We start from the raw sequence: 115,343 nt of genomic DNA, 5'->3' as shown, positions 1-115,343 counted from the left end.
GCCAGACGTGCATCGGTGTCGCGGTCTCGAACCACGTTGGCGGCCAACTTGTCCGTCCACCACTGCGCGTTGTTCTTGGGAAACGTCGCATGCTGCGGGCAGCTGTGCCAGAAGCATCCGTCCACGAACACCGCGACTTTGCGGCGTGGAAATACCAGATCGGCCCGTCGGCGAACACCTTTGATCGGCGCCCGATCCACGAAGTACCGGAGTCCGCGCCGATGAAGCTCGCGTCGAAGTGCGATTTCGGGTTTGGTGTCGCGCCGACGCTGAGCGCTCATCCGAGCGCTGGTGGCAGGATCCGTCGCAGGCACCGTGGTTCTCTCAGCCGTCGGAATCGTCGCTGTCTTCGGGATCGGACCAGGTAGGCGCAAACCTGTTGCGACGCTCCACTTCACCGTGCACGACGGTCACGAAGTCGGTGAACGAGAGAGTCTGGCTCTCGGTGGGGCGGCCGTTGCGCGGCGGTGGTTCGTCGACGTCGAAGAACCGGACTGCACCATCGGGTTCGTAGAGTCCGATGTAGACCTTCTCGAAGAGGTCGTAGCGCGTGTCTTCGGCGCCGAGATCCACCCAGGCCTTTCCCGGAACGCCGACCACCGCGCGCTTGCCCCGACCCGAGCGCTTCGAGAGCGTCGTGACGTGGTGTGCAAAAGAGGATTTGCCGGTGTCGCTGGTCTTGGTCGGGTCGCCGTCGTCGCACGTGGCGTACGGCTCGAACATGACGGCGACCAACACGCTGTACGGCTGACGCTGATGCAGAACCATTGCCTCGCCACGCAATTCGTGGTCGTTGCGGACGATGTTCTTGGTCCACCGTCCCAGCTTGCCGCTGCGGGGACTGTAGTCCTGGAAGTTGTACGTCTTGATGGAGACGCAGAGGATCAGGCCGAGAGTGGGGTCGAGTGCCTTGACGTCCAAGCGCTTTCGGCCCTTGGCGACATCGACTGTTGCCTCCTGGCCTTCACCGGACGCCGTCGGGGTGATGTTGGGATACAGCGGACGCAGAGCGTCGGCCACCGTCTGTGCCAGTTGATTGGACAGTCGCTGGGCGTAGTTCTTCTTCTCGCCGCGATCGGCGTCGGCCGGGGGCTTGTCGCCCGCGAGTTGCAGTGCACTCCACAGTGGTTCGTGTTCCGGCTCGGAAAACAGCGTTTCAGGTTCGGGGAACAGCGAGTCCGTCATGCTGCGGCCTCGGGGTATCCGCCCATCCGCTCGAGATGGCTTTCGACGTCCTCGATGAAACCGGGGATGAACCGAAGATTACCCATGCGTGCGCGCTTGAGGAAGCCGGCGGTGGCCCGAGCCGACAGCAACCGCGTGTCTTCGAGGAAGCCGCTCAGATCCTCGTAGTCGTACTGGACCGGCCAGGTCGAGGTATGGACGCGGAAGGCCTGGCGGTTACGGCCCCAGGCCGCGCTCGGCCACGCGTCGCCGGGCTCGAGCGGCGTCTCGCCGGCCGCGTCGTATTCGATGGGATCGCTCAACCGGCCACCGACCCACGACGCCATCCGCACGCTCACGGCATTCCCGACGAGCTTCCAGCGATGGCTGTGGCGAAGGCCGGGGACCTCGACGGACGGCAGCGTCCAGTCGGGATCGAAACCCTGTAAGCGTTCGGCGTCGACGAGGCCGGGGGTGACGATCTCACCGGACGGCAACCGGACTGCCGGTTGGCTGGGGATGCCGACGGACGAGCCGCCCTTGAGCGTCGGCACGGCGTTGACGGCCCATCCGAGTCCGCGGGTGCCTTCGGTCCAGTAGAAGCCGCACGGGTAGTCCGCAGGATCGCCGCCCAGGCGCTCGCCGGCGTCCTGGCCGAACAGGATTTCGCGAGGATCGTCTGTGCGCGAGGCGAGCATGATGACCCGCTGGCGACGCTGGGGGAGTCCGAAGGCGCGGGCGTCGACCACCCGGTACGCCCAGGTGTATCCGAGGTCTTCGAGGGCGTCGGTGATGTGCCGCATGGCGGCGCCCTTGCCGAGCTGGAGCATGAACGGAACGTTCTCGATCAACAGCCAGCGCGGGCCCTTCTTACGCTTGACCAGACGGAACACCTCGTCCACCAGGCCTGAGCGTGCGCCGGTGATGCCTGCCGTTTTGCCGGCCTGAGAGAGGTCCTGGCAGGGGAAACCGGCGGCCACCAATTCGATGTCACTGGGCAGCGCGCGAAGTTTGGTGACGTCACCGTGCAACGGCACGTCGGCGAAACGCGAACGGAGAACTGCCTGCGCGCCCGGATCGATTTCACACAGCAGTTCGGTGTTCCACCCATGTTCCGAGAGCCCCAACTCGAGACCACCGATACCGGCAAACAAACCCACCATGCTCCGCGACGACGTCACAGCACCCTTCCTCACGAACCGACCTAGAAGCACGGTACTCGAGAACTCCGACACCGTTTGCCAACTATTCGGTCCGCGGCGTGCTCCTTATGGAAGAACCGTTGTGAAACGCCTTACATCGAGATCTTCGGGGCCGATCGAAGTCCCTAAAAGGTCCCTGATCGAAGCAATAACCCGAACCAGCGGTGCTCCGTGCCCGTTCGTCCATTACCGTGGTCGGGTGAGCATCCAACCTTCCGGTGACGCGTCCTGGCCCGCGGTATTGACCTGGCAGGCCCACAACGCTCCTCGTATGGAGTCTGTTCGTGTGCAGCTGAACGGAAATCGCATCAAGGCTTCCGGCCGGATCATCGGTGGAGCCTGCAGTGAGCACCCGGCATTCAGCGCGTCGTACGACCTGGTCACCGACGAGGCCGGCATCACCCGCCGGTTGTCCGTGCGGACCGCCCTGGCCGCCGGTGAGCGTCAGATGTCGATCAGCCGGGACGAAGAAGGCACCTGGATGGTCGAGAACGGCGCCAGTCACCAGCGCTCTGCGTTCGATGGCGCACTCGATGTCGACGTGATCCTCAGCCCGTTCTTCAACACGCTGCCCATCCGCCGCGTCGGCTTGCAGAACGACATCGAGGACGCCGAGGTCCCGGTCGTCTACGTCAATCTCCTCGACCTGCGCGTCGAGGGTGCGACCATCACCTACAGCTCCGGCGCCGACGGAATCAGTGTGTTGTCCCCGGTGTCCAGCTCGACGCTGTCCGTCGACACCGAAGGTTTTGTCCTCGACTACCCGGGTCTGGCAACTCGTATCTAGGTTTCGTATCTCTAGGTTGCGTAGTTCTAGGTTCCGGATCGCCGGATGACGCCGCCGCGTCGACCGGCGTCTCGCATCCGGTTGATCCAGTCGGGTTCTCCGGCCTGAACGTCTTCGATGTCCCACCGCTCGTGCGACTCGTAGGCGCCGCGCGCCGCGAACCCTGCGTCCACCAATCGTGCCGTCGAGCCGTTGTCGAGCAGATCGGTACGTGCGCCCTGCAAAAGGTCGAGCGCCTCGTCCAGCGCGACCAGCAGGGCGTCGCGGTTGCCCTCGCACATCGCCCGCACCAGGCCAGGAGCGCTCCCGGCCACGCGAGTGCCGTCGCGAAATGATCCGGCAGCCAGCCCGAGAGCCAGTTCGCCTCCGGCAGCTCCGGTGATCGCAAGCGTTTCCGCGAGCAGGTGAGGCAGATGCGAGATTCGCGCGACTGCTCGATCGTGTTCCAGAGATTGGGCCGGCACGACGACCGAGCCGCAGTCGAGTGCAAGGTCGGCGACCTGCGACCACACGTCTGCGTCGACGCCCTCGTCGGTGGCAACGACCCACACCGCGTCGACGAACAGATCGGCATCCCCGACCGCCCAACCCGAAGCTGACGTCCCCGCCATCGGATGACCGCCCACGAACTTGGCGCTCAAGCCCGCTCGTTCGACCGCGGCCTTCACTTCACCCTTGACGCTGACGACGTCCGTGATCGGATTGTCGGGCGCATGCGCGGCGATGGCCTCCAAGGTGGCGTCGACGGCAGGCATCGGCACGGCGACCACGATGATCGCGCCGCTTTCTTTCGCTCTCTGCAGCACTGAAACCAGATCGGTGTCGGCGTCGAAACCGTCGGCTCGGGCCGCGTCGGCGGACTCGCTGGAACGGTTGTAACCCCACGCCCGGCGGCCGGATCGGACGGCGGCGCGAAGTAGCGAACCGCCGATCAATCCGAGGCCGAGAACGCAGACTGGTGGGGCGGAATCGATCGCAGACACGAGTTCAGGTTGGCACATCGATGCTCGGACTTCACTCACTGGCACCAGGCGGGCTACCGTTGCGCCATGGGTGCACAGCGCGCGGGTAACAAGAGCGCCTCTTCGAACCAGTCGGAGGAGCTTGAAGGCTTCGGTGTCGCGGTGGTCCGTGAAGAGGGGCGTTGGACGGTCAAGGCACTGACGCCCGACGCGTTGACCTCGCTCTCGGCCGCCGAAACGCAGCTGCGTGAGCTGCGAAGTTCGGGTGCCGTCTTCGGTCTTCTCGACGTCGACGACGAGTTCTTCATCGTGTTGCGTCCGGCGCCGTCGGGCACGCAGTTGCTGATTTCCGACGCGACCGCCGCCATCGACTACGACATCGCAGCCGACGTCCTCGACGCCTTGCACATCGAGATCCCCGACATCGACCCGGACGACCTCGACGATGTCGAACCCTGGGAAGAGGGCGATCTGTCCGTGCTGGCCGATCTGGGCCTGCCGGAACCCGTGCTCGCCGTCATCGCGGCCGAGACCGATCTCTATCCGGACGAGCAGTTGGGGATGATCGCGCAGCGACTCGGGTTCGCATCCGAGTTCGGCGCAGCGCTCGACAAGCTCCCGCGCTAGATGACTCTCGCTGACGACCAGCGCATGATCCGTGCGGCCATCGTGGCCGCACGTTCCGCCTCCGACGCAGACGTCCCGGTCGGGGCAGTGGTGTTCGACGCAGACGGCGTCGAAGTTGCTCGGGCCTCCAATGCCAGGGAAGCGTCGTCCGATCCGACCGCGCACGCCGAAATCCTCGCGTTGCGTGCTGCCGCAAAAACCTACGGTGACGGCTGGCGCCTGGAAGGTGCGACGCTTGCCGTGACCCTCGAGCCATGCACGATGTGTGCGGGCGCTCTGGTCCTCGCCCGGGTTTCTCGGGTCGTTTTCGGGGCGTGGGAGCCGAAAACCGGAGCCGTCGGATCATTATGGGACGTAGTTCGAGATAAAAGATTGACCTATCGGCCGCAGGTGCGCGGCGGGGTCCTCGAGGACGAATGCGCTGGGCTTTTGGAAGATTTCTTCCGCGAGCAGCGGGCCTGAATTCGGTATTCCCCATCGAGAGTGGTCGCACACTCGGGTAGCCGGATCCATCAATCGAGGGCATGGTGGAGGCAGATGCCGTCAGGGCATCGGCGGATCGTCGGAAGGCGATTCGTTCGCGTTCACAGAGGAGTACTCATGGGAATCGCAGACAAGGCTCAGAACAAGGCCGAAGACCTCGGGGGCAAGGCCAAGGAAGCTGCTGGCAGCGCTACCGGTGACCGGGACCTCGAAAACGAAGGCAAGGGCGACCAGGTGAAATCGGCCGTCAAGGATGCAGGCGAGAAGGTCAAGGACGCCGCGTCCAGCATCAAGGACAAGCTCACGTAATACCGCTCCACCTGGCGATTTCAGCCACGGGCACTCCATCCGGTAAAGTCACCAACGGTGGCGTGTCCGAGCGGCCTAAGGAGCACGCCTCGAAAGCGTGTGACGGGTAACCCCCGTCCGAGGGTTCAAATCCCTCCGCCACCGCCAAAGCTCCCCACCTGTTCACGCAGGTGGGGAGCTTTTTTGTGCTTGGTGGCGCCTATAGTCCCGTTGCTCGGACGACGTCGGGGAATCGGTAGGTTTCATCGAGGACTGATTTGTCGGGGACATAGCTGCGAATGATCAGTCGAAATTCGTCGTGCGGAGCGGGTAGCCAGTTGGCACGAGCATCCGGATCGGTCGGCTCGTCGTGAGACAGGTGCAAGGTGAGCTTCCCGTCACGAAAGACGAGATCGCCCGCGTCGAGATTGACGGTGCCGAGGTTGACGCGGTTACCGGGTGCGTCGGCGAGCATAAATGCGTCCTTGTCGTACATGGTCAGAGACCAGAAGCCGCCGCGACTGCGGTCGACGGGTGGGAGTGCGTCTTCTGTGAAGGTCATGGTGTACCGCTCGCGGCCGTGGAGTAACGCTCCGTCGTGGTCGGTACCCCGGATGAGGTAGACAGCCTCGTGAAAGTCGTTGACGTAAATGTAGATGACGGCCGCGAGCGCCCGTCCGAACCAGTCGGTGCCCCACAGGCCACTGTTGCGTTGCCGTTGCCATCCGTTGCCTGCGTCGACCCCGGTTTGGACGTAGCTCGCCGATTGATGGAGGGCGACGTCGGCGCGGAGCGCGGCGCGGTCGAGCAGCGCTCGGTACGACTTGTCCGAACGATGCAGTGCGACAAGCGTCTTGGCTTGATCAGCCATCGGGGTGTCTGCTGCGCCCATGGTCGGGTTGAAATCGAGCATTGCTGCAAGATCGGTCCAGAAAGATTCCGGCTTCACCCATTGAGGTCGACTGGCGTCGGGATCGGCCGCCAACATTTCGGCGGTGACGCCCTGAGGGTAGATCGAGTTCGCGGCGTGGGCCTCGTAGCCGAAGGACCGCGGGCCGGGTCGATCCTCGCTGAACGGGTACATGCCGATCTGGTCGAGCACCGACCGCGCCTGCTGCTTGGACGCCTCGGAACGTGCTGCGAAACTGCGAGGGAAGACACCAGCCACGTTCGTCGGTGATCGAAGCACATCGAGGAAGTCTTCCGGCAACTCGCCATCCCAATCAGGTCCGACCAGAAGGAACTTTCCGCCGGGAGTGCCTGTCGCCGAACCAAGTTGGTGAGTCACATTTGTCAGCACGTCGACGATCTGGATAGTCCAGTAATGGCCGTCGGGTACCTCGGTCGGGGTCTGTATCACTGCGGTTTCGTCGGTGAGATCGGCGAATCCTGCGCCGTAGATCGTGTCGTTGTTGGGTGAGACGACCCACCGCTGCGCCGGGCTCATGTAGTCGGTGAGGGCACCTGTGTAATTTTTGGCGGCGCCTGGCAGAAGGCCGAGTTGGAGTCCGGTCTTGCCATCCATGATCTCCCACATGTTTGTACGGCCGAAGGTGTCCACAGCTGGATAGCCCCAGTAATAGACGATCCGGGCGAGGGCTTCCACGTAACTCTCAGCGGCGAGCGTTGCTGGAACTCCGGCCGATCTCGCCAGTTGAGCGTGTGCCGGCGTGAAACCTTGTGCGATTGAGTCGGTCGGGGAGTCCATGAAGTCATGGTGCCGGTGACCGTCCGCTGCATCATCACCCTTGCGGGGTGAACCGGTGAGGAAATCGAAAACCGGTTCTGTGTGCGCAATTCGAACGTTCAGGAGCGGCGGGCGATCCACTCTGCAGCGGCGGCATCGATGTCCTGCTTCAGCTTCTCGAAGAACGAAGGTGGCGGGGTGGGGATCAAATCTGCTGCGGTAGTGAGGGATCGACTGAGGGCGATCCGACGCTCGCGTAACTCGTCGTCGGTCAGGAGCGTCAGGTCCGCCATCGCGAGCTCCCTCGATCGGTGTGATTCGTGTTTCGGGCAGACCGTGCGCATCGGGATCGATGCATGATTCGATGCGCACGGCCCAGGCATTCCAGGCTGGGGGCCGGAATGCACAGTCGACTTTACCAAATGATTACTAATGGCTGTAGATGTGGCTCGCCTTCGGTGGTCGTGGAGCACTTTCACAGGGTTCTCCCAGGTCGTAAGTCCTGACAACTGTTGAAGCTGCAACTATCGTCGAGCCCATGAAAAAGATCTGGTGGATCGGCGGAGCAGTAGTTGTGGTCGTACTCGCCCTGCTTGTGGGGCCGTGGGCGTACGGGAAATTCATCGCTGAAGACGATGCGCCGGCGGCCGTGGTATCCACTCAGGGCGCAGAAGCGGCGTCCGGATCGATCGACGGGCAGTGGACCGTCGTCGCCGGGCAGGGGGACAACCAGACGGCAGCGGGATACACCGTGCACGAGATTCTGAACGGATCGAGTGTGACCGTCGTCGGAACCACCGGCGAGGTGAGCGGAAACGCGGTTGTCGAGGGTGAAAAGCTCACTTCCGGCGAAGTAACGGTGCAGGTGGCAAGCATCAAGACCGACTCGGATCGGCGGGACGGCCAGTTCACGGGCAATGTGATGGATACCAGCACGTATCCGACGGCGACGTTCACGATCGACTCGCCGGTGGACTTGTCTGCTGTACCGACGGACGGAACAACGGCGACGGTCACGGTGTCAGGAACGCTGACGCTCAAGGGTCAGTCCAAGCCGGTGTCGGTCGACATGACCGTGCTGCATTCGGGTGATTCGCTGATCGCATCGGGCTCGATTCCGGTCACCTGGACCGATTTCGGAGTCGAGCCTCCGTCCCTCGGTTTCGTCACCGTCGACGGCAGCGGCTCGGTGGACTTCCTGGTCTCACTCGCCGCGAGCTGAATTACGTCCACCCGATTCGCGCTGCTTCGGGGCGGGTAGGGAAGATTAAGGACATGACCTTCCTTTCTTCTTGTCCGCTCCGAAGGCAGTGTGCGATCTCTGCCCGGACGGAATGAACAGGTGATGCCCCGGTGGAGACCGTTCCGAACGGGCGAAGACCCCGATCCACGGTTCACGCTCGCCAATGAGCGGACATATCTGGCTTGGATCCGCACTGCAACGGCCTTCGTCGCGTCGGGCGTCGGACTCGAAGCGTTCGGCGGCGACATTCTCAATCCGACGGTTCGATCCGGCTTGGCCGCGTTGTTGCTCGTCGGCGGTGCTCTGATCGCCATCACTTCCTTTGTCCACTGGATCAGCGCCGAGCGTGCACTGCGAACTGAGCGCTCGTTGCCGGTGCCGCTCATGGCGCCGGTCGTCGGCATCGTGCTGGTGATCTGCGCAACCGTCCTGGTGGTCGAGGTCGTGAACTGATTGACCGCGCTGGAACCGTCGGAAGGTGTCAAGCCTCCGGACAAGGGCTTGCAGTCCGAGCGCACATCGCTCTCGTTCGTGCGTACGAGTCTGTCGATCCTCGGCTTGTCTGCCGCCTGTCTGAGATGGTTGCCGCCGTTCGGGTCGGTGGCCCTGATCGGCCCGTCCGTCGCTGCCGTGCTCGTCGTCGCGGTGACGGTCTACGAACGTCGGTCGCGGCCCAGGCGGTTGGCCCAGTTTTCGGCCGAAAAGGCAACGCCCGCTTTGGGTATGGGAGCAACTCTCGCGGTCGCTCTGCTCCTGCTCAGTGCGACGGGGCTGTGGATTCTGCTGAAGTGACCTCGGCTTTCGGCGCCCAGCCGGGCGGGCCGAACACGTAGCCGGCTCGCTGCCGCCACGATGTCGACGCCTTCCAATCACGAGCAATGGCAGCATATTCGCGCGTTTGGAGCTTCCAGATGTTGTACGTTCCGACCAGCGTCGTGAGTCCGTAGGTGGGCCGGTGGGTTTCGGCTGCGAAGGTTCCGAACATCCGGTCCCAGATGATGAGGATTCCGGCGTAGTTGCGGTCGAGGTACTCGGCGTCGGAGCCGTGGTGGACGCGATGGTGTGACGGCGTGTTGAAGATGAATTCGATGGGCCGCCAGAGTTTTCCGACACGTTCGGTGTGGACGAAGAACTGGTAGACGAGGCTGACGGAGAAGCCGACGAACACCATCCACGGCGGGATCCCGAGGAACGGCAACGGCAACCACATGATGATCTCACCGCTGTTGTTCCACTTCTGCCGCAGTGCGGTGCTGAAATTGAAGTACTCGCTCGAATGGTGAGCCTGGTGTGTGGCCCAGATGACTCGAACTCGGTGTGCGATGCGGTGATACGCGTAATAGAGGACGTCGATTCCGAGCAGCAGGATCACCCAGGTGTACCAGGCAGTCGGCGAGAGGTGCCACGGAGCGAGATACACCCAGATTGCGGAATAGCCGATCAGCGCCAGCACTTTCCAGAAGGTGCTCGTTGCGATCGACACGAGTCCGAGTAGAACGCTGGTTCTGGCGTCGACGCTTCGGTAGCCGCCCTGTGCCGGCCGTGCGCGTCCGTCGGCGTCGTCGGGATGATCTTCGAGCGCACGGGCCGCGAACCATTCGATTGCGAGGAAGATGACAAACGCGGGGATTGCGAGCGTAACGGGATCATGGAGCGGTTCGAGCAGTGACTTCCATGATTCGAGAAGGGTTTCCCACACGCGATTTGTCCTGTTCTCTAGCTCTGATCGTTACATCATGCATTAAAATGTAACGTCAGGGAACCCTTTGCGGCGAAGAACTCGCAGGTTTGTTGCGACTATTCATAGAACGATGGTAGGAATTGCCGGTGCATATCACCGCGAAGGTGGACTACGCCGTGCGGACTCTGGTCGAGCTCGCGGCAGTTGGTCCTGACCCGGCCAAGGCCGAGTTTCTCGCCAAATCCCAGGTAATACCCCACAAGTTCCTGGAAGCGGTGCTCTCGGACCTGCGGCGCGGCGGCTTGGTCAACAGCCGTCGAGGCCCGGACGGGGGATACTGGCTCGCTCGGTCCGCGGACGAGATCACGATTGCCGACGTCATACGAGCTGTCGAGGGACCACTGGCTTCGATTCGGGGTCAGCGACCGGAAGACGTCGACTACGGGGGACCGGCAACGCCCCTCAAGGAGGTGTGGATTGCAGTGCGAGTCAACCTCCGTGCTGTGCTCGAAAATGTCACACTCACCGATGTTGCAGGTGGAGAGTTGCCCGAGTTCATCCACGAACTGACGGCAGATCCCGAGGCGTGGAATCGGCGCTGATACAGCCCGGTTTCAGTGTGCCCGTCGACGCGGAACTGCCATAGGAGCAGTGTTCGCGGTGTTGCCTCCCGCGGATTTTGCGTCGTACATCAGATGATCGGCCGCAACGATTGCTCGGGAGAACTCGTTGTAGTCGAACTCTTCCTGATGTGGGATGAAAGGTAGCGTCGCTGCGCCGACGCTGACCGTGGCCAGGGGGTCGTCGGAGGCGTTCACCACGGCTTTGGGGAGCGTCGCGATTCGTTTGCGAAGTCCGTACGGAGTACCGATCATCACAACGGTGAACTCCTCGCCGCCGGTGCGCGCGGCGTAACCGAAACCGTTCACATGCGCCTGCAGGCGCGTTCCGGTCCGGATGATGACGGCGTCACCGACTTCGTGGCCGAACGTGTCGTTCACCGCCTTGAACTTGTCGATGTCGACGACGGCAACAGCAATGTCGGCACGATTTGCCGACGCGACCGACCAGATGCGCTCCGACATGTCCCACAGTCCTCGTCGGTTCAACAGGCCGGTAAGCGCATCCACTTTGGATCCCGTTGCGCGCGCGAGTAATTGCCGCCAGGTGAACTGAATCGTGGCCGGAATGAAGATCACGGCACACAGGACGACGTCCGTGCGTGCGATCACGCTGGTTGTCGAGTAGTCGCCGTTCGTCAGGCCGAGCACCGTCAGGGCGATGACAAATGTCGTGGCAAAGGCGAGATGGAAGGCCAACCAGCGGTAATCGAGAAAATAGGTGAAGTAGGCGCCGGTGGCGACAAAGAGTGCCGCGCCGAAGAGGGCGGCGTTATGGCTGGTGAAGGTGATGAGAATCGAGGCAGTTCCGAGATCTGCCCACAGTCCGTAGAGCTTGAGCATGCGTGAACCTCTGATTCGGCCGACAAACCAGAGAATCGTAGGGATCAGGTTGACGGTCGCAATGCCGACGAGCCAACTGCGCGCAAACGGTCCGTCCGGGCCCTCTCCGCTGAGGAGAAACAGGAACGCCACGATCGAGAAATTGAGTGAGCAGAACCCGATGGTGAGACGGACGAGACGTAGTACGGAGCCTCGTCCGGACTTCGATCCCCACAGCATCACCGTGGACGAAACCGGCCAGGTGTGCAGGAGCGGGTCCATCAGATTCCTTCGCCGAGCAAATTACGGTTAATTCACCGCAAAGTATGTCAGGCCATGTTGATTCACGCGTCAACTTGGCAGGGGGCGTCAGGCGGTGGAGTTGCTCGCAACTCTCTCTGTCGCGCTGTTCAGGCATTTGCCGTGCGTGAGTGTGAGGTACGCCTCGAGTTTCCGTGCCGTGTGTTCGATCGCACAATATTGCAGACCTCTGCAAAGTTGCAGAGCTCTGCAAGTTCGGTACCGTGTTGGGGTGATCATCGAACAAGGCCTTCGTGACCGCAAGAAGGCAGCAACCCGTGCCGCACTCAGCGGCGCGGCAGCACGGCTCGCTCGTGCGCTGGGGATCGAATGCGTCACCGCTGACGCAATCGCCTCCGAGGCCGGAGTGTCGACGAGGACGTTCCACAACTACTTCTCCAGCAAGGAGGAGGCAGTGCTCGCCAGTTTCGAGGAATCGGTGAACCTGTGGATCGAGGCGCTTGCGTCACGGCCCGCGGACGAACCAATTCTCGACGTCCTCGAAGAACTTGTGGTCGAAATCGTGAACGACTCAGGTCCGAGTGGGAGTGAGAAGGCAAGTATCTGGCTGCTGTCGGATTCGAGTCCCGCGCTCTACCGGGATGCCGCAGACATGCATCAGCGGATCAACCGTGCAGTCGTTCAGGCATTGGCGGAACGCACCGGTACCGACGCCGAGAAGGACCTGTACCCGACGCTCCTCCTGGGAGCGGTGGGCGGAGCCGCTAAATCGGTGATCGACGTCTGGACTGGCGGAAAGTCGGAGGCTTCCAGTCCGGAAGAGTTGGTTCACGACGCTTTTCGGCAGATTCGTGCCGGGTTGCCCGCGCCGCCGCCTGCCCCTGAGATGTCGCGTCCCTGAGATGTCTCGTCTCTGAGCCCCACACGTAATACCTGTCCACGTACACGCACCGAAACAGCAAGGAGCCCGTCGTGGCCACCTATCTTTATCGGATCGGCAAGTTCGCCTACCGGCGAAAAGGCGCGGTCCTCAGCGTTTGGCTGATAATCCTGGTCCTGATGGGCGTCGGGGCAGCGACTCTGTCCGGCCCCACCAAGGACTCGTTCTCCATTCCGGGAACCCCGGCGCAGCAGGCGCAAGACCTGATGGCGGAGCGTTTTCCCGACGCGCCCAATCCTATGGATTCGTTGAGCGCGCGATACGTAGTGCAAGCTCCGGCAGGCACGACGCTGGCCGATCCGGCGAACGTCAAGGCCATGGACGACATGCTCGCGAGTATTCGTGGCATCGACAAGGTCGCCGACTCTGCCAAGGTGGACCCGGCGACTGCCACTCCGGAACAGGCCGCGAAGGCGTTGGTCAATCCGGTTACCGGCAACGACTCCATGGTTGCGATGTTCAAGGAAAAGGCTGCTGCGGCTGGAACTTCCGAGACACAGGCCGTGGACGACGCGCGTGCGTTGTCGCCGCTCAGTGCCGACGGCACAGTCGGGTACGTCGAGGTTCCGTTCAGCGGTGACTTCGCCGATCTCGATCAGGCGTTGCGTGATTCGATCAACTCCGCAGCCGATGTCGGTCGGGCCGAGGGACTCAACGTCCAGGTCAGTGGTTCTGCTGCTCAGGAAGCGGAGATGCCCGGTGGTGTCACCGAGCTGATCGGTATCGCCGTTGCCGCAGTCGTTCTGGCCATCACGTTCGGTTCGCTTGTGGCCGCGGGGCTTCCGCTCCTCACCGCGATCATCGGTATCGCTATCGGCAGCCTCGGAATCACGGTTGCCACCGGATTCATGGATCTCAGTTCGATGACTCCGACGCTGGCGATCATGATCGGTCTGGCTGTGGCGATCGACTACTCGCTGTTCATCATGTCCAGGTTCAGGCATGAGCTCACCCTTACCGACAACCGTGCCGAAGCAGCAGGTCGCGCCGTCGGAACCGCCGGTTCCGCAGTGGTATTCGCTGGTTTGACGGTCATCATCGCGCTGGTTGCATTGCGCGTCGTCGGCATCCCGTTCCTCTCCGATATGGGTGCGGCAGCGGCCTTTACCGTGCTGATCGCGGTTCTGATCGCCTTGACCTTGCTGCCTGCGATCCTGGGTATGTTCGGACGCAAGGCTTTTGCCGGCAAGATTCCCTTCCTCAGCAAGCGCGCTGAGGAGTCCGAAGACGAAGATTCGGGCAAGCCGAAGTTGGCTCTGCGCTTCATCAGTGCCGTCGTCCGTCGTCCGCTGGTGCCGCTGATCGGTGGAGTAGTGCTTCTGGGCGCATTGGCTCTGCCCGCAACGGGATTGAGCCTGGCACTGCCGTCGGAGGCCACCGGTGACCCGGCGACCAGTGCGCGTCAGGCATACGACCTGATCGACGAGGGCTTCGGTGACGGTCGCAACGGACCGCTCATCGCCGTTGTCGACGCCAAGGATGCCAGCGTTCCCGCCGGGGAGGCCTTTGCGGAGGTCGTCTCGACCATCTCGGGCTTCGATGACGTCCAGAACGCACAGGTCGTCGGGGTCAACGAGGCCGGTGACACCGCGCAGGTACTGATCACTCCGAAGAGTGGTCCGACCGACCCCGCCACGATGGATCTGGTGTCCAGCCTTCGTGGAGCCGAAGGCGGACTCAACGATTCGATCGGCGTCAGCTACGGCATCACCGGTCAGACCGCACTCGAAGGCGACGTCTCGGACACGCTGAAGGATGCATTGGTGCCCTACCTGGCCGTCGTCGTCGGCCTTGCATTCATCTTGTTGCTCTTGGTGTTCCGTTCGATCCTGGTTCCGCTGACGGCGACGCTCGGCTTCCTGCTCAGCGTGCTCGCGACATTCGGTGCGACGGTGGCGATCTTCCAGCACGGTTGGTTGGGCATCATCTCGAACCCGCAACCACTCGTGAGTTTCATGCCGATCTTCCTGATCGGTGTGGTGTTCGGACTCGCGATGGACTACCAGGTGTTCCTCGTGACGCGTATGCGTGAGGAGTACGTCCACGGCGCGAGCGCGAAGGAGGCCGTGACCATCGGCTTCAACCATGGCGCCCGGGTCGTCAGTGCGGCCGCGGTCATCATGATCTCCGTGTTCGGTGCCTTCATCGCGGAACCGAACTCGTTCATCAAGTCGATCGGCTTCGCGCTTGCCGCGGCGGTGTTCTTCGACGCCTTCATTGTGCGCATGGTGATCATCCCGTCCGTCATGGCACTGCTCGGCGACAAGGCGTGGTGGTTGCCGAAGTGGCTGGACAAGATTCTGCCGAACGTCGACATCGAGGGTGAGAAGCTCAGCAAGGCCCTCCGTGAAGAAAAGGAAGCGGAGCTTCAGTCCGCATCTGCTTGATCTCTGCTGTGCGCCTTTATTAACCCCCCGCGGTTAATAAAGGCGCACAGCAGTTTTTGTGTATCGAAATATCCAGCGGCACATGTCGGCCAGGATTGGTAACCTTCGCTCACTATGCTGATCAGGCTGCTGCGCACTTATCTGACGCCGTACCGGGGTGAACTCACGGGCGTTGTCGTCCTGCAGTTTATTTCGACTATGGCGGCCCTTTACCTTCCGAGTCTCAACGCCGACATCATCGACAACGGCGTGACGAAAGGCGACACCGGCTACATCCTCTCCACCGGCGGGATGATGCTGATGGTCACGCTCACGCAGATCCTGTGCTCGGTGGGGGCCGTCTTCTTCGGTGCGCGAGTCGCCATGGGCGTCGGACGCGATCTCCGGGCTTCGGTGCTGCATCAGGTCGGGACGTTTTCGGCCCGAGAGGTCGGGCACTTCGGTGCGCCTTCGCTGATCACCCGCAACACCAACGACGTCCAGCAAGTGCAGATGATGGTCGTGATGAGTTGCACCATCCTCGTCATGGCGCCGATCATGTGCGTCGGCGGCATCATCATGGCTCTGCGCCAGGACCTGAATCTGTCCTGGATCCTGGGGATCAGCGTCCCGCTGCTCGTAGTCTCGATGGGTTTCCTGATTGCCCGGATGGTCCCCGGATTCAGGGTCATGCAGGGCCGCCTCGACGCCGTCAACCGTGTTCTTCGCGAACAGATCACGGGCATCCGTGTCGTCCGAGCGTTTGTACGGGAACCGTACGAGGTAGAGCGTTTCGGCGATGCCAACCGTGAGCTGACGGAGACTGCACTCGGCGTCGGCCGCCTCATGGCACTGATGTTCCCGCTCGTGATGCTGATCAGCAATGTCACCAGCGTCGCGGTCATCTGGTTCGGTGGCCATCAGATCAACGAGGGCTCGATGCAGATCGGCTCGCTCACCGCGATGCTCAGCTACATCATGCAGATCCTGATGGCCGTCATGATGGCCACCTTCATGGCGGTGATGCTGCCGCGTGCGTCGGTGTGCGCCGAACGTATCTCCGAGGTGCTCGACACGGATTCGTCGGTGATTCCGCCCGAGAACCCGGTCCGAGAACTGAAGGACCCGGGAGTCGTCGAACTTCGTGGCGCTCAGTTCCAGTTCCCCGGAGCCGAGGAACCTGTATTGCGCGACATCACGTTCCGTGCCGAACCCGGCAAGACGACGGCGATCATCGGCGGCACCGGATCGGGAAAGACCACTCTGCTCAACCTGATTCCGCGGTTGATCGACTCCACCTCCGGATCGGTATCGGTGGGCGGCGTCGACGTCCGCGACATCGACACGGAGCTGCTCTGTTCGGTGATCGGTCTGGTCCCGCAGAAGCCGTATCTGTTCTCCGGCACTGTCGCCACCAATCTCCGCTACGGAAACCCCGAAGCTACCGACGAATGGCTGTGGGAGTGCCTCGAGATCGCCCAAGCTGCCGACTTCGTTCGCGCCATGCCCGAAGGCCTGGACACACCGGTGGCACAAGGCGGTACGACGGTATCGGGCGGCCAGCGTCAGAGACTCGCCATCGCCAGAGCGTTGGTGCGTAAGCCACAGATCTATCTGTTCGACGATTCCTTCTCGGCACTCGACCTCACTACTGATGCGAGGCTGCGTGCGGCGCTCCGGCCGGTCACGCAAGACGCCTGCATCGTCGTTGTCGCGCAGCGTATTTCCACCATCGTGGAAGCCGATCAGATCATCGTGCTCGACGACGGCGCCATCGTGGGGATCGGCACGCACGACGAACTCGTGGTCAGTTGTCCCACCTACGGCGAAATCGTCGCCTCTCAGCTAGCCGTACAGGACGCATCATGAGCAATCGACCGACTTCCTCGCCTCCCATCGGCCCGCCCGGCGGCGGCGATCCCACAAAGAAGGCCATGAACTTCGGCCCTTCGCTCAAACGTCTCCTCGGTCGCTTGAGCCCCGACAAGCCGATCGTCGTCCTGATCTTCGCTTTGGTGACGGCAAGCGTCGTACTTTCCTCGATCGCGCCGAAGATCCTGGGAAACGCCACCAACCTGATCTTCGACGGCATCGTCAGCAAGCAACTCCAGCCGGGGACGACAAAGGAACAGGCTGTCGAAGGATTGCGCGCTTCGGGGCAGGGTCAGCTCGCCGACATGGTGTCCGGCATGGCAGTTGTGCCTGGAACCGGAATCGATTTCGACGCAGTCGGCAAGGTCTTGATGATCGTGCTGCTGCTGTTCGTCTGCGCGTCGCTGTTCAGTTGGCTGCAGGCGTATCTGCTCAACATCGTGGTCCAGCGAACCGTTCGTCGTCTGCGTGAGGACGTCGAGCAGAAGATTCACCGACTTCCCTTGCGGTACTTCGATACCCATGCCCGCGGTGATGTTCTCTCACGCGTGACCAATGATATCGACAACGTCGCGCAGAGCTTGCAGCAGACGCTCAGCCAGTTGGTCATGTCGGTGATGACCGTCCTGGGCATTCTGGTGATGATGCTGTGGATCTCACCGCTGCTCGCCTTGATCGCGGTGGCAACTGTTCCGCTGTCGATCATGGTGACGGCGTTTATCGCGAAGCGTTCACAGAAGCACTTCGTGGCGCAGTGGAAGAGCACCGGCGGAATCAACGCGCAGGTCGAGGAAGCATTCAGCGGCCACGAGTTGGTCAAGGTGTTCGGTCGCCAGCAGGAGGTCGAGGAGCGCTTCCGCAAGCAGAACGAGGATCTGTACGAGTCCAGCTTCAAGGCGCAGTTCATTTCCGGTCTGGTCATGCCGGCCGTGATGTTCCTGGGCAACCTCAACTACGTCGCCATCGCAGTGGTGGGTGGCATGCGCGTCGCATCCGGAACGATGACGCTCGGCGATGTGCAAGCGTTCATCCAGTACTCGCGGCAGTTCACCCAGCCGCTCACGCAGATAGCGTCGATGACCAATCTGCTGCAGTCCGGCGTCGCTTCGGCCGAGCGGGTCTTCGCGCTGCTCGACCAAGACGAGCAGTCGGAGGACCCGAAGAGCGCGAAGTCGCCCACGGTCGACAAGGGGCGCGTCAAGTTCGAGAACGTCACCTTCAGTTACAAGCCGGAACAGCCGCTGATCGAGGACCTGTCCCTGACTGCCGAGCCGGGCCAGATGGTTGCGATCGTCGGACCCACCGGCGCAGGCAAGACCACCCTCGTCAACCTCATCCTGCGGTTCTACGAACTCAATTCGGGCCGAATCACTTTGGACGGCATCGACATCGCCGACATGACGCGAGACGATCTGCGCTCACGGATCGGCATGGTTCTGCAGGACGCATGGCTGTTCGGTGGAACCATCCGCGAGAACATCGCCTACGGCAAGCCTGGTGCCACCGACGAGGAGATTCGTCGTGCGGCCGAGATGAGCTACGTCGACAAGTTCGTGCACTCTCTGCCTGAGGGTTACGACACGGTCATCGACGAGGAAGGCAGCAACGTCAGTGCGGGCGAGAAGCAGCTCATCACTATCGCCCGCGCCTTCATCTCGCAGCCGTCCATCCTGATCCTCGACGAGGCGACCAGTTCGGTGGACACGCGCACCGAACTGCTGGTCCAGAGCGCCACCGCGGTTCTGCGCAACGACCGAACCAGCTTTGTCATCGCGCACCGTCTTTCGACAATTCGTGATGCGAACCTGATCGTGGTGATGGAGGAAGGCCGGATCGTGGAGCAGGGGAGCCATGAGGCTCTGCTCGAATCCCGCGGCGCGTACTTCCGTCTGTACAACAGCCAATTCGTGGGCGCGGAGATCTGATGCCTCAGTAGACTGGAGCAGACTTGGTCCGCTGGGTGGACCACATTCTGTGTACTGGAGGCGCTCGGCGATGCATTCGTTGCTGGGGAAAGCGCGCCTGATACTCGATTCCTTCGATGCGGATTCGGGTGCGCTGTCGCTGACCGAACTTGCGAATCGGAGTGGTGTTGCGAAGGCGACGGTGCATCGAATAGCCGGTGAACTGGTGTCTCTTGGTCTACTGGAACGGGTCGGAACCAAGTACAGGTTGGGGTTACGGCTCTTCGAACTGGGGCAGTTGGTTCCTCGTCAACGTATTCTGCGCGAGGTGTCCTTGACGTATGTGCAGGATCTTCACGCGGCGACCCGGGAGACGGTTCACCTCGCGATTCGCGACGGCCTCGATGTTCTGTACATCGACAAGATCTCCGGTCATCACGGGGTGGACCTGCCGTCGCGGGTGGCTGGCCGGCTGCCGATGTATGCCACGGCAACCGGCAAAGCGATACTCGCGTACTCACCGGATTCCGTTTTTCGAGCGGTAACAGGCAACGGATTTGTCGAGTTCACCGATCGGACGGTGAACTCGGAAGACGGGTTACGTAGGCAACTCGACGCTGTTCGTTCGCAGCAGTTGGCGGTCGAGACCGAGGAGGTTCGCCTGGGAACATCGAGTATCGCTGCCCCGATCTTCGGTGGACTTGGTGAAGCAGTTGCCGCGATCGGTGTGTCGAGTCCGCGGTATCGAATGGACACCGAGCGTTTTGCCGAACCGTTGCGCGCGGCGGCCGAAGGGATCAGCCGGAAGGTATCGGTTCTCGAACGCTCGGCATAACCGTTTTATCGACGCACGCAGAGCAGCGCGATCACGCCGAGAACCGAAGCCCCGGTCATGGAGATGGCCACGGCAAGACTGGTGTTGCCGAGAAGGCCGACGATGGGCGCAACCACAGCGGCAGCGCCGAACTGCGCAAATCCGATCAGCGCGGCTGCTGAGCCTGCGGCTTCTCCGTGACGGGACAGTGCAACCGCCGGTGCGTTGGGCATGACAAAACCCGTTGCGCAGAGCATCAGCAGGATGGGGACGGCAAACCCGACGAATCCCCACGAGTTGGTGGCGGCAACAACAACAAATGCAGCGCCGACGGCACTACTGCCCCACATTGCCCAGATCGTGATGGAATTCGGCGACCACCGGCCGAGAAGCACGACGTTGAGCTGGGACGAACCGATCAGAACGACGGCGCCGCCGGCAAAGGCAAATCCGTATGCGGTGGGGCTCAGTCCGAACTGTTCCTGCATCACGTAGGACGACGCGGCGATGTACGACCACAAAACGCCGCGGCCGAGACCGCACACGAGCACCAACACCATGAAGTGGGCATCCTTGCCGAGCGCAATGTAGTTTCGCGCGATGGCGCCGATGCCCTTGCCCGACCGATTCTCGGGTGGAAGTGTTTCCGGCAGCGATACTGCCGCGAGTGCGATCATCGCGATGCCCAGGATGAAGAGAGCGAGAAAGACTCCGCGCCACTGTGTTACGGACATCAGTGCCCCGCCGATGGAGGGGGCCAGGATGGGCGCTACGCCCATGACCAACATCAGCCGCGAAAGTACAACTGCCGCATCGTGTCCGGTGAATAGATCACGAACGATTGCCATCGCGATCACGCCTGTCGCGGCGGCGCCGAAACCTTGAAGGGTTCGCAGCGCAGTGAGGACTTCGATGGACGGAGCAAAGAAGCAGGCCAACGACGCGCCGACGTGAATTACTGTGCCCACGAGCAGGGGACGTCGACGTCCGTAGATGTCGGACAGTGGGCCGATGAGCAACTGGCCGAAAGCCAGACCCAGCAGTGTGCCCGTCAGGGTCAGCTGAACCATCGTGTCCGACGTGCCGAATTCCTGCGTGATCTGTGGCAGCGCAGGAAGATACATGTCGACGGTGAACGGCCCGAGGGCGGTGAGAATTCCGAGAAGCAGTACCAATCGGATCCGTGCACCGCCCGTCGGGGCGATCACCGTTCGTTCAGTTGTGCTGTTGGTCAAGGAAACCCGAAACTACACTGTAGTAGTCGTATGGTCGTTCTTCCTGAAGATGATGCGACGCCTTGTCCATGATGTAGAGATGGCCATGGGGAATCATCCGCGCAAGCATGAGCGGGTAGTCCGGGGTGAGGAATGCGTCGTGCATGCCCCAGGCGAAGAGCGTCGGCGCCTGGATCTGGCCGAGTTCAGCTGTGAGATCCTGCCAATCGCCACGAGGTGAGTCCGCCGAGGCAGCCAGGGCCATTTCTTCGGGGTCGAGACTTTGCTCGTATCGCATCTGGAGGGTTTCGGCGGGCAACTTCGATCCGTCGAACCATTCGAGACTGGTGATCAAGGTGCGGAGTTTTTCGAGGGTGGGGCCGGTGCCGCCGTAGTAGACGTCGCGGGCGTTGCGGCCACGACGGCCATCCTCGGGGAGCGGCGCGAGTGGACCGTAGAAGACGGGCATGCTGCCCGTGATCACCAGGGAGCGAACGCGTTCCGGGTACTTTGCCGCAAGATTGAGCGCTATGGTGCCGCCCCACGAGTTGCAGACGAAGTCTGCGCGTTCGATTCCGAGTTCGTCGAGCAGGGCAACCACCTTGGCGGCGTGGAAGTCCCACATTGGGCCGGCGATGGTGCACTTGTCGGACCGACCGTATTGCAGCAGATCAACGAGAATCGCTCGTCGATCCGAGGCGAAGAGCGGTGCCACTGGCCCGAAGTCGGACCACGCAGTGCAGCCGGGGCCGCCTCCGTGCAGGAAAATCGTGGGGTCGCCCTCGCCGAGGTCGTAGTAATGGAATGTGACGCCATCTGCTTTGGCGTACAAGCTCTTCGGTTGATCAGCCATGGCTATACCTGACCTCGAGGTGAGCGGTATGGGAAGTATCGCGGTCCGGCAGGCGAACCCGGTTCGTGGCTGTGAGACTTCCGAATGCCTAGCGTGCTGGCATGAGAACAGAACTCGAGCACGCGCGTGATCGCGCGGAGGCGATGATCGGTACGCGGGAAACGCGAGAGTTGGGAACGGTGCGTCCGGCGGAGTCGGTTGCGTTTGCGGTTGCCACCGCCGAGACGGACCCCCGGTTTCTCGACCCGGAGCACCCGGCATTTGCCGTCCATCCGATGTATCTGCCTTCGCTTTTGCGAGGACCGCAAGGTGGCTCCGATCGAGAGTATCGAGCAGACGGCATGTTCCGTGACGAAGTGCCGGGCACAGACGGTATCGACGTGCGCTTGATGGCCGGCGGGCAGAGTGTGACTTTCTTGCGACCGGCCCCGCTGGGTGAGGCTGTCGTCGTAGGGCGAGTACTCGATACCGTGACGACCAAGGGCCGGGCTCCGGACGAGTTTCTGCTGCTCTCGGTCACCAAGACTTACCGGGGTGCGCAGTCCGGCGCATTCGCCGAGGTCGTCGAGAAGTTCATCGTCCGATGACCGAAACAGTAGTCGTGGGCACGCCGATCGAATCGGTGACCTTGGTCTGCGATCCGGTTCGGATCCTTCGATTCGGGGCGTCGACGCACAATTCGCACCGTATTCACTACGACGCCTCCTATGCGCAGACGGAGGGGTTGTCCGCACCGGTGGTCATGGCCCAGTTGCAGGGCACGCTGTTCTTTCGTGCCGCGTCACACTTTGCCGGTGGATACGAAGGAGTTGTGTCCGTCTCCTGGCAGAATCGTGCGCCCGCGCCCGTCGGAACCACACTCGAGGTGTCGGGTGAAGTGTCCCAAATCGACAGTGACCAACTAACTTTGGCATTGCGGGAGCATTCGGACAATGGCGTGCTGTGTGCCGTCGGAACCGCTGTGGTGGTCCGGGTCTGCTGAGCGAACCGAATCCATTGGCGTAGACCGCAATCTCACCCAAGATCTGTTTCATTCAAACGTTCAGTGTCGAGAGGACTTCACATGACTGGTGTCGAGGCGTCGGAAGCCACGTTCGCGCTGCCCGAGCGGCCACGAGCGGCCGGTCGGCAGGATTGGACGGCATGGCCGGGTTACAACGCAGCCGGCAGCGGATACCGCGGTTACTGGTACCCGGTCACGTGGTCGAACCACATCACCAAAGACCCCAAGAGCTTCACCATCTGTGGTGAAAAGCTGGCGATCATCCGCGACGCAGGCAAGGCATATGCCCTGCACGATCGGTGCCCGCACCGCGGCGTTCCGTTGTCCGAGGGCGATCAGCAGTTCCCGGGAACTGTCAGCTGCCCGTACCACGGCTGGACGTACCGGCTCACTGACGGCAAGCTGGCCGCGGTCATCACCGACGGTCCGGATTCCAAGATCTGCGGCAAGCTGAACGTCCAGACCTATGCGATCGAGGAGCGACTCGGTCTGGTGTGGGTGTACATCCCGATCGCCAACGAGCCGGCGCCGTCCATCGACGACCAGTTGCCGCGTGAGCTGGTGGAGAACAAGGGTATCGTCGGTGGTCGGATTCAGCCCCGAGAAGGCAACTGGCGCTTCGCATGTGAGAACGGTTTCGACGAGGGACATGCGAAGTACCTGCACCGCACCGCATTGTGGCGTCTGTTCAAGCCGATGCCGACGTGGAACATCACGAGCATCGTTCCGGAGGGACGCTGGATCTACCGCGTGCAGGAAGAGGTGTACTGGGAGGCGGAATTCCCGGGCGTGGGAACCTGGACGAACAAGCGGTGGTGGAAGAAGAAGCCGGACGAGACCCAGATTTCGCAGATCGGAAACGTCGGCGCCGGTCTGGACGTCAATCCTGTGATCGCAGCTCAGAACTTCCCCGGTTTTGCTTCACTGTCCATGCCGGGTGTCCTGCGCATCGCGTACCCCAAGTTCATTCACTACGAGTTCTACGTCCCGGTGGACGAAGACAACCACAAGTACGTCGGCCTCATGGTCAACTTCGTCTCCGGCGCAGCAAAATTGGGCTTCTACGCCAAGTACCTCGGCGCGATCCGCTGGCTGTTCCACGGTCAGTTCTCGGGTCAGGATGCGTGGATGGTCGAGGTCACCGACGCACCGCCGGAGAAGCTGTACCGACCGGACGTGTCGCTGACGACGTGGCGAAATCTGGCAGAGGAAGAGTACGCCGAGAAGATCGCCGACGCGGCCAAGCACACCCCCAAGGCGCCGGTCAGGCCCACCCGAGAGCGCCGGACGCCAACGCCCCGCTCGGCCCCTGTCGCCGACGCTCAGATTCCCACCGGCACCAGCGAATAGGAGAGATACATGTTCAAGATTCTGACGGCTGTCGCTATCGGTGCCGCTGTTGCAGTGGCAGTTCCCAAGCTGTGGCAGCTGGCCGGCGAGCGCAGCAATACTCAGGTACATCAGGTCAATCCATGACCACTGCGAGGGCCGATGCTCTCGCAGGCCTAGGCGACGAGCGCCGGGAATGGGTCGAGCGAGCCTACGCCCATGTCGATCGTGCGCGATTGCGGGATCTCGCCACTTCGGTGGTCAACATTCCCAGTCCGACGGGTGACGAAGCACCGCTGGCCCGCCACATCACGGCGGTCCTGGCAGCGTCGGGCATCGAGGCCCACACAATGGATCTCGATGATCGGCAAGCGAACTCGTGGGGAAGGCTCCGCGGTGACGGGTCCGGACCGGACCTGTTGCTGTATGCGCCGATCGACACCGTCACGACCGGCGATCCGGCGGAAGACCTGCCGTGGGTGGGAAATGAGCTGCGAGCGGATCTGACGACGCACGCCCAGTTCGACGAGAACTACGTGATCGGATTGGGTGCGTCGAACCCCAAAGGCCACGCCGTCTGCATTGTCGCGGCGGCCGAAGCAATTGCCGCAGCCGGTATTCCGCTCCGCGGTGACCTGGTGCTCGGATTCGGCGCCGGTGGTATGCCGACCAATGCCCGCCCCGGTGTCGGAAACCCCCGACGCAACACCGGCCAGGGCGTCGGCTGCTCGTTCCTCCTGGAACAGGGAGTGTGGGCGGACTGCGCGTTGATCGCCAAGCCCGGCTGGACGGTCTCCTGGGAAGAAGTGGGACTGGCCTGGTTCGAGATCACGGTGCACGGTCTGCACACCTACGTCGGCTCGCGCCACCGGTTGCCGTACCGCAACGCGATTACCGCAGCCGGCGAGGTGGTCGCCAAGTTGGAGGAATGGTTCCCGAAGTACTCGGCGGCGCATCAGGACGGTTTGGTTGCGCCTCAGGGGATCGTTGCCAACATCCGCGGCGGGTGGGAGCGAACAGCGTCGTTCACCCCCGAGCAGGTGCGCCTTACCGTTGATCTACGGCTCAGCCCGCGGACGACGCCCACCGCGGCCAAGCGCGAACTCAAAGCCGTCGTTGCGGAGATCGCACAATCGCTGGATCTGCAGATCGACGTCGAACAGGTTCTTGCCATCCCCGGTGAGGGTTCCGACCCTCGAATGTGGTTGCGCCGCGCCGCAGTCCACGCGTGGGAAGCTGCCGAAGGAGAGCCGCATCAGGACTTCTTCGACGCGAGTGGAGCCACCGACGCAAACATCCTGCGCAGCCGCGGCATCCCGACGATTCGGGTGGGTATGCCCAAGGTGGTCGACGCACCGTTCGAGGTGGACTTCGCGATGGGGATGAACACTGTGGACCTGGCTGCGGCGGAGAGATTTACGAAGTATCTGATCCGAGTGGCCCTCGACACCGTCACCCGCTCGCTCGAGGAAGTAGGAATCGACTGATGGCGAAGATAGTTCTGGGTATCGGTGCCTCCCACAGCACCTTGATGAACACCCATTGGGAAGAGACGACGCACAAGGCGGAGGCCGAACGCTTCCGGGACGCGCTGTATCTGAGCCGGGAGAAGATCGCGGCGTCGAAACCCGATGTTGTCTTGATTTTCGGCTCCAACCACTTTCGCGGTTTCTGGCTGGATCTGATTCCGGCGTTCACTCTCGGCGTCGGAGAGTGCATTTCCAGTGGCGAGTCAGGAACACCCAAGGGGCCGCAACGGGTCGACGTGGAGTTCGCCAGGCACCTTGCAAACGAGCTGATCGAAGGTGGCCGGTTCGATCTTGCCTACTCGGCGCGATTGCAGATCGATCATGGTCAGTCTCACGCGATTCAGTACCTTCTCGACGGAATCGATGTTCCGATAGTTCCGTTGGTGGTCAACGTATTCGCGCCGCCCCTCCCGACGTTCAAGCGATGTGAGGAGGTGGCGAAGGCCCTGCGGGATGCCGTTGCGTCGTATCCGGCGGATACCCGGGTCGTGGTGATCGCGTCCGGTGGATTGTCTCATCGTCTGCCCTGGCCGGACTGGCGGGATCCGCACGGTGAGGACGAGGATTTCATGGTTCAAGCCTGGCTGGACGGCCGGGAGAACTGGTCCGACTACGACGTCCGGCGACGCCAGATCATCCGCGCAGCCGATGCCGCGATCACTCCGGAGTTCGATGACCGAATTCTTGATCTGTTTGCCAGCGGCAAGGCAAGTGAGCTTGCCGAGTTCACGACGCAGCAGATCGAAGACGAGGCGGGCAACGGTGCGCAGGAGTTGCGGACCTGGCTCATGATGGCCGCGATGCTCGACTACGTTCCGGGTGAACCCCTTGCCTACGAAGCGATTCCCGAGTGGCTCACCGGTATGGGTGTCACGATTCTCGATCCAGCTGGAACAGACAGCGCAACAACATAATCTGCACCTTCAGTAAAGGAAGTTTCTCTGATGACAATCTGGAACGAACTTGCCGGGCTCGATTTCGAGTTGACGACCGTCGACGCCGGCGGTGTGCCCACGCGCTCTCTGCAGGCAGGATCCGGTGACGAGGCCGTGATCTTCCTGCACGGCACCAGCGGACACCTCGAGGCATTTGCACGCAATATTGCACCGCACGCCGAGTCTTACCGGGTTCACGCGATCGACATGCTCGGCCATGGTTACACCGGCAAGCCTGACTACCCGTACGAGATTCCGTGCTACGTCGAGCATTTGGTGAACTACCTCGACGCGGTCGGACTGGACCGTGTGCACTTGGTGGGTGAAAGCCTCGGTGGTTGGGTCGCTGCCTACCTGGCCAGCGAGCAGCCCGAACGTGTTCTGTCGCTGCAGTTGCTGGCAGCAGGCGGAACAGTCGCGAACCCGGTAGTCATGGAGCGCATCAAGACGTCGACCGCGAAGGCCGTCCAGAGTGACGACATCGAATTGACCCGCGCACGTATGCAGTTGCTCATGCATGATCCCGCCGATGCAACCGAGGAATTGGTTCAGGCTCGTCACCGGATCTACCATCAGCCTGACTTTGTCGCCAACATCCACAACCTCCTTTCCCTGCAGGAGATGGAGGTTCGCCAGCGGAACCTGCTGCGCCCGGATCGAATGGCACTCATCAAGGCGCCGACTCTTGTGGTCTGGGGTCAGGAAAATCCGTTCGGTGATGTTCCGGAAGCGAAGAAGATGGCCGAGGATATTCCGGGCGCTCAGCTCGAACTCTACTCGGAGTGCGGTCACTGGCCGCAGCACGAGCAGGCAGCGAAGTACAACCCGCTGAGCCTCGAGTTCTTGGCAAAGGCATCAGCCAGCGCGAAGGCAGCTATCTGAGAAGTTCCTGCCAAATATGCTGCTGCGTAATGGAGCCGGTCTCTCGATTGGGAGGCCGGCTTCCGCGTTTTCGAAGGTACAGTCATCGTCTTACAGCGAAGGAGTTCTCGTGAAGAAAGTACTTCTGCTGACGGCCGACGCCGACAACGGACTCGGTACCGCAATCCGTGACGCCGTCAGGGGTGAGGCGGAGGTAGTTCGATTACCTGAGCGCACCACGGGGGCGCTCCGTGCGGAGTTGCCGACATGCGACGTCGTGGTGGGGGACTGGAGTGGTGATCTGCCACTGGGCAAGGAGGAAGCAGAGCTCGGCCGGAATGTGCTCCTCGTCCAACAGCCTGGTGCCGGAACCAATTTCATCGATGCCGAAGCCTGGCGCGCCGCCGGAGTTCCGGTGGCGAATACTCCCGGTGCAAACGCGAACTCGGTTGCGGAGTGGGCAGTGCTCGCGGCAGGTGTGTTGTGCCGCTCCATGTTCTGGGCGCACAACGAGGTTACCGATGGTCGATGGCCACAGGAATCCATCCTGACGCGCGATTGCCGCGATCTGGCGCAGCGCCGGGTCGGCGTCGTAGGTGTTGGTTCGATCGGCCGCCGGTGTGCAGAATTGTTTGCCGCCTTCGGTTGCGACGTCTATGTCACCGCGCGTTCGAGACCGCGTGACACTGTGGCTGCGACGTTTGTGTCACTCGACGAGTTACTGCCTCTCGCGGATGTCCTGGTGCTGGCCGTCCCGCTTACGGAATCAACTCGGGGACTGATCAATTCCCATCGAGTTGCGCAGTTGCCCACCGGAGCGATCGTGGTCAATGTGGCGCGCGGCGCTGTCGTCGACGACGCGGCATTGGCGCGTGCCTTGCGTTCCAGGCATGTCGGCGGCGCTGCCCTCGATGTGTTCGACGTTGAACCACTACCGATTTCGAGCCCGCTCCGTGGATTCGATTCGACCCTCCTGAGCCCGCACGTCGCCGGCGGCAGCGCCGGAGCGCGTGCGTCGATCTATTCGATGACGGCGCAGAATGTCGCCAGTGCGCTGCGCTCGCAGACAATTCGGTGGACATTGTGATTCGGTGGACATTGTGATCGAGGGCCGTGTTACCGAAGTATTTCGGTCCGCACGTTCCTCCAGGTGCAGTGTTTCGCCGAGGTAAGTTCCTGTCCCCGGTCCGCACGGTGGACCCGGTTGGTTCTCGGGTGTAGGTACACACAGCTAGGTTTGCTCTCCACGACCCGCAACTGCGGCACAGATCACAAACAAAGGTGTGAGTAGATGGCCTCGCTGTCAAAGTTTGGAAGGACTGCTCTTGTTTCGGCTGCGCTGCTGCTGACCGTTGCAACCGGCGCATGCAGCCGCCCGGCGACGCAAAGCACAGCTGATTCTGCCGGAAGTGGACCACTGCGTATCGCAGTCGGAATCGATGCTTCCTACGCTCCGTTCTTCGTAGCGGATCAGGAAGGCATGTTCGACGCTGCCGGTTTGGACGTCGAACTCGTCCAGTTCGGTCGTGGTGGCGAGGCCGTCGACGCACTCTCGACCGGGCAGGTCCAGATCGCCGGTAGCTCCGATACGACAACGATCGCCCAGTTGCGTCAGAATCCGTCGTTGCGCGCGATGTACTCGTACGAGGCGTCGGGTGACTACATCAAGGTCGTGCTGCGTAACGGTGTCGACTCACCGGCTGCGATCAAGAAGATGGGCATCGTCCCGGGTCTCAGCCAGATTTCGACGGACAAGTACCTCGCTGCCAATTCCATTGCCCCCGGTTCGGTCGAGATGATCTCGGCGACCCCGACGGACATGCCCGCACTGCTCAGTCGCGGCGACATCGACGGGTTTGTCCTGTGGGAGCCGTGGCCGGCCACCGCCCTGGATCAGGGAACCGGCCACGTGGTGGCAGTAACCGGAGACTACGGCTGGTTCTATCATCATTGGGCGATCACGACGGCTCCGTGGTTGTCGGCCAACGAAGAGACAGCGCGAACCGTCGCGAAGGTGCTCGACGAGGCAACGCGCAAGGTCGAGTCGGATCCGGGCGTGGCAGCGTCCGCGACCAAGGCGGCTGTGAACGTCAGCGAGGATCAGACTATTGCCGCGGTGGACGAGATCGACTTCGCCGTGGTGAATCTCGAAGCTGCGGATGTCGAGTCGGCTCAGTCGATCGTAGATTTCTACAAGTCGATCGGTGTTCTCAGCGACCAGCCGGATCTCGAATCGGCAATGCTTCTGGATTGGTACAAGGATGGTGCACAGTGAGTATCGCAACAAGTGGTTCAACGACCAGCTCGACGAATAGCGCGGGGACAGCCGGCCCCGGCAAGAAGAACACCGGTGTTGCCATCGACGTGGTCGACCTCGGAATCAGCTTCGGCGCGGCGGAGATCGTCGCCGGAATCGACATGCACGTGCAGCCAGGTGAATTCGTCTGTCTGCTCGGTCCGAGTGGCTGCGGCAAGTCGACGCTGCTGTCGTCCATGGCCGGCTTCGTGGAACCCAGCGCCGGCGAGATCGTGTGCGACGGAGATGTCGTCGCCGGCAGTAACCGCCACGCCGGCATGGTGTTTCAGAGCTCCGAAGCGTTGTTCGAATGGATGACCGTGAGCCAGAACGTGGCCTACGGCCCCAGGATGCGTGGAGCGAACCGCAGCGAGCAGGCGAGTATCGCGGCCGAGTACCTCGCGATGGTCGGCTTGCCCCACGCGGGTGCGAAGTTCCCCTCGCAGCTGTCCGGCGGTATGCGGCAACGTGTTCAGATCGCACGAGTTCTTGCCAACCAGCCGTCGTTGGTTCTCATGGACGAGCCGTTCGGTGCGTTGGACGCTCAGACTCGTCAGGTTCTGCAGACCGAACTCGACCGTATCTGGCGGCACACCCGCTGCACCGTGGTATTCGTGACTCACGATATCGACGAGGCACTGACGTTGGCTGACCGTGTGATCGTGATGTCGGCCGGCCCGCGGGCCCGGATCAAGAGCGTCTACGAGGTCAATGCGGCTCGTCCGCGAGACCGCAACGATCCCGAGGTGATCGAGCTCTACGAGAAGCTGCGGGACGACATTCGGGCAGAAGTGGTTGCGTCGCTGCGGAACCAAGGCATTGAGGAGGACGAGCTGTGACGGCTGTAGTGACCGGTGGTTCAGCCGGTGTGAGAACAGCGAAGGTGGCGGAGACAAAAAAGCGTTCGTCGGCGCGGCGATCCAAGATTGTCAAAGCGACGCTGATGTATGCAGCCTCAGCGGCAATCGGTTTGGGCATCTGGTCGTTCCTGGCGTGGTGGTACGGGCCGACCACCATTGCATCACCGGCCGAAGTATGGTCGGCGGCACAGGAACTGTGGGAGAGCGGCGTTCTGTGGTCGTCGATCACCGCATCGGGTCAGCGAATTCTCATCGGCTGGTTCCTGGGTGTCGTGATCGGTGCTCCCGTCGGAATTCTGATGGGCCGCATTTCCATCGTGCGACAGCTCCTCGATCCGTACATCGAGTTCTTCCGGTTCATTCCGCCTATTGCGTTTGTCACTCTCGCCGTCGTCTGGTTCGGCATCGGTGAGACGTCGAAGGTTGTTCTGATCTTCTACACCTCGGTATTCATCGTCACGGTCAGCACGATTGCCGCGACTGTAGCGATCAGCGAGAACAAACTGCAGGCAGCGGCAAATCTTGGTGCCAACAAACTTCAGATCATGAAGACGGTGGTCTTGCCGTCGTCGATCCCCGGCATCGTCACGGGCGCTCGCCTGGCGATGGGCAACAGCTTCCTCACCATCGTGTCGGCGGAGATCGTCGCCGCCGACCAGGGTATCGGTTCGATGATCTGGCAGGCTCGAAACTACGGCCGGATCGACTGGACGTTCGTCGGCATCATCGTCCTGGGCATCATGGGCTTCATCTTCGACCGGATTCTCCGCATTCTGTCCTCGCGGTACCTCGCCCGTTACGGCGTCAAATAGTCAGGAGCGCAGCATGAATCACCCGCTGAGCATTGCCGAGCAGGCCGGAATTCCGGGACCGCCCGAGTTCACCGATATCGAGAGTGAGCGGCGTCGTCGCAAGACCGCTGTCATCGGCGGGTATCGGATTTTGTCGAAATTCGGTTTGGACGAGGGAATCTCGGGACATATCACCGCCCGAGACCCAGAAGATCCGGAGACTTTCTGGACTGCGCCGTTCGGGCGGCACTTCTCCCAGGTTCAGCCGGAGGAATTGCTGCATGTGGCGTCGGACGGCGCGGTCATTTCCGGAGACGGACCGCTCAACCGAGCAGCGTTTGTCATCCACAGCAAGGTTCACGAGGCTCGTCCCGACGTCATCGGAGCTGTTCACGCTCACGGTTTGAACGGTAAGGCGTTCTCCTCGCTGCACACCCGCCTCACGCCGATCACTCAGGACGCGTGCGCCTTTCACGAGGATCACTCGATCTACGAGGAGTATCACGGGGTGGCGCTGGACGAAGAGGAGGGGATTCGCATCGCGGATGCCCTCGGATCGAACAAGGCCGTGATCCTCACCAACCACGGTCATCTGACCGTCGGAACTTCCGTGGAGAGCGCAGTGTGGTGGTATGTGTCGATGGAGCGGTCGATGCAGGCGGAGTTGACGGCGCGAGCCGCCGGTGATCCGGTTGTCCTGCACGAGAAGATCGCGGCGCAGACCTACGAAGCAGTCGGCACCGAGAAGGTGGGGTGGTTTGCGTACTCGACCATCATCCAGAAGATCGCAGCAGACGAACCCGAGGTATTCGCGCACTGAATTCTTCGCGCACTGAATTCCTGCGAGCATTGGGCCCGTCGACCGAGAGGTCGGCGGGCCCTTTTCGTGTTGTCCCGCAACTGTTACCGAGGTCTGTTGAGCGGACCGGTTTCATTTGCGTGAGTCCGTCGGCGCAATACCGTATCGAGTGTGAACAAAACGTCTTCCACGGCGACCGACAACGAGATCGGCGTCGATATTCTGATCATTGGTGCCGGCCCCGCCGGGCTGTACGGCGCGTACTACGCAGGCTTCCGCGGCCTCTCGGTTGCCGTGATCGATGCCCTTGCGGAACCGGGGGGACAGGTCAGTGCGATGTACCCGGAGAAGGCGATCCTCGACATCGCGGGATTGCCTTCGGTCAAGGGACGCAACCTCATCGAGGGTTTGATGGCGCAGGCTGCCCCGTTCGATCCGGTGTACCTTCTGGGCATGCAGGCTCGTGAGCTGTCGCATGACGACGACGGCCGGGTGCGGGTCACCACCAGCACGGGCCAGGTCGTGGTGGCCGGCGCGGTTGTCATCACCGGCGGCATCGGAACCTTCACCCCGCGTCCGTTGGCGAAGGGTTCGGAGTTCATGGATCGGGGGCTGAGTTACTTCGTCCCGGATTTGTCGGCGCACACCGGGAAAGACGTTGTCATCGTCGGTGGCGGCGACAGCGCGTTCGACTGGGCCGTTCACCTGGAACCGATTGCCAAGTCCGTCACCCTGGTTCACCGGCGAGATCGTTTCCGCGCGCACAAATCCACAGTCGCCAAGGTGCAGGAAAGCAGTGTCCAGGTTCTCGTCAACGCCGATGTCTCGGCGGTACGTGGAAACGGGTGGATCGGCGAGGTCGACATCACCCACAAACAAGACAAGAGCACGTCCACGCTGCCCGCTCAATCCGTCATCGCTGCATTGGGATTCACGGCCGACCTCGGTCCGATGATGGAGTGGGGAATCGAGATCGACAATCGCCACATCGCGGTGAACACACGGATGGAGACGAATGTTCCGCGTGTGTATGCCGCCGGGGACATCACGGACTATCCCGGCAAGGTCCGCTTGATCGCCGTCGGTTTCGGCGAGGCCGCGACTGCGGTGAACAACGCTGCGGCAGTGCTGGATCCGGAAGCAGAAATCTTCCCTGGACACTCCACCGAACAGGAGAGCTAGGCAATGGCATTTGTCATCGGTGAAGCATGCATCGACTACACGGACCGATCGTGCATGGAAGAATGCCCCGTGGATTGCATCTACGAGGGTGATCGCAAGCTCTACATCAACCCGAACGAATGCATCGATTGCGGCGCTTGCGAATTGGCCTGCCCGGTGGAGGCGATCACCGTCGACCGGAAAGCAGACCCGGATTTCAAGGAAGACAACAAGCGCTTCTTCCTCGAGGTCTTGCCTACCCGTAGCGAGCCCGTCGGAAATCCGGGTGGTTCGGCAAAGATCGACATCGTCGGCGTCGATACCCCGATGGTTGCGGCGTTCTGATGGCTGGCGGCCTGCAACTCGGATACGTTGATTCGTCTTTCGGGCAATTGCATTACGCGCAGCAAGGTTCGGGTGAGGCGATTCTCCTGCTTCATCAGGCGCCCCGGTCGTGGGACGAGTTCCGCGAGTTCATTCCACTCCTTGCCGACGACTTCCGCGTTGTCGCGATGGACATGCCGGGGTACGGCAACAGTGCTCCGGTGCCCGGCCCGCAGACCATCGAGACCTATGCGCGAGGCGCGTGGGAATTGCTCGACACCCTGGGCGTCGATCGAGTCACGGTCATCGGTCACCACACCGGTGCGGCAGTGGCGCTCGAGATGGCGGCATCACGCCCCGAGAGGGTGCACGCTGCCGTGCTCTCGTCGTGCCCGTGGACCGACCGCAACTACCGCGAGGGGCACTCGGGACCCGGTGGGATCGACTGCGTCGACCGGGCCGCAGACGGTAGCCATCTCACCAGGCTGTGGGAGATGCGTCGCCCCTACTACCCCGAACCAGGCACCGCACTGCTCGACAGGTTCATCCGAGACGCGCTTGCCTACCGGGTAGATCCGGCGGAGGGGCACAAAGCCTGCGCCCGCTACGTCATGGAGGCGAGAGTCGGTTCGGTGACTGCGCCGGTTTTGCTGATCGGCGCGCAGAAGGATCCCTTCTCGATGCCTAACATTGCGCCGTTGCGTGCACACCTGACGGGTGCGGCAGTGGTGGAAACGGAGATCGTCGAATCGGGGACCGTCGCACTCGTCGAGGAGCACGCTCCGCAGATTGCATCCGCCGTCCGCATGTTTCTGGAGAATTACGCAGGTAGGCGCCCCGTGTAAACTCTGCGGGACGGGTTCACTGAGCGGACCGTGTGGCGTGCGTCTCATCGTGTCGTCACCATAGTGTCAGTCTCGAAGCACCTGCACCTAACGAGGACCCCGACCGATCTCGGTCGTTGTGGCACTCGGTCTCGGCAGGCTGTCACAGATCGTTCAGGAGGACACTCATGGCCGCTCCACAACAATCCGTCGGGTTCGGATCCGTACTACCCATCGCGTCGGAAACGACCGCTGCATCGCAGCCTGCAGGTGAACTGTCCTCGGTCCTGGGCAAGGCTCGAATGATCTTGGACGCTTTCGACACCGACCACAGTGACCTGTCTCTGACGGAGCTCACCCGGCGCAGTGGGGTCGCGAAAGCGACGGTTCACCGGTTGGCCGGCGAGCTGGTCGAGTGGGGATTGCTCGAGCGCGCGGGTACCAAGTACCGGCTCGGCCTGCGATTGTTCGAGCTGGGCCAATTGGTGCCGCGTCAGCGGATTCTGCGCGACGCGGCGCTGCCGTACATGGAGGACCTACTACTGGCGACGCAGGAGACGGTTCACTTTGCGGTTCGTGACGGCATCGACGTCCTCTACATCGAGAAGATCATCGGACACCGCGGGCTCAATCAGCAGTCGCGGGTGGCCGGTCGGCTCCCGCTGTACTGCACCGCCACCGGCAAGATCATCCTTGCCTTCTCCCCGCAATCGGTCTTCGACGAGGTAGTCGAGCAGGGTTTCACCGCCTTGACCAGTCGAACGACGATGTCCGTCAGCGTGCTGCGCCAGCAAACCGAGCGGATGCGTAAGGAACAACTCGCGGTGGAGGTCGAGGAGACACGGCTCGGGTACATGAGCGTCGCAGTGCCGGTGTTCAGCGGCCCGCGCACTCTGGCCGGCGCGTTGTCTGTGACAGCGCCGACGGCTCGCCTCAACGTCAGCCGCATCACCGGGGCCCTGCGCACTGCCGGCGCCGGAATCACCCGAAAACTTCATGCCATGAAGTGCACACATTCGCCGAGCGACCCGCTGGCTCTGCGCACGATCTGCAGTCCGGTGATGTGTTCGTTCAACGGTTGCGGCAAGTAGCGAGGCGCGGTCTATCGCCGGGCGCGGAACACGCTCTTCTCGCAGTCCCAGGTGTGTGGGCCGACGCCCCTCTCACGTAGCACTGCTTTCTGTACCTTGCCGGTTTCGGTGAGTGGCAACGTGTCCACGACGTCGATGTACCGGGGAAGTGCAAAGTACGGCAGCTGTTGCTGGGAGAACTCCAGAATCGAAATGGGGTCGAAAGATACTCCGGGGCGCAGTATTACAGTTGCCATGACGTCGTCCTCGGCCAGATCCGACGGTACCGGGAAGACGGCAACCTGACCGACCGACGGATGCAACGCCAGAACGGTTTCCACTTCGGCCCCGGAAATATTTTCACCGCGGCGCCGAATCACGTCTTTGATGCGATCGACAAATCGGAACCAGCCGTCTGCTTCCCGAATCACCCTGTCACCGGTCTGTATCCAACTCTCCGTCGCCGGAATCTCCTCGCCCAGATAGCCCAGTGAACAGGCGCCGGGGATCGTGCTGCGGACCACCAGTTCGCCGGGCTCCCCGTCTGCGGCCGCAGTACCGTCGTTGACGACTGCGGCGTCGTAGCCACTCATCACCCGCCCCATGTACCCGGCCCGCCGATCTCCCGGAAGTGTGCCGATCACGAGATTGGTTTCGGTACTTCCGAATCCGTCCACGAGTTCTACACCGAATCTCTGGGCAAACGGTTCGATCAGATGAGCCGGCGTTGCGGGGGCAAGTGCCACGTGGACGCTGTGCTGTCGGTCTTGCGGCGATGGGTCCGCGTTCATCAACATGGCCACCATCGCACCCAGCAGGTAGTCGACAGTTGCGCCGATCTCGCGAACTTCGCGCCAATGATTGCGGACCGAAAAGCGTTGTCCCAGGAAAAAAGTAGACCCGGCCCAAAGGGACTGAACAAAGGCATTGAGAGCATTGGTGTGAAACAGCGGCAGGCAGTTGTACAGCACATCGTCCCCGGTGAGCCCGAGTGAGGCGCCGACGCCTTTGCCCCACTGCAGGAACTGCGCGTGCGGGCATCGAACGCCTCGGGGCAGACCGGTGGTGCCGGAGGTGAAGAGTATCGCGGCCAGGTCGAGCGGATCGAGGGTCTCGGGCTCACAGCCCGGATGCGAACCGGCAGTGGGGACGCACTGTTCACCCATGACCCACACGGTGCCGTCGAATCCGGCTACAGCGCCTGAGTATTCGGGTGAAACCAGGATCCGTTGTACACCAGCCTGTTCGAGTGCGCCGGCAACACTGTCGGCTCGGAGGGCCGTATTGAGTGGGACGACAACCGCACCGATCCACGCGCATCCGAGAACAAGGTCTGCCAGTTCGATCCTGTTGCCGGACAGTGCCGCCACGCGCTCCCCACGGCCGACACCGTGATTACGGAGATCCGCCCCCAACGACGCTGCACGATCCCGCAATTCGCGGTAGGTGACCGTGATCCCGTCGACGACGAGCGCCGGGTGCTCCGGACGCTCCAAAGCTCGCCTCCGGATCAAATCCGGAAGCGAGCGCGGAATGGCATGTGCGTCGTGGGGCATGGGTAATTGTATCCCTCAGGGTACGACGACGGCCCGGCCGGCAACCTTGCCCTCACCCATCAACTGCAGTGCCGTTGCGATGTCATCCAGCGGAAACTCCTGCACTGCAACGGAAATCTTGCCTTCGATGAGCAGCCGGATCATTTCAGGTGCCAGTTCGGCTTGCCGGGCAGTCTTGCGAATCATGTTGACGGGCAGGATCCGGACATCGCTGAGCAACCAGTTCGGCAAGTCCAGGGTGAGGCTCTTACCCAAGGTATATCCGATCAGGGCAGCCCGGCCACCGGGGACAACACTCGCCAGAAGGTGCGGCAAGCCGTCGCCGCCAAGCGTGTCGATCACGGCGTCGACGGAAGGCTCGGATCCCACCACTCCGGCAAGTTCGTCGCCTTGCCCGACGACGGGACGCACACCCTCCGGAAGCAAGGCAGCCTGATCTTCGCGCGGTACAACACCGATTACCTCGGACGCTCCGGCAAGCAGAGCGAACTGTGCTGCCATCGATCCGACAGCGCCGGATGCTCCGGCGACAACAACTCGTTCGCCGGGAGCGACGGCTGCAATGTCGTTGACGGCAACATAGCCGGTTGTGCTGGGCAGGAAGAAGGTTGCGGCGACGGCCGGCGACAGTGCGGGATCAAAGGGTGTGAACGCCTTGTCTGCCGCTACCAGATACTCAGCCCAGCAACCGTTCTTGAACAGTCCGACTCCGCCGCCTCGGACCAGAAGGCGGGTGCCAGGCTCATAGGTGTCGGATTCGATTACCGTCGCCGCTCCGTCTGTTCCACCGATATGTGGCAGGTTCGGCTTGACTCCGAAGTTTCCGCTCGCGACGGTGATGTCGAGATGGCCGAGCGCGGCAGCGTCGATGCGCACGAGCGTCTGACCGGATTCACGTGTGGGAATGTCGATGTCGTCGATGACCGGTGAAGTGCCGAACTGATGGAGTCGGGCCGCGCGCATTGTGTCTCCTAGTAGCGATCTGTGAATGGATGTACTGAATATGAGTGCGGTCAGGACAGGATCGACTGGTCGCGAAGTCCGGCGATCAGTTCGTCGCTGTATCCGAGCACCGACTCGAGGACGTCGTCGGTGTCCGCGCCCAGCACCGGCGCAGCGCGTCGGATCGAGCCGGGTTCGGAGTTCCGGCGAACGGGGATGCCTTCGTGGAGGAATGTTCCGGCGAGGGGATGTTCCTGTGCCGAATAGAAACTGCGTGCCCGAAGATGTGGATCGCTCTCGACCAGGTCGCGTCCGTCCTGGACGGTGCCGGCCGCGATACCCGCCGATTGCAAGCGTTCCATGACGGTTTCGGGTGACAGAGTCCTGGTCCAGTCGGCGATGGCGTCGTCGATACGTTCGTGATCGGCTTGGCGGCTTTCTGCACTCGCGAAGTCAGGATTGCCGATCCATTTCTCTGCTTCGATGATGCGGCACAATGCATTCCATTCCGTGGTATCGCGAACGGCAATCGAGCACCACCGGTCGCTGCCGAGGCACGGGTACACGCCGTGTGGTGCCAGTTCGTGATGGCTGTTGCCGATCGGATCGGGGGACTGTGACCGGGCGGCTCGGAGAACGCTGGTACCCATGTGCGCTGCCATGGCTTCGAGTTGTGACAGGTCTACGTGCTGTCCCCGGCCGGTCCGGTCGCGGTAGTCGAGGGCTGCCAGCATCGCGACGCCGGCTTGCAGTCCGGCGACGATGTCGCCATGGCCGTAGATGACTCCGACAACGTCATCGGCGTTCCAGCCGGTCAGTGCGGTCAAACCGGTACTTGCCGAAACGATGTCGGCATACGACACCCAGTCCTTGCGAGGACCGGTGTGACCCATCCCGGACATCGACACGTAGATGATGTCCGGGTTGAGCTCCCGGAGTTGTTCGTAGCCGAGCCCCATCTTGTCCATGACCGACGAGCTGAAATTCTCGACCACGACGTCGGAGTTCCTGATCAGGTCGCGCAGTACCGAAAGGCCCTCTGCGGATCGGGTATCGAGTGTGATGCTGCGCTTGTTGCGGTTGACGTCGTTGAAGTACCCGCTGGTGTTCGGATTGTCGTGCGGTCCTCGCGAGAGATGCATGAACGGTGCAAAGCGAGTCGGGTCCGGGCGTCCGATCGATTCGACCTTGATGACATCGGCACCGTGGTCGGCAAGGATTCTGGTGCCGTACGGGCCCGCCAACACCCACGTGAGATCCAGGACGCGGACACCTTCGAGGCTGGGCGTGCTGCCACCGCTGAACTCGTGGGTTTCGTTCACTGCCACAGGCGAGGTGGCCTTCAAGAGTTCCTGATGCTGGCCCAACCGGGCAGCCTCGAGCGTTCCGATGCGCCGGCCTTCGGGGAAAGCGAAGCCGAACCCGAGATCGCGGTAGGTACCGTGATCTCCGGTCACGTCGGTGAAGAAGTCCCGGTCGTTGAGTTGCGGGTTACGCAGCAGTTCTTCGGGCCGGTCGACCGCTGCCCACGGCAACTTGCGTGACTGCGCGCTGACCGCGAATTCTTCCTTCGGCCACTTCGCGATGAAGGCGGACAGAACGTCGAAAATGTGTTCCTGATGCGTCTTTCGGTAGACCGCGTCGGACCACTCCGGTTGATCGAGATCGTCCTGAGCATCGTTGTCGATCAGCCAGGCCAACATGCCGTCCCACATGCGGGGGCTACCGCCGAGGCCGCCACCGACATAACCGTCGGCGGCCTGGAACAGTCCGTGCGGAACGAGCGGATGTACCCGGCCCGGACGCGGTGGTACGCGGTCCTCGTGAATGTAGGCAAGAGTGCCCGCTTCCAGCGCGGCGGCAACACATTCCTGAGCGCTGATCTCCAGCAACGGGTTGTGGCCCTTGGATCGCGAACGCAGTCCGAGAAGCACGCCGATTGCGGCATTGATTCCGGCGAGCTGCTCAGCCTGGAGTTCGGGGAGCAGCAGTGGAGGGTGCTCGGGATCGCCGACCTGGGCCATCATCCCGCCGAGTGCCGCGACGGTCAGATTTGTTGCCTTCCAGTCACTTCGCGGTCCGGTTGTGCCGAAGGGTGTCACTCGTACGTGAACGAGAGATCCTCGGTTGTCGCGTAGAGCGCCGGTCGCGCTGCCGTCGAGCAGGACGTCGGCACTGCGCAGCAGTGCTTCGAAAGCGAGGCGATCGTTGCTGTCGTCGATATCGAGGACAACGGACTTCTTGCCCGCATGCCAATGCAAGTACGAATCACCCTGGGACTCGGTGCGACTGGGGTCACCGGTGGGTGGTTCTACCAGAATGACCTCGAAACCCAGCCCGACCAGGATGCGCCCGGCGAATCGCGCAAACGGACTGGAAATCTCTACGACCCGTACCGGGGGATGCACCACAACTACTCCGTTTCAATCGAAAGATATCGCCGAACCGACTGGAGTCGAACGTAGTTCTGCGGGCCGGTGGGCGACATGATTTCGGTCTGCCCACCGGACCCGTTCTCACTCTCCGCTCAGGCGGCGTTCTGCTCGAACCATCCCGAGAGGAGGACAGCGGACGGATCGATGTCCGCGGAGATCTTGCCCTGCTCGCGGAAGAATGCAACAAGTTCGTTTGCGCGCTCCACGTCGTCCTCGGTGAATCCGCGTCCACCGAAATCGATTTGGGTCACCCGGTCTGCGGCCTCGGCCGGGTCCATCTGGATAGACGCGGCAATTGCGGTTGCAGCCCGATCCGGATCCGAGTTCACGATTGCCGACGCTTCCGAGATCACCTTGAACACCTTGCCTGCGGTTTCTTCGTTCGCGGACAACCAGTTGTCCGAAGCGATGATCCATTGGGCGTACTTGGCGCCGAAGTCGCCGGTCGTGGCAACAACGCGCCCGCCGGTATTGACACTCTGCGTCACCCAGGGGTCGAAGGACAGGAAGCCGTCGATGTCACCGCGCGCCAGCAAAGCAGGCTGTTCGGGCGGGCTTGTGCTCACGAGTGTGACCGTCGTGGGGTCGATGCCGAGACTGGCCAGGTACTGGTTCGTGAAGTAGAGGCCGATGCCGGGGAAGACGCCCATGGTCTTGATCGACTTCGGCTCGACGCCATTCCTCAGTACAACCTGGAAGTATCGGTCGGATTCCTGAAATACGCCCAGCGCCCGCAGGCTCGGATTGGCGGCCATGACGGACAGTGCCGTCGAGTCGGCATTGCCGGAGAGTTCCGAAGTTCCGGCTACGACGTTCTGGGCGCCCGCCGCCCCGCCTTCCGTCTGGATGACCTGGACGTCGAGGCCGGCGGCCTCGAACATGCCCTCGTGGTCGGCCAGGAAAATCGGGGCGTACGACGGGTCTACACCCACCGCGATCCGTACCAGGCCACCACTTTCCGCGGAGTTGTCGGTAGCGGGCCGGGTGCATCCGCTGACCGCGATCGTCAGGGCGGCGAGAGAAGCGACTGCGCCCACCCATTTCTTCTGAAATTTGTTGAGCATGATGGCCTCTCGGTAAATGGGAGCTGTCAGCGTCCCGTGAAGGTGGGGGACCGCTTGTCGAGGAATGACTGAAGTCCCTCAGCAGCGTCGTCCGTCTTGATCAGGTCGAGCACTGCCTCGAATTCGAGATCCAGCGCTTGATCGAGCGGCAACGACATGCCCTCGTCGACAATGCGTTTGATCATTCCGATGGTGGCAGTGGGTTTCGTCGCGAGTTCGCGTGCGAGGTCAGCGCAATGCGCATCGAGGTCGGCGTCCGCAACGACGGTGTCGACCAGGCCGATATCGAGTGCATGCTCGGCGCTGAGGCGCTTGCCTTCGATCATGAGCACTTTGGCTCGGTGAGCCCCGATGAGGCGTGGAAGTCGCTGGCTGCCACCGGCACCCGGAAAAAGCCCAAGTCCGATCTCGGGGAAGCCGATGGTCGCCGACTGCGCCATGATGCGGAAGTCGCAGGCCAACGTCAGTTCTGCTCCGCCGCCGAGTGCGTGCCCGTTGATCTTCGCGACGACAGGTTTGGGAGCCGACTCGAGGATCCGCTGTACGTCGACCCACGGGCGCATCGCGCGCTGAGTTTCTTCCGTCAGCTCGCGCATCACGGTGATGTCCGCACCGGCGACGAAGAACCGTCCAGTGCCCGTCACGACAATGACGCGGACGGTCTGGTCCGACGCGAGTACCGGCAGTATCTCCAGAAGCTCGGCGATCATGCTGGGGTTGAATGCGTTGGCTGGAGGTTTGTCGATAGTCACGGTGGCAATCGAGTCTGTGACCTCGACGGTGACGAAGTTGTAGGTCTGGCCGGTCTGTCTTGTCAAGTGAGCTCCTGTCAGCGGGTTGGCGGGGTAAACCGGTCGAGCCGGGGGATGTGTAGTGGGAAGTATGGTGGGGACCCTCACGCGGCGGTACCGCTCGGGTTCGGTCAGTAGACCAATGCGGATGCTGATCGCGTAGGAACTTTCTTCGCTGTGATCACGGCGATATTTGCTCCTGTGACAGGATTGAGCCCGTGACTTCTGCAGTACCGACACCGCCCGCGCCCTCCGTCGACAAGCGTCCCGAGTCGATTTTCACGATAGGGACCAGGCTCGAGGACCGGCTCGGACGAACCGGAACCATCCACACACCGCACGGCGATATCGCGACGCCGTCGTTCGTGGCTGTCGGAACCAAGGCCACGGTCAAGGCCGTGCTGCCCGAGTCCATGAAGGAACTCGGTGCGCAGTCGTTGCTCGCCAATGCGTACCACCTGTACTTGCAGCCGGGACCCGACATCGTCGACGAGGCCGGCGGGCTGGGCAAGTTCATGAACTGGGACGGGCCCACCTTCACCGACAGCGGCGGCTTCCAGGTCATGTCGCTTGGTGTCGGGTTCAAGAAGGTGCTCGCGATGGAGGCCGTCGGTGTGCAGTCCGACGACGTCATCGCGAAGGGCAAGGAGCGTCTCGCGACAGTCGACGACGAGGGCGTGACGTTCAAATCGCACCTCGACGGCAGTAAGCATCGCTTCACCCCCGAGGTGTCGATGCAGATCCAGCATCAGCTCGGCGCCGACATCATGTTCGCGTTCGACGAGCTCACCACGTTGCTCAACACCCGCGGCTATCAGGAGCGATCGGTCGAGCGCACGCAGGCGTGGGCGATCCGCTGTATCAATGAACACGAGAAGCTCACCGCCGAACGCGCTGACAAGCCCTATCAGGCTCTCTTCGGCGTGATCCAAGGCGCGCAGTACGAAGATCTGCGACGTCAAGCCTGCCGCGGACTCGAGTCGATCGAAGGCGAGAACGGATACGGCTTCGACGGCTACGGCATCGGCGGCGCCCTCGAGAAGCAGAACCTCGGAACGATCGTGCGTTGGTGTAACGAGGAACTACCCGAGAACAAGCCGCGTCATATGCTCGGCATCAGTGAACCGGACGACTTCTTCGTCGCAATCGAGAACGGCGCGGACACTTTCGACTGCGTCAACCCGTCGCGTGTTGCTCGCAATGCTGCGATTTACGTCCGCTCCGGCAGGTTCAACATCAACACCAGCCGATTCCGTCGTGACTTCACGCCTATCGACGACGAGTGCGACTGCTACACGTGCGCCAATTACACCCGCGCGTACATCCATCACCTCTTCAAGGCGAAGGAAATGCTCGCGTCGACGCTTTGCACCATCCACAACGAGCGATTCACCGTGAAGTTGGTCGACGACATCCGAGCCAGCATCGAAGGTGGGTACTTCCACGACTTCAAGGCAGACATGCTCGGAAAGTTCTACGCGGCGAAGACGCCTGCACCTCAGGCGTAGGTCGGTTCGCGCTTCTTCACGTATGCGATGACGCGGTAGGTGATCGGCATGACCAGAACCTCGACAAGCGTCTTCCACAGGAAGCCGACCAGCACGTAGTTGATGAAGTCTTCCCATGTGCTGATGCCGATGACACCGGCCGCGATGGAACAGAAGATGAGGGTATCGGCGAATTCGCCGACGACGGTCGAGCCGATCAGTCGCGCCCACAGATGCTTCTCCTGCATGCGCTTTTTCATCATGACCAGAACCAGTGAGTTCAGTAGCTGTCCGACGAGGTAGGCGGCCAAGCCCGCGACCAGTAGCCGGGGAATGACACCGACCACGGTTTCGAGGGCGGCCTGGTTCTCGTAGAACTCTGCCGACGGGAGTTGCACTGCAATCCAGAAGCACGCAGCGGCGAGAATCAGTGCGCCGAAGCCCAGGTAGATCGCGCGTCGGGTCGCTTTGAAGCCGTAGACCTCGCTGAGCACGTCACCGAGGACGTAGGCGAGCGGGAACAAGAAGAATCCACCATCGGTGATGATGGGCAGAATCTGCAAGGGACCGAGCGAGAAGTCGGAATCCGCAAAGAAGGCGACCCCCTTGGTCGCCGCCACGTTCGAGATCAGCAGCGTTGCGGTGAAGAGCGCGACGATCGTCGGGTAATAACCCCGGCTGACGTGCGCAAATTTGGTTTCGTGGGTCGATTCGTCTTGCTGATCCTGAGCTGTCACGTCCGTCATCCAAGCACCACAAGGCGCTCGGATGCGAGTTGGCGACCGTCCAGTTGCGCAGAACACACCGAAGGCCCTGCGGTTTCACGTGGAACCGCAGGGCCTTCGGTGATGCAAACGAACTGATCAGGCAGCTACATGGCCGCCGGTCAGCACGCGGTATGCGTAGGTGCTGGCGATCAACGCGACGGGCGCCGTCACCAGAAGACCGATTCCACACAGCAGCGCACCGACGATGTTGATACCGATCAGAGCGAGCGCCAGCAGGACCAACGTTCCGACGTTCGACGAGGTCAACGCGTAACTCGATTTGATGCCCGAAATCGCATCCTGATTCTTGTCCACGATGAAGGTCAGCGTGTAGTAGAGCAGGAACGCCGCGATGATGCCGGGAATGATGCAGAGAGCCAAACCGACGTAAGTTGCCACTGCTACCAGGAAACCGCCGAGAACAACTGCGCCGATGTTGGTGAATTGGAAGAAGGTGCCGAAAGCCGGCTTGATTCCATCCAATTCGCTCAACGCTCCACGAAGGAATGCGGCTTGGATGATGTAGCCGACGATAGCGGTGACCAATCCACCCACAATGGACAGCGCGCTGAATTCGGTATTGGTGTAGTCGAAACCGTTGAAAGCGCCCTGGATCAGTCCGGCGATCAAGAACGCGATGATCGAGATTCCGATCCAAACCAATGCGTTGTCTTTGAACTTGTTCCAGCCGTAGGTAATTGCGGCGCCCACGGAAAGCTGCGGTCCACCGAATCCTGCGCCGTAGTCATTGGCGGGCGGCGGTGGGAAGTTGCCGCCTCCGGGAGGTGGCGGGTATCCACCGGGCGGTGGGTAGTTGCCACCGGGAGGGGGATAGCTTCCACCCTGTGGAGGCGGCGGATATCCACCTGGCGGCGGGTAATTGCCACCTTGAGGAGGTGGGGGGTATCCACCAGGCGGCGGGTAGCTTCCGCCCTGCGGAGGCCCCGCCGGCGGGGGATAGCTCCCAGGAGGAGGCGTTCCCTGCTGGCCGTAGGGATCCTGGGGCGGGAATTGCTTTCCGTCCTCGGGATTCTGGTTGGGGTCGTGCCCACCGGTTGTCATATGCGCACCTAACCCTTGACTACCTGAGTTCCACCAGCGAGCTCGTCATGCTTGCCCTGCTTGGTGGGGCTGTTGTTGATCGTGACCGCGATGACGATGTAGGCGACCAACGCGAGGATTCCGCCGATGATCGGAATGATCGAGAGCAACGTGAAGGCGTTGCGAATCGCAGACTGCTGGACGGAGGGGCGAGGTGCGCCACCCGGACCGTGTACTGAAAGGCCCAGAATCATCTTTCCCAAAGTCCGACCCTGCGTTACTTCCATTGCGATGAAGTAAGCGAAGGTCAGAATTCCCGAGAACAGTCCCGAGACCAGAATCAAGCTGTCGGAGTCACTGACCAATAGAGCCAGAATCGCGGCGATGACGCCGACGATGATGCCGTCGATGATGCGGGCACCGAGTCGAATCCACAGATCGCCCGGCTGAGCACCCGAAGGCAGCCGGTTTCCTCCGCCGTACGCACCTTGGTCGTTGAACTGCGGAGGCGGCGGGAAGTTTCCGCCCTGGGGCGGCGGCGGGTATCCACCGGGAGGCGGGTAGTTGCCACCCTGAGGGGGCGGGAAGTTTCCGCCCTGTGGAGGCGGCGGGTAGCTACCGCCCTGCGGGGGGCCTGCGGGTGGTGGGTAACTTCCGGGAGGAGGTGTTCCCTGCTGGCCATATGGATCCTGGGGTGGGAATTGCTTCCCGCCTTCTGGATTCTGGTTGGGGTCGTACCCACCGGTTGTCATGTGTTCCCCTCAGTCGTAAATATCGCGCTCGAGTGTGACAGTGGATATGACCCTACTGGGATCAAAGAGCGATGTGGATGACATCTGCTCACTTGGATTCGGAGGTCACCTGTGGTTTAGGCTGAGTTGTATGACGAGTTCCGGGGGCAACAACGACGATTCTTCGAGCGATTACCAGGCAAAACCTGGGTACGGAGAATTTCCGAGCCTGCCTCCTGAGGGGTACGGCGTGTCCCCGTCCGAAACGCAGTCTTCACCTGAAGTTCCCGGATATACCACTCCCAACGAGCAGTACCCGGGTTATCCACCGCCGTCGTACAACCCGCCCGGTAATAACCCCCAGCCGGGCGGAATCGGTGAACCGAACCCGTACCTGCCGCCGCAGAATTTCGGACCGCAGAATCAATATCAGCAGAATCAATATCAGCAACCCGGACAATACGGACAGGCTCAATACGGACAGCCTCAGTACGGCCAACCTCCGAACCCGTACGGTCAACCGAATCAATTCGCGGGTGGGTACGCACCGCCGATGCAGCCGGTCGGCACCAATGGTCTCGCAATTGCATCGCTGGTTGTATCGCTTGCGGGTGGTTGCTTCTACAGTCTCGGCGGAATCGTCGGAATCATTCTGGGAATTGTCGCGCTCAATCAGATCAAGCAGACAGGTCAACAGGGGCGCGGGCTTGCGATAGCCGGAATTGCGGTCGGCGCGGCCTTCTTGGCAATTTTTGCCGTGATTCTCGTAGTCGCACTCATAGCGAGTGCATCGTCGTCGTACTGAAGTGCCGTCGTGCTGAAGTGGCGAGCGCTCACACGGGAGTGACGACGGACGACGCAGGAAGTGGCTTGCCGAAGTAATAGCCCTGGCCCATGTCGCAGCCGGCCCGCAAGACGTTGGCTGCGTGTTCCGCGGTTTCGACGCCCTCTGCGATCGAATCAAGCCCTAGCTTCCGAGCGATGTCGGCGATGGACTCCATGACCATGAAGGCGCGGTCTCCAGCACGACCCGCTGCGCTGACGGCCCAGGTCAAGGATTGGTCGATCTTGAGAATATCGAGCGGCAATTCCGACAATGCGGAGAAGGACGCGAAGCCCGCCCCGAAATCATCCAGCGCGATTCGAATTCCCTCGTTGTGCAAGACGTGAAGAGTCTCGGCGGCATGCCGGCCTACGACGCCGAGCTCGGTGACTTCCACGATTATTCTGCTCAGTGGCGTTTGTGAACTGTCGAGCGCTCCGAGGATCTCGTGAGCGGCGTGCGGGGTAGCGAGTTGGCGAGGCGAAAAGTTGACCGCGACCATCATGTGCTCAGGCCACGACGCTGTTTGGGCACAAATCATTTCCAGAGCTTGTAGCCCGATGGGAATGATGAGCCCAGAGGATTCGGCGGAGCGCATGAAATCTTGAGGTTCGATCAACCCTCGCAGCGGATGGCGCCAACGCAAAAGAGCTTCATAGCTGATAATTGCTGACGAGTTCAGATTGACCTGGGGTTGATACAACACCTCGAATTGATGGTCGTCGAGTGCCTCGCGAAGCTCGCGGACCATGCGTATTCCTTTTCGTCCTGAGTCGCCCGTGCCGCACGTGCGTGTCAGCGTGGATGCTGCAAGTGGGTACTGTGGTCGGATTCCAGGTTCAGATCCCGGGCGTGGTTTTGCAGGAACAACTCGCCCTGAATTTCCTTCGCCAGTCTCGACCGTACTTCACTATTCGAGAATTGCCAACGAATAGCTATTGCGGACGGCTTTGTCATATCGGACAATCGTAGTTTTGTTCCGACGAGGCACCGATTGATACGTCACTTACTTCGCCGGGAAAATCCACGGGGTCCGGGGGATCTTGCGAGAGTCGAATCGATCCGCCAATTGGGGTGGTGTGACAACCTCGCCGGGTTCGGCGAGACCGATGCTCGACGCGATCATCGTCAGAACCTGCTCGGTACTGCGTCCGGCCTCGAGTTGATCTGCCAGAGTCACTGCGCCGTCGCGCTTCGCGAGTCGCTTGCCTTCACTGTTCAAGGCAAGAGGAACGTGGGCGTACGACGGTGGTTCGATGTCGAGCAGCTGGGCAAGGTATGCCTGACGTGGAGCCGAGGTCAGGAGGTCGTCGCCGCGAACCACCTGGTCGATGTTCTGTGCACCGTCGTCGACGACAACGGCAAGGTTGTAAGCGGGCACCCCGTCTCCGCGGAGCAGGACGACGTCGTCGACTGGTCCCGTCACCTCGCCGAACAGTTCGTCATGGACGGTGAACGAGTCGATGCCGGCCCGTAGCCTCAGCGCGGGAGATCGGCCACTTGCCGATTTCTCGGCGCGTTCGGCCTCCGAAAGGTTCCGACACGTGCCGGGGTAGGCGCCGTCTGGAGCATGGGGCGCTGACGGTGCCTGCAGGATCTCCTTGCGTGTGCAGAAGCAGGGATAGGTCAGGTCACGCTCGCGCAATTGGTCGATAGCCTTGTGGTACAAGGGAAGACGGTGTGACTGCAATACGACTGGGCCGTCCCACGTGAGGCCGAGCCTGCGCAGATCGTCGAGTTGTCGTTCCATCGCGCCGGGGCGGACACGGTCGAGATCCTCTACCCGAATGAGGAAGTCGCGCCCGCTGGTGCGGGCGAACAGCCAGGCCAGGAGGGCAGTCCGGAGGTTTCCCAGATGGAGATCGCCGGACGGACTCGGCGCGAAGCGTCCTGCTCCTTCCACGTCAGCTGGCGAGCCCGACGGAGGCGAGCGGGTTCTCGGCGTCGTGCAGGGTGAGGCGGATCTGGGTTTCCAAAGCGTGATCGAGGTACTGCGGCGGATACATGGCGGGGCTTCCGAGTGCGTCGAGTGCCAATCCATTGACGGTTGAAAGCAGAAGTGCCGCTCTGGTTTCCGCTTCCGGAGTTCCGATGCCGATCAGAACTGTCGAGATGCCGGTGCGGATTGTGAACAGGGTTGTCCGGCGAATTTCGGAGAGTGACTCACTGGTTGCGGCGCGCACGGCAAACGCGGCGAGCACATGCGCCTCACGCGTGCGTTGCTCGTCGAGGGGCAGGAGTTGCGAGAGCGCCTGGAACAGGGCGGTATGCGGGTCTGCGTCGGCGGACGATTCGGCCAGTCGCGTCAACAATCGATCGACGAGTGTTCGCAGTGCGAATGCGAACATCTCGTCCTTGGTCGAGAAATGATGTTGCACTGCGCCGATCGAGACACCCGCCCGTTTTGCGACCTCGCGAACGCTGGCATTTTCCAGTCCGGATTCCGCGGCGACATCGAACAATGCCGCCGCAAGCAGGTCTGGACTCGTGGAGGATTTTCGGCGTTCCGGCATACCGCGACATTACATGCGTATGGAAGTAATGCCCACGTCAGGGGTGCTTTTTCACGCCTTCCGGCCGAGGAAGGCAAGGAGTTTCGTCGCTTTGTCAGCGTTGTCCGGAACCTGTATTTCCGGGCCGCACACACCGCTCATGCGGATCGACTCGCCCAGGCCCGCGGCGATCTCCGACACCCACTCCACGTCCGCGTCTCGCATCGTCGTATCGGTGCCGGTTGCGGCCGCGAGGTCCCAACCGTGGATGACCAGATCGAAACACAAGAACCCCTCGACCGTGGCCCCGAGGTTGGTCCTGCCGAAGTGTCCGTCGTATTCCAGGGTGGACTTTGCCGGATCGTCCAGAATTTCCTGCATCGAATTGCGGACGGCCGCCCAGGCTGCCGACGGGTCGTCGTCGACCGACGGACCGGGTGCCAATTCCAGGCCGACTACCTTGACCATGTCTCGTTCGCTGTCGAGCACGTGTCTCACCACGTCGCGGGCGGTCCAGCCCTCGCAGGGGGAATCGTCGTCCCAGCGGTCGGCGGGTACGGCGTCGATCCGGGCCGTGAATCCGGCAGCCAGATCCCGATAACGCTGGGCGGGGGAGATCTCTGTTGAAGTCATGACAACAATCCTTCACCGCCACAGCGCATCGTGATTGATTATTTCGGACATTCACTCGATCTCCGGGGCTTCCGCCCAGATGTCCATCGGTACGACCCCGGCACTCTTGCCCTCGTCGTCGAGAAGTCGGCCCACCCTCTTCATCGATCGCAGCACCACTGACCTGTTCAGCACCACCAGGCCCGGTGCCTCTTGTGCGAGTTGTACTTCGGTAATGGGAGTTTCGCGAAGGGAGTGTGCGGCGATCGCGAGCAGTGTGTTGGCGCGTCCACCGGATATCCGCATGCACACCCGCGTTCCCGGCACTCGCTCCACCAGGGCACGAATCGTCGACCGGTCCGTGGGATCGACATATCCCCACACCCAGGTCACGAGGGGCCAGCCGGACAGTGGCAGAGACACGTCGCAGCGGAACACGATCTGGTTGCGCGACGTCAATTCGGCAAGTCGCCGCCTGACCGTACTTTCGCTGAGGCCGGTACCGACCGTGAGCTCGGCAATCGACGATCGACCGTCCTCACCCAGTTTCAATATCAATTGGCGGTCGACAGCGTCGAACGTCTTCCCGTGATGGCGCTGATCCGTCGGCGCGTATTTGTATCGCACAGGCCGGTCTGTCATCGTCGCTCGCTGCGCGGCATCGAGTACCTGCAATTTCCAGTCGTCTCCGATCGCGAAGACCTCGGTGACGAGGTGTGCACGCGAACTGACGATCCCGGGTACCGACGCGAGCGACCGAAGCAGGAAGCGCGACAGGAAAGCCATGTCTCTGACCTCGACGAGAAGTGTCAAGTCGCCTGGGCCGCTTGTGTGTTCGACGCTCAGTACGTGCGGCCAGCGGGCAAGTCGTTCTGCAATCGTCAACGCGTTCGAAGTCGTGCAGTCGACTTCGACAAAAGCCAGACACGACTCCGGACGGCCATGGCCGGTTGCCCTGGCAGAGACCCAGGCGGTGCCGGAATCCTGTAACCGCTGCCAGCGGCGAGCCACGGTAACCGGATCCACTTTGAGCGCGTCGCCAACCGTGCGCCACGACGCTCGCGGGTCGAGTTGCAGGCAATTGATCAGGGCGAGGTCGACGTCGTCCAGTACGGCGGAATCCTGCGTTTCTTCGATCATGGTGCAAGTATCGTGCATCTTCATTGTGTCTGGGATCACTTCATTCATGCTCGAAGGGCAGAACGCGGTGGCGAGTGCCCACCGCGTTCATGCTGTGAAAGGAGAAACCAGATGTCATCGACCACGTTGCCCGCTGTTCCGACCGAGAGAAGCCTCGAGTGGGTGCAACGCCTCATCGGAATCGATACGACGAGTGCCGTGAGCAATCGACCGTTGATCGATCTCATTGCGGCGGAACTACGTCGCCATGGGGTCGAGCCGGTACTTGTTGCCGATGACGAGGGAACGAAGCTCAACTTGTTGGCAACGTTCACTCCTCCTGACGGAAGTACTGCCGGCGGCGTGATGTTCTCCGGCCATACAGACGTAGTGCCGGTCGACGATCAAGACTGGAGTAGCGAGCCTTTCACGCCCGACGTTCGCGACGGAAGCCTGTACGGACGTGGCACGTGCGACATGAAGTCGTTCATCGGGATCGTCGTCGCTGCGATCCCCGACATCGTTGCTCGGCCGCTGGCGAAGCCGATTCACTTTGCATTCTCCTACGACGAGGAAGTCGGCTGCATCGGTGCGGCCGGGTTGGTCGAGGAGGTTGTTTCCCGGAACCTGCGCCCTGATGTGTGCGTCGTCGGAGAGCCGTCGGAGATGCGGGTCATTCGCGCACACAAGTCGATGAACGTCATACGTGTTGATCTGCATGGTGTTTCGGCGCACTCGTCGCTCACTCCGCAAGGAGTCAACGCGATCGAATACGGCGCCGAGTTGATTCGATTCGTCAGAAGCGCGGCCGACGAACTCCGTGCGTCCGGCCCGTACGACGACGCATTCGACGTGGCCTGGACGACGTGTTCGGTCAATCTCGTATCCGGCGGGATCGCAGTGAACACTGTCCCCGAGGATTGCTCCATCACTTTCGAGTTCAGGAGCATCAGCTCAGCTGGCGCCGCAGATTTGCTCGAACGCTTTGCCGCCGAGACGAATCGGATCGAGAACCTGATGCGGGAAGAAAACCCGTCAGCCTCCGTGACGATGCACGTGTCGGCCTCGGTCCCTCCCCTGGAGACGGATGCGAATGCTTCGGCGGCCGCACTGGTCGAACAATGGGGTGGTCGGGCCTCGGACGAAAAGGTCGCGTACGCCACCGAGGCCGGGATGTTCGCGACTATCGGTATCCCCACTGTCGTGTGTGGGCCGGGAAGCATCACTCAGGCGCATGCACCTGACGAGTACGTGACACTTGACCAATTGGCACAGTGCGAGCAGTTCGTTCGGAACGTCATCGCTCACGCCCGCGCCTGACCCACCCTGACCCCCTAAGGAAAACCATGTCCACGGCAACTACGCCAACCTCCGGAACAGTCACCCCGGAACGCCTGGCCGCTGCTCGCAAGGCGGTGATCAGCAGTTCGCTCGGCGCTGCGCTCGAATGGTTCGACGTCATCGTCTACGCATCATTCGCAGTGGTGATCGCCCATAATTTCTTTCCCGGCGGCGACAACACGCTCGGTTTGATACTGACGTTCGCGACGTTCGCGATCTCGTACGTCATCCGGCCGCTTGGCGGGATGGTTCTCGGTAGCTACGCCGATCGTCGCGGGCGCAAGAACGCCTTGACGTTGACGATGATGCTGATGATGATCGGCACGCTCATCATGGCCGTGGCGCCGACGACCTCGATGATCGGACCGTGGGCCGGCGTCGTCATCCTTGTTTCGCGTCTCATTCAAGGATTCTCCGCCGGCGGTGAATTCGGTACTGCTACAACCTTCCTCGTGGAGACTGCGCCACACAAGAAGGCGTTCTACTCTTCCTGGCAAGTTGCCAGCCAGGGTGCCTCGGTTTTCCTGGCATCGCTGTTCGGATACGTGCTCAACACCCACCTTTCGCATGAAGCGCTCTACTCGTGGGGCTGGCGCGTTCCGTTCTTCTTCGGCATCATCGTCGGGCCGGTCGGACTCTACATCCGTGCCAAGCTTGACGAAACGGACGATTTCAAGACGAGCGTCCCGGAAAAGGCTCCGCTGAAGACGACGTTGACCAGGCATCTCGGCCGGGTGCTGACCGGGGCCGCCGTAGTGGGCGTCGCGACGATCTCGATCTATCTCATCTTGTACATGCCGACGTTTGCCGTGAAGAACCTCGGAGTATCCGCCTCGGCCGGCTATCTCGGCGGCATCGTCGCCGGACTGGTCACCTTGATCACCGTGCCGTTGATCGGTCATCTAGCAGACCGGGTCGGACCGGCGAGAGTTATGACCTGGGCCGCCGTTGCGGCAATCGTCTTGGCCTGGCCGCTCTTCAAATTGATGGTCGATCACCCGTCGACTCTGACCCTCGTCCTGGTTGTTTCGGTCCTGGGTGTCATCATGGCGTTTGCCTTCGGTCCCTTGCCCGCCCTGATGAGTTCGCTGTTCCCGGCAGAGATCCGGGCTACCGGAATGTCATTGTCGTACAACCTCGGAGTGACTTTGCTCGGCGGAATCGCGCCGTTGGTCTTGACCTGGTTGATCAGTACAACAGGCTCGCTCGACGCCCCCAGTTACTACTACATGACGGTCGCAGTTCTTTCCCTCGGTGGGCTGTGGTCGGCAAGGACGCTTTTCAGCCAGAAGTGACGGCGGGGGAGCGCGGTCGGGATTACGCGACCGCGTCTCCCTCCGCCAGCGCGACAACGGTATCCGACCCGTGCCAGTCGGGGGCTTGGGTGCGGAGTAGAGCCGCCGGGGTCAGCGACGAGATTCGGCGGCATTCACGGGTCAAGTGGGCCTGATCGCTGAATCCGCAGTGGGCGGCGGATTCAGCGAGTCCCAGCGCGGGTCGACTGCGAGCGAGCGCCATGAAGCGCTGGAGGCGCAGGATCGAGCGCAGCGTTGCCGGGCCGTATCCGAAGGCGTCGTTGCATCGACGTTGGAGTTGGCGCGAAGTCAGTGCCGCCGCGTCGGCGAGAGAGCTGACATTCCACGAATGTTCGGACAGTGCGGTGCGAACGTGGTTGATCACCGGATCGTGACGGAAACTCGAACTTACCCAACTCCGAACAGCGCTTTCGAGGATGGAGACCTGTTCGTGGTCTTCGGAATTTTCCAAGCGGTTCAACAGTATTCGTTCCGTGCGTGCGTCGGTTACATCGCTGAGATCGGCGCGAGAATCCCGAAGCTCGGACGCCGAGGTTCGCAACATCGGCGATGCCGATCCAGGGCGGAATCGAACACCCACGGAGCGTGTTCCGGGCGGAAGAGTGAATGACCATGCAGCGGTTTCGGGGCCACAGACGCGTATGCCGACGCCGCGTATCCACAGCACGTCCATGCAAGCATCGGGCACGAGGAGGTGTTCTCCTTCTGCGCACGCCGTCCAGCCACACACCAGGATGTCGGAGAGATCCGGGGCGACCGATTGTGGTGTGTACCAACCCATGACAAGAGCTTATCGAGCGGCACCGACACGAAGGCGACTTCAGTCGACCGGGCCGAAGCGGTATCCGAATCCCCTGATGGTTTTGATGTACTTCGGTTTCGCGGGATCGGATTCGAGTTTGGACCGCAGGCTGAGAATGGTTGCGTCGACTACACGCGTCCTTTCGTGGTCGGAACCCCACACGTTTCGGATCAGGTGATCACGTGAGTACACGCGCCCAGGCTCGGTCGACAGCTCCAGGAGTACCCGCCATTCGGTCCGACTGAGGACCAGCAGCTTTCCGCCCATCGTCGCCGTCATCGCACGTCGATCGAGGAGCAGGTCACCGTGACGTTGGTGTTTGCCGGGGGCGGGATGTGCGGTTTCACGAAGGATTGCGGTGACCCGAAGATCGAGCGCGTGAGAATCGATCGGGTTCAGCACAAAGTCCGAGACAGCGCGATGTGGTGCTTCGTCGATGTCCTCGTAGGTATCCACCAGCATCATGATCGGCATCGAACTGCGCAAGCGGATCTGCCGTGCGATCTCGTAGCCGTCGATGTCCGGCAGAAGGAGATCGATCACGGCGATATCGAAACTGTCGGTGTCCAGGTCATCGAGTAGTCGACGCCCGGTGCGGACGAGCTGTATCTGGTGCCCGAAATGTATTAATTCGGTACCAAGCGTCTGGGCAAGCTCCGAACGATCGGTAGCTGCAAGTATCAAGCTCACGTGAAATCCTCCCCCCGAAGGTGTTACTAGTCGTAACAGCTTGCATTGTGGCAGATCATCGACCGCGGGACCAGACATAGGGCGGCCGATCGGAAGTCGAGGGGACCGGGGGCGTTCGTCGCTAGACTTCTTTCATGGGCACTCTGTTCGCGTTGACGCTGCCAGGCTTGCTCGTGCTGCTGGTCCTGTTCGCTTTCGCCGAGACTCTCTGGAACCGGCTCACCGGCGGCCGGGCACTGCCGTGGACTCGGGGACGTACGACTCGTCCGGTCTCGGCCGCGGGCTTCGAAGAGGTTGCTGCCCTGTTTCAGGGGTCCAAGCATCATGAATTCGAACAGCGTCAGAGCGCATTGATGCATCGTGAGGACGGAACGGACGGTGACCCGCCGTGGGTGTCTGTCGATCCGGAAGCTAACAAGGTCGTTCTCCGTCGACGGAGTTGACAGTCGGGTTCAGGCCCAGTGGCTGGGGCGGGTCAGTGAATCGGGCAGCGTGGTAGCCGAATCGCCGATCGCCGCGTTGATCTGGAACTGCGTGAGAAAGATACTGCCGCGGAGTTTTGCGCCGCGAATGTCGGTGCCGCGCAAGTCTGCACCGATCAGATCGGCTCGATCGAGTTCGCAGTCGCGGAGGTCTGCACCGATCAGGTAACTCCCGCGAAAGTTGGCCCCACGTAGATCAGAACCACGAAATTTGGCGCCGATGAGGTCTGCGCCGCGGTGGTCGAGTTTTCGACCCTTCTTGGTTGAGATCGGTGAGCGCACAAGGTTACTCGTCTGCAAGAGCAGTGTGTTGACTGCCGCTCGGTGTGCTGAGACGTCGACGGTTTGAATCTGCGAAGGTGTGCCGTTGGTCAGGCTTTCCGTCTCTGCGAGTGCAGCGTCGAGTTCCTTTCGTATCGAGTGGGTTTGCTTCAGCGAGCGGGCTTCGGCGAGATACCAGAGCAGTTCGTGCAACTGGCGTATGACAGGGAAGGTTTCGAACATGTCTGACGCGGTCTCCGGGGCATCACGCCAGCTGACGCCGTCGTAGGTCTGCTGTGAAACCTTCTGTCCCGCACCGAAACAGTCGTAGACGGTGCAACCGGTGAAGCCCTTCTTTCGCAATCCGGTGTGAATGCCGCAACGGAAATCCTGCTGCAGGTTCTTGCAGGGGTCGCCGGCATTCTTGTTGGTCGCGAAGTCGGAGGACTTGGAAAAGGGGAGTGCGACGCAGCACAGACCGAAGCAACTGCTGCAATCTGCGAGCAGATTGGTCTGGCCGGCAATCACGCGTACTCCCGATGGTTGGGTTGGACGGAAAGTCTGTCCTCGGGTTTGTGAGTCTGTCAAACGAAATTGCGTGGTTCGGCAGCAAGAAGTCCAGCGGCTCCGAGGTCGTATCCCGCGCAATTGCGGGGTACCAATCCGGCAGACGTGATTCTGGACCACGCTCGTGAAGTAGGTCGAAAATCGGGTGGACGGCCCAGCTCGCTGCAACCAATCGTCGTGCGGTACCCGGCGGCAGAACCAGTGCGCCGACGAAGACCACAAATGTTGCGGCCACTGCACTCCATTCGCGAGTGGGAATGGAAACGTCGATCGTGCGCCCAATCGCCACCTAGCCCATCTGCGACCTGGCGAAAATCACTCCCCATCCAGATCGAGGAGCGATACCCCCCGTGCCGTGAGCCGGAAGCGCAGCGGTCTCTTCGTAACCGTCTCAATGATCCCGGCATCGTCCAGGCGCTGAAGTCGCGGGCGGGCGAACTGGCTGGATCGACCCACCACCTCGACCAGGGTGTTCAACTTGATGGCGCGGTTCGCCTCGAAGCAGTGGGCCTGACCCAGGGTGAACAGGACTGCGCCGATGTGGTTGCTACCAACCGGCGGCGTCGACTCGCGATCGAGTCCCAAGTTCAGCGGAAATTCCTCATCCTCCACCAGAACGCGGATACGCGCCTCGAGTGTGTCGATCTTATGCCGCCTCTCGGAGAGGTCGAGCAGCAGTCGATGTTGCGCCTCGGCGATGATCTCCAGCATATCGATCAGGTAGGGCGTCAGATCTCCGCGGTTCAATGGATTCTCCGCGTCAGAGAATGCTTTGTAGTAACGATCCTTGTTGTCGGCGACGGTCGCCGACAATGCCAGGCTCGCATACGGAGCCAACACCTGTCGAAGGTCCAGCGCGAGAAGGTAGCGTCCGGTTCGGCCGTTGCCGTCGTAGAACGGGTGCGTGTACTCGAAGATGAAGTGCGCGACCACTGCCCTGATCAGTCGTGGAATCGAGTCGTCGCCCCCCTGGCTCAGCATGAGGGTCAGCGCGTCGTCGATCGCTGACTCGGGTACCACACCGGTGTGCACGACCTTGATTCCTGACGTGATCGATACTGGCCCTTGCCGGAACCGCTTCCCATCGGGGGCGTCCTCGTCGCGAATCTCGCCCCGAGTTACCGCGTCGTAGACGTCTCGGATGTCGTCGAGCGTCTGCGGACTCTCGGCCTGGTCGTTGCCGATATTGAGATAGAGCCGCACCATCTCGGCGAACCGCTTGTTCGCGAGGGGTTGCTCCGCCCACACCATCTCGATTGCCTCGCTGATCTCCTTCCGGGTTGAGCGGACCTGTTCGATCTCGTTCGTTGCCTGGATCTCGTCGATCACCATGCGATGCAGGTAGTGGGTGCGCGCGAGGGCCGGCAGCCCGTTCCACTCAGCCCGGATCTTCGGCTCGAAGCTCATGATCCGTTCGATCAGCGCTGCGACTTCGGGTGTCATCAGTGCGAACGTCGAGTGTTCGCCGATCAGTAGGTCCCAGTGGACGGCGGCGGGAGAATCGCGTCGCGCTCGCTCCTCAGCATCGGCACCAGCACGATCTCGTTGGTGAAAGATCGATTTCAACGTCCTGTACGCCATCTGGTCTCTCCCCGTATCCACGCTATATTGCCGCCTTGCTTTCCATGCCTATCTTATCCAGAATGGGATCTGGATAAATAAGACTTGCGGCGCGGGTGTCATTTCATGACCAACGCGGGCTGCAGGAGCAGATGTGGCCATAGCTTCCCGAATCGGGTTCGGGCCATCGGCGGGCCACTCGAAATCACGCAGCAGCATTCCGATTGGGCGCGCTGCGGATCGAAACCACCACGAGTCGGCAGACCGTCTGAGCTCGCAGAACATCGAGCTGAACCGAGACCCTGTTGCATTACTCGTTGCATGAGGACAGAAAAGAACCCCTGTGAACCGCTTCTCAGCGGTTCACAGGGGTTCCTTTGGCGGAGGATAGGGGATTTGAACCCCTGAGGGCGTTAACCCAACCCGCGTTCCAGGCGAGCGCCATAGGCCACTAGGCGAATCCTCCGTGGAGCAGCATACCCAATTGCGGGCGCGAAGCGTTAAACGGGTACCTGACCTGCGAAGAACCGGTGGAACTCGAGGTTTGCATCTCGGCCCCGGTAGGTGGTGTGCAGCGGCCGGCGAAAGCCGTCTACACTGTTCATTGGATCCCGCGCGGCGCGCATCCTGTGAACTCCCCCAGGGCCGGAAGGCAGCAAGGGTCAACGGGCTCTGCCGGGTGCGCGGGGTCCTCTATTTTTTCACATACCCGACCCCGCCTCGTCGGTGAAAGGCCGCTCCGGATGCCTATCCAAACCCAGATCGGGTTGATGAGCCATGAAGAACTCACCTCCGAGCATGAGAGCCAGAGCGCGAAGTACACGCAGCTCCAGGCGCAGAAGCTCGCACTCGATCTGACCCGCGGTAAGCCTTCCCCGGAACAACTCGACCTTTCCGCAGAGCTGCTGACGCTGCCCGGCGACGGTGATTTCCGTGACGGAAGCGGCACCGACTGCCGTAACTACGGCGGACTCACCGGTCTGCCGGAACTGCGCGCCATCTTCGGTGAGCTGCTGGGTATCCCCGTTGCGAACCTTCTCGCCGGCAACAACGCGAGCCTCGAGATCATGCACGACAACGTCGTGTTCTCACTGCTCCACGGCACTCCGGATTCGGCCCGGCCGTGGGCACAGGAAGAGAAGATCAAGTTTCTCTGCCCCGCACCGGGCTACGACCGCCACTTCGCGATCACCGAGTCCCTCGGCATCGAGATGATCGCGGTGCCGATGAACCACGACGGCCCGGATGTCGTCAAGATCGCCGAACTTGTTGCGTCAGATCCGCAGATCAAGGGCATGTGGGCGGTTCCGGTTTACGCGAACCCCACGGGTGCCGTGTACTCCGAAGAAATTGTCCGTACGCTCGCGTCGATGCCGACGGCCGCGCCCGACTTCCGCCTGTACTGGGACAACGCGTACGCCGTACATCCGCTTGTCGGCGAGACTGCGCCTTCCTACGACATTCTCTCGATGGCAGCGGAGGCCGGACACCCCAACCGTCCGCTCGTGTTCGCGTCGACGTCCAAGATCACTTTCGCCGGCGCTGGTGTGAGCTTCTTCGGTAGCTCGGCGGAAAACCTTGCCTGGTACCAGAAGTTTCTGGGTAAGAAGAGCATCGGACCGGACAAGGTCAATCAGCTTCGCCACCTGCGTTTCTTCGGCAATGCCGACGGCGTTCGTGCGCACATGGAGAAGCATCGCGCGTTCCTCGCGCCCAAGTTCGAGCTCGTACTGCGGATCCTCGAGGATCGTCTCGGTGCTTCGAAGGTCGCGTCCTGGACGGAGCCGAAGGGCGGATACTTCATCAGCCTCGACGTGGTCGACGGCACGGCCAAGCGCGTCATCGAACTGGCGAAGAACGCGGGTATCGCGCTCACCGCTGCCGGATCGGCTTTCCCGTACAGCACGGATCCGGACGACCGGAACATCCGGTTGGCCCCGAGCTTCCCGTCCACGGCTGAACTCGAAGTTGCCATGGACGGCGTGGCTACGTGTGTTCTGCTCGCAGCTACCGAATCGCGTCTCTCCGAGATCTGAGTTCTCGAAGCGGCGTGCCCGGTCGGTACTTTTCGGTCTTGTCTTGTACCGTTCGGAGCATCAATTCCCGACATAGGGTGTGAATCCCGGAGGTTGTAGTGACGGGCGCGATCAACGCTTCGGATGGGCCTTCTTTCGAGGCGCACACCGCGAACTCGGAGTCGGTCGTCGAAGCTGACATACCGCGACGCACCCTCCGTGTCGGTGTTCTCGGATTCTCTGTACTCGGTGTTCTGGCAGTCGCGTCCGTGCTGATGGTTCTTTTCGCCGTGCCGATGAATACGCGGTACTGGGGCATCTTCGAAAATTTCCTCGATCTCGACGTCTACCGCCACGGCGGCAGCGTTGTGGTTCAGGGCCTTCCGTTGTACGACGGGCCAGTCCTGGAAGGGATGATGTTCACGTACACCCCGTTTGCGGCTTTGCTGTTCACGGTGTGGGCGGTGCTCTCGTTCAAACAGGCGATTGTCGTGTGGACGGGTTTGAACATCGCTGCGCTGTTCGCAGTGATCGTGTTGTGCTGGAAGTACCTCGGTTATCGGCTCGACGTGAAGGCGTACGCCGTCAGTGCGTTGGCCACCACGATCTTTCTGTTCATGGAACCGATACGTACGACGCTCTGGCTCGGGCAGATCAACATCTTCCTGCTGCTCTTGATCGTGTGGGACCTCGGTCGGGACGAGAAGAGTCGGCTCCGAGGAATCGGGGCAGGCATCGCCGCCGGCGTGAAGCTCACTCCGGCCTTCTTCTGGGCGTACCTTTTCATCACTCGTCAATGGCGTGCGTTGGTGACGGCCGTCGTGACGTTCGCTGCGACCGTTGCGATCGGCTTCGTCGTGATCTACAACGATGCGTACAAGTACTGGACCGGCACTCTTGTCGACAGCGAACGCGTCGGACCGACGGATGCTCCTAGCAACCAGTCCGTGTCCGGTCTGATCGCTCAGCTCACTCACACTCCGACGCCGTCGCGGGTCCTGGTTCTAGTCTTCAGTGCGCTGGCGGTATGCCTCGGACTCGGTGCCGCGTGGATTGCTCACCGGCACGGCCAGAAATTGCTCGGCCTCACCATGACGGGGTTGACTGCGACCACTGTCTCGCCGTTCTCGTGGGGCCATCACTGGGTGTGGTTCGTCCCGCTGGTCGTCCTCGCCGCGCACTACGCGATGGTGTCGAAGAAGCGCTGGGCGTGGGTGGCGCCGTTCGTTTTCCTGCTCCCGGTCTTGAACTGGTCTCACACCTGGTGGGACCCGTCGGTCATTCCGGGTACGGATCGCTTCATCGGAATGGGCCTGTTCATGTTCGTGCCGCCCGAGTATCTGCGGATTCCGACCGTCGGCGTCTACCTCTGGGTCTTCACGCTTGCCGCGGTCTCGACGTTGGTTCTGTTCGGCTGGAAGAAGTGGAAGATTCCGGCCCCGGATGCGTCGGCGCCGGTCACAACTGCCGCCTGACGTGGCAGTATCGGACTCATGGCACTTCAACTGAACCTTGTCGGTGACCCCGAAGCTGATGCTCTCCTCGCCGAGGACCCGTTGGCGTTGTTGATCGGAATGCTTCTCGATCAACAGGTTCCGATGGAAACGGCCTTCCTCGGTCCGAAGAAGCTGGCGGATCGGCTCAGCGGTATCGACGTCAGGCGTATCGCCGACATGGACACCGACGAGTTCATCGCCGTCTGTGCCGAGCCTCCGGCTGTGCACCGATTCCCCAAGTCGATGGGCGAGCGTATCCAGCTCATGTGCCAGTTCATCGTCGAGAACTACGACGGCGACACCGCGGCGATCTGGACTTCGGGAAATCCCGACGGCAAGGAAGTACTGAAGCGGCTCAAAGCCCTACCCGGTTACGGGGATCAGAAAGCCCGGATCTTCCTGGCGTTGCTCGGAAAACAGATCGGCGTCGAGCCGAAAGGTTGGCGCCAAGCGGCCGGCGACTACGGGCTCGAAGGTTCGAGGCGCTCGATTGCAGACGTGGTCGACGAACAGTCTTTGCTCGAGGTCCGCGAGTTCAAGAAGGCCGCAAAGGCAGCAGCGAAGTCCGACAAGAAGTAAGCCGCTTTCAGGATTTCCGGGACCCGCTGGCACGCACTACTTTCATCAGGTCGCCTGCGGGGCCCTCGAGCTGACGCGGCGGGCGCCACACTGCACGCAGGGATCGGTCGAGTTCCAAGCCTTCGACGGCTACGACCCGAAGTTCTCCCTGCTTCACCTGGTCCTCGACGGCCAGCGTGCTCAGTACCGCCGGGCCGACGCCACCGAGCACGCTGGTTCGAATCGCGGCCGAACTACCCAGTTCCAACAACGGTGCACCGCGCTCGTATTCGTGTAACGCCAGGTCGAGAGTCGTTCTGGTTCCCGATCCGGGCTCGCGCACCAGCAGCGGCGTCGCTGCCAGTTCGGCGACGGTCAGCGGCTTTCGTCGACGCGCCCATGGATGATCCGGATGAACGACCACGACCAGCGAGTCACGCGCGACGGTGACGCTGGACAGGCTCTTCGGAACGGTCGGTGACTCGACGAATCCGAGGTCGCACATTCCCACCTCGACAGCCTCGAGGACGCGGGTCGAGTTGTAGACCTGAAGGTGGACGGTGACACCAGGATGTAGTGACCGAAAGATACCGAGCCAGGCCGGAATCAGATGTTCGGCGACGGTCATGCTGGCACACACGGTCAATTCCGCGGATCGTTCGGTCCGCATCCCTTCGGCGACGTCGAGAAGCTGCCTCGAGTTGGCGAGGACGCGGCGCGCCCAGTGGACGATGACGGTCCCCTGCGGAGTCAAAGCCGCCCCCGTCGACCTTCGGTGTATGAGTGGCATCCCGAGCTGCCGCTCGAGGGCTTTGACGGCGCGGCTGGCATTCGGCTGCGCAATGTTTGCTGAACGGCTTGCCGCACTGAGACTTCCGTGATCATCGATGCCGATGAGTAGCTCGAGAGTGGTGAGGTCGGGCCACCGTCTGGTCATGCAAACAGGCTATACCGAACTTCACGTTCATATCGATTTGATATGCCGTGATGGTAGAAATCGCCCTACCGGAGCGATGGTGACTCAAGGACGCTGGATGAGTGAACCGTGATGTGAAGTCCGTGGCCGAGAAACCCGCAGTCGCCCCTTCGTCAGAAGTACGACGGTGGTCCAGTGTGGCTGCATTGGTGCCCGGAGTTGCGTTGTGCGCCTTGGGGGCCACGGTCGCGCTGATAGCCGGTCAGTTCACCTCCGCCGTGAGTCCGTTGCTGATTGCGATCGTGGCGGGTGCGGTGTTGGCGAATGCCGTCTCTTTGCCGGCGAAATTCCAACCTGGCCTGGCATTCTCGGCGAAACGGCTACTTCGGGTGGGTATCGCTCTGCTCGGGCTGCAATTGATGTTCTCCGACATCGTCGGTTTGGGCTGGGGAGTGATCGCCGTTGTGGTGGCGATTGTGTTCCTCGGTATCGCCGGGACCATGTATGCCGGAAAACTTCTCGGATTGAGTTGGTCGCAGAGAATTCTGATTGCCTGCGGCTTCTCGATCTGTGGCGCTGCCGCCGTGGCTGCTGCGGACGGTGTGGTGAATGCGCGAGAGGAAGAGTTGCTCACCGCTGTTGCGTTGGTGGTGATCTTCGGAACTCTGATGATTCCGACAATCCCACTGTTGGCCAACGCTTTCGGTATGAACGAGGTCGGTGCAGGCATGTGGGCCGGTGGGTCGATCCACGAAGTGGCGCAAGTGGTGGCTGCCGGCAGCGCTCTCGGCGCCACCGCGTTGGGTGTCGCGACCGTGGTGAAACTTGCGCGCGTGTTGATGTTGGCGCCGGTCATGGCATTTCTGAGCATCCGGCAACGCAGGATGGTCGACAGCACCGCCACCAAGCGTCCTCCGTTGGTTCCGTTTTTCGTCGTGGCGTTCATCGGCTGTACGGGCTTGCGCTCCACGGGCATCTTGCCGGATGAGCTTCTGGGGCTGGCGAAGACGGTGCAGACGGCGCTGTTGGCGGCCGCGATGTTCGCACTCGGGCTGGGGGTGCGGTTGAGCGTCATTCGTGGAGTTGGCGCCCGGCCATTCGTGCTGGCCGCGATTTCCACTGTGTGGGTGGCAACGATCGCCTACGTCGGAGTCGTGCTGGTCAGCTGATCGAGCGCTGAGTCCGCCACGCGCTCGGGCTCATCGAGAACTGAGTGCGAAACCAGCGCGAGAAACTACCCTGCGTCGAAAACCCGAGGTGCACAGCCACTTCGGTCAACGAATAGCGAGGGTTGGAGACAAATCGTTCCGCGAGGGAGCTTCGAACCGAATTGAGAACGGCCGTGAACGTATCTCCGGATTCGGCGAGATGACGGTGCAGTGTCCGCCGGTCGAATCCGAGACTGCGTGCCACCTGCTCGACAGAGCAGCGGCCGGTCGGAAGCAGAACTTCGATCAATTCCTTGGTGCGGCTGAGGGTATCGGAGGTTTCCGAGGCGGGAAGCGAGTCGAGGAACTGGCGAGCGTACGGCCGGAGTAACTCGTCGGAAAGTTGGTTAGCCGCATCCAGGTCGGCGGCGAAGAAAACGATACCGGTGAACTCGTGATCGAATTCCACCGTCTCGCCGAGGATTCGCCGATGCGTGCTCGTGTCTTTCGGGGCATTGTGCGTGAATCCCACGCTGACCGGTTGCCATCGAGAACCCAGGAAACTCCGCAGGATCTGCAGTGTCGCGCCGACTGCGAGTTCGACGCCCTGTCTGGTGTCGACCGGTTCGCCGACCTCGAGCGAGATTCGCAGGGTGGCGAGTCCGTTGACCTCGTTCAATCGAATGCGCAATGACTCGTTGTACGTGTGCTCGTATCGCATCAATACGTCGAGCGCGCTCCTGACGTCTGGTTCTTCCCTGATGACCAAGCTGAGGGGACCGAGATTGGACAGTCGACGCAGGCCGGCGAGTAGAAGCCCGAAGTCTTCGTGTCCGGACTCCGCTGCCGATCGCTCCAGGAGCGATGCGATGGAGGCGGCCGGTACCCATTGGTCGGGGTTCGCCAGGCTTGCCGGGCTCAGGCCGACACTTCTCATGAGGGCCACAGCGTCCACGTCCACTGTTCGGCACAGGTCGACGTATCGGTTCAGTGACGCGTAGCGGGCGAGTGGCTTCATGGGGCCCCCTTTACTCGATGTCCCGAAATGTTGTGTTGTGTGTCTCGTCAAGTTAAGCATGTGAGCCGGATCTCACATAGTTTTGTTCACATCAGTTCGGCACGACCACGAAGTCGAGCACCGACTTCTGGAAGTTGTTGCGTACGAATACAGCTCGACCGTAATCGAGTCGAGCCCGCCCACAGAATTGGAGAGCATTGATGGCAAACGCCATTCGGTTCCACGAGATCGGCACACCGTCCGTCATGCGTTGGGAAGAGATCGAGGTAGGACGACCGGGCGCCGGAGAGGTTCGGGTTCGTCATGAAGCGGTGGGGTTGAACTTCGCCGACACCTACTTTCGAAGTGGCCTCTATCCTGCGCAATTGCCTGCCGGGATGGGCGTCGAGGGCGCCGGTGTGGTCGAAGAGATCGGCGAGGGAGTAGTCGATTTTGCGGTGGGGGACCGTGTGACCTACACCGGCAGTCCGCTGGGTGCGTACGCCACCGAGCGGATCATGGCGTCGTCCGACCTGATCGCGCTACCCGACGGCATCGCCTTCGACACCGCGGCCGCCATGACCATGCGAGGACTGACTGCCGCCTACCTTCTGCGTCGCATCTACCCGTTGAAAGCGGGAGACACCGTGTTGCTACATGCTGCGGCGGGCGGGGTTGGACTGATCTTCACCCAGTGGGCAAAACTGTTGGGAATCAAAGTGATCGGAACGGTGTCGAGCGACGAGAAGGCGAGCGTTGCCCGAGCTCACGGGTGCGATGAAGTCGTCATCTACACCCGCGAGGACGTCGTCGCGCGTGTCAAGGAGATCACCGGGGGCGTCGGCGTGCCGGTTGTCTACGACAGTATCGGGCAATCCACGTTCGACATCTCTCTCGATTGCCTTGCCAGGCGGGGGCTGCTGGTGTGCTTCGGAACGGCGTCCGGACCGACTCCGCCGATTCAGGCAATGCAGTTGGCAGTCAAGGGATCACTCTTCCTCACACGTCCGGCTCTCGCCGATTACATCGCGGATCCCGAAGAACGTGCCGAACTGGCGGGCGAACTGTTCTCACACGTCGAGTCCGGGCGAATCAAGATCGAGATCAACCAGAGATACCCCCTCGAAGATGCGGTGCGTGCGCACCACGACATGGAGTCCGGTCGCAGTATCGGTTCCTCCGTCTTCTCCGTCTGAACCGAAACAGCACTTCCCAGAGGAATTGTCATGACCAACACCGCAACGCTCACAGAAAACCTTCCCTCGTCGAGGAATACGATCCGCGTCGAGAAATTGACCTGTTCGATCGGGGCAGAGTTGTCCGGGGTGGATCTCGGCGAGGTCGCGCGAGATGATGCACTCTTCGCCGAAATCAAGGCATTGTTGCTCGAACACAAGGTTCTGTTCTTTCGCGACCAGACCTTCTCCAAAGCCGAGCACGTAGAACTTGCCCAGCGATTCGGTGAACTCGAGGATCATCCGGCTCTGGGCAGCGACCCCGACCACCCGGGCCTGGTCCGCATCTACAAGGATCTGGACAGCCCGCCGGAGCATTTCGAGAATGCATATCACTGCGACGCCACCTGGCGCGTTAACCCGCCCATGGGATGTGTATTGCGTTGTGTGGAAACACCTCCTGTCGGCGGCGACACGATTTGGGTGAACATGGCACTCGCCTACGAGAATCTGCCGGCGCGGGTCAAGGAGCAGATCAAGGATCTGCGTGCCAGGCACAGTATCGAGTCGACCTTCGGCGCTCGGATGCCGATCGAACAGCGGCACCAGCTGAAGGAGCGCTTCCCCGACGCCGAACATCCCGTGGTACGAACACATCCGGAGACCGGCGAGAAGATTCTCTTCGTCAATTCGTTCGCCACACACCTCGTGAACTATCACACGCCCGAGAACGTCCGCTATGGAATCGATTACGCCCCCGGCGCCGGGAATCTGCTCACTTACCTGGCGAGCCAGGCTCAGATTCCCGAGTACCAGGTTCGGTGGCGCTGGACCGAAAACAGCGTCGCGATCTGGGACAACCGTTCGACACAGCATTACGCGGTGCAGGACTACTGGCCCGCGGTTCGAAAGATGGAGCGCGCCGGAATCATCGGCGACGCACCGTTCTGATCTCTCTTCCCAGCCCCGAAGATAAATTCATTCACTCGATCGGAGTCACGCTATGCATTTCCACGACGATTCACTGTTCCCCGAAACCCAGGACAAGCTTGTCATCACCGTTGCTCCCTACGGACCGGAGTGGGAGCCGGACGATTTTGCAGAAGACCTCCCTCTGTCGATGGACGAGCACGTCCAGCAAGCCGTCGACTGCTTCAACGCCGGTGCCACAGTTCTCCACATCCACGTGCGTGAACTCGACGGCAAGGGCTCGAAGCGTCTGTCGAAGTTCAACGAGCTTCTCGGTCGCTTGCGTGAGGCCGTTCCCGAGATGATTCTGCAGGTCGGCGGGTCGATTTCGTTTGCCCCGGAGGGGGAAGGTGCCGATGCGAAGTGGTTGTCCGACGACGTGCGTCACATGCTGGCGGAATTGGAGCCGGCTCCCGATCAGGTGACGATCGCGATCAATACCAGCCAGATGAACATCATGGAACTGATGACCGACGACGACATCGCGGGTACGTCGATGCAGCGTCCGGAATTGGCCGATACGTATCGGGAAATGACTGTGCCCGCCGGTCCGGAGTGGGTGGCAGAGCACCTGCGCCGGTTGCAGGCCGCCGGAATCCAGCCGCATTTCCAGTTGTCCAGTATTCCGCAGCTCGAAACGGTGGAGCGGTTGATCCGACGCGGCATCTACACGGGTCCGGTCAACCTCACGTGGGTCGCAATCGGCGGCGGCTTCGACGGACCCAACCCGTACAACATGATGAACTTCGTCCAGCGTGTTCCCGACGGTGCGTGCCTGACGCTGGAAACGCTGATGCGTAGCGTCCTGCCGGTGAACACGATGGCCATCGCGATGGGCTTGCACGCTCGCTGCGGCAACGAGGACACCATCTGGGGCCGCAAGGGCGAGAAGATGACGTCGGTGCAGCAGATCGAGCAGTTGGTGCGCATTGCAGGCGAATTGGGCCGCGAGGTGGCTACGGCGAAGGAAGCTCGGGACATCTACCGGATCGGTGAGACGTATGCCGACACCGACGAGACGTTGGCGAAGCTGGGTTACGCGCCCAACCGCCGTATCGGCCAGCTGGGATTCACGCAGCACGCCTGAGTTCGCATCCTCTCGTACGACAGTTCCGGGGGTACGAACCGCGACGGTTCGTACCCCCGAATCCCCCCGTCTACCTCGAGTACTTCCTAGGAGAGTCATGGGACTGCAAGCTCCCGCCACGCCACGTGTGGACACCGCGCTCGGAATCGGCGGACGACGAAAGTTATACCCGTGGATCGTTTTCGCCCTGGCTTTCGGTCTTCTGCTCTCGGACTACATGTCGAGGCAGGTGCTCAGTGCAGTCTTCCCGATCCTGAAAGCGGACTGGGATCTCTCCGATTCGCACCTCGCCTCCCTGAGCAGCGTGGTGGCATTGATGGTCGGGCTGTTGACGTTCCCGTTGTCGCTGCTCGCGGACCGCTGGGGCCGCGTCAAGAGCTTGATCTTGATGGCGGTGTTGTGGAGTGTCGCGACGTTGCTGTGCGCAATCGCTCAGACCTACGAACAGATGTTGGGCGCCCGGTTCCTGGTCGGTGTCGGTGAAGCGGCGTACGGCAGCGTGGGTATCGCCGTGGTCCTCAGTGTGTTTGCGCCCCGCGTGCACGCAGCTCTTGCAGGTGCCTTCATGGCCGGTGGATCGTTCGGTTCGGTCATCGGTGTGGCAATCGGTGGGTTCATCGCAGTCCAGTTCAGTTGGCGGTGGTCTTTTGCCGCCATGGCGATCTTCGGTCTGATTCTGGTCGCGCTCTTCCGTGCCCTCGTCACCGAGAAGAAGCTCACCGCTTACGCCGTCGAGGCCGCGCCGGATGCCGCCGGGGAAGCGGTGAGACACGACGGTTTTCGTGCGCCGGTGTCCTCGCTGTTCACCAATCCAGCCGTATTATTCGCCTACATCGGTGGTGGTCTCCAGATGTTCACCGCCGCTGTACTTCTGGCGTGGTTGCCGAGCTTCTTCAATCGTTACTACGATTTGGCCCCGGACAAGGCCGGCGTCACGGCTTCCGTGTTCGTCCTCCTGGTCGGAAGCGGGATGGTGGTCTGCGGTTTCATCACAGATAGATTCAGCCGCGACGATTCGGCGCGAAAATGGACCACCGCCATCGTCTACTGCGCCATCTCGTTGGTGACGCTGAGCATCGGGCTCCGGTTGGGCACGGGGACAGCACAACTCGTGTTGCTCGGTATCGGTGCATTCTTCTCCGCCGGTTCGTCGGGGCCGACGGCAGCGATGGTCGCGAACCTTACCCATCACTCGATTCGAGCGTCGGCCATGGGAACGCTCACCGTCGCCAACAACCTTCTCGGGCTGGCGCTCGGTCCCTTCGTTGTCGGCATCCTCGCCGATCACCTGGGTCTTCTCGGCGCTCTACAGCTTTCGCCCTTCGTCTATGTCGTCGCGGCCCTCGCGTTGGTAGCCGGCAAGCGTGCCTATCCCGCCGGGATGAGGCGGCTGGCGACGTTGCAGAATCGGCCCGAGATCCCCGGCGCCACTGAAGTAACAGACGTTCGGAGCTCATGATGAATGAATCAACTACGGTAGTAATGGTTCCCGGTCTGCGGGATCATGTCGAAGATCATTGGCAGACTCACCTCGCGCGCAGGCTCGACAATGTTCTGACGGTTCCTCCCCTCGAGACCGACAAGCTCAGTCGCGATGCGCGGGTTGCGGCATTGAACGAGGTGCTGACAAGTGTCTGCGGGCCGGTGGTCCTGGTCGGGCACAGCGCCGGAGTCATGACAGTTGCTCACTGGGCGAGGGCGCATCATCGAGAGGTTGCGGGCGCACTTCTGGTCACGCCGGCGGATCTCGAACTTCCGCTGCCCGAGTCTTATCCGTCTCTCGACGATCTCGACCGACACGGGTGGCTACCGATACCGCGTCAGCGTCTGCCGTTTCCGAGCACGGTCGCGGCGAGTCGGAACGATCCGCTCGCCGGGTATCGCCGAGTTGTGGGTTTGGCTGAAGGATGGGGGAGTCGGTTGCTGGATCTGGGTGAGGTCGGACATCTCAATCCGGCGTCCGGATACGGGTATTGGCCGCGGGCGGAATCGTTGGTGCGGGAACTGCTCGAGTCGGTGTCGCGTGCTGCCTCGTCTCATGCCACGGATTCCGATGCGCAGGAGGAACACAGTCATGCTTGATCTTGCTGCTCTGCTGGAAGACTCGGCCCGGCGGTACCCGGAACGGGATGCGCTGGTTCTCGGGGAAGCGAGGCTGACGTATGCGCAGTTCGATGCGTACGCGAATCGCATCGCCCATCTGCTCGTCTCGCGGGGTGTCGAGCCAGGTGACAAGGTGGCGTTGTCCTGCCCGAACGTTCTCGAGTTCCCGATCGTCTACTACGGCATTCTCAAGGCCGGTGGCGTCGTCGTTCCTCTGAACATCCTGCTCAAGGGGCGCGAAATTGCCTATCACCTGGCTGATTCGGAAGCGAAGCTGTACTTCTGTTTCGAGGGAAGTCCCGAATTACCGATCGCCGAGTACGCCATCGCCGGGTTCGAGCAGAGCGAGACCTGTTCGGCCCTGATCGTGATCAGCGCCGAACCGGGTGCACCGTCGTCGATCCTCGGAGTCGAGACTCTAGGCGAAGCACTGGCATCCGTGTCCGGCACGGAAACGCCTGCAGCCGCGGTTGTTCGTGAACCGACGGACACCGCGGTCATTCTCTACACCAGCGGCACGACCGGAAAGCCCAAGGGCGCCGAACTCACTCACTGCAACATGGTCTTGAATGCACTGTCGACCAACCGGTTGTTCGAGAGCGTTCCGTCCATGCATGAGCGTTATCTCCTGACTTTGCCGTTGTTCCACTCGTTCGGCCAGACAGTGACCATGAATGCGGGAATCTGCGTCGGTGCCACCTTGGTGTTGATGCCGCGCTTCGATGCGACCGCGGCACTCGAGATCATGGAACGCGAAAAGATCTCGGTCTTCGCGGGCGTCCCGACCATGTATTGGGGACTGCTCGGCGTGCTGGAGGAGGTAGTGAAATCCGGGGTGGATATCGAGACCGTTGCACAGAACATGCGGTGCGCGATCTCCGGTGGTGCAGCGCTTCCCGTGGAAATATTGACACAGTTCAGGGAACGCTTCGGTGTTCAGATCCTCGAAGGGTACGGGTTGTCCGAGACCTCTCCGCTGGCCTTGTTCAGTGACCCGGAGAGCGACCCCCGGCCCGGTTCGATCGGCGTGCCGATCTGGGGCGTCGAAGCGCGGCTTGTCGACGACTCTTGGCACACGATCGCCGGCCCCGATGAAGTGGGAGAGTTGGCCATTCGCGGGCACAACGTCATGAAGGGCTATTTCAACCGACCAGAGGCGACGGCGGAAGTCATGTGCGACGGATGGTTTCGCACCGGGGATTTGGCACGGGTCGATACCGACGGAAATTACTACATCGTCGATCGCGCGAAGGACATGATCGTGCGGGGCGGATTCAACGTCTACCCACGCGAAATCGAAGAGGTTCTGCTCACTCACCCAGCCGTCTCACTCGTCGCCGTCGTCGGGGTGCCGGACACGAGCCTCGGCGAAGAAGTTGTCGCCTACGTGATCCGAGAGCCGAGTGAAGAGATCTCCGAATCGGATCTCGTGGAATGGTCGCGGGAACAGATGGCCGCCTACAAATATCCGCGCCGCATCGAGTTCGTGCCGTCGCTGCCGATGACGGCAACCGGAAAGATTCTCAAACGTGAACTGAATCAAGCATTTTCGATGGTCTGAGGAGATCGATGACTGACGTTCGAGCAAGTGAAGCTTTTCCCGTGACCCAGGCTATGAAGGATTCGGGTGGCTGGAATCCGTTGTGGGACGGACTTTCGGAGCTGGATCCCGAGTGGACCGAGCTGTACATGAAGACAGCGATGCAGCCCTGGAACAGCGGGGTGCTGTCACCTCAGGTGATCCAGTTGCTGTGCATAGCCGTCGATGCGGCGAGCACACACATGTACGCACCCGGCGTACGACGCCATATTCGCGCCGCGCTCGACATGGGAGTGACCCCGAAGGAGATTCTCGAGGTGCTGAAACTGACCACCGTCGTCGGGATTCATTCCTGCAATGTCGGCGTTCCGATCCTGATGGAGGAAATCGCGAACCGGTGAGGGCGGTCAGTCCCGCTCGCGGTTCTCCCGTTCCTCACGTTGACGCTGGAGGAACGGGCTCGGGTTCTGTCCGCCGATCGGACCGTGGCCGAGGACTCCGTGCTCGTAGGCCGACTCCGCGTGCAGGGCAACGTCGATTCCGCGGGCCTCGTCTTCACGCGAAATGCGGAAGCCGAAGGTCTTGTCGATGAGCTTTCCGAGACCGTAGGTCACACCGAAGGCATAGAGCGCGACCACGACGACGCCGACGAACTGCTTGCCCAACTGCGCGAATCCACCGCCGAAGAACAAACCTTCCGGACCGCCCGTCATCACGGCCGTCGCGAGGAGTCCGATCAGCAACGAGCCGACGATTCCGCCGACGAGGTGCACGCCGACGACGTCGAGGGAGTCGTCGTAGCCGAGCTTGTGCTTCCATCCCACGGCGTACGAGCAGACGATGCCGGCGATCAGACCGATGACGAGCGCACCGAACATGTTCACCGTTCCGCACGACGGGGTGATCGCGACCAGACCGGCGACGACGCCCGAAGCTGCGCCGAACGTCGTGGGGTGTCCGTCACGATTCTGCTCGACGAACAGCCAGCCGAGTAGTCCGGTGCAACCGGCGACGAGTGTGTTGAGGAAGATCTGCGAGGCCATACCGTCGGCCGCAAGGGCCGAGCCGGCGTTGAATCCGAACCAACCGAACCAGAGCAGGCCTACGCCGAGCAGGACGAACGGCAGATTGTGCGGACGCATCGACTCGGCCTTGAAACCCATCCGCTGGCCGAGGACCAGTGCCAATGCCAGACCCGACGCTCCGGACACGATTTCGACCACGAGGCCACCGGCGTAGTCGAGTGCGCCCATCTGGGCGAGCCATCCCTGCGGATTCCACACCCAGTGAGCGACGGGGACATAGACGAGCAAGGACCAGATGGGGACGAAGATCATCCAGGCGGAGAACTTCGCGCGGTCGGCGATCGCACCACTGATGAGCGCTGCAGTAAGGATTGCGAACGTCAATTGGAAGGTTGCGAACAACACTTCCGGGACATTCCCGTGCACCGTCGACGGGTCGATGCCCGCCATGCCGATGTGCTCGAGTCCGCCGATAATGCCACCGTGATCGTCGCCGAACACGAGGCTGTAGCCCACGAACAACCACGCAACCGTGACGAGTGCGATCGAGACGAAACTCATCATGATCATGTTGAGTACGCCCGTCGAGCGGACCATGCCGCCGTAGAACAGTGCGAGTCCTGGCGTCATCAGAAGTACGAGTGCAGTACTGACGAGCAACCAGGCAGTTGCTCCGGCATCGATGGTGGCGGGCACAGTTTTCTCCTCACGCACGCGGACCAGCCCGCGTGCACGGAACCCACGATGAGTGCGTGCGGTTTCCTCCGCACTGCGATTGTGTTGCGAACATGTTTCGGGAGAAGTCGGCGTTGCACCCGCACCGGACCACCTGTCGTGGGTCGCCGGTAGTCTTTGCGCGTGGCCCTGTACCGGAAGTATCGACCCGCGTCCTTCGCCGAGGTGGTGGGGCAGGAGCATGTCACCGCACCGCTCAGCACGGCCCTCGACACCGGACGCATCAACCATGCCTACCTGTTTTCCGGCCCGCGCGGCTGCGGAAAGACGTCGTCGGCGCGAATCCTGGCGCGTTCGCTGAACTGTGAGCAGGGACCGACGTCGACGCCGTGCGACGTGTGCGACTCGTGCGTTTCGCTGGGCCCGGGCGGCACAGGCAACCTGGATGTGACGGAACTCGACGCCGCAAGTCACGGTGGCGTCGACGACACCCGAGAACTCCGAGACAAGGCGTTCCACGCACCCGCCGCATCTCGCTACCGCGTCTTCATCATCGACGAGGCACACATGGTGACGGCGGCGGGTTTCAATGCGCTGCTCAAGATCGTCGAAGAGCCGCCGGAACACCTCATCTTCATCTTTGCGACGACGGAACCGGAAAAGGTTCTCCCGACCATCCGTTCGCGTACGCACCATTACCCGTTTCGCCTGTTGGCGCCGTCGACCATGCGCGGACTCCTGGAAAAGATCTGCGCCCAGGAGGGCGTACCGGTCGAGCCTGCGGTGTATCCACTGGTCATCAAGGCCGGCGGCGGTTCCCCTCGTGACTCGTTGAGTGTCCTCGATCAGCTGCTCGCGGGCGCAGGAGAAGAAGGTGTCACGTATCCGCGCGCGCTCTCTCTTCTCGGAGTCACCGACGTCGCGCTCATCGACGAAGCAGTAGACGCCCTGTCTGCCAGTGACGGGGCCGCGTTGTTCGGCACTGTCGATCGCGTGATGGACGCCGGTCACGATCCACGCCGATTCGCGCTCGATCTTCTCGAGCGCCTGCGTGATCTCATCTTGATGCAGGCTGTTTCCGACGCCAGCGAACGAGGATTGGTCGACGCTCCGGAAGCGGAGCTGGTCACGATGCGTGAGCAGATTCAACGAGTCGGCCCGGCCACGCTCACCCGCTTCGCCGAGACTGTCCATGCCGGACTCAGCGAAATGCGTGGTGCGACGGCGCCGCGGCTGCTGCTCGAAGTGATGTGCGCGCGAATGCTGCTGCCGTCGGCCTCCGACACCGAGTCAGCTGTATTGCAGCGGCTGGAGCGCCTGGAACAAGGTATTCCGGCTGCCGGAGTCGCGGCTGCTCCTCGCGCGGCAGCAACGCCGGCACCCACCGTGCCGCCGCTCGAACCGGAGATTGCTTCCAAGTTTCAACGGCCCTCTCAACGCAAGGCCGAGCCTGAGGCACGGCCGGAACCAGCCGCGCCTGCTCCAGCTGCGGCGCCGCCGGTTGTGGAGGCTCCTGTCGTCGAACCTCCGGTAGCGGCAGTTCCCGTCGTCGAGACTCCCACTGTCGAGATCGTGGAACCGCCGGTTGCCGAGGCTCCGGTGGTTGAAGCTCCGGTTGCCGAAGCTCCAATAGTTGAAGCTCCTGTGGTTGAACCACCGGTTACTGCTTCTGTCGAGGCGGAAGAGCTGATCGGGCTTGCCGAGCCGGAACCCGACTACGAGCCCGAGCCCGAGTTCGACGAGCCGGCGGTTGCCGAAGCTGCGCCGGTCTCGGCAGGCCCCACAGTCGAGACTCTCCGTGAATCGTGGAACACCTTGCGCAACAAGGTCGGTGAACGAAACAAGGTTCTTCCGGCCATGCTGTCCGCTGCGACGGTTCACGACGTGCGTGGACATGTCGTTGTCATCGCTCACGGCTCACCGGTCCTGGGTGCTCGTGTGACGCAACCGCACAACGCGGCGGTCATTTGCGAGGTCCTTGCCGAAATGTTCGGTGGCACTTGGCAAGTCGAGTATCAAGAAGGTGCGCCTACAGCGCCGACAGTATCGAGCGCAACCAAGGCGACAGAAGCTCCGAGCCGCCCTGCCGCTGCGCCCCGCTTCTCGCGGCCCAGTCAGGAGCGCGCAGCGCAGCAGCCCAAGGCCCCGCAGCCCCAGCGCGGCGAATCGGACGACATTCCGCCGCCCGAGGCCCCCGACTATCCGGAAGACCCTGGACCGGCCCCTGCTCCTGAGGTCGACTACGAGGCAACTCCTCCGCCTGCAACGCCGGAGGATGAGGACGAGATGTTTGCGGAGGCGGCGGAGCCCGCTGATCCGACTGCCAGACGTGATCCCGAAGATGTTGCAAAGGAACTCCTCAAGGACGTCCTCGGAGCTCGCCGCCTCGAAAGCTGAGTTGCCGAGTCGGTCCGTGTGCGTGAGACAGCTGTCGGAATCCAGCTGCACCACTGTGTGATCGAATTGTTATAAGTGCCGTTCCCTTTGTGCGCGCGCGTCTCGAAAGCGCGCCGGCTCGGCCTCGCAAAGCTGAATTGTATGTGGCCGGTTTGCTGGCACATTCGTTCGCTCAGTTCCGGTGTAACGAAACGTCGATTCGGACGATGGTCGCCGAAGAATATCTGGAATTTCTCGTTGTCTGATGGGCATTCGAGTGCTGCTGTTAAATTTCGGTGTGTCACGAATGTTCAGATTGATAGTTGTCGGATGTTTGATTTGCGGGGATCGACCAATTTGGGACATTCGGCGAATTGGCCACATATTCGGCATTGCGGCATTTCGGTGTATATTCAACTGAATATTTGCCGATCGCGAGAAAATGGCGGCCGTGAAACCGGGATCCGGTACGGATGTTCAAGCAGGAGCATGACCGGTTGCGAAGCAAATAAGTAACTCCGAGTTACAGCTAACTCTCGATTGCTGTAAAATTGCTGAAACACGTTCATTGCGCCGAACAACCCTTGTTATTTGTTTATGCCTTGAGGTGAATCTGCGTTTTACACACCGATGAGGGCGTGGTTAGTCTTCGGTCGATTGAGTCTCCCGTGGATGCGCGCGAAAATAGGAAGTGTAAGATGACTGAAGATTCAACTAATCCTGCGATTGCGATAGTCGGGATGAGCATGTGGTCCCCCGGTGCACATGATCTGCAAGGATTTTGGGAGAACGTCCTCGCGCGTCGGATGCAATTCCGAAAGTTTCCGGAGTCACGGATGTCCCTCGACGACTACTGGAGCGCGAGCCCTGACGACGTCGACAAGACATACGCCGATCGCGGCGCGTTCATGGATGGTTTCGAATTCGACTGGGTCGGTCGCCGGATACCGGAGCGGACCTTCAAGTCGACAGATCTCACACACTGGTTGGCTCTGGAAACAGCACTCGGGGCTTTGACCGACGCGGGCTACAGCCGAGGATCGGTACCCACTGGACGCAGCGCCGCAATCGTCGGCAACTCCCTCACCGGTGAAGAATCCCGGATGTGGTCGATGCGTTTGCGTTGGCCTTACGTCAAGCGCGCACTCGCTGTCGCAGCCGAAGCGCGCCAGTTGGACAGTTCCGTCGCCGATGCTCTCGCCGAGACGATGGAAGAGGTCTACAAGGGCCCATTGGTGGAGCCGAGTGAAGACACTCTCGCCGGCATGTTGTCGAATACGATTGCCGGCCGGATCTGCAATTATCTCGACTTCAACGGCGGCGGGTACGTCGTGGACGGTGCGTGCGCGTCCGGAATGCTCGCGGTGGCGACTGCAGCCGAAAAGCTGGCGTCCGGCGCGGCCGACTTCGTCTTGGCAGGGGGAGTCGACGTCAGCTTGGATCCTTTGGAACTGGTGGGATTCGCCCGTTTGGGTGCACTGACCCGTGGCGACATGAACGTGTACGACGCAAGCCGAAGCGGATTCATCCCGGGTGAAGGTTGCGGATTCGTGGCCTTGAAACGACTCGAGGACGCCAGGGCGGACGGCGACTACGTGTACGCGACGATTCGCGGCTGGGGCATCTCCACCGATGGCAAGGGTGGAATCACCAAGCCCCGCGCCGAAACTCAGGCCGAGATGATCCGTCGCGCATACTCGCGAGCGGGATTCGCGGCCAGCGAGGTTGCCTTCGTCGAAGGACACGGAACTGGTACTCCGTCGGAGACCCCGTCGAACTGGCCGGCGTCCAGCAGGCCGCTCAGACGGACGGGCCCGTCGAGGCTCGTAGCATCGGCATGACGTCACTGAAGTCGTTGATCGGGCACACGAAGGCGGCGTCGGGCATCCTTGCGCTGATCAAGGCGACCATGGCCGTCAATCAACGAATCCTTCCGCCGCTCGCCGGTTGCACCGACCCGAACCCGGCGTTCGGAACCGAAGCACCGGCACTCTTTCCGCTCGTCAACGGTGAGATCAGAGATCCGTCCGAGAAGATGCGTGCCGGTGCGCAAGCCATGGGTTTCGGCGGTATCAACTGCCACGTCGCGATCGAATCGGCTGATGCACCGTCCAGCAAGCTGACACCCTCGCAAGACGTCCGCACGATGATGGCGTCGTATCAGGACACCGAGGTTTTCGTACTTTCTGCAGATTCTGCGATGGACTTGGCGACCCGAGCGCGGGATGTTGCAGATCTGGCGGTTCCGTTGAGTGTTGCCGAGCTGCTGGACTTTTCGGCGAAGCTCTCTCGAGTGATCTCGCCGACCGCGCCCTTCCGTGCTGCAGTGGTGGCCGGACGTCCCGCGCAGTTGGCCGAACGCATGCGTCAGCTTGCCGTGATCTGCGAGAACTCCGCTCCTGCATCCGGCCAGGTGAAGGTCGTGAGCAACGAGATCTCGATCTCGAACGCCGTCCACCACGACATCGGATTCCTGTTCCCGGGACAGGGATCCCAACAACTAGAGATGGCGCGCGTGCTGATCGAGCGCTTCGAGTGGGCACGCGAACTGGCGACCGAGGCGGACGGCTGGTTGGAGGGAGTTGGAGCGGAGGCGATCACGCCTCGAATTCTGCGGAACCCGGTCAAGAGCGCTGACGCTGCGGAATTGGCGAAGTGGAAGCGGGATCTCGCCCAGACGCAGTTCACCCAGCCTGCCGTCGCTTTGGCTTCGCTGCTCTGGTTCGAGTACCTCCGCCGATTGGGTGTCACACCCAGTGCTGTCGCCGGCCACAGTCTCGGCGAGTTGACCGCGCTCTACGCGGCAGGAGCTTACGACCAGAAGACGCTGATCACCTTGGCTGCGGCGAAGGGTGCGGCCATGGCTGTCAGTGGTGGTGGAAACGGCGCGATGGCGAGCCTGACCTGCGACCGATCGACGGCTGAGGCGATCATCGCGGAAACAAAGGGTTACGCGACCGTCGCGAATCTGAATACGCCTACACAGACCGTGGTTTCGGGCACCAAAGACGCGGTCGACGATGTGGTTGCCATCGCGAAGACGCGCGGAGTGTCGGCTCAGGCGCTTGCCGTGTCGAATGCTTTCCACTCCGAGATGATGAACGAGGCCGAGCGGGGGCTGAAGTCCACTGCGCCCGTTGACGAGCAAGTCGATTCGCTGACTTGCCCCGTGTATTCCTGCGTCGAAGGGAAACGCGTACAGACGCCACTGGCACTTCGCGAATTGGTCACCAAACAGGTTGTCTCACCGGTCGACTGGGTCAAGACGGTAAGTGGAATCTCGCAGGACGTGGACCTGCTCGTCGAGGTCGGACCCGGCCGTGTGCTGACCGGGCTCACCAAGGCGATCAATGGGACCGACGGCGTGCGCTGCTTCCCCGTTGCGTCCAAGTCCGGACGCGACGAGGACTTCAATGTCGCACTGGCCGCGATGTACGTACACGGCGCTCAGGTCCGATGGAACGAACTTTTCGACGGCCGGTTCGTGCGCGAATTCGTTCCTGCCGATCAGAAGGTGTTCATCGAGAACCTGGCCGAGGCGAAGCTGACGGTTACCTCTGCTCCCGAACCGCTCGCACTTGGTACGTCCGGCGGGGATCCGGCTGCGGCGCTGGCCGATTACCTGAGCCGACGCGGGACCTTCCTCGTCGACGTGATTCGTGCTGATGTAGGCAGTGGAGCGACTTCTCCGTCTTCTCCATCTGCTCCGACTTCGCGGGCAGTCACCAACGGCCACGAATCCGTGGCAGCGAAAGCTCCTTCGCCGGTTTCGGCTCCGGTAGTCGAAGAGCCGGCTGACGCGGGCGCTGGGTCCGTGGAAAGTGAGCTGATCAGGATCCTCGCCGATACGACGGGATTCCCCGCCGAGTCGATCACGACGGATCTGCGTCCGCTCGATGATCTGAATCTCGACTCGATCAGTGCGGCAGAGGCTATTTCGAAGGTTGCGCATCAGTTCGAGGTTGTCGACCTCGACCCTGCCGAGTTGGCCAACGCCACCATCGGAGAAGCAGCATCGCTGATCCTTGCGGCATCACCGAATCCCGGTTCTGCCGTTCCAGCAGCGAGTTCGGTGCAGTCGGACGTGTCGCGAATACTGCTCGAGGTAATCGCGGAGGACACCGGATTTCCGGTGGAGTCTCTCGATGTGGATCTCCACCTGCTCGACGACCTGAACATGGACTCGATCAAGGCTGCCGATGCGATAGCAACTGTGGCAACGCGATTGGGTGTTCAGGGTGATCTGGATCCGGCCGAACTCGTCAACGTCAGCCTGGGTGAACTGATCGAAGTGCTCGATCGATCCGCGAAAGAGAAGTCGGGGCAGCAGCAGCCGGTTGCGCGGGCGCTGCCGGTGAAGGCAAAGGGTCTATCAGCCGACAGCTTCACCTGGGTTCGCGATTACACCCTGGAAAAGGTTCGGAGCGAGACAGCGTTGCACGGAGTCCGAGACCTCACGGACACGACGTTTGTCGTCATCGGTGACGACGCCGGTTTGGTCGGAAGGTTGGAATCCGAACTACGAGGGCGTGGTGCTCAGGTCGACATTCGCACATTCTCCGACGGCGCTCCTGCGAATGCGCAGCACGTGGTTGCCGTAATGCCGCGCGTGACCGATGATTCCGTCACCGAAATCGGCTTGCGCAGTGGGATCGAACACATGCACAAGATGGTTCCGGCACAGCAAAGCGGAGGCGCACGAACCACATTGGCAGTGATTCAGTTCACCGATGTCGAGTTGGGCAATCCGGCGCCGGTACCGAGTGCGGCGGCTTTTGCCGCTTCGGTGCATCACGAGCGCCCCGAACTGGATGTCCGCGTCATAGGATTCGACGGCTCGACTGCGGACGCGGTGGTGGCAACCACCGTCGTCTCCGAGTTGGATTCGGTTGCACCCTATGTGTTCGCGACTTACGACACCGAGATGGGACGCACGGCACTGCAACCGCGGGTGCTCGCCTCGAGCGACTACACCGTCCGCGAGAGCGGGTTGGGGAGTTCGGATGTAGTGGTCGTGACCGGTGGCGCGAAAGGCATCATGGCGCAATGCGCTCTGGCTCTCGGCCGAAAGACAGGCGCCGAACTAGTGCTGATCGGAAGCTCTCAGCGACAAGCGGGTGACGAAATCGCTTCCACTCTTGCGGACTTCACGTCTGCCGGTTTGAGCGCTCACTACTATCGCTGCAACGTCACGGATGCTGCGGCGGTGGCCGGCGTCGTCGCCCAGATCGAGGTCGAGGTTGGGCCGATCACCGGGTTTGTCCACGGTGCGGGGGCGAATGTTCCGCGGCGGTTCGAGAGAGTCGACAGCGCTGCGGCTTTCAAGGAGGTTGCACCTAAGGTCCTGGGCGCAGCCAACTTCGTCGAAGCGCTCGCTGATCGTGACCTGAAGCTGTTCGTGGGCTTCTCTTCCATCATCGGATTCACAGGTATGCCCGGAAACAGTTGGTATGCATACGGAAACGAGCTTCTCGACGAAATGGTGGTGCGGTATGCCGCCGGGCACCCGAAGACTCGGACGTTCTCGCTCGCGTACAGCGTGTGGGGGGAGACCGGCATGGGCGCCCGCATGGGCAGTGTCAACCACCTCGCGAAGATGGGTGTCATGCCGATTTCCACGGCTGCGGGAGTGGATCATTTCCTTCGCCTGGTCGACAGCGGACCCGAGGCGAGTCGTATCGTCGTGACCAGTCGACTCGGCGGTCTCGACACCTGGGCGCCGGCAGCACCGGCTCTGCCGGCGGTGTCGCGCTACATCGACCAAGTGGTGACATTCGAGCCGCAGGTAGAACTGGTGACCCGGACGACGTTGTCCACCTCGGCGGATCCCTTTGTCCTCGATCATGTCTGGAAGGGATCGGCGCTGCTTCCGACGGTGTTCGGGCTCGAGGCGATGTCGCAGGCGGCGGCCTATGTCACCGGACGCGTGACTCTGGGCCGCGTCCGCATCGACGACATCAAGCTGGATCGACCGATCGTCGTCGACACGGTCGAGGGCACCAGAGTCGAGATCAAGGCAAGCGTCGTGGAGCAGGATCGTGATGCTGCAGGAACGCGGGTGCATGTCACGATCGGCACCGAACGGACCGGGTACGGACGGCCCCATTTCTCGGCCGACTTCATCTTCGGGCTGGACGAAACACTGCCGGAGTTCGAGAAGGAGTTGCCGCGACCGGTGCTCGACATCGATCCGTTGGACGATCTCTACTCGTGGTTGCTGTTCCAGGAGGGCGATTTCCGCCGACTCGAAGAGATCTCGAGCCTCGATTCCGAGCACATTCTCTTCAGCGCTATTTCGCGAGCCGACCGTAAGCAGCACCTCCTCGGTGATCCCTACTTCCTCGATTCCCTGCTCCAATCGGGTCAGATCATGGTTCCGCGGGAGATCTGCCTTCCGGTCAACATTGCGCGAATCGACATGTACGACGGACGATTCGAGGCTCGTTCGTTCACCGCGTACGCCTACGACAAGGTGCAGACAGAGACCCACATGCAAGCCGACGTGGCGGTGGTGAAGGACGGACGAGTGGTGATGCAGCTCGAGGGATATCGCTCCCAGATTCTCTCCCACGACGAAAGCCGTCCTACGGCTGAGGAAATCGCGGATCCGACTGCGCGCGACGCACAGATCATTCTCGACAAGCTCGCGCAACACAGCCGGGCGTTGGGAGTGAAGAGCCCGCGGGTTGTGGTCGCGCATACCCCGGGGATTCACGAGTTGACCAAGTCGGAACGCCACGAGCAGGAGAAACCGATCGCCGAGGCGGCCGTGAACATTCATCTCGATGAGGATGTGGTGATCAAATGAGTAATGCCTTTGCCATCGAATGGCAGGAAACCGGAAAGCCCGTCGTCGTCGGTGATATTCCGCCCTCTGTGGATGTCTCGCTCTCGCACGACGGCAGCAAGTCACTCAGTTCGGCCGGCGACTGGCCTCAGGGGTGTGACATCGAACCGATTCGCTCCCGAACCGCCGTGCAGTGGAAGGCGCTTCTGGGTTCGGCGCGGATTCCGCTGCTGGACGAGTTGATCGCAGGCGGCGAATCACTCGATCGTGCGGGAACCAGGCTGTGGGCGGCGGCCGAGGCGATCCGAAAGGCCACGGGGCAGATGTCGGTTTCTCTGGCGATGGGCGCCAGGGAGGACGACGCAGTGACCTTCCGCGGCGGCGCAGAGGGAAGCGTGGTGGTTCTGACTTTTCCAGCTCTGTTGACGGACAACGAGGAGCGGATTCTCGCGTTTGTGACTCATGAGGAGGATGCGGAGGAACCGGCGCAGGACCCGGCACCGCAGTTCGACTCCGGACCGTTGTCGGCGAAGTCTCTCGCGCAGTTCGATCCGATGGCCTACGGCTCCGACGTGCATGTGGTGGCCCGGAGCGGCTATCCGGCGGTGTCGATCCGGTTCCCCGTCGGGTTCCGGGACGCGTGCAACGTCGGTGGATCAGTGGGGTTCGCGAGCTTCGCGCTGTGGTTGGGCGCTTTGCGAGAGAGGGGAACCGGACCGATCTCGAAGCAGATCGTGGAGGACATGGCGACGGGTCGTTGGGGCATGGTGACCAACAACTCCGAGGTGTTCATCGATGCGAACCTGTACACCGACGACATTGTCGAGGGGACGATCTGGATCACCGAGCTCACCGGTCCGGATCGGGCAACCACCAATCTGCATGTCGAATGGTGCCGGGTCGACGGCGAGACGCGCACTCACATCGGGTGGAGTGCGATGCAGACGACGTGGGTGGAAATCCTCTCCCACGGTGTGGTGGCGGCACGGCCGATGCCGCAGTACTTCCACGATTTCATCGAGCCGATGACGATTCCGACGGGGACGAAGAACATCGCTGTTCCCACCGAACCGAAGAACGTCGATCGTGGTTCCGTGATCCGCTCGGCTCCGATGGTGCCGCGCAATCCGTACCTGCTCGAATCCGAGGTGTTCTCGACGACGTTGCAGGACGGAAACGTCGTGGGCAACATCTACTTCGGCAACTATTACATCTGGCAGTCGAGGGTTCGGGACAAGTTCCTGGTCCGTTCTCAGCGTGAGGCCATGGCGGCCAGAGGCGCTCTCGGGGAACTTCGTTGTGTGCACACCAGGGTTGAGCATCTGCGCGAGGTCATGCCGTTCGACGACGTCCTGGTCACGATGTCCTTGTCTGCCCTCTACGAGAGGGGGATCGACCTCGAGTTCGAGTACTTCAAGGTCAATGAGGACGGATCACGGGAGAAGCTCGCGATCGCTCGGCACAGAACTGTCTGGACGATGCCGGGCGCTCCGGGAGAACTGGAAATCTCTCCGCCGTCGAAACTTCCACAGTCGCTGATCGATTCGGTGCTGGAGGCGATCGACGGAAAGTAGGCGGGGGATTTTCCGAGATCGAAGTGGAGAGACGGGTTGCGTTTTCCTTGCGGGAGAACGCAACCCGTTTCGATGGGGAGGGGAATGTATGGGTATCGGGGTTTCCAGAAGATCGGTTCTGAAAGGGTCGGTAGTCGGCACAGCGGCTGTTGCTTTGGGTGCAAAGGCAGGTGCTGCTCCGGCGGGGAGTGTGGATATCGAGTCTCCGTTGATTTTTCATTCGCCGGAGTTCGAGCCGTTCTGTGACGAACTACATTCGTTGTCAACGCTTTCCGGAAACGAGATCACACTGACAGCGCAAGTGGGGCAACATGCCTTTCATCGGGATTTTCCCTCGTCCCCAGCACTGTCGTACCGCAGCGGAGAGATCGGTGGCGGTTATCTGGGCCCTACCGTCGAGGCGCATTCCGGCGAGCCGATCATGTTGACGTTCGAGAACGATCTGACCGGACATCCGTTGGCAGCGGACATGGATATGACGCTGCATGGAATGCAGGCAGACTTTCGCGCTAACCCGCCGACGTCGTTGCACTTGCACGGTGGAGTCACTTCACCTGAGAGCGACGGCCATCCGGAGCTGCTGGTGATGCCGGGACAGGCTGCGATGCATCACTTTTTGCACGGTCAGGAAGCCGCCCACCTCTGGTATCACGATCACGCGATGGGCATCACCCGGCTCAACGTCTACGCCGGTCTGATCGGCAACTATCTGATCAGGGATGAATTCGACACCGGCAAACTGGGAAATCCGTTGGGGTTGCCGGCCGAGGAATTCGAGATCCCGTTGATCCTGCAGGAGAAGATCTTCACGCCGACAGGCGCCCAGAACGGCCGATCCACCATCTTGATCCCGGAAGGATCGTGGGAAGGCGGCGCGGTGGGCGACGTCGGCTTGGTCAACGGCAAGGTGTGGCCGGAACTGGCTGTGGCTCGGGGCCTTTACCGCTTCCGCATCGTCAATGCGTCGTCGGCAAGTGTGTGGAATCTTCACTTCTCGAACATGATGACGTTCTGGGTCATCGGCAACGACGCCGGAATGCTCGACGCGCCCGTCGCGGTCAATGCCTTCCGCTGCGCACCGGGGGAGCGGTACGACCTCCTCGTCGATTTCACCGGACTGTCGGAGGGTTCGACGGTGGAGCTTCGCAACGACGAGGCGCCCCCGCTACCCGCCGCTGTCATCGGTGAAGTGACGATGCCGCTGTTCTGCCGGTTCCGCGGTGACGCCAGGCGCGGATTCACCGGTGGTGTTCCGTCGCAACTGCGCGGTGGGCGCCGGCAACGTGACGTTCTCGCCCCGTTGGAGCAGCCGACGGTAATTCGCACGGTGACGGTGAGCCAGCAACTGGAACTGCGGAATCCACCGGCTCAGATGACGCTGAACAACCTGACGTTCAGCACCACGGACGTCGAGAGGCCGCGGCAAGGCACCGTCGAGCAGTGGAACATCGTCAACACCACGCCGGACCCGCATCCGATACACCTGCACCTGGTGAATTTCCGGATTCTCGGCAGAACACCGATGCGGACGCTGGAGTACTTGATCCGCCATCCGCAGCCGGTGATCGGCAACAAGTGGACTCCGTCGCCCGACGGGTTCGAGGCGGGGCCGATGATCGCGCCGGCGCCGTGGGAAGCGGGGATGAAGGACACCGTGAGGGTGGACGGCGGCACTGTCACCCGGATCATCGTGCGATTCCCCACCGCGGATGAGCTGGGTTTCGATCCCGACGCGATGTTCGATCGTCTTCCGAGCGGTGTGATGACGGGTAGTGGGATGACGGGCGGTGGGCGCCACGATATGGCTGATTCTGGTCGACTCCAGGGATACGTGTGGCATTGCCATCTACTCGATCACGAAGATCACGACATGATGTTGCCGTATCGCATCGTGCCGTGAGTGCTTCCGGGGGCGCACCCGAAATGAACCGAAGCGGGCAGGCGTTCGCGCACCTGATCACCTCGGTCACCTAGCAGGATCGCTTCGGTCCTTCCCATGAATTTGGAACACGTTCTACAGTGAAAGGGCTGAGGTCTGTACCTCGGCCATGCGTCACCACCGAAGGTGGCGCGGACGATCTGCAGACCGGTTCGACGAATTACACGGAAGGAACACCTCACAGTGACCACAGAGGCATTCATTTATGAAGCCATCCGTACCCCGCGAGGCCGCGGCAAGAAGACCGGGTCGTTGCACTCGGTCAAGCCGATCTCGCTGGTCACGGGTCTGATCCAGGAACTGCGCGTGCGCTTTCCCGACCTCGACGAGGACCGGATCTCCGACCTCATCCTGGGCGTCGTCACCCCCGTTGGCGATCAGGGAATGGACATCGCCCGCGTTGCAGTCAACGATGCAGGACTGCCCGACACCGTCGGTGGCGTTCAGCTCAACCGTTTCTGCGCTTCCGGCCTCGAGGCCGTGAACATGGCTGCTCAGAAGGTTCGGTCCGGCTGGGACGAACTGGTGATTGCCGGTGGCGTCGAGTCGATGTCCCGCGTTCCGATGGGATCCGACGGTGGACCGTGGGCACTCGACCCCGCCACCAACTACGACAACTACTTCGTGCCGCAGGGCGTCGGCGCAGACCTCATCGCCACCATCGAGGGCTTCTCGCGTGACGACGTCGACGCATACGCCGTGCGCTCGCAGGACCTCGCCGCCAAGGCGTGGACCGGCGGATACTTCGCCAAGTCGGTAGTGCCGGTCAAGGACATCAACGGCATCACCATCCTCGACAACGACGAGCACATGCGTCCGGGCACCACGGCAGAGAACCTCGCCGGCTTGGCTCCCGCGTTCGGTGTGATCGGTGAAATCGGCGGATTCGACGCCGTGTCGCTGCAGAAGTACCACTGGGTCGAGAAGATCAACCACGTTCACCACGGCGGCAACAGCTCGGGAATCGTCGACGGCGCTGCCCTCGTGCTCGTCGGTAGCGAGCAGGCCGGCAAGGACATGGGTCTGACGCCGCGCGCTCGCGTCGTCGCCACCGCCACCAGCGGCGCCGACTCCACCATCATGCTCACCGGCCCGACGCCGGCGTCGAAGAAGGTTCTGGCAGCTGCCGGCCTGACGGTCGACGACATCGACCTCTTCGAGATCAACGAGGCATTCGCTTCCGTCGTCCTGAAGTTCCAGAAGGACCTGAACATCCCGGACGAGAAGCTCAACGTCAACGGCGGCGCTATCGCCATGGGCCACCCCCTCGGTGCAACCGGCGCGATGATCACCGGAACGATGGTCGACGAGCTCGAGCGTCGTGGCGGCAAGCGCGCCCTCATCACCCTGTGCATCGGCGGCGGTATGGGCGTTGCCACCATCATCGAGCGCGTCTGACGCGGCGTCCGTCCTTCCAACGAGGCTTACCAGGAGTCAAGCAAAGTGACTGATCAGAACATCATCAACTGGGACCAGGACGCCGACGGCATCGTCGTGCTCACCATCAACGATCCCAACCAGGGCGCAAACACCATGAACGACGCGTACATCGCGTCGATGAAGGCCACCGTCGACCGTCTGGTCGCCGAGAAGGACTCCATCACCGGTGCCGTCATCACTTCCGGCAAGAAGACCTTCTTCGCCGGTGGCGACCTCAAGAACATGATCAAGGTCGGCCCCGAGCAGTCCGAGGAGATCTACAACCACAGCGTCGAGATCAAGGCAGACCTGCGTCGTCTCGAAACTCTCGGCAAGCCGGTCGTCGCCGCCATCAACGGCGCGGCGCTCGGCGGCGGTCTCGAGATCGCTCTCGCGACCCACCACCGCATCGCGGCAGACGTCAAGGGCGTCAAGATCGGCCTGCCCGAGGTCACCCTCGGCCTGCTGCCCGGTGGCGGCGGCGTCGTGCGCACCGTGCGGATGCTCGGTCTGCAGAACGCGCTCATGGGCGTCCTGCTCCAGGGGCAGCAGCGTGGACCCGTTCAGGCCAAGGAAGTCGGCCTCATCGACGAGGTCGTCGGCTCGGTAGAAGAACTGGTTCCGGCTGCGAAGGCATGGATCAAGGCCAACCCCGAAGGCGGCGTTCAGCCGTGGGATGTCAAGGGCTACAAGATCCCTGGCGGAACTCCGTCCACTCCGGCATTCGCTGCCAACCTTCCGGCGTTCCCCGCGAACCTGCGTAAGCAGCTCAAGGGCGCTCCGATGCCGGCTCCGCGCGCCATCATGGCCGCAGCCGTCGAAGGCTCGCAGGTCGACATCGACAACGCGCTGCTCATCGAGGCTCGCTACTTCACCTCGCTGGTGACCGGCCGCGTCGCGAAGAACATGATCCAGGCGTTCTTCTTCGACCTGCAGTCGATCAACGGCGGCGGTTCACGTCCGGCAGGCATCGAGAAGTCCACCATCAAGAAGGTCGGCGTCCTCGGCGCAGGCATGATGGGCGCGGGCATCGCGTACGTCTCCGCGAAGGCCGGCTTCGACGTCGTCCTCAAGGACGTCAGCATCGAGGCTGCCAACAAGGGCAAGGCGTACGCCGAAGGCATTGAGGCCAAGGCGCTCTCGCGCGGCAAGACCACGCAGGAGAAGTCCGACGCACTCCTCGCCAAGATCACCCCGACGGCTGACCCGGCAGATTTCGCCGGCGTCGACTTCGTCATCGAAGCAGTCTTCGAGAGCCAGGAACTCAAGCACAAGGTGTTCCAGGAGATCGAGGACATCGTCGATCCCAAGGCACTGCTGGGCTCGAACACCTCGACGCTGCCCATCACGGGTCTCGCCACCGGCGTGAAGCGTCAGGAAGACTTCATCGGCATCCACTTCTTCTCGCCCGTCGACAAGATGCCGCTGGTGGAGATCATCCGCGGTGAGAAGACCTCCGACGAGACTCTGGCTCGCGTGTTCGACTACGTCCAGGCGATCCGCAAGACGCCGATCGTGGTCAACGACTCGCGTGGCTTCTTCACCTCGCGTGTCATCGGAACCTTCATCAACGAGGCCATCGGCATGCTCGCCGAGGGTGTCGAGCCCGCCACCATCGAGCAGGCCGGTATGCAGGCCGGTTACCCGGCTGCGCCGCTTCAGCTTTCGGATGAGCTCAACCTCACCCTCATGCAGAAGATCCGCAAGGAATCTGCCGACGCCGCCAAGGCCGAGGGCAAGGAACTGCCGGCAGATCCGGCCGGCGAGGTCATCAACACCCTCGTCGAGAAGTTCGATCGTAAGGGCAAGCTCGGTGGAGCCGGCTTCTACGATTACGCCGAGGGCAAGCGCACCGGCCTGTGGTCCGGACTCCGCGAGAACTTCAACTCCGGAACCTCCGATGCTCCGATCCAGGACCTCATCGACCGCATGCTCTTCATCGAGGCGATCGAGACGCAGAAGTGCTTCGACGAGAACGTCCTGATCACCACGGCGGACGCCAACATCGGCTCCATCATGGGTATCGGATTCCCGGCCTGGACCGGTGGCGTTCACCAGTTCATCGTCGGTTACGAGGGCGGCACGGCTGGCTTCGTCGCTCGCGCAAAGGAACTCGCTGCGCAGTACGGCCCGCGGTTCACCCCGCCGGCTTCGCTAGGGGCATAGCCCCCGTGCGCCTTTTTGGTAGTTACGGCTACCAAAAAGGCGCACAGGGGTTCATCCCCAGCTGGTGAGTTATCCACAGACGAACTCCGACAGCGAATTTCACGTCAGTCCTGTCGGAGTTCGGCCTGACGCTTGGTGCCATGACTACGTCTCATGGTGGAAGCGAGTTTCTCCGGATTCTCGATGCGCAATCCGGTCTGGTACGGCAACAGCAACTCTCGTCATTCGGATACAACCGAGGGATGCTGCGGAACTTTCTGGACCGCGGCGAATGGCAGCGCGTTCTACAAGGCGTGTATGCAGTGACCGCTGGCCCGCTCACCAGAGAAATGATCTTGAACGCCGCTTGGCTTTATGGTGGCCCGCAAGCGATTCTGAGCCACGACACTGCAGCTGAGGAATGGGGAATGCGTCGCATCGACGCAGACAAGCCAGTCCATGTCACCGTGCCCTACGGCAAGTCCGCTCGCTGTCAGTCCGCGACAATCCGCCGAGTTCCAGTGCGAACGTCGGGTGCACTTGTCAGAGTGGGTGGCGTGGTTCACCCCGGGGTAGTCGTCCACCGATCCCGAGCCCACCGATACATCGGCGTGCCGTCAGTCATACCTCGAACGTCGCGGGCGGATACCGCGATTGATCTTGCGACCGCCGAATCCACAGCGCGAAGCGCCTACGTTTCACTCATCACCACAGTGACAAATGCGCGAATTCCGTTGAACGATGTGCGTCGTCGGATTGACGAACGAACACCACATCGATTCAAGGGTGCGCTTTCCGATGCGGTACGACTCCTGGCAGACGGGGTGCAGTCAACGCTCGAATACCACTATGCGGTCGACGTGGAGCAGGCGCACGGGTTGCCGTCGGCCAGACGCCAGTCTCCGGTCCGCGTCGACGGCCGCACGCTGTACGAGGATTGCGACTACAGCGAAGTCAGTGTGCCGCTGATCGTGCGTCTCGACGGTCGGTGGGCGCATTCCATGGCAGAAGTGGCATTTCGTGATCGCCGCCGTGACAATGCGGCAGAGCTGGCAGGTCGTCCGCGGTTGGTCTACGGATTCGACGAGGTGATGAAGACCCCGTGCCAGGTTGCGCACGAGGTGGAGACGGTCTTGCAGCGGGGAGGTTGGGTGAGGACGCAGTCGGGTGCCTGCGGCACCTGTGCGCCTTTTTGGTAGTGCCGACTACCAAAAAGGCGCACAGGGGCTTTGCCCCTAGGCCTTCCACCACGGGCGAAGCGGCACATGCGCCTCACCCTTGGGGCCGAGCTTGACGGCCAGAACCTGGTGCAGCTGAACGACATTGCGCTCGAACCCGAGTCGTGAGCCGGCCATGTACAGGCCCCAGACGCGGGCGGTTCCTTCGCCGACCTCGGCGACGCAGGCGTCCCAGTTGTCGACGAGATTCTGGCACCATCCGGCGAGCGTCAGTGCGTAGTGCTCGCGAAGGTTCTCTTCGTGACGCACCTCGAGGCCGACGTTCTGGATCTCGGAGATGATGCGACCCGAACCGGTGAGCTCCCCGTCGGGGAAGACGTACCGGTCGATGAATCCGCCTGCCTTGGCGCTGCTTCGGTTGTCCGGACGGGTGATGCAGTGGTTGAGCAGACGCCCACCCTCACGCAGCTTGCCCTTGAGGAACTCGAAGTACGCCGGGTAGTTTCCGACGCCGATGTGCTCGGTCAGGCCGATGGAGGACACTGCGTCGAATCCGGTCTCGGCCACGTCGCGGTAGTCGGAGAAACGGACCTGGGCGAGATCGGCGAGGCCCTCGTCCTCGATGGCCTTCTGTGCCCAATCCGCTTGCTCGCGAGAGAGAGTCACGCCGATCACCTTGACGCCGCGCCTGGCCGCGTAGCGGACCATCGAGCCCCAGCCGCAGCCGATGTCGAGAAGTCGATCACCCTTCTGGAGTCCGAGCTTCTCGAACACCAGGCGGTACTTGTTCTCCTGGGCTTCTTCGAGCGTCTGTTCCGCATTGTCGTAAGCGGCACAGGTGTACGTCATGGACGGGCCGAGGACGTACTCGTAGAAGGTGTTGGAGACGTCGTAGTGGTGATGGATGACTTCGGCGTCACGAGTCTTGGAGTGACGCAGTCCTTCTGCGACGCGACGCCACCGTGGGAGATGTTCCTGGGGCGGCGGGGCGATGGGCCGCAACAGATCCCAGCCCAGGGAGCGCGTGATGCTGGCGAGCGTCAGTGCGGACGGGCGCTTGAGGTGGAGTTCGTCACCCATGATGCGCAGGATCTCGTACGGATCACCGGGGTGGACACCCTCGGCTTCGAGATCGCCGGAGACGTACGCGCGGGCCATGCCGAGATCGCCGGGCGCCGTTGCGAGATAAGTGGTTCCGCGAGTCGACTTGAGGTGCAGTCCGTAGTCGGCATCTTCGGGGCCGGCGGTGCTGCCGTCGTACGCGGTGAATCGAAGCGGCAGCATGCCGTCGGAAAGCGTCTCGAGAATCTCGGCAATAGAGAGCTTGTCCTGGCTTTTGGAGTCTTTGAACGTGGTCATTTACGTTGCACCGCCTTAGAGAATAGATCCAATAAACGGGATTTCGGGTCGTAGCGTTCCTTGAGTCCGATGTACCGGTCGCCGCCGTAGTACAGCTCCTCGAAGTCTTCCTTCGAGTAGTAGGAGTCGGAGTAGAGCGATTTGTGTCCGTCGAAATCGCTGACCTTTTCTTCGATCAGTCGATTTGCTGCCCCCTCGCGCTCACCAGGAACGATCGGCACCGAAGACCAGAAGCCGATGTTGACGTAGGTGCGCTTGGGTTCGAGGGGGTAGAGGGGCCACGGCCGTGATGCAGAAGCGGCGGCAGGGCTTGGCTCGCGAAGACGTAACGGGCACAACCACAGTGGTTCGATCGGGATTTCCTCGAGGAACCACGAGACGAAGTCCGCGGTTCGTTCGATGGGTACCTCGACGTCCTGGACGACGCGTTCGCGCGGGGGCTTGCCCTTGCGCTTTTCGAGGCGATCTCCGATGTCGTACTTGTGGTCGAGGGCGATCAGCTTCCAGTAGAAGCTGCTGCGCAGGTACTGCTTGGGCCAGAAGCGCCGGATCTTCGGGTTCTGTGCACCGAAAGCTCGTGAGCACCAGAACCAGTCGGTGTCCCAGCGCCACAGGTAGTCGCGAATGGTCAAGCGATCCGTCTTGGGCTGGGTGAGTGACGAATGCTGGATCGACCGGTAGAAGATGTCCTGGTCGGTGTAATCGCTGACCGGGCCTTCCTCGTCGGTTTGCGCGCCGAGTGTGAGGTAGCTCTCGGAATCGGTGAAGACCACCCCGTCGAGATAGTCGACGGCGATCCCGTCGTACTCGCGCTCGGTGACGATGCGATCCATCGTTTCTTCGAGTTTCTTCAACGAATCGAAGCGCACGTGGCGCAAGGCGACGTACTTCTTGACGGGTTCGAGTGCGATCTTCAATCGCGTCGAATAGCCAAGGGTGCCGTAGGAATTGGGGAAACCGAAGAACAGTTCGGCGTGTTCGCCGTCCGGTGTTGCGGTGATGATCTCGCCGCTTCCGGTCAGTACGTCGATTTCGAGTACCGACTCGTGCGGCAGGCCGTTGCGGAACGAGGTGGACTCGATGCCCAGGCCGGTCACCGCACCGCCCAGGGTGATGGTCTTGAGTTGAGGCACGACCAGGGGCGCCAGCCCGTAGGGCAGCGTCGCGTCGACGAGGTCCTCATACGTGCACATGCCGGCGACGTCGGCTGTGCGCGCTTGCGCATCGACGGCGATGACACCTGCCAGACCGCTGACGTCGAGGCCGGGGGCCGACGTCTTGGCGCGAGCGCGGAACAGATTGGATGTCTTCTTTGCCAGGCGTACAGAAGCATCGGCGGGAATGGCGCGGTATGACGCGAGTAGGCGTTCGACGCCTTCTCTGTGCTGCTCGAACCCCATTTCACGCGCAGCATCGGAACCCGGGCCTTGCTTTGTCCGGATTCGATCTAACTTCTGAACTACCCCATTGAACGAGAGAGTCACACCCTGACGCTATCGGTAGTTGCGTGTGCAAGCTATCCGGAGGGGTATTAATGCCCGAATTTGATCGAGTTGTTGCAATCGAACTCGGTAAATGCTCCGAGTGGTGAACCAGCTCACACGGAATGGGTAGATGGTCGAGATACCCGGGCGCAGCAGGCAGTATGGAAAGGAATATCTGCGCAGTTCGAGGTGCGGATTCGGGTAGTCATTCGCGGTATCGAGCCGCGTTGGTCGAGCAAGGAGACGTAGGGCATATGGGTCAGGTCAATGCAATGAGTTCGACAGTCGTCACAGCAGCACCCGACAAGGTGCTCGCGGCGCTCTCGGACTACGAGACGGTTCGCCCGCGAATCCTGTCCGAGCAGTACCTCGACTACAAGGTCGTCGAAGGTGGCCAGGGTGACGGAACCGTCGCGCAGTGGACGCTCAAGGCGACGGAAAAGCGCTCGCGCAACGTCAAGGCGACAGTGACGGTCGACGGCAACGTCATCACCGAGAAGGACGCGAACTCCAGCCTCGTCACCACCTGGACCGTTGCCCCCAACGGCACCGGAACGACGGTGACGACGCTCACCCAGTGGCAGGGTGCCACCGGTATCGGCGGCTTCTTCGAGCGCACGTTCGCTCCGAAGGGTCTGCAGCGCATCCAGGCCCAGGTCCTGGACAACCTCAAGCGCGAACTCGTCTAACCGATCCTGCATCACCGAGATGGCGTCGTACCTTCACCGGTACGGCGCCTTCTTTCACGGGCCGGTAATGATCCGTCCGAATTCGGTGAGTGCGGGGTTTCCGCTTTCCCAGTAATCGCTGTGAACTCCGAACCCAGGCTCCCCGGGAGATCCGGTGAATACCTGCGCGCCGAATTCCGGATCCGACGGGTCGAACCCGTGGACTCCGAGGATCTTGGGGATCAATTGGACCGGATCCCAGAAGGCCGTCGTCGAATGAACATGGTGAGCCACCTCGTCCGAGTCGACGCCGTCCAGGCTCAGTTCGTTCACGCGCTCGGCATCGACGCCGGGGCTTGCGACAAAAACCAGTTCGTCGACGTCGAGAGAAGCGCCACGGGTAGTCGCAGCACCGATCACGGTGCTGCCGTAGGAATGACCGATCACCACGTTGTGCGAAGGCGGACCGTCATGCGAGGTTCGTAACCCGTCCTGGAAGCCGTCGAGCCTCGGCGCTGCGGAGTCGGCGTACCGATCCGAGGCTGCGTCGGGAATGCCTGGGGGAGCGTCGTATCCGGACCACAGGATCACTGATGTGGCTTCCGTTGGCGCCGCCCTGACCGCCGCGTCGTACATGGCCTTGGTTCGTTGCAGGTCTCCGCCGACGCCCGACAGCCCGGAGCCGGTTCCGGGAACCAGTGTTGCGACGTTGCCGGCGGCATCGGGATTACCGACTGCCACGACGGCATGCCCATCAGTGACCGAGAGAAGGAACGTGTCCGGTCGAAGTTCGCCGCGCACGGCCGTGTATCCGGCAGCGACCGTTCGATCCGGCAACTGCTCGAGCGCAGAGAGGTACCGCCGGTTGTAGTAGTCCCGGTCGAGAGCGGGAAGGCCGTCCCGGCTACCGATGGACGGATCCCACCTCGCCAACGCGTCTTTCTCGTTGGGCGTGAGCGATTCCCAGAGTCGGTGTAGCTCCGTTGGTGTCCCGGGGAGTGTCGACCTCCCGTCGAGGATGTCGAGGACAGTGCGGTCGAGGCGATCAGGCTGATTGCCAAGGAGTGATCCGATCTCTCGGAATGCCGCACCCAGAGCAGTCGCGGCCCGGTTGTCTTCGTCGTCGAGTGCCGTCAATGCAGTGGAGATCTTCTGCTGAAAAACCTTTGCAGCCGTGTCGTTTTCGGAATCTTGCATGGCGTCGGCCAGATTCCACGGCTGCTTCGTCTCAGGTGCCGATACCGCTCCACTGTCTGACACCGTCAAGCCGTGTTCGAGAGTCGCCTCCTCGACCAGGTCCAGAACTGATTTTCGCGCCGCACCGATCGTATTGGCCGCTCCGCCATACAGATCCGCAACTACGCGAAATGCAATCGACAGCCGCGACGAGGAAAGCGAGATGCCAGACCACTGCACTGCCGCCGCGCTCGACGCTTGTCCCTGCCAGAATTCGCGGACGGCGTCGATGCTGCGTCCGGCGTCATTGCCGAGAGCTTCGATCTGCCGGTCGATGTCGATCAGTTCCGAAGCGCTTGTGAGCAATTTCTCCGGTGACCACGTTCGAAGCTGAGAGACGGTGGGCCGCATCAGTAGGCTCCGCGCAGTTCGGACACCACTTCGCCCTCGGCAGCGTCGTACAGACGTGCTGCGGCAGCGGTTCCCGACGCCATGAGTCCCAATTGCGTAGCCAGGTGCCGGTACGCGTCGGCGATGACGCCGGCATTCCCAGTCGACACAGCCGCGACAGCGGACGAGTTCAGGGCCGCCGCGGCTTCGAAAATCGGGCCGGCGGAATCGATCCCCGAGATCTGATCCGCAATTCGAGACAGATCAGCTGAAAGTTGCTGCAGAGCAGCGAAATCTACCTGAAGTATCGGCCCCATGGCAGAACCGTATCCAGGTGAGCGGGCTACTTCGGCGGTGCCGACATACCTGTGGACAAGTGGAATTTCTCCACAGAAGACAGGTCAGGGGGTTGTGAGGAAGGCCGTGACTCCGCTGGTGACGGCGGACGCATATTCCTGCTGACCGTCCGGGCTCGTCATGCGCGCTGCCTCGTCGGCATTTCGCATGTTGCCGAGTTCGACCAGAATCGACGGCCGCTGCGACAGATTGAGTCCCGTCAGATCGGCGCGTGGTGCCAGCCCGTCGTCACCGATGTAGGTCGACGGGGTGAGTCCGGCTGTGACGAGTGAGTCGCGCATGGTTTCGGCAAAGGTGACGGACGGGCCGGCCTGCACCGCGTTCAGCGGGGGCGCGGAGTAGCAGACGTGGAAGCCCTCGGCTCCGGCTGCTGCGCCGTCCGCGTGAATGCTCACCACTACGTCGGCGCCGGAGGAATTGGCAGCTTCGGCGCGTGCGTCGACGCAAGATCCGACGCTGATGTCGTCCGGTCGACTCAGGACCACTGTGGCGCCTTGGCCTTCGAGTTCGCTCTTGACCAGGCTCGCGACTTCCCAGTTGAAGGTGTGCTCGGGGAACCCGGCATCGGTGTTGGTGCCGGTGGTCTGGCAGTTCTTGGTGCCGCCGCGGCCCGTGGGGACCTGGGTGTTGATGCTGTCGTCGTTCGCCCCGCTGTGCCCGGGATCGAGGAAGACGACCTTGCCGGTGAGCGCAGCGGGGACGTCAGCGGCGACAGTGCTCAGCGGAGACACCTCGACCGAAGTCGTGGCCTCGGCAGTCTCGGTCGGAATCGTGCACGCAGCGCTCAGAAGCCCGGCCCCGACCATGGCGATCAGGGCAGTGGAGCGGAACACACGTGATGCCATGTTTGACCCTCTTGACGGTTTTACGGTGTCTGACTGGTTCCGGCGCACCCGCTCACGGTAGCGCGCACCGACTACGCTGGTGGGGATAACTCTGTAGAAAGGACCGCTCGTGCAACCAGGTGGAGCACCCGACATGTCTGCTCTGTTGGCTCAGGCTCAGCAGATGCAGCAGCAATTGATGGCGGCGCAGCAGGAAATGGCTCAGGCCGAAGTGACCGGTCAGGCCGGTGGCGGACTGGTTGTCGCCACGGTCAAGGGCACCGGCGAGGTTGTCGGTCTGCAGATCGATCCCAAGGTCGTCGACCCCGAAGATGTCGAGACGCTGCAGGATCTGGTGATCGGCGCGATCGAGGACGCTTCGCGTAAGGCACAGGAAGTCGCTGCTGAGAAGCTCGGCCCGTTGGCCGGCGGACTCGGCGGAGGCCTTCCCGGTCTCCCCGGCTTCTAGAAACGAGAACGCGTGTACGAAGGTCCGGTTCAGGATCTGATCGACGAACTCGGGAAGCTTCCCGGAGTCGGGCCGAAGAGCGCTCAACGCATCGCTTTTCACCTGCTCTCCGTGGAGCCTCCCGAGATCGACCGTTTGAAAAATGCATTGCAGCGCATCCGTGACGGCGTTCAGTTCTGCACGGTGTGCGGAACTGTCTCCGATCAGGAGAAGTGCCGCATCTGCGCCGACGCACGTCGCGATCGCACGGTGATCTGCGTCGTGGAGGAACCGAAGGACGTCCAGGCCGTCGAGCGCACCCGTGAGTTCAAGGGTCGTTATCACGTGCTCGGCGGTGCGCTCAATCCGCTCTCGGGGATCGGGCCTGACCAGTTGCGTATCCGGGAGTTGTTGGCTCGCATCGCAAATCAGGAGGACGGCGTCGACGTGTCCGAGGTCATCATCGCCACCGACCCCAACACGGAAGGTGAGGCGACAGCTACCTATCTCGTTCGCATGATGCGAGACATTCCGGGGCTGACGGTGTCTCGGTTGGCTTCGGGTCTTCCGATGGGTGGCGATCTCGAATTCGCAGACGAGTTGACGCTGGGTCGCGCATTGTCCGGCCGTCGTGAATTGTCGCGGAACGCTTGATGAGCGGCACGGAGCAAGGTCAGCAGGTGCGTCGTACGTCCGAGCAGACGCGTGCGCAGATCATCGCGTCGGCCGGGAAAGCATTCGCGACTCGGCCGTACCGCGAAATCACGCTCAAGGACATCGCCGAAGACGCAGGCGTCAGCGCGCCTCTGATCATCAAGTACTTCGGTTCCAAAGAGCAGTTGTACGACGAGTTGGTCGACTTCCGGGCAGCGGCGGTCACGGTCTTCGACGCCCCGAACGACTCGCTCGGCGAGCGCATGGTCTCGCTGTTCACCAAGCCGCTGGAGTCGTACAAGCCGCTGTCCATGAGCTTGTTGTTCATGAGCGGCGTCAGTGAAGAGAGCAACCGCAAGCTGCGCGAGAACTATTCGACGCAGATGATCGACACCCTCGCCGGTCGCCTGTCCGGCCCCGACGCGAGATTGCGCGCGGAACTGGCGATGTCGATGGTGGTCGGAGTGGCGATCATGCGCCGACGGATGATGGCCGGCCATGCCACCGGCACCCAGGACGAGGTGGTTGCGCTGTACGCACCGCTGGTGCAAAAGCTGCTCGACGGGTGAGCGGCGTCACAATTCTTGCTAGGTAAATATCCGTTCACCTAATGTAGGTGAACGGATATTTACCTAGTGAGAACAGGCGGTGTGGGGTGACGACGCTCGACCGTCCGCCGGGCACGCCTGCAGTCACCACCTCCGATGCGGGACTCGCGCAGCCGCGCTCCCGCTTCCTGTTCCCCATCGTTGTCGCCGCCGCAGTGTTCCAGGCTGTTCTGCAGACGGTCATCGTTCCACTGCTGCCGGAGTTGCCGCACTTCACCGGCGCTGGACGCACGGCCGTGTCCTGGCTGGTGACCGTCACGCTGCTGGTCGGCGCTGTCGTCACTCCCATCTTCGGTCGACTCGCCGACATGTTCGGCAAGAAGAAGATGCTTCTGGTTGCTTTCTCGATGATGACTCTCGGCTCGATGTTGTGTGCGCTGTCGTCGGACATCGCTGTCCTCATCTTCGCGAGAGCGTTGCAGGGGGCCGGGTCGGCAGTCATCCCCATCGGAATCTCCATGCTCCGTGACGAATTGCCACGCAACAAGGTCAACGGCGCAGTGGCCATGATGAGTTCGACGCTCGGCGTCGGAACCGCTTTGGGCATACCGTTTTCTGCGATGATCGCGCAGTACTCGAATTGGCACGTCCTGTTCTGGGTAACCACCGCCATCGGGCTGTCCGTGACTCTTGCTGCGGTGCTGTTCATTCGAGAGTCCGAGCCGAATCCGTCGGGAAGATTCGACGGCGTCGGGGCGGTTGGTCTGAGCGCCGCGATGATTGCTCTGCTTGTGCCGATCACTCAGGGGTCGAGTTGGGGGTGGACCAGTGGAGCGGTGATCTCCATGCTGGCCGCGTCGGCGGTGCTGTTCGCGCTCTGGGTAATTCAACAGCGGCGCAACGTCAATCCGCTGGTCGACGTCCGTGCTCTCGTGAAACGTGCGGTGTTGATCCCGCATCTGGCGGCTCTGCTGGTCGGGTTCGCGTTTTTCGGGAACACACTGATCACCACACAACTGCTGCAGGGGATGAAGGGGCCGGGTGCCGGGTACGGCCTGTCGATCGTCGCGGCAGCGCTCTGCCAGATTCCGGCGAGTATCGCGATGGTGCTGTTCTCACCGGTTGCGGTGCGTATCACCGACCGCTTCGGTTCACGGACCGCGATGTTGACCGGCGCCGTGTTCCTCGCCGGCGGGTACGGGATTCACGCCGTTGCCGGTAAGCCGCTGTGGGGAGTGGTTGCAGCACTGGATATCACAGCGGTCGGGACTGCCATCGTGTACAGCACGCTCTCGCTGCTGATTCTGGTTGCCGTACCTCGTCAGCGACTGGCGGCTGCCAACGGGGTGAACTCACTTCTGCGGACGTCCGGAAGCACGATCTGCAGTGCGACGGTGGCAACCATTCTCGCTGCATTCGTGATCAGCGGTTCGGAACATTCCACGTCGTGGACCGGATTCTCCGTCGCCTACCTGGTGTGCGCGGGCTGCGCGGTGGTCGTGTTCGCGGTGTCGATCCTGTTGCCGCAGGGACGAACCCCGAAACATCTGGATTTGCCGGATCTGGTCAGGCGACCCTGAATCCCGAGAGGAAGAGCGTGATCATCAGATCCGCGAACTCGTCGGTGGTGTACTTCTGGCGATCCGGCCAATGCGTTGTCGACCACAAGGTGTCTCGTACCGATCGATAGAAAATTTCCGGTGCCACGTCTTTGCGGAAGATTCCCTGATCGACGCCTTCGGCAATCGCTTTCATCCAATGCTCGCGGACTTGGCGGGAAGGCCCGTCGACGGATTGCAGGAGATCGTTGTCGCGAAGATAAGCCCGATCGTTCTGGTAGATCGCCGTCGGGTGCGGGTGTAGTTCGATGACGACCAGCGTCTCGCGGATCAAGCCGCGCAGGACTTCCTCGGGGTCGTTTGCCGTCCTCTCCACCTGATCGAAGCGGAGCTGAATGTCGGTGATGAAGCCGCGCATGAGCTCGGCAACTATCGCATTCTTCGACTTGAAGTAGTGGTAGAGGCTGCCCGAGAACACACCGGCGGCGTCGCCGATCTCGCGAACGGTCGTGGTGGCGACACCCTTCCTGGCAAACAGCTCGGCTGAGCTCTCCAGGATCTTCTCCCGACGATCTGGTGATGCCACTGAAATCTCCACTGGTTGTCGGTCCTGCTCAGGGCAGGGTTTCGGGGGTGCCGGGCTGCCGGCGTCGAACGTAGCGCAATCCTGCCTGATAGCTCCGGCTCGAACCAATTCGTCGGTGAGATCGCGTGTTTCCACTTCCGGATTCCTATGCTAGCTTCAAAATCAAGCGCTTGCTCAACTTTCGTTCACGGAGGATTTCAGTGCAGAGCCTGCAGACGCAGTTTCCGAATTTCATCGGCGCAGAGGCCGAACCACCCCGCGTCGCCCGCTACGCCGTCAACGAGGCGATGATCCGCAACTGGGTCGAGGCGCACGACGACCGCAACCCGATCTACGTCGACGCAGAGGCCGCCCGCAGTACCGGCCGTCGAGACGTCGTCTGTCCGCCCGCCATGATTTCGACCTGGGTGATGGCGGGCTACCGCCGCTATCGGCAGGTCCAACAACTTCGCGCCGACGGAGCCTCCGAGGATTTCGCCTATTCACGACTACTCGGGCTGTTGGACGAGGCCGGCTACACGTCCGTAGTCGCGACCAACGTCGAGCAGGAGTATTTCGCGGAGTTGAGTCCCGGAGACCACGTCACCGCATATTTCACCATCGAAGCGATCTCGCCGTTCAAACAGACGGCTCTCGGTCACGGGTGCTTCATCACTCTGTTCAAGAAGTACGTCGACCAGGGCGGAAAGACACTGGTCGAAGAGCGTTTTCGATTGCTCAGGTTCAAACCAGATGTCCAGACAGGTACCCAACTCGAAGTCCAGGAGGTAATCGCATGAGCGAGACTGGCTCCCGCAACACCGCTGTTCCGAGACTCACCGTCACCGACGACAACGATTTCTTCTTCTCCGCGGCCAAAGAGGGCCGCCTCGAGATCCAACGGTGTGCGGATTGCAAGACGCTGCGCCATCCACCCGCACCCGCGTGCCCGGAATGCCGCTCGTTCAGTTGGGACACAGTCGAATCCACGCGGCGATGCACGTTGCACAGCTTCACGGTCATCCATCACCCGAAGGATCCTGCTTTCGAGTACCCACTCGCCGTCGGACTCGTCGATCTCGAAGAAGGCACGCGTCTGGTTGCCGACATCGCGGGGATCGATCACGAGGAACTCGACTTCGGCATGGAACTCGAAGTGACCTTCTCCGAGCACGCTCACGGCGAGATGCTGCCGCAACTGAGGCGACGGGGTTCGGTGCAATGACGAAACTGATTGACTGCGAAGTGGGTTCGGTCCTCCCCAGCCTCGAATTGCCGTTGGATCGAACGCTGATCGTCGCCACTGCGATCTCTTCTCAGGATTTCGAGGACGTGCATCACGATCCGGGCAAGGCCCAGGATCGCGGAACTCCCGACATCTTCATGAGCATCAACACCACCAACGGGCTCATCGACCGCTATATCACCGACTGGTCCGGCCCGGCATCACGGATCGTCAAAACATCACTACGGCTTGGTGTTCCGAACTTTCCCGGAGACACCATGACATTCACCGGCGAGGTCACCGCCACAGACGGCCGGGCGCTCACCGTGACGGTTCTCGGGAAAAACGCCCGTGGAACACACGTGACGGCCGACGTGACTCTCGAACCGGTGGAAAGGGTAATCGCATGACACGAGGATTTTCGAGGCAAGCAGCCATCGCCGGAATCGGCGCAACCGAGTTCTCCAAGAACTCCGGCCGTAGCGAATGGCAGTTGGCATGCGAATCCGTGATCGCCGCACTCGACGACGCTCACATCGAGGCAGAAGAGGTGAACGGATTTGCGCTGTTCACCATGGAGAACAATCCTGAGATTGCGGTCGCACGCGCCCTCGGGATCCCGGAATTGACGTTCTTCAGTCGAATTCCACACGGCGGCGGCGGTGCCTGCGCACCGGTTCAACAAGCAGCGCTTGCCGTCTCCAGCGGAGTTGCCGACGTTGTGGTCGTCTACCGTGCCTTCAACGAAAGATCAGGTCACCGATTCGGCGCCGGCCCGCCACCTTTTGCGTACAACGCGTCGACGGACCAGGAGTATCGGAACTGGATCAACCCGTACGGGCTTCTGACCCCGGCGCAGCAGGAAGCCTTCCTCGCCAAGCTGTACATGCACAAGTACGGGGCAACAAGCGCCGACTTCGGCCAGATCTCGGTCCTCTCACGCAAGCATGCGGCGAACAACCCCAAGGCCTGGTTCTACGAACGCCCGATCACTATCGAGGACCATCAGAACTCACGCATGATCGCCGATCCCATCCGCCTGCTCGACTGCTGCCAGGAAAGTGACGGCGGACAGGCGCTGGTGATCGTCAGTGCGGAGCGCGCCCGCGACCTGCCGCACAAACCTGCGGTCATCAGTGGCGCCGCGCAAGGTGTAGGTCCGCAACAGATTTCGATGAGCAGCTACTACCGCGACGACATCGACAGCATGCCGGAAGTCGAACTCGTGGCGCGCCAACTGTGGGACCAGACCGGTATCGGGCCGGACGACATCGATGCCGCAATTCTCTACGACGCTTTCACCCCGATGGTTCTGCTTCAACTCGAGGAGTACGGATTCTGCGGTCGGGGCGAGGCAAAAGACTTCATCGCCGACGGCAATCTCGAGCTGGACGGTCGCCTGCCGATCAACACCCACGGCGGTCAACTCGGTGAGGGATACATCCACGGCGTCAACGGTATTGCCGAAGGTGTTCGCCTGATCCGCGGCACCTCCACCAATCAACCGACCAAAACTCTGGACAACGTGCTCGTGACCGGCGGCTCTCCCGTCCCGCACAGTGCGCTCGTCCTCTCGGCAGATCGCTGAATCTGCCGCCTATTCGAGAAAGCAGGAACAAGATGAGCGAGCGGATCACCTACGCCAGGGCCACCCACGGCGAGGAAGAAATACAGGCTGTTGTCGACGTCTTGCGCAGCGGGCATCAAGGATTGCGCATCGGCAAGAACGTCTTCGAGATGGAAGAACGTATCGCGGCCTTGGCCGGCAAGAAGTTCGGCGTCATGTGCAACTCGGGATCCTCGGGTTTGTACTTGGCAGTCGAGCTGCTTGGACTGCCTGCGGGAAGCGAGATCATCACGTCGCCGTTGACGTTCTCCACCGATATCGCACCGATCGTGCGTGCCGGTCTGGTGCCGGTGTTCGTGGACGTGGAACCCAACACGTTCAACGTCGACGTCACCAAGATCGAGGCAATGGTCACCGAAAAGACCGGTGCCATCCTGATGCCGAACCTCGCCGGCAACTGCCCGGACTGGGACGTCATTCGTGATATCGCTGATCGCCATGGACTCAAGGTGATCGAGGATTCGTGTGACGCGATCGGCGCCACGCTCCGCGGTACTCCCACCGGGTCTCGGGCGGACATCGTCGTCACCAGTTTCTCGATGGCACACATCATCACGTGCGCGGGAACCGGTGGAATGGTGTGCGTCGACGACGAAGCCAGCCGCGACAAGGCTTTGCTGCTTCGCCGCTGGGGCCGTCGCAGCGAGCCGAACCTGTTCGGTAGCACCAAATCCGGCCGAGTCTTCCGTGAAGAACTCGACGGCGTCGACTACGACAACGACTTCATCTTCGAGCTCATGTCGTGGAACTTCGAGCCCTCCGAACTCGGCGCAGCCTACGGCGTCGTGCAGCTCGACAAGCTGGAGGAGAACTACAAGACGCGCAAGGCCACGTTTGCTGCCTTCACGGCGGCGTATGGAGCCCATCCCGAATTCTTCACGACGCCGGTAGAACTCGACGGTCTCGACACGGCATGGCTGTGTTACCCGGTGATGATCAACGAGAACGCCCCCTTCACGCGCAGCGACCTGCAGGAAGCCATCGAGGCCGACGGCATCGACACCCGAACCGTGTGGAGCGGCAACGTCATTCGTCACCCGATGATGAACAACATCGAATTTCGCCAGCCGGCCGAAGGTTTGCCGGAAGCGGACGCAGTTTTTGCCCGCGGCATGACACTCGGCATGAGCCACGGTTTGCGTGACGACGAAGTTGCCCGGATTGCGGAGAGCATCAATCGCTTCGCCTCGAAGTTCAAATAGCATGACGAGGCGCTTTGACGGCCGCCGAGCGCTTGTCACCGGTTCCAGTCGCGGAATCGGTGCGGGCGTCGCGGAGCGACTGGCAGCCGAGGGTGCCGACGTCGCCCTCGTGGCTCGGACGCTCGGCACGCATGCAACCCTGCCCGGCAGTCTCGAAGAGACTGCGGCTCGAATTGCCAAGTACGGAACCAAAGTCGAGATAGTTGTCGCAGATCTGACGGACGAGCAGCAGCGCGACACCGTTGTGCCGCTGGCGATCGAGAAGCTTGGCGGGACTATAGACATCCTGGTGAACAACGCGGCAGCGGCGATCTATCAGCCGCTCTCGGATTACCCACTGCGGCGGCGACGGTTGATGTTCGAGGCAAATGTCCATGCACCGCTCGATCTGATGCAAGCCGTGGTGCCGGGGATGGTGGCAAACGGATACGGCTGGATCGTGAACGTGTCCAGTGGCACCGTCAAACCGTGGCATGGCCCGCCGTTCACGTGGGTCGAACCGGGAACTGCCATGACCGTGTACGGCGCGTCCAAAGCAGCGCTCAACAGGATGAGCAACGGCATGGGCGTGGAGCTTTACGGCCAGGGGGTTCGCGTCAACACGGTTCAACCGCGGGCAGCGGTGCTCAGTGAGGGCGCCAGGGTCCTGGTCGGTGAGACTATCCGGCCGGATCAGGTCGAATCTATGGAAGAAATGGTGGAAGCGGTCACAGCGCTGTGTGATTGCGACACCGAGTTCACCGCGCGCTCGAGCGTCAGCTTGGACCTGATCGACGAGTGGTCCCTGACCGTGCGTGGTCTGGACGGCGCAGCATTACCGGAGAACCCGGCATTACGAACCGAGGAGTTGGCATGAAGCCCGTCATCGTGGACGCAGCACGAACGCCGTTCGGCAAGCGTGAGGGTTGGCTGTCCGGAGTCCACGCGGCGGAACTGTTGGGTTATGCGCAGAGGGGCGTGCTGGATCGGGTGGGCGTGGATCCTGACGCGGTCGACCAGGTCATCGGCGGCTGTGTGACGCCTCTCGGTGAGCAGTTCGGAAACATCGTGCGTACGTCCTGGATGCATGCGGGCCTTCCGTTGAAAGCGGGCTGCACCACGATCGACGCGCAGTGCGGAACCGCGCAGCAATCGGTGCAGCTGATTGCCGGTCAGATTGCCATCGGTGCAGTCGACGTGGGTGTGGCGTGCGGTGTGGAACTGATGTCGCGGGCACCACTCACCTACAAGGTGGGTACCGGCCTCGGAACACCACGTCCGGAGTCGTGGTCACTCGATACCGTCGACCAGTACACCGCGGCCGATCGGATTGCTGTCAAGCGCGGTTTCAGCCGCGAGGATCTCGACTCCTTCGGGCTGCGCTCGCAGCAGCGGGCGGCGGCAGCATGGGAGGCAGGACGCTTCGACTCGCACATCATCGATGTGGTCGCTCCGGGCTCTGACGTTCCGGTTCATCGGGATCAGGGTCTGCGCGAATCGAGTCTTGAAGGACTCGCGAAACTGCGGACCGTTCAAGAGGGCGGATTGCACACCGCTGGAACGTCTTCGCAGGTCTCGGACGGTGCGAGTGCCGCTCTGCTGATGTCCGCGGATCGAGCCAGGATGCTCGGGGTGCGGCCGCGGGCAAAGATATTGGCGCAGTGCGTCATCGGCGGAGACATCGAGTTCATGCTCGACGGTCCCGTGGACGCGGCAAACATCGTGCTCGGCCGCACCGGTCTGACGATCGACGACATCGATCTGTTCGAGGTCAACGAGGCATTTGCTTCGGTACCGATGTCGTTCGCGCAGGTTCACGGCGTCGATCCCGAATTGCTGAACGTCAACGGTGGTGCAATCGCGTTGGGCCACCCGGCCGGTGCAACCGGAATCAGACTGTTGGCCAATGCCATCGACGAACTGGAGCGCCGGGACAAGTCCATCGCGCTGATCGCGATCTGCGCGTCCGCCGCAACCACCTGCCTGATTCTCGAACGCATCTGACAAGAACCGAAGATTGAGGAACCTGCCATGGCACTGCCCCTGCTCGAAGATCACCGTGACCTGGCGGAAGCGGTAGCCGCATTCGCGAACCGCTTCGGTGGAATCGCCGATACGCGGAGCAACGTCAAGCGGTACGCCGCCGGTGATCGGCCGGACTCATGGGATGGATTGGTCCGTCAGGGACTGCACGCAGTGCACCTGCCGGAGCAATACGGCGGTGACGGGGCAGGTCTTGCCGAACTGGCGGTGGTAGTCGAGCAATTGGGTGATGCGCTTTACCCGGGACCGTACGTTCCGACGGTCATCGCCAGTGGGATCCTCGCAAAAGCTGCCGGCCCGGCTGCGGAATCAATGCTGACCGAATTGGCTGCCGGTGCAACCGGAGCAATCTGCACCGGCGTGGGATTGCGCGCGGCTCGCAGCGATGCAGGGTGGACCGTGAGCGGTTCTGCCGACCCGGCTCTGGGTCTGCCCGGAGCCGATGTCGTTCTCGTGCAAGCGAACAGCGAAGACGGCGAGTTGTGGTTCCGGCTCGAGCAGTCGTCTTCCGCTGCGGTGGAGGTCGAAGACGGAGTGGATCTGACACGCTCGATCGGGACGCTGACGTTGACCGATCACAAGGTCGACGCTGGGCTGATCGTCGAGGGTCTCCAGGCGCACCGAGTCGAACTGATCGTCAACACGGTGTTGGCTGCGGAGGCGAGCGGTATCGCCGGGTGGGCGCTACGCACCGCGGTCGACTACGTGAAGTCCCGGCAGCAGTTCGGCCGTCCGGTCGGAAGCTTCCAGGCAGTTCAGCACAAGACGGCCATGATGCTGGTCCGCTCCGAGATTGCCTGTGCCGCAGCGTGGGACGCCGCTCGGTCCGAAGAGCACGACGAGGATCAACAGAGACTTGTCTCGGCTCAAGCTGCGTTGGCCGCTTTGCCCGTCGGCATCGAGAACGCCCTCGAATGTGTCACGTTGCTCGGCGGAATCGGATTCACCTGGGAGCATGACGCGCATCTGTACTGGCGCCGGGCAATCAGTATCGCTGCGGTGGCGGGTTCCGAGGTGAAGTGGGCACACACGTTGGGAGACCGGTCTGCCGATTCGGAACGGGATTTCTCCTTTGTCGACCCGGACATGCTGCCTGAACTACGAGAGCAGGTTCGCAGGGTTCTGGACGAGGTTGCGCTGCTGCCCGACGACGGAACCACCAGCGCCAGTTGGGCGCCGGCCAAGGGGAGCGCTCGACGCGCCCGATTTGCCGACGCCAAACTGGTAGCCCCGCACTATCGGGCGCCGTACGGGCTGGGAGCAGGACCGAGAGAACAGGCCGTCATCGCACACGAATTCGCGATGCGAGGTTGGGCTCAACCGTCCACGGTGATCGGGGAATGGGTGCTGCCCACGATTCTCGAACACGGCAACGCCGAGCAGCAGGACAGGTTCGTCGAGCCTTCGCTGCGTGCCGACATCATCTGGTGCCAGCTGTTCAGTGAGCCTGGCGCGGGATCAGACCTGGCCGGCCTGAGCACGAAAGCGCGCAAGGTCGACGGTGGCTGGGTCCTGTCGGGTCAGAAAGTGTGGAACTCGGGCGCGCACGAGGCCGATTGGGGAGTATGCCTGGCGCGTTCCGACGCCGACGCTCCGAAACATCGTGGGCTGTCGTACTTCCTGGTCGACATGACCTCGAAAGGTATCGACGTACGTCCGCTGAAACAAGCCACCGGTAAGTCGGAGTTCAACGAGGTATTCCTCGACGACGTCTTCGTCCCGGACGACTGCCTGGTGGCGGAGCCGGGGCAAGGGTGGAAGCTTGCTGCGACAACGCTGTCCAACGAACGCCTGAGTATGGGCAGCACGCTGCACCACGGTTCGAGTCGGCTGTTCCGTCAGGTTATCGCCGACGCGAGCCACGACTGCTCTCGCGAAGACGCAGTGGAGGGCCTCGGCCGCAGTACCTCTCGTGAGTTGGCACTGTCCGCGATGAATCTACGCGGGGTGTCGGCGCGACTGGCGGGTCAGGAACCGGGCGCCGAGATCAGCGTGTCGAAGGTGTACAACGCCCTGGCGCAGCGTGAGGGCTCGCGGGATCTGTTGCGACTGCTCGGACCTCGTGCCGCCGTTGTCGACCCGTCGGCGAATTACGCGATAGACCACATCGGACTTCCCTCGATTCTGTTCGGCGGCGGAACCGTCGAAATTCAACTCAACGTCATCGCGCAGCGCGTACTCGGCCTGCCGCGTTCGTAGATCTTAGGAGTTTCACCATGTACTTGGATTTGTCGGAGGAGTCGAAGACTCTGCGCAAGGAATTGCGGGCGTACTTCGCGGAGATCATCAACGACGAAGACCGCCGTGCTCTCGTGGATCAGACCGAAGGCGGCCCCGTCTTCGATCGCATCCTGCGCCGGATGGGTAAAGACGGTTGGCTGGGCTTGGGGTGGCCGGAGGAATTCGGCGGTCGGGGCGAGAACCCCGAAGCTCTGTACGTGTTCTACGACGAAGTGATTCGCGCCAATGCGCCGCTGTCGCTGGTCACGCTGAACACCGTCGGACCCGCTCTGATCAAGCACGGGACGCAAGCTCAGAAGGACTTCTTCCTGCGTCCGATCCTGGCGGGCGAGTTGATCTTTGCCATCGGCTACACCGAACCCAATGCGGGCACCGACCTCGCGGCACTCGAAACACGCGCCCGCATCGAGGGTGACGAGCTTGTCATCAACGGCAACAAGATCTTCACCAGTGCCGGTGTGTTTGCCGACTGGGTCTGGCTTGCCGTTCGTACTGATCCTGACGCGCCGACGCATCAGGGCATTTCCGTGGTCCTGGTGCCGACCAGCTCGCCGGGTTTCTCGGTAACCGAAATTCACACCGTGGGTGGAATCAGCACTTCGGCAACCTATTACGAAGATGTTCGGGTACCGATCACCAATGTCGTCGGTGAGCTCAATCAAGGGTGGAAGCTCATCACCAACCAGCTCAACCACGAACGTGTTGCCCTGGCCGCACGCGGTGGCATCGCCAACGAACTCTTCGCCGAGGTGGTCGAGTGGGCAAAGACGGAACCCGCCGGTGACGGCCACGTCTACGACATCGGCTGGGTACGTGAGAAATTGGCGGAAGTCTACGCGCTGCTCAGTGCTGCCGACCTGATGAACCTGCGACTGGTGGCGGACGTCGCCGCCAACACCTTGGGCGGCGGGGATTCGGCCGCGGCCAAGATCTTCGGTACCGAAGCCGTCGTCAGTGCGTACGGCATGCTGCAGGAAGTGCTGGGCGCCAAGGGCTTACTGCGCCCCGGCACACCCGGAGCGGTACTGGAAGGGCGGGTCGAGAACCTGGGTCGACGCGCCCAGAACAACACCTTCGGCGGTGGTACCAACGAAGTGATGCGTGAAATTGTCGCCGCAAAATGTCTGGGCATGGCGCTTGCTGCGCGTCGCCGGCCCGCTGCACAGAACGAAAAGAGCTGACATGGAATTCGAATTCGACGACAACTTGTCCGCCGTGCGGGATCTGAGTGAATCGATCTTCTCGGCGAAGTCCGGAGTGGACCGCCTGCGGGAAGTGGAGGGCGCCGGCGGTTTCGACGCCGAACTGTGGAAGCTCCTCGCCGACTCCGACGTTCTGGGAATTCCTCTGCCAGAGGAAGTCGGGGGAGCGGGACTCGGAATGCTAGGCCTGGCAGCGGTGCTCGAACAACAAGGCCGCCGGGTCGCCCAGGTGCCGCTCTGGTCGGTGATTTCGACGGCAGCGCTGCCGATTGCCGAGTTCGGCAGTAAGGAGCAGAAAGCGTCGTGGCTTCCGGGACTGCTCGACGGCTCGGTGATCGTCACCGGCGCCTTCGACACCGGCTACAACGCCGAGACGGCAGTTCGCGCCGAGCCGGCTCCTGACGGCTGGGTTCTGTCGGGCCACGTCGACTCCGTACCGGCCGCCGAGTTCGCTGCCGCACTGGTGGTTCCGGTGACGATGCCGGACGGCAGTGTCACCGTGATGATCGTGCCGACGGACCGGGACGCGCTGGTGCGTACACCGCTCGCGGTGACGAACCGCGAGAGCAACAGCGCTGTGCAGTTCGACGGGGTTGCGGTTACTGCAGCTGACGCACTTCCCGCGGACGGCGCGGTGGTTCGAGACTGGACGTTACGACGTGCGCGGGTCGCTCTGGCGGCCCTGGCTACCGGCGTCTGCGAGGAAGCGCTGGCGATGACGGCGAAATACACCTCCGAGCGAGTGCAATTCGGACGTCCACTCTCGACCAACCAGGCAGTTGCCGTCCGGGCCGCCGACGCGTACCTCGACACCGAGAGCACAAGATTGACCACCCACCGCGCTGCCTGGCTGATGGACAGCGGAGTCGAGAGTGAAGCGGAAGCGGCTGCGCTGGTCGCCAAATGGTGGGCGTCACGCGGCGGTTTGCGCGTGGTGCACGCGACCCAGCACATGCACGGCGGAATCGGCGCGGATGTCGACTATCCGATTCACCGCTATTTCCTGTGGGGACGGCAGATCGCCTTCACTTTGGGGAGCGCGGGGGCGATAGGCGCCGAACTCGCGGATCAGCTGGAGATCCGAGCCCAGATCGGGGCGTCGGCGTGAATATCTGAGTCCGCAGGTTCCAGTCACGGGCAGCGCGTCGGCAATCATCGCGCTACTCTGCCCTTCGTGAATCGCACCAGTTCGTTCATCAGGCCGTTGGTTCCGCGGGACCCGCATGAGCCGCACCGGGTGGCGACGCCGCTCGAACTGCTCACCGACCTCTGCTTCGTCGTGGCGGTCGCTCAAGCGGCCACCGGTCTGCACCACGCGATCAGCGAAGGGCATGCGGCTTCGGGCGTCGGGCACTTCGCGATGGCGTTTTTCGCGATCTGGTGGACGTGGCTGAATTTCACGTGGTTCACCTCGGCGTACGACAACGACGACGGAATCGCCCGGCTGCTGACCATATTCCAGATCCTCGGATCGCTGGTCCTTGCAGCCGGCATCGTCCGCTTCTTCAACGACGACGCCCTGCTGATCATCGTCGGCTACGTCATCATGCGAATAGCCCTGGTCATCCAATGGCTCAGGGTCTCGCGGAACGACCCCGAACATGCGCTCACGGCGCGTCGATACGCTCTCGGAATCGTGTTGGTCCAGATCGGTTGGATCGGTTTCTACTTCGTGCCGTCCGCCGTTTACGTCCCGACGTTCCTGGTGTTGGTTCTGTGCGAATTCGCGGTACCGATCTGGTCGGAGAAGCCGGGCATGACGCCGTGGCACCCGCATCACATCGCGGAGCGGTACTCGTTGTTCTTCATCATCGTTCTGGGCGAGACGATCCTTTCGACCACCATCGCGATTCAGGACGCCGTGGACGGTGAGCATCCGGCAGCGCAGGTCACCTACGTCGTGATCGGCGGCATTCTGATTGTCTTCAGCCTGTGGTGGTTGTACTTCCAACGCAATGCAGGCGAAGTGATCGGCGGTGACAACGTCTCACCCTTCGTCTGGGGGTTCGGTCACTACTTCATCTTCGCCGCCGCTGCCGCCATCGGTGCGGGGTTGGCCTCGCGCGTCGACTTCTGGACTCATCACGGTGACGGCAGCGCGTTGGTGACGGGTGCTGCCGTCACCGTTCCGGTCGCGGTCATCCTTGCCGCCTTGTGGTTCATCCACATTCGACTACACGACTCCTCGGTACGCACCCTCGTGCCGTTCTCGGTCGCGATAGTCGTCGTGCTCGGTGGTACCTACACCGCGGTGCCCGAACTGGTCGCGGGACTGGCCTGCGCCGCGCTGTTGGCCGTGGAACTGATTCTGACCGAGGGCAAATCCGAAACCGTCTGAACCGGGTCAGCGAATCGCGAGTCGCTCCTTGCGGAGCTTGTCGACCTCGGGCAGATGCAGGGGTTCAAGCTCGTTCACACCCAAGGCGCGCATGAGCAGGAGGTCCGCGAGTTCGGGGTTGCGAGCCAAAGCGGGTCCGTGCATGTACGTCCCGATCACCGAACCCTGCACGACGCCTTCGAATCCGTCACCGACGCCGTTTCCGACACCATGGGTGACACGTGCGAATCCAGAGGCCGAGCTACCCAGAGTTGTTCCGCCGCGATGGTTCTCGAACCCCGAGAGGGGCGCGGTGAGTCCGTCGATCAGCGGCTTCGTGATGACTTCGCCGATGGAACGCTTCTCCTGCGGCGAGGTCGTGACGTCGAGCATCGAGACACCGTCGACGCGTTCGCCGCTGGAGGTTTCGTACCAGTTGCCGAGCACCTGAATGGCAGCGCAGATCGCCAGAACCGGTGCGCCACGCTCTGCGGCGCGTTGCAGACCAGGGTATTTCGCGAGGTGACGCGTTGCGAGGCGCTGAGCGGAATCCTCGGCGCCACCCAACGTGTACACGTCGAGCGAATCGGGGACCGGATCGCTGAGGGTGATGTCCACGATTTCGGCGTCGTAGCCGCGCATCCGCAGACGCTGACGCAGGATCAGGGCATTGCCGCCGTCGCCGTAGGTGCCCATGACGTCGGGGAGTACCAGACCGATGCGAACTGTCGAGTCAGACATTGCGAGACTCCTTCGCGATGGCAGTGTTGAGGTCACGGAAGGCCGTGTAGTTCGCCAGTACCTCCACACGTCCGGGAGGGCAGGAAGCGATGGCGCGCAACGGGTCCGGATCGAGAGTGTGCTCGACGCCCGCGTACGTGAGGCGAACTGCCAGATCGGTTCCGCGTTCACCGGCGGCCACTACCTTGACACCTTCGAAGTGCTCGAACCTCACGTCCCACAGCCAGGAGAGGTCCTCGCCGTCCGGCACCTGACCGTTCACCGCGATGACCAGACCGTCCACCGTGGGATCGATCATCGACAACGCTTCCTGCCAGCCGGCGGGATTCTTCGCGAGCAGCATGTGAACGGAGTGCGGTCCGACCTCGACGGTGCTGTATCGACCTGCGACTTCTTGAACCGTCGATGCGGCGGCAACTGCCCCGACTGGATCTGCACCCAAAGCCGCTGCAGCCGCTACGGCCTGAGCTGCGTTGCCGCGGTTGGCTTTTCCGGGGAGGGTCAACGTCATCGGAATCTTCAGGCCGTCGGGGCCGTAGAGATTGTCGTCGTCGAGCCACCAGGCCGGCTCGGGTCGCGCGAAGTCGGAACCGGTACTGCGCCAGTGCTTTCCCTCCCACACGATGGGTTCGCCGGTGCGCGGGCAGCTGACGGAATCGCCGGCCCAGCCGCCGCCGGCAGCAACCCACACGACGTTGGTGGCGTCGTATGCCACGGAGGTGACCAGTACGTCGTCGCAGTTGGCGACGATCACCGCATTCGGATGCGCGTTGACGCAGGCGCGCAGTTTCCGTTCGATCATGTTGATCTCGCCGACCCGGTCGAGCTGATCGCGGCTGAGGTTGAGCAGCACGATCACTTCCGGGTTCACGGCGTCGGCTACGTGGGGGACGTGCAGTTCGTCGACCTCGAGTGCCGCCAGCGTCGCATCGGTACGCGCGGCCAGGGCGGCCACGATCCCGGCATCCATGTTGGCGCCGTCGGCCTGCGTGGCGACGTCACCGAGTGTCGCGAGCGCTGCGGCGGTCATACGCGTGGTCGTCGACTTGCCGTTGGTGCCGGTGACCACGACGGTGCGCTTGCCGCGTCCGAGCTGAGTCATGAGCGTCGGGTCGATCTTGAGGGCGATCAGCCCGCCGATCATCGAACCCTTGCCGCGAC

At 61.9% G+C, this 115,343-nt stretch carries 106 protein-coding genes, 2 tRNA genes and 1 other RNA gene (2 of these 109 running past the window's edge); 70 read left to right on the top strand and 39 right to left on the bottom strand.

What is annotated here, in order from left to right:
- The 3 genes in view from P3G66_RS19630 to dcm are tightly spaced (at most 10 nt apart) and all read right to left on the bottom strand, a layout consistent with a single transcriptional unit that may run on beyond the window.
- A protein-coding gene (locus tag P3G66_RS19630) for a very short patch repair endonuclease (protein WP_030535751.1) crosses the window boundary here: on the bottom strand, window positions 1–314 show its 5' portion. The gene continues 91 nt to the left of window position 1, outside the view; the window shows 314 of its 405 coding nt (coding positions 1–314); the start codon lies at window positions 312–314; its stop codon lies beyond the left edge, outside the window.
- 10 nt (window positions 315–324) lie between these two features.
- Window positions 325–1,185, bottom strand: a complete 861-nt coding sequence (locus P3G66_RS19625; protein WP_116057427.1) for a hypothetical protein — start codon at window positions 1,183–1,185, stop codon at window positions 325–327.
- Window positions 1,182–2,327, bottom strand: coding sequence for a DNA (cytosine-5-)-methyltransferase (dcm, locus tag P3G66_RS19620; protein ID WP_030535749.1), 1,146 nt, complete (start codon window positions 2,325–2,327; stop codon window positions 1,182–1,184). Before dcm ends, P3G66_RS19625 begins: the two co-directional genes overlap by 4 nt.
- Window positions 2,328–2,565: 238 nt before the next feature.
- Here dcm and P3G66_RS19615 point away from each other — a divergent pair, with 238 nt between their 5' ends.
- Window positions 2,566–3,153: a putative glycolipid-binding domain-containing protein gene (locus tag P3G66_RS19615; protein ID WP_073512852.1), complete on the top strand. Its 588-nt coding sequence runs from the start codon at window positions 2,566–2,568 to the stop codon at window positions 3,151–3,153.
- Between the two features lie 26 nt (window positions 3,154–3,179).
- On the opposite strand, the gene P3G66_RS19610 is transcribed toward P3G66_RS19615, so the two are convergent.
- Window positions 3,180–4,154, bottom strand: coding sequence for a prephenate dehydrogenase (locus tag P3G66_RS19610; RefSeq protein ID WP_276117033.1), 975 nt, complete (start codon window positions 4,152–4,154; stop codon window positions 3,180–3,182).
- A gap of 48 nt (window positions 4,155–4,202) precedes the next feature.
- Between P3G66_RS19610 and P3G66_RS19605 the strand changes: the two genes are divergently transcribed.
- From P3G66_RS19605 to P3G66_RS19590, 4 genes are all read left to right on the top strand, one after another.
- The gene (locus P3G66_RS19605; RefSeq protein WP_003943823.1) at window positions 4,203–4,742 is read left to right on the top strand and encodes a tRNA adenosine deaminase-associated protein; all 540 of its coding nucleotides are present in this window, start codon (window positions 4,203–4,205) and stop codon (window positions 4,740–4,742) included.
- Window positions 4,743–5,204, top strand: coding sequence for a nucleoside deaminase (locus P3G66_RS19600; RefSeq protein WP_003943976.1), 462 nt, complete (start codon window positions 4,743–4,745; stop codon window positions 5,202–5,204).
- Window positions 5,205–5,342: 138 nt separating this feature from the next.
- Window positions 5,343–5,534 (top strand): CsbD family protein, encoded by a 192-nt coding sequence (locus tag P3G66_RS19595; protein ID WP_003943869.1) that lies wholly within the window; start codon window positions 5,343–5,345, stop codon window positions 5,532–5,534.
- Window positions 5,535–5,590: 56 nt separating this feature from the next.
- A tRNA-Ser gene (locus tag P3G66_RS19590) sits at window positions 5,591–5,681 on the top strand.
- Window positions 5,682–5,733: 52 nt separating this feature from the next.
- Here P3G66_RS19590 and P3G66_RS19585 read toward each other — a convergent pair.
- Together P3G66_RS19585 and P3G66_RS19580 are read right to left on the bottom strand one after the other, a co-directional pair.
- Window positions 5,734–7,221, bottom strand: a complete 1,488-nt coding sequence (locus tag P3G66_RS19585; RefSeq protein ID WP_242430844.1) for a DUF1254 domain-containing protein — start codon at window positions 7,219–7,221, stop codon at window positions 5,734–5,736.
- A 98-nt stretch (window positions 7,222–7,319) separates the two neighbouring features.
- Complete coding sequence (locus tag P3G66_RS19580; RefSeq protein WP_003943953.1) at window positions 7,320–7,493, bottom strand: hypothetical protein; 174 nt, start codon at window positions 7,491–7,493, stop codon at window positions 7,320–7,322.
- Window positions 7,494–7,738: 245 nt separating this feature from the next.
- Between P3G66_RS19580 and P3G66_RS19575 the strand changes: the two genes are divergently transcribed.
- The 3 genes from P3G66_RS19575 to P3G66_RS19565 all read left to right on the top strand — a co-directional run bounded on the left by P3G66_RS19575 (window position 7,739) and on the right by P3G66_RS19565 (window position 9,235).
- Entirely contained in the window at window positions 7,739–8,422 is a 684-nt protein-coding gene (locus tag P3G66_RS19575; protein ID WP_020968178.1) for a YceI family protein, read from the top strand.
- Between the two features lie 123 nt (window positions 8,423–8,545).
- Window positions 8,546–8,896 carry a DUF202 domain-containing protein gene (locus tag P3G66_RS19570; RefSeq protein WP_003943804.1) on the top strand — a complete coding sequence of 117 codons (351 nt, stop codon included), beginning with the start codon at window positions 8,546–8,548 and terminating at the stop codon, window positions 8,894–8,896.
- A complete protein-coding gene (locus tag P3G66_RS19565) occupies window positions 8,897–9,235 on the top strand; it encodes a DUF202 domain-containing protein (protein WP_003943794.1) in 339 nt (112 codons plus the stop codon).
- On the opposite strand, the gene P3G66_RS19560 is transcribed toward P3G66_RS19565, so the two are convergent.
- Complete coding sequence (locus P3G66_RS19560; RefSeq protein WP_276117015.1) at window positions 9,201–10,142, bottom strand: sterol desaturase family protein; 942 nt, start codon at window positions 10,140–10,142, stop codon at window positions 9,201–9,203. The genes P3G66_RS19565 and P3G66_RS19560 overlap by 35 nt on opposite strands.
- 128 nt (window positions 10,143–10,270) lie before the next feature.
- Between P3G66_RS19560 and P3G66_RS19555 the strand changes: the two genes are divergently transcribed.
- Window positions 10,271–10,726, top strand: a complete 456-nt coding sequence (locus tag P3G66_RS19555; protein ID WP_003943908.1) for an Rrf2 family transcriptional regulator — start codon at window positions 10,271–10,273, stop codon at window positions 10,724–10,726.
- A 12-nt stretch (window positions 10,727–10,738) separates the two neighbouring features.
- On the opposite strand, the gene P3G66_RS19550 is transcribed toward P3G66_RS19555, so the two are convergent.
- A complete protein-coding gene (locus tag P3G66_RS19550; RefSeq protein ID WP_003943790.1) occupies window positions 10,739–11,848 on the bottom strand; it encodes a GGDEF domain-containing protein in 1,110 nt (369 codons plus the stop codon).
- Between the two features lie 250 nt (window positions 11,849–12,098).
- Here P3G66_RS19550 and P3G66_RS19545 point away from each other — a divergent pair, with 250 nt between their 5' ends.
- The 5 genes from P3G66_RS19545 to P3G66_RS19525 all read left to right on the top strand — a co-directional run bounded on the left by P3G66_RS19545 (window position 12,099) and on the right by P3G66_RS19525 (window position 19,744).
- On the top strand, window positions 12,099–12,728 hold the full coding sequence (locus P3G66_RS19545; RefSeq protein ID WP_007731646.1) for a TetR/AcrR family transcriptional regulator: 630 nt from the start codon (window positions 12,099–12,101) through the stop codon (window positions 12,726–12,728).
- A gap of 71 nt (window positions 12,729–12,799) precedes the next feature.
- Window positions 12,800–15,154 carry an MMPL family transporter gene (locus P3G66_RS19540; RefSeq protein WP_042447716.1) on the top strand — a complete coding sequence of 785 codons (2,355 nt, stop codon included), beginning with the start codon at window positions 12,800–12,802 and terminating at the stop codon, window positions 15,152–15,154.
- 114 nt (window positions 15,155–15,268) lie between these two features.
- On the top strand, window positions 15,269–17,002 hold the full coding sequence (locus tag P3G66_RS19535; RefSeq protein ID WP_003943950.1) for an ABC transporter ATP-binding protein: 1,734 nt from the start codon (window positions 15,269–15,271) through the stop codon (window positions 17,000–17,002).
- Window positions 16,999–18,930, top strand: coding sequence for an ABC transporter ATP-binding protein (locus tag P3G66_RS19530; RefSeq protein WP_007731644.1), 1,932 nt, complete (start codon window positions 16,999–17,001; stop codon window positions 18,928–18,930). Before P3G66_RS19535 ends, P3G66_RS19530 begins: the two co-directional genes overlap by 4 nt.
- Before the next feature lie 70 nt (window positions 18,931–19,000).
- The gene (locus P3G66_RS19525; RefSeq protein ID WP_007731643.1) at window positions 19,001–19,744 is read left to right on the top strand and encodes an IclR family transcriptional regulator; all 744 of its coding nucleotides are present in this window, start codon (window positions 19,001–19,003) and stop codon (window positions 19,742–19,744) included.
- Window positions 19,745–19,749: 5 nt separating this feature from the next.
- On the opposite strand, the gene P3G66_RS19520 is transcribed toward P3G66_RS19525, so the two are convergent.
- A complete protein-coding gene (locus P3G66_RS19520; protein WP_054780783.1) occupies window positions 19,750–20,931 on the bottom strand; it encodes a multidrug effflux MFS transporter in 1,182 nt (393 codons plus the stop codon).
- Between the two features lie 7 nt (window positions 20,932–20,938).
- Window positions 20,939–21,790, bottom strand: coding sequence for an alpha/beta hydrolase (locus P3G66_RS19515; protein ID WP_007731641.1), 852 nt, complete (start codon window positions 21,788–21,790; stop codon window positions 20,939–20,941).
- A 101-nt stretch (window positions 21,791–21,891) separates the two neighbouring features.
- On the opposite strand from P3G66_RS19515, the gene P3G66_RS19510 reads away from it, so the two are divergent.
- From P3G66_RS19510 to P3G66_RS19440, 15 genes are all read left to right on the top strand, one after another.
- The gene (locus tag P3G66_RS19510) at window positions 21,892–22,377 is read left to right on the top strand and encodes a MaoC family dehydratase N-terminal domain-containing protein (RefSeq protein WP_007731639.1); all 486 of its coding nucleotides are present in this window, start codon (window positions 21,892–21,894) and stop codon (window positions 22,375–22,377) included.
- The gene (locus P3G66_RS19505) at window positions 22,374–22,772 is read left to right on the top strand and encodes a hypothetical protein (protein ID WP_021332874.1); all 399 of its coding nucleotides are present in this window, start codon (window positions 22,374–22,376) and stop codon (window positions 22,770–22,772) included. The genes P3G66_RS19510 and P3G66_RS19505 overlap by 4 nt, the downstream gene beginning before the upstream one ends.
- An 81-nt stretch (window positions 22,773–22,853) precedes the next feature.
- Window positions 22,854–24,143 carry an aromatic ring-hydroxylating dioxygenase subunit alpha gene (locus P3G66_RS19500; RefSeq protein ID WP_007731634.1) on the top strand — a complete coding sequence of 430 codons (1,290 nt, stop codon included), beginning with the start codon at window positions 22,854–22,856 and terminating at the stop codon, window positions 24,141–24,143.
- 122 nt (window positions 24,144–24,265) lie between these two features.
- Window positions 24,266–25,609: a peptidase dimerization domain-containing protein gene (locus P3G66_RS19495; RefSeq protein WP_276117014.1), complete on the top strand. Its 1,344-nt coding sequence runs from the start codon at window positions 24,266–24,268 to the stop codon at window positions 25,607–25,609.
- Window positions 25,609–26,565: a catechol 1,2-dioxygenase gene (locus tag P3G66_RS19490; RefSeq protein WP_204855054.1), complete on the top strand. Its 957-nt coding sequence runs from the start codon at window positions 25,609–25,611 to the stop codon at window positions 26,563–26,565. The genes P3G66_RS19495 and P3G66_RS19490 overlap by 1 nt, the downstream gene beginning before the upstream one ends.
- Before the next feature lie 30 nt (window positions 26,566–26,595).
- Window positions 26,596–27,468, top strand: a complete 873-nt coding sequence (locus P3G66_RS19485) for an alpha/beta hydrolase (RefSeq protein ID WP_276117013.1) — start codon at window positions 26,596–26,598, stop codon at window positions 27,466–27,468.
- Between the two features lie 109 nt (window positions 27,469–27,577).
- Window positions 27,578–28,534 (top strand): NAD(P)-dependent oxidoreductase, encoded by a 957-nt coding sequence (locus P3G66_RS19480; RefSeq protein WP_019746501.1) that lies wholly within the window; start codon window positions 27,578–27,580, stop codon window positions 28,532–28,534.
- A gap of 204 nt (window positions 28,535–28,738) precedes the next feature.
- Complete coding sequence (locus P3G66_RS19475) at window positions 28,739–29,722, top strand: ABC transporter substrate-binding protein (RefSeq protein ID WP_007731624.1); 984 nt, start codon at window positions 28,739–28,741, stop codon at window positions 29,720–29,722.
- On the top strand, window positions 29,719–30,582 hold the full coding sequence (locus P3G66_RS19470) for an ABC transporter ATP-binding protein (RefSeq protein WP_007731623.1): 864 nt from the start codon (window positions 29,719–29,721) through the stop codon (window positions 30,580–30,582). Before P3G66_RS19475 ends, P3G66_RS19470 begins: the two co-directional genes overlap by 4 nt.
- On the top strand, window positions 30,579–31,415 hold the full coding sequence (locus P3G66_RS19465; protein WP_019746502.1) for an ABC transporter permease: 837 nt from the start codon (window positions 30,579–30,581) through the stop codon (window positions 31,413–31,415). Before P3G66_RS19470 ends, P3G66_RS19465 begins: the two co-directional genes overlap by 4 nt.
- 13 nt (window positions 31,416–31,428) lie before the next feature.
- Entirely contained in the window at window positions 31,429–32,214 is a 786-nt protein-coding gene (locus P3G66_RS19460) for a class II aldolase/adducin family protein (protein ID WP_054188628.1), read from the top strand.
- 150 nt (window positions 32,215–32,364) lie between these two features.
- Window positions 32,365–33,375 (top strand): NAD(P)/FAD-dependent oxidoreductase, encoded by a 1,011-nt coding sequence (locus tag P3G66_RS19455; protein WP_276117012.1) that lies wholly within the window; start codon window positions 32,365–32,367, stop codon window positions 33,373–33,375.
- 3 nt (window positions 33,376–33,378) lie between these two features.
- The gene (locus tag P3G66_RS19450; RefSeq protein WP_007731605.1) at window positions 33,379–33,699 is read left to right on the top strand and encodes a ferredoxin family protein; all 321 of its coding nucleotides are present in this window, start codon (window positions 33,379–33,381) and stop codon (window positions 33,697–33,699) included.
- Window positions 33,699–34,523, top strand: a complete 825-nt coding sequence (locus tag P3G66_RS19445; protein ID WP_007731603.1) for an alpha/beta hydrolase — start codon at window positions 33,699–33,701, stop codon at window positions 34,521–34,523. The genes P3G66_RS19450 and P3G66_RS19445 overlap by 1 nt, the downstream gene beginning before the upstream one ends.
- A 167-nt stretch (window positions 34,524–34,690) precedes the next feature.
- Entirely contained in the window at window positions 34,691–35,593 is a 903-nt protein-coding gene (locus P3G66_RS19440; protein ID WP_007731601.1) for an IclR family transcriptional regulator, read from the top strand.
- Window positions 35,594–35,604: 11 nt separating this feature from the next.
- On the opposite strand, the gene P3G66_RS19435 is transcribed toward P3G66_RS19440, so the two are convergent.
- From P3G66_RS19435 to P3G66_RS19415, 5 genes are all read right to left on the bottom strand, one after another.
- On the bottom strand, window positions 35,605–37,128 hold the full coding sequence (locus P3G66_RS19435) for an AMP-binding protein (RefSeq protein WP_054827402.1): 1,524 nt from the start codon (window positions 37,126–37,128) through the stop codon (window positions 35,605–35,607).
- Between the two features lie 15 nt (window positions 37,129–37,143).
- Window positions 37,144–38,091 carry a zinc-binding alcohol dehydrogenase family protein gene (locus P3G66_RS19430; protein WP_007731598.1) on the bottom strand — a complete coding sequence of 316 codons (948 nt, stop codon included), beginning with the start codon at window positions 38,089–38,091 and terminating at the stop codon, window positions 37,144–37,146.
- A 50-nt stretch (window positions 38,092–38,141) separates the two neighbouring features.
- Window positions 38,142–40,478: a CoA transferase gene (locus P3G66_RS19425; protein ID WP_230359430.1), complete on the bottom strand. Its 2,337-nt coding sequence runs from the start codon at window positions 40,476–40,478 to the stop codon at window positions 38,142–38,144.
- 119 nt (window positions 40,479–40,597) lie between these two features.
- Complete coding sequence (locus tag P3G66_RS19420) at window positions 40,598–41,569, bottom strand: ABC transporter substrate-binding protein (protein ID WP_007731596.1); 972 nt, start codon at window positions 41,567–41,569, stop codon at window positions 40,598–40,600.
- Between the two features lie 26 nt (window positions 41,570–41,595).
- Entirely contained in the window at window positions 41,596–42,387 is a 792-nt protein-coding gene (locus tag P3G66_RS19415; protein ID WP_064112125.1) for an enoyl-CoA hydratase-related protein, read from the bottom strand.
- A 191-nt stretch (window positions 42,388–42,578) separates the two neighbouring features.
- Here P3G66_RS19415 and tgt point away from each other — a divergent pair, with 191 nt between their 5' ends.
- Window positions 42,579–43,868, top strand: coding sequence for a tRNA guanosine(34) transglycosylase Tgt (gene tgt / locus P3G66_RS19410; RefSeq protein WP_007731594.1), 1,290 nt, complete (start codon window positions 42,579–42,581; stop codon window positions 43,866–43,868).
- Here the strand turns inward: tgt and P3G66_RS19405 are convergent.
- The 3 genes from P3G66_RS19405 to P3G66_RS31970 form a co-directional block, all read right to left on the bottom strand.
- A complete protein-coding gene (locus tag P3G66_RS19405; RefSeq protein ID WP_030535741.1) occupies window positions 43,859–44,593 on the bottom strand; it encodes a queuosine precursor transporter in 735 nt (244 codons plus the stop codon). The two genes, tgt and P3G66_RS19405, sit on opposite strands and share 10 nt — an antisense overlap.
- A 117-nt stretch (window positions 44,594–44,710) precedes the next feature.
- Entirely contained in the window at window positions 44,711–45,676 is a 966-nt protein-coding gene (locus P3G66_RS19400; protein ID WP_223304518.1) for a hypothetical protein, read from the bottom strand.
- An 8-nt stretch (window positions 45,677–45,684) separates the two neighbouring features.
- On the bottom strand, window positions 45,685–46,407 hold the full coding sequence (locus P3G66_RS31970) for an RDD family protein (protein ID WP_064073552.1): 723 nt from the start codon (window positions 46,405–46,407) through the stop codon (window positions 45,685–45,687).
- 130 nt (window positions 46,408–46,537) lie between these two features.
- Here P3G66_RS31970 and P3G66_RS19390 point away from each other — a divergent pair, with 130 nt between their 5' ends.
- A complete protein-coding gene (locus P3G66_RS19390; protein ID WP_030535740.1) occupies window positions 46,538–47,191 on the top strand; it encodes a DUF4190 domain-containing protein in 654 nt (217 codons plus the stop codon).
- A gap of 28 nt (window positions 47,192–47,219) precedes the next feature.
- Here P3G66_RS19390 and P3G66_RS19385 read toward each other — a convergent pair whose 3' ends face one another.
- From P3G66_RS19385 to P3G66_RS19365, 5 genes are all read right to left on the bottom strand, one after another.
- Window positions 47,220–47,960, bottom strand: a complete 741-nt coding sequence (locus P3G66_RS19385; RefSeq protein WP_003943863.1) for an EAL domain-containing protein — start codon at window positions 47,958–47,960, stop codon at window positions 47,220–47,222.
- A 255-nt stretch (window positions 47,961–48,215) separates the two neighbouring features.
- Window positions 48,216–49,112 carry a tRNA glutamyl-Q(34) synthetase GluQRS gene (gene gluQRS / locus P3G66_RS19380; protein WP_042447725.1) on the bottom strand — a complete coding sequence of 299 codons (897 nt, stop codon included), beginning with the start codon at window positions 49,110–49,112 and terminating at the stop codon, window positions 48,216–48,218.
- A gap of 1 nt (window position 49,113) precedes the next feature.
- Complete coding sequence (locus P3G66_RS19375; protein WP_019746515.1) at window positions 49,114–49,722, bottom strand: TetR/AcrR family transcriptional regulator; 609 nt, start codon at window positions 49,720–49,722, stop codon at window positions 49,114–49,116.
- A gap of 51 nt (window positions 49,723–49,773) precedes the next feature.
- Entirely contained in the window at window positions 49,774–50,334 is a 561-nt protein-coding gene (locus P3G66_RS19370; protein WP_050656464.1) for a TIGR03086 family metal-binding protein, read from the bottom strand.
- A gap of 51 nt (window positions 50,335–50,385) precedes the next feature.
- The gene (locus tag P3G66_RS19365; protein ID WP_064073653.1) at window positions 50,386–51,453 is read right to left on the bottom strand and encodes an Lrp/AsnC family transcriptional regulator; all 1,068 of its coding nucleotides are present in this window, start codon (window positions 51,451–51,453) and stop codon (window positions 50,386–50,388) included.
- Window positions 51,454–51,564: 111 nt separating this feature from the next.
- Between P3G66_RS19365 and argE the strand changes: the two genes are divergently transcribed.
- Together argE and P3G66_RS19355 are read left to right on the top strand one after the other, a co-directional pair.
- Window positions 51,565–52,752 carry an acetylornithine deacetylase gene (argE, locus tag P3G66_RS19360; protein ID WP_007731582.1) on the top strand — a complete coding sequence of 396 codons (1,188 nt, stop codon included), beginning with the start codon at window positions 51,565–51,567 and terminating at the stop codon, window positions 52,750–52,752.
- A gap of 26 nt (window positions 52,753–52,778) precedes the next feature.
- On the top strand, window positions 52,779–54,068 hold the full coding sequence (locus P3G66_RS19355) for an MFS transporter (RefSeq protein WP_003943831.1): 1,290 nt from the start codon (window positions 52,779–52,781) through the stop codon (window positions 54,066–54,068).
- Between the two features lie 22 nt (window positions 54,069–54,090).
- Here P3G66_RS19355 and P3G66_RS19350 read toward each other — a convergent pair whose 3' ends face one another.
- Window positions 54,091–54,870, bottom strand: coding sequence for a helix-turn-helix domain-containing protein (locus P3G66_RS19350; RefSeq protein ID WP_003943809.1), 780 nt, complete (start codon window positions 54,868–54,870; stop codon window positions 54,091–54,093).
- 39 nt (window positions 54,871–54,909) lie between these two features.
- Window positions 54,910–55,581: a response regulator transcription factor gene (locus P3G66_RS19345; protein ID WP_007731581.1), complete on the bottom strand. Its 672-nt coding sequence runs from the start codon at window positions 55,579–55,581 to the stop codon at window positions 54,910–54,912.
- A 134-nt stretch (window positions 55,582–55,715) separates the two neighbouring features.
- On the opposite strand from P3G66_RS19345, the gene P3G66_RS19340 reads away from it, so the two are divergent.
- Window positions 55,716–56,024, top strand: a complete 309-nt coding sequence (locus P3G66_RS19340; RefSeq protein ID WP_007731580.1) for a DUF6191 domain-containing protein — start codon at window positions 55,716–55,718, stop codon at window positions 56,022–56,024.
- A 9-nt stretch (window positions 56,025–56,033) separates the two neighbouring features.
- Here P3G66_RS19340 and P3G66_RS19335 read toward each other — a convergent pair whose 3' ends face one another.
- The 3 genes from P3G66_RS19335 to P3G66_RS19325 all read right to left on the bottom strand — a co-directional run bounded on the left by P3G66_RS19335 (window position 56,034) and on the right by P3G66_RS19325 (window position 58,917).
- Window positions 56,034–56,852 (bottom strand): pentapeptide repeat-containing protein, encoded by an 819-nt coding sequence (locus P3G66_RS19335; protein ID WP_042447733.1) that lies wholly within the window; start codon window positions 56,850–56,852, stop codon window positions 56,034–56,036.
- Window positions 56,853–57,206: 354 nt separating this feature from the next.
- Window positions 57,207–58,298, bottom strand: a complete 1,092-nt coding sequence (locus tag P3G66_RS19330; RefSeq protein ID WP_269616187.1) for a Fic family protein — start codon at window positions 58,296–58,298, stop codon at window positions 57,207–57,209.
- Between the two features lie 531 nt (window positions 58,299–58,829).
- A tRNA-Ser gene (locus tag P3G66_RS19325) sits at window positions 58,830–58,917 on the bottom strand.
- Window positions 58,918–59,053: 136 nt separating this feature from the next.
- On the opposite strand from P3G66_RS19325, the gene ffs reads away from it, so the two are divergent.
- From ffs to P3G66_RS19305, 4 genes are all read left to right on the top strand, one after another.
- An RNA gene (gene ffs / locus P3G66_RS19320) (signal recognition particle sRNA small type) lies at window positions 59,054–59,153 on the top strand.
- A 41-nt stretch (window positions 59,154–59,194) separates the two neighbouring features.
- The gene (locus P3G66_RS19315; protein ID WP_019746524.1) at window positions 59,195–60,487 is read left to right on the top strand and encodes an aminotransferase class I/II-fold pyridoxal phosphate-dependent enzyme; all 1,293 of its coding nucleotides are present in this window, start codon (window positions 59,195–59,197) and stop codon (window positions 60,485–60,487) included.
- A gap of 98 nt (window positions 60,488–60,585) precedes the next feature.
- The gene (locus P3G66_RS19310) at window positions 60,586–61,941 is read left to right on the top strand and encodes a glycosyltransferase 87 family protein (RefSeq protein WP_073512844.1); all 1,356 of its coding nucleotides are present in this window, start codon (window positions 60,586–60,588) and stop codon (window positions 61,939–61,941) included.
- An 18-nt stretch (window positions 61,942–61,959) separates the two neighbouring features.
- Entirely contained in the window at window positions 61,960–62,541 is a 582-nt protein-coding gene (locus tag P3G66_RS19305; protein WP_276117010.1) for an HhH-GPD-type base excision DNA repair protein, read from the top strand.
- Between the two features lie 7 nt (window positions 62,542–62,548).
- On the opposite strand, the gene P3G66_RS19300 is transcribed toward P3G66_RS19305, so the two are convergent.
- Window positions 62,549–63,457, bottom strand: a complete 909-nt coding sequence (locus tag P3G66_RS19300; protein WP_007731572.1) for a LysR family transcriptional regulator — start codon at window positions 63,455–63,457, stop codon at window positions 62,549–62,551.
- 101 nt (window positions 63,458–63,558) lie between these two features.
- Here P3G66_RS19300 and P3G66_RS19295 point away from each other — a divergent pair, with 101 nt between their 5' ends.
- Window positions 63,559–64,605 carry a putative sulfate exporter family transporter gene (locus P3G66_RS19295; protein ID WP_081377557.1) on the top strand — a complete coding sequence of 349 codons (1,047 nt, stop codon included), beginning with the start codon at window positions 63,559–63,561 and terminating at the stop codon, window positions 64,603–64,605.
- Here P3G66_RS19295 and P3G66_RS19290 read toward each other — a convergent pair.
- Window positions 64,598–65,602 (bottom strand): AraC family transcriptional regulator, encoded by a 1,005-nt coding sequence (locus tag P3G66_RS19290; RefSeq protein ID WP_073512843.1) that lies wholly within the window; start codon window positions 65,600–65,602, stop codon window positions 64,598–64,600. The two genes, P3G66_RS19295 and P3G66_RS19290, sit on opposite strands and share 8 nt — an antisense overlap.
- A 200-nt stretch (window positions 65,603–65,802) precedes the next feature.
- On the opposite strand from P3G66_RS19290, the gene P3G66_RS19285 reads away from it, so the two are divergent.
- The 7 genes from P3G66_RS19285 (at window position 65,803) to P3G66_RS19255 (ending at window position 72,856) form a co-directional block, all read left to right on the top strand.
- Window positions 65,803–66,777, top strand: a complete 975-nt coding sequence (locus tag P3G66_RS19285) for a quinone oxidoreductase (protein WP_003943928.1) — start codon at window positions 65,803–65,805, stop codon at window positions 66,775–66,777.
- 30 nt (window positions 66,778–66,807) lie between these two features.
- Window positions 66,808–67,707, top strand: a complete 900-nt coding sequence (locus P3G66_RS19280) for a TauD/TfdA family dioxygenase (RefSeq protein ID WP_007731564.1) — start codon at window positions 66,808–66,810, stop codon at window positions 67,705–67,707.
- Window positions 67,708–67,759: 52 nt separating this feature from the next.
- The gene (locus P3G66_RS19275) at window positions 67,760–68,812 is read left to right on the top strand and encodes a 3-keto-5-aminohexanoate cleavage protein (RefSeq protein WP_003943988.1); all 1,053 of its coding nucleotides are present in this window, start codon (window positions 67,760–67,762) and stop codon (window positions 68,810–68,812) included.
- A 97-nt stretch (window positions 68,813–68,909) separates the two neighbouring features.
- On the top strand, window positions 68,910–70,271 hold the full coding sequence (locus P3G66_RS19270; RefSeq protein ID WP_007731563.1) for an MFS transporter: 1,362 nt from the start codon (window positions 68,910–68,912) through the stop codon (window positions 70,269–70,271).
- Window positions 70,271–70,894 carry an alpha/beta fold hydrolase gene (locus P3G66_RS19265; RefSeq protein WP_042926504.1) on the top strand — a complete coding sequence of 208 codons (624 nt, stop codon included), beginning with the start codon at window positions 70,271–70,273 and terminating at the stop codon, window positions 70,892–70,894. The genes P3G66_RS19270 and P3G66_RS19265 overlap by 1 nt, the downstream gene beginning before the upstream one ends.
- A complete protein-coding gene (locus tag P3G66_RS19260) occupies window positions 70,887–72,476 on the top strand; it encodes a long-chain fatty acid--CoA ligase (protein WP_276117009.1) in 1,590 nt (529 codons plus the stop codon). Before P3G66_RS19265 ends, P3G66_RS19260 begins: the two co-directional genes overlap by 8 nt.
- Before the next feature lie 8 nt (window positions 72,477–72,484).
- A complete protein-coding gene (locus P3G66_RS19255; RefSeq protein WP_020905896.1) occupies window positions 72,485–72,856 on the top strand; it encodes a carboxymuconolactone decarboxylase family protein in 372 nt (123 codons plus the stop codon).
- Between the two features lie 6 nt (window positions 72,857–72,862).
- Here the strand turns inward: P3G66_RS19255 and P3G66_RS19250 are convergent, their stop codons facing one another.
- Window positions 72,863–74,176 (bottom strand): ammonium transporter, encoded by a 1,314-nt coding sequence (locus P3G66_RS19250; protein WP_003943791.1) that lies wholly within the window; start codon window positions 74,174–74,176, stop codon window positions 72,863–72,865.
- A gap of 162 nt (window positions 74,177–74,338) precedes the next feature.
- Between P3G66_RS19250 and P3G66_RS19245 the strand changes: the two genes are divergently transcribed.
- The 8 genes from P3G66_RS19245 to P3G66_RS19210 all read left to right on the top strand — a co-directional run bounded on the left by P3G66_RS19245 (window position 74,339) and on the right by P3G66_RS19210 (window position 91,594).
- Window positions 74,339–76,552, top strand: a complete 2,214-nt coding sequence (locus P3G66_RS19245) for a DNA polymerase III subunit gamma and tau (RefSeq protein WP_192712887.1) — start codon at window positions 74,339–74,341, stop codon at window positions 76,550–76,552.
- Window positions 76,553–77,229: 677 nt separating this feature from the next.
- Entirely contained in the window at window positions 77,230–78,372 is a 1,143-nt protein-coding gene (locus P3G66_RS19240; RefSeq protein ID WP_276117008.1) for a polyketide synthase, read from the top strand.
- On the top strand, window positions 78,309–83,339 hold the full coding sequence (locus tag P3G66_RS19235) for an SDR family NAD(P)-dependent oxidoreductase (RefSeq protein ID WP_276117032.1): 5,031 nt from the start codon (window positions 78,309–78,311) through the stop codon (window positions 83,337–83,339). The genes P3G66_RS19240 and P3G66_RS19235 overlap by 64 nt, the downstream gene beginning before the upstream one ends.
- Complete coding sequence (locus P3G66_RS19230; RefSeq protein ID WP_042922793.1) at window positions 83,336–84,892, top strand: hypothetical protein; 1,557 nt, start codon at window positions 83,336–83,338, stop codon at window positions 84,890–84,892. Before P3G66_RS19235 ends, P3G66_RS19230 begins: the two co-directional genes overlap by 4 nt.
- Before the next feature lie 88 nt (window positions 84,893–84,980).
- Window positions 84,981–86,792 carry a multicopper oxidase domain-containing protein gene (locus P3G66_RS19225; protein WP_073512838.1) on the top strand — a complete coding sequence of 604 codons (1,812 nt, stop codon included), beginning with the start codon at window positions 84,981–84,983 and terminating at the stop codon, window positions 86,790–86,792.
- A gap of 222 nt (window positions 86,793–87,014) precedes the next feature.
- Window positions 87,015–88,229 carry an acetyl-CoA C-acetyltransferase gene (locus P3G66_RS19220; RefSeq protein ID WP_007731553.1) on the top strand — a complete coding sequence of 405 codons (1,215 nt, stop codon included), beginning with the start codon at window positions 87,015–87,017 and terminating at the stop codon, window positions 88,227–88,229.
- Between the two features lie 45 nt (window positions 88,230–88,274).
- Complete coding sequence (locus tag P3G66_RS19215; protein ID WP_209921643.1) at window positions 88,275–90,416, top strand: 3-hydroxyacyl-CoA dehydrogenase NAD-binding domain-containing protein; 2,142 nt, start codon at window positions 88,275–88,277, stop codon at window positions 90,414–90,416.
- Between the two features lie 140 nt (window positions 90,417–90,556).
- On the top strand, window positions 90,557–91,594 hold the full coding sequence (locus P3G66_RS19210) for a type IV toxin-antitoxin system AbiEi family antitoxin domain-containing protein (protein ID WP_007731550.1): 1,038 nt from the start codon (window positions 90,557–90,559) through the stop codon (window positions 91,592–91,594).
- A gap of 36 nt (window positions 91,595–91,630) precedes the next feature.
- Here P3G66_RS19210 and P3G66_RS19205 read toward each other — a convergent pair whose 3' ends face one another.
- The gene (locus tag P3G66_RS19205; RefSeq protein ID WP_003943932.1) at window positions 91,631–92,932 is read right to left on the bottom strand and encodes a class I SAM-dependent methyltransferase; all 1,302 of its coding nucleotides are present in this window, start codon (window positions 92,930–92,932) and stop codon (window positions 91,631–91,633) included.
- Window positions 92,929–94,332, bottom strand: a complete 1,404-nt coding sequence (locus tag P3G66_RS19200) for an FAD-binding oxidoreductase (protein WP_042447764.1) — start codon at window positions 94,330–94,332, stop codon at window positions 92,929–92,931. Before P3G66_RS19200 ends, P3G66_RS19205 begins: the two co-directional genes overlap by 4 nt.
- 338 nt (window positions 94,333–94,670) lie before the next feature.
- Here P3G66_RS19200 and P3G66_RS19195 point away from each other — a divergent pair, with 338 nt between their 5' ends.
- A complete protein-coding gene (locus P3G66_RS19195; protein WP_003943959.1) occupies window positions 94,671–95,105 on the top strand; it encodes an SRPBCC family protein in 435 nt (144 codons plus the stop codon).
- 54 nt (window positions 95,106–95,159) lie between these two features.
- Here P3G66_RS19195 and P3G66_RS19190 read toward each other — a convergent pair whose 3' ends face one another.
- From P3G66_RS19190 to P3G66_RS19180, 3 genes are all read right to left on the bottom strand, one after another.
- A complete protein-coding gene (locus tag P3G66_RS19190) occupies window positions 95,160–96,671 on the bottom strand; it encodes an alpha/beta hydrolase (RefSeq protein ID WP_276117005.1) in 1,512 nt (503 codons plus the stop codon).
- Window positions 96,671–96,967, bottom strand: coding sequence for a hypothetical protein (locus tag P3G66_RS19185; protein WP_021332904.1), 297 nt, complete (start codon window positions 96,965–96,967; stop codon window positions 96,671–96,673). The genes P3G66_RS19190 and P3G66_RS19185 overlap by 1 nt, the downstream gene beginning before the upstream one ends.
- 84 nt (window positions 96,968–97,051) lie before the next feature.
- A complete protein-coding gene (locus P3G66_RS19180) occupies window positions 97,052–97,852 on the bottom strand; it encodes an Rv3717 family N-acetylmuramoyl-L-alanine amidase (RefSeq protein ID WP_007731541.1) in 801 nt (266 codons plus the stop codon).
- Between the two features lie 109 nt (window positions 97,853–97,961).
- On the opposite strand from P3G66_RS19180, the gene P3G66_RS19175 reads away from it, so the two are divergent.
- From P3G66_RS19175 to P3G66_RS19160, 4 genes are all read left to right on the top strand, one after another.
- Complete coding sequence (locus P3G66_RS19175) at window positions 97,962–98,300, top strand: YbaB/EbfC family nucleoid-associated protein (protein WP_003943929.1); 339 nt, start codon at window positions 97,962–97,964, stop codon at window positions 98,298–98,300.
- A 12-nt stretch (window positions 98,301–98,312) separates the two neighbouring features.
- A complete protein-coding gene (recR, locus tag P3G66_RS19170) occupies window positions 98,313–98,933 on the top strand; it encodes a recombination mediator RecR (protein ID WP_003943917.1) in 621 nt (206 codons plus the stop codon).
- Window positions 98,933–99,502 carry a TetR family transcriptional regulator gene (locus tag P3G66_RS19165; RefSeq protein WP_042447770.1) on the top strand — a complete coding sequence of 190 codons (570 nt, stop codon included), beginning with the start codon at window positions 98,933–98,935 and terminating at the stop codon, window positions 99,500–99,502. Before recR ends, P3G66_RS19165 begins: the two co-directional genes overlap by 1 nt.
- A gap of 86 nt (window positions 99,503–99,588) precedes the next feature.
- Window positions 99,589–101,061: an MFS transporter gene (locus tag P3G66_RS19160; RefSeq protein ID WP_276117004.1), complete on the top strand. Its 1,473-nt coding sequence runs from the start codon at window positions 99,589–99,591 to the stop codon at window positions 101,059–101,061.
- Here P3G66_RS19160 and P3G66_RS19155 read toward each other — a convergent pair.
- Window positions 101,048–101,761, bottom strand: a complete 714-nt coding sequence (locus P3G66_RS19155; RefSeq protein ID WP_178377329.1) for a TetR/AcrR family transcriptional regulator — start codon at window positions 101,759–101,761, stop codon at window positions 101,048–101,050. The two genes, P3G66_RS19160 and P3G66_RS19155, sit on opposite strands and share 14 nt — an antisense overlap.
- Before the next feature lie 65 nt (window positions 101,762–101,826).
- Between P3G66_RS19155 and P3G66_RS19150 the strand changes: the two genes are divergently transcribed.
- The 11 genes from P3G66_RS19150 (at window position 101,827) to P3G66_RS19100 (ending at window position 113,462) form a co-directional block, all read left to right on the top strand.
- Window positions 101,827–102,405: a MaoC family dehydratase N-terminal domain-containing protein gene (locus P3G66_RS19150; RefSeq protein WP_073512834.1), complete on the top strand. Its 579-nt coding sequence runs from the start codon at window positions 101,827–101,829 to the stop codon at window positions 102,403–102,405.
- Window positions 102,402–102,830, top strand: coding sequence for an OB-fold domain-containing protein (locus P3G66_RS19145; protein ID WP_030535713.1), 429 nt, complete (start codon window positions 102,402–102,404; stop codon window positions 102,828–102,830). The genes P3G66_RS19150 and P3G66_RS19145 overlap by 4 nt, the downstream gene beginning before the upstream one ends.
- Window positions 102,827–103,240 carry an acyl dehydratase gene (locus P3G66_RS19140; RefSeq protein ID WP_047271582.1) on the top strand — a complete coding sequence of 138 codons (414 nt, stop codon included), beginning with the start codon at window positions 102,827–102,829 and terminating at the stop codon, window positions 103,238–103,240. The genes P3G66_RS19145 and P3G66_RS19140 overlap by 4 nt, the downstream gene beginning before the upstream one ends.
- A complete protein-coding gene (locus P3G66_RS19135) occupies window positions 103,237–104,418 on the top strand; it encodes a lipid-transfer protein (RefSeq protein WP_073512833.1) in 1,182 nt (393 codons plus the stop codon). Before P3G66_RS19140 ends, P3G66_RS19135 begins: the two co-directional genes overlap by 4 nt.
- A gap of 32 nt (window positions 104,419–104,450) precedes the next feature.
- The gene (locus tag P3G66_RS19130) at window positions 104,451–105,659 is read left to right on the top strand and encodes a DegT/DnrJ/EryC1/StrS aminotransferase family protein (protein ID WP_276117003.1); all 1,209 of its coding nucleotides are present in this window, start codon (window positions 104,451–104,453) and stop codon (window positions 105,657–105,659) included.
- 1 nt (window position 105,660) lies between these two features.
- Window positions 105,661–106,515, top strand: a complete 855-nt coding sequence (locus P3G66_RS19125; RefSeq protein WP_020905912.1) for an SDR family NAD(P)-dependent oxidoreductase — start codon at window positions 105,661–105,663, stop codon at window positions 106,513–106,515.
- Window positions 106,512–107,642, top strand: coding sequence for a steroid 3-ketoacyl-CoA thiolase (locus P3G66_RS19120; RefSeq protein WP_276117002.1), 1,131 nt, complete (start codon window positions 106,512–106,514; stop codon window positions 107,640–107,642). Before P3G66_RS19125 ends, P3G66_RS19120 begins: the two co-directional genes overlap by 4 nt.
- A 27-nt stretch (window positions 107,643–107,669) precedes the next feature.
- Window positions 107,670–109,880: an acyl-CoA dehydrogenase gene (locus P3G66_RS19115; protein WP_276117001.1), complete on the top strand. Its 2,211-nt coding sequence runs from the start codon at window positions 107,670–107,672 to the stop codon at window positions 109,878–109,880.
- A 17-nt stretch (window positions 109,881–109,897) separates the two neighbouring features.
- Window positions 109,898–111,103 (top strand): acyl-CoA dehydrogenase family protein, encoded by a 1,206-nt coding sequence (locus P3G66_RS19110; protein WP_047271591.1) that lies wholly within the window; start codon window positions 109,898–109,900, stop codon window positions 111,101–111,103.
- A 1-nt stretch (window position 111,104) separates the two neighbouring features.
- Window positions 111,105–112,232: an acyl-CoA dehydrogenase family protein gene (locus P3G66_RS19105; protein ID WP_064443018.1), complete on the top strand. Its 1,128-nt coding sequence runs from the start codon at window positions 111,105–111,107 to the stop codon at window positions 112,230–112,232.
- A 66-nt stretch (window positions 112,233–112,298) separates the two neighbouring features.
- Window positions 112,299–113,462, top strand: coding sequence for a low temperature requirement protein A (locus tag P3G66_RS19100; protein ID WP_047271595.1), 1,164 nt, complete (start codon window positions 112,299–112,301; stop codon window positions 113,460–113,462).
- A 6-nt stretch (window positions 113,463–113,468) separates the two neighbouring features.
- Here P3G66_RS19100 and P3G66_RS19095 read toward each other — a convergent pair whose 3' ends face one another.
- Both P3G66_RS19095 and P3G66_RS19090 read right to left on the bottom strand, forming a co-directional pair.
- A complete protein-coding gene (locus P3G66_RS19095) occupies window positions 113,469–114,182 on the bottom strand; it encodes a hypothetical protein (protein ID WP_007731510.1) in 714 nt (237 codons plus the stop codon).
- A protein-coding gene (locus P3G66_RS19090) for a MurT ligase domain-containing protein (RefSeq protein WP_276117000.1) crosses the window boundary here: on the bottom strand, window positions 114,175–115,343 show its 3' portion. 85 nt of this gene lie beyond the right edge of the window; 1,169 of the gene's 1,254 nt are visible here — the last part of the coding sequence; the start codon falls outside the window, past its right edge — the gene reads right to left on this strand; its stop codon occupies window positions 114,175–114,177. Before P3G66_RS19090 ends, P3G66_RS19095 begins: the two co-directional genes overlap by 8 nt.

Source organism: Rhodococcus sp. C3V (assembly GCF_029269915.1).
Classification (GTDB): domain Bacteria; phylum Actinomycetota; class Actinomycetes; order Mycobacteriales; family Mycobacteriaceae; genus Rhodococcus_F; species Rhodococcus_F qingshengii.
The sequence above is the reverse complement of the archived record's forward strand: the minus strand, read 5'-3'. Positions and strand labels throughout refer to the sequence as shown.

Excerpts from the sequence above, each read along its gene's own strand:
- P3G66_RS19200 (WP_042447764.1), bottom strand. The coding sequence starts at position 94,332 with ATGGGGTTCGAGCAGCACAGAGAAGGCGTCGAACGCCTACTCGCGTCA.
- P3G66_RS19330 (WP_269616187.1), bottom strand. The coding sequence starts at position 58,298 with ATGAGCTTCGAGCCGAAGATCCGGGCTGAGTGGAACGGGCTGCCGGCC.
- P3G66_RS19240 (WP_276117008.1), top strand. The coding sequence starts at position 77,230 with ATGACTGAAGATTCAACTAATCCTGCGATTGCGATAGTCGGGATGAGC.
- P3G66_RS19205 (WP_003943932.1), bottom strand. The coding sequence starts at position 92,932 with ATGACCACGTTCAAAGACTCCAAAAGCCAGGACAAGCTCTCTATTGCC.
- P3G66_RS19445 (WP_007731603.1), top strand. The coding sequence starts at position 33,699 with ATGGCTGGCGGCCTGCAACTCGGATACGTTGATTCGTCTTTCGGGCAA.
- P3G66_RS19140 (WP_047271582.1), top strand. The coding sequence starts at position 102,827 with ATGACGAAACTGATTGACTGCGAAGTGGGTTCGGTCCTCCCCAGCCTC.
- P3G66_RS19105 (WP_064443018.1), top strand. The coding sequence starts at position 111,105 with ATGGAATTCGAATTCGACGACAACTTGTCCGCCGTGCGGGATCTGAGT.
- P3G66_RS19125 (WP_020905912.1), top strand. The coding sequence starts at position 105,661 with ATGACGAGGCGCTTTGACGGCCGCCGAGCGCTTGTCACCGGTTCCAGT.
- P3G66_RS19475 (WP_007731624.1), top strand. The coding sequence starts at position 28,739 with ATGGCCTCGCTGTCAAAGTTTGGAAGGACTGCTCTTGTTTCGGCTGCG.
- P3G66_RS19350 (WP_003943809.1), bottom strand. The coding sequence starts at position 54,870 with ATGGGTTGGTACACACCACAATCGGTCGCCCCGGATCTCTCCGACATC.
- P3G66_RS19285 (WP_003943928.1), top strand. The coding sequence starts at position 65,803 with ATGGCAAACGCCATTCGGTTCCACGAGATCGGCACACCGTCCGTCATG.
- P3G66_RS19535 (WP_003943950.1), top strand. The coding sequence starts at position 15,269 with ATGCTGATCAGGCTGCTGCGCACTTATCTGACGCCGTACCGGGGTGAA.
- P3G66_RS19115 (WP_276117001.1), top strand. The coding sequence starts at position 107,670 with ATGGCACTGCCCCTGCTCGAAGATCACCGTGACCTGGCGGAAGCGGTA.
- P3G66_RS19165 (WP_042447770.1), top strand. The coding sequence starts at position 98,933 with ATGAGCGGCACGGAGCAAGGTCAGCAGGTGCGTCGTACGTCCGAGCAG.
- P3G66_RS19340 (WP_007731580.1), top strand. The coding sequence starts at position 55,716 with ATGGGCACTCTGTTCGCGTTGACGCTGCCAGGCTTGCTCGTGCTGCTG.
- P3G66_RS19450 (WP_007731605.1), top strand. The coding sequence starts at position 33,379 with ATGGCATTTGTCATCGGTGAAGCATGCATCGACTACACGGACCGATCG.
- P3G66_RS19370 (WP_050656464.1), bottom strand. The coding sequence starts at position 50,334 with ATGACTTCAACAGAGATCTCCCCCGCCCAGCGTTATCGGGATCTGGCT.
- P3G66_RS19355 (WP_003943831.1), top strand. The coding sequence starts at position 52,779 with ATGTCCACGGCAACTACGCCAACCTCCGGAACAGTCACCCCGGAACGC.
- P3G66_RS19515 (WP_007731641.1), bottom strand. The coding sequence starts at position 21,790 with ATGGCTGATCAACCGAAGAGCTTGTACGCCAAAGCAGATGGCGTCACA.
- P3G66_RS19190 (WP_276117005.1), bottom strand. The coding sequence starts at position 96,671 with ATGCGGCCCACCGTCTCTCAGCTTCGAACGTGGTCACCGGAGAAATTG.
- P3G66_RS19185 (WP_021332904.1), bottom strand. The coding sequence starts at position 96,967 with ATGGGGCCGATACTTCAGGTAGATTTCGCTGCTCTGCAGCAACTTTCA.
- P3G66_RS31970 (WP_064073552.1), bottom strand. The coding sequence starts at position 46,407 with ATGACAACCGGTGGGTACGACCCCAACCAGAATCCAGAAGGCGGGAAG.
- P3G66_RS19260 (WP_276117009.1), top strand. The coding sequence starts at position 70,887 with ATGCTTGATCTTGCTGCTCTGCTGGAAGACTCGGCCCGGCGGTACCCG.
- P3G66_RS19595 (WP_003943869.1), top strand. The coding sequence starts at position 5,343 with ATGGGAATCGCAGACAAGGCTCAGAACAAGGCCGAAGACCTCGGGGGC.
- P3G66_RS19255 (WP_020905896.1), top strand. The coding sequence starts at position 72,485 with ATGACTGACGTTCGAGCAAGTGAAGCTTTTCCCGTGACCCAGGCTATG.
- P3G66_RS19530 (WP_007731644.1), top strand. The coding sequence starts at position 16,999 with ATGAGCAATCGACCGACTTCCTCGCCTCCCATCGGCCCGCCCGGCGGC.
- P3G66_RS19265 (WP_042926504.1), top strand. The coding sequence starts at position 70,271 with ATGAATGAATCAACTACGGTAGTAATGGTTCCCGGTCTGCGGGATCAT.
- P3G66_RS19400 (WP_223304518.1), bottom strand. The coding sequence starts at position 45,676 with ATGACAACCGGTGGGCACGACCCCAACCAGAATCCCGAGGACGGAAAG.
- P3G66_RS19230 (WP_042922793.1), top strand. The coding sequence starts at position 83,336 with ATGAGTAATGCCTTTGCCATCGAATGGCAGGAAACCGGAAAGCCCGTC.
- P3G66_RS19550 (WP_003943790.1), bottom strand. The coding sequence starts at position 11,848 with ATGGACCCGCTCCTGCACACCTGGCCGGTTTCGTCCACGGTGATGCTG.
- P3G66_RS19605 (WP_003943823.1), top strand. The coding sequence starts at position 4,203 with ATGGGTGCACAGCGCGCGGGTAACAAGAGCGCCTCTTCGAACCAGTCG.
- P3G66_RS19440 (WP_007731601.1), top strand. The coding sequence starts at position 34,691 with ATGGCCGCTCCACAACAATCCGTCGGGTTCGGATCCGTACTACCCATC.
- P3G66_RS19580 (WP_003943953.1), bottom strand. The coding sequence starts at position 7,493 with ATGGCGGACCTGACGCTCCTGACCGACGACGAGTTACGCGAGCGTCGG.
- P3G66_RS19290 (WP_073512843.1), bottom strand. The coding sequence starts at position 65,602 with ATGAAGCCACTCGCCCGCTACGCGTCACTGAACCGATACGTCGACCTG.
- P3G66_RS19430 (WP_007731598.1), bottom strand. The coding sequence starts at position 38,091 with ATGCGCGCGGCCCGACTCCATCAGTTCGGCACTTCACCGGTCATCGAC.
- P3G66_RS19485 (WP_276117013.1), top strand. The coding sequence starts at position 26,596 with ATGACAATCTGGAACGAACTTGCCGGGCTCGATTTCGAGTTGACGACC.
- P3G66_RS19365 (WP_064073653.1), bottom strand. The coding sequence starts at position 51,453 with ATGATCGAAGAAACGCAGGATTCCGCCGTACTGGACGACGTCGACCTC.
- P3G66_RS19490 (WP_204855054.1), top strand. The coding sequence starts at position 25,609 with ATGGCGAAGATAGTTCTGGGTATCGGTGCCTCCCACAGCACCTTGATG.
- P3G66_RS19145 (WP_030535713.1), top strand. The coding sequence starts at position 102,402 with ATGAGCGAGACTGGCTCCCGCAACACCGCTGTTCCGAGACTCACCGTC.
- P3G66_RS19110 (WP_047271591.1), top strand. The coding sequence starts at position 109,898 with ATGTACTTGGATTTGTCGGAGGAGTCGAAGACTCTGCGCAAGGAATTG.
- P3G66_RS19575 (WP_020968178.1), top strand. The coding sequence starts at position 7,739 with ATGAAAAAGATCTGGTGGATCGGCGGAGCAGTAGTTGTGGTCGTACTC.
- P3G66_RS19435 (WP_054827402.1), bottom strand. The coding sequence starts at position 37,128 with ATGCCCCACGACGCACATGCCATTCCGCGCTCGCTTCCGGATTTGATC.
- P3G66_RS19095 (WP_007731510.1), bottom strand. The coding sequence starts at position 114,182 with ATGTCTGACTCGACAGTTCGCATCGGTCTGGTACTCCCCGACGTCATG.
- P3G66_RS19625 (WP_116057427.1), bottom strand. The coding sequence starts at position 1,185 with ATGACGGACTCGCTGTTCCCCGAACCTGAAACGCTGTTTTCCGAGCCG.
- P3G66_RS19120 (WP_276117002.1), top strand. The coding sequence starts at position 106,512 with ATGAAGCCCGTCATCGTGGACGCAGCACGAACGCCGTTCGGCAAGCGT.
- P3G66_RS19505 (WP_021332874.1), top strand. The coding sequence starts at position 22,374 with ATGACCGAAACAGTAGTCGTGGGCACGCCGATCGAATCGGTGACCTTG.
- argE (WP_007731582.1), top strand. The coding sequence starts at position 51,565 with ATGTCATCGACCACGTTGCCCGCTGTTCCGACCGAGAGAAGCCTCGAG.
- P3G66_RS19180 (WP_007731541.1), bottom strand. The coding sequence starts at position 97,852 with ATGGCATCACGTGTGTTCCGCTCCACTGCCCTGATCGCCATGGTCGGG.
- P3G66_RS19495 (WP_276117014.1), top strand. The coding sequence starts at position 24,266 with ATGACCACTGCGAGGGCCGATGCTCTCGCAGGCCTAGGCGACGAGCGC.
- P3G66_RS19500 (WP_007731634.1), top strand. The coding sequence starts at position 22,854 with ATGACTGGTGTCGAGGCGTCGGAAGCCACGTTCGCGCTGCCCGAGCGG.
- P3G66_RS19610 (WP_276117033.1), bottom strand. The coding sequence starts at position 4,154 with ATGTGCCAACCTGAACTCGTGTCTGCGATCGATTCCGCCCCACCAGTC.
- P3G66_RS19600 (WP_003943976.1), top strand. The coding sequence starts at position 4,743 with ATGACTCTCGCTGACGACCAGCGCATGATCCGTGCGGCCATCGTGGCC.
- P3G66_RS19130 (WP_276117003.1), top strand. The coding sequence starts at position 104,451 with ATGAGCGAGCGGATCACCTACGCCAGGGCCACCCACGGCGAGGAAGAA.
- P3G66_RS19305 (WP_276117010.1), top strand. The coding sequence starts at position 61,960 with ATGGCACTTCAACTGAACCTTGTCGGTGACCCCGAAGCTGATGCTCTC.
- P3G66_RS19210 (WP_007731550.1), top strand. The coding sequence starts at position 90,557 with ATGACTACGTCTCATGGTGGAAGCGAGTTTCTCCGGATTCTCGATGCG.
- P3G66_RS19315 (WP_019746524.1), top strand. The coding sequence starts at position 59,195 with ATGCCTATCCAAACCCAGATCGGGTTGATGAGCCATGAAGAACTCACC.
- P3G66_RS19420 (WP_007731596.1), bottom strand. The coding sequence starts at position 41,569 with ATGCTCAACAAATTTCAGAAGAAATGGGTGGGCGCAGTCGCTTCTCTC.
- P3G66_RS19280 (WP_007731564.1), top strand. The coding sequence starts at position 66,808 with ATGACCAACACCGCAACGCTCACAGAAAACCTTCCCTCGTCGAGGAAT.
- P3G66_RS19460 (WP_054188628.1), top strand. The coding sequence starts at position 31,429 with ATGAATCACCCGCTGAGCATTGCCGAGCAGGCCGGAATTCCGGGACCG.
- P3G66_RS19405 (WP_030535741.1), bottom strand. The coding sequence starts at position 44,593 with ATGACGGACGTGACAGCTCAGGATCAGCAAGACGAATCGACCCACGAA.
- P3G66_RS19585 (WP_242430844.1), bottom strand. The coding sequence starts at position 7,221 with ATGGACTCCCCGACCGACTCAATCGCACAAGGTTTCACGCCGGCACAC.
- P3G66_RS19270 (WP_007731563.1), top strand. The coding sequence starts at position 68,910 with ATGGGACTGCAAGCTCCCGCCACGCCACGTGTGGACACCGCGCTCGGA.
- P3G66_RS19390 (WP_030535740.1), top strand. The coding sequence starts at position 46,538 with ATGACGAGTTCCGGGGGCAACAACGACGATTCTTCGAGCGATTACCAG.
- P3G66_RS19275 (WP_003943988.1), top strand. The coding sequence starts at position 67,760 with ATGCATTTCCACGACGATTCACTGTTCCCCGAAACCCAGGACAAGCTT.
- dcm (WP_030535749.1), bottom strand. The coding sequence starts at position 2,327 with ATGGTGGGTTTGTTTGCCGGTATCGGTGGTCTCGAGTTGGGGCTCTCG.
- P3G66_RS19300 (WP_007731572.1), bottom strand. The coding sequence starts at position 63,457 with ATGACCAGACGGTGGCCCGACCTCACCACTCTCGAGCTACTCATCGGC.
- P3G66_RS19375 (WP_019746515.1), bottom strand. The coding sequence starts at position 49,722 with ATGCCGGAACGCCGAAAATCCTCCACGAGTCCAGACCTGCTTGCGGCG.
- P3G66_RS19385 (WP_003943863.1), bottom strand. The coding sequence starts at position 47,960 with ATGGTCCGCGAGCTTCGCGAGGCACTCGACGACCATCAATTCGAGGTG.
- P3G66_RS19225 (WP_073512838.1), top strand. The coding sequence starts at position 84,981 with ATGGGTATCGGGGTTTCCAGAAGATCGGTTCTGAAAGGGTCGGTAGTC.
- P3G66_RS19570 (WP_003943804.1), top strand. The coding sequence starts at position 8,546 with ATGCCCCGGTGGAGACCGTTCCGAACGGGCGAAGACCCCGATCCACGG.
- P3G66_RS19525 (WP_007731643.1), top strand. The coding sequence starts at position 19,001 with ATGCATTCGTTGCTGGGGAAAGCGCGCCTGATACTCGATTCCTTCGAT.
- P3G66_RS19195 (WP_003943959.1), top strand. The coding sequence starts at position 94,671 with ATGGGTCAGGTCAATGCAATGAGTTCGACAGTCGTCACAGCAGCACCC.
- P3G66_RS19510 (WP_007731639.1), top strand. The coding sequence starts at position 21,892 with ATGAGAACAGAACTCGAGCACGCGCGTGATCGCGCGGAGGCGATGATC.
- P3G66_RS19135 (WP_073512833.1), top strand. The coding sequence starts at position 103,237 with ATGACACGAGGATTTTCGAGGCAAGCAGCCATCGCCGGAATCGGCGCA.